The 115,023-nt window shown below is 57.6% G+C and carries 110 protein-coding genes and 1 tRNA gene (1 of these 111 running past the window's edge); 41 read left to right on the top strand and 70 right to left on the bottom strand.

Going from position 1 to position 115,023, the window contains the following annotated elements:
- The 4 genes from GFN93_RS04845 to GFN93_RS04830 form a co-directional block, all read right to left on the bottom strand.
- A protein-coding gene (locus GFN93_RS04845; RefSeq protein ID WP_153499387.1) for a sensor histidine kinase crosses the window boundary here: on the bottom strand, nt 1-1,143 show its 5' portion. The gene continues 753 nt to the left of window position 1, outside the view; only the first 1,143 of its 1,896 coding nucleotides appear in the window; the start codon lies at nt 1,141-1,143; its stop codon lies beyond the left edge, outside the window.
- Nucleotides 1,144-1,191: 48 nt separating this feature from the next.
- On the bottom strand, nt 1,192-1,557 hold the full coding sequence (locus tag GFN93_RS04840) for a SpoIIAA family protein (RefSeq protein WP_153499385.1): 366 nt from the start codon (nt 1,555-1,557) through the stop codon (nt 1,192-1,194).
- Nucleotides 1,558-1,601: 44 nt separating this feature from the next.
- Complete coding sequence (locus GFN93_RS04835) at nt 1,602-2,591, bottom strand: DUF6901 family protein (protein ID WP_153499383.1); 990 nt, start codon at nt 2,589-2,591, stop codon at nt 1,602-1,604.
- A gap of 156 nt (nt 2,592-2,747) precedes the next feature.
- Nucleotides 2,748-3,104 carry a DUF3817 domain-containing protein gene (locus GFN93_RS04830; protein ID WP_235901665.1) on the bottom strand — a complete coding sequence of 119 codons (357 nt, stop codon included), beginning with the start codon at nt 3,102-3,104 and terminating at the stop codon, nt 2,748-2,750.
- Between the two features lie 210 nt (nt 3,105-3,314).
- Between GFN93_RS04830 and GFN93_RS04825 the strand changes: the two genes are divergently transcribed.
- On the top strand, nt 3,315-4,685 hold the full coding sequence (locus GFN93_RS04825; RefSeq protein WP_153499381.1) for a dicarboxylate/amino acid:cation symporter: 1,371 nt from the start codon (nt 3,315-3,317) through the stop codon (nt 4,683-4,685).
- A gap of 45 nt (nt 4,686-4,730) precedes the next feature.
- On the opposite strand, the gene GFN93_RS04820 is transcribed toward GFN93_RS04825, so the two are convergent.
- A complete protein-coding gene (locus tag GFN93_RS04820) occupies nt 4,731-6,866 on the bottom strand; it encodes an ATP-binding protein (RefSeq protein WP_153499380.1) in 2,136 nt (711 codons plus the stop codon).
- 364 nt (nt 6,867-7,230) lie between these two features.
- On the opposite strand from GFN93_RS04820, the gene GFN93_RS04815 reads away from it, so the two are divergent.
- Entirely contained in the window at nt 7,231-7,593 is a 363-nt protein-coding gene (locus GFN93_RS04815) for a DUF6164 family protein (protein ID WP_153499378.1), read from the top strand.
- A 42-nt stretch (nt 7,594-7,635) separates the two neighbouring features.
- Here the strand turns inward: GFN93_RS04815 and GFN93_RS04810 are convergent, their stop codons facing one another.
- Nucleotides 7,636-8,148, bottom strand: coding sequence for a DUF1993 domain-containing protein (locus tag GFN93_RS04810; protein WP_153499376.1), 513 nt, complete (start codon nt 8,146-8,148; stop codon nt 7,636-7,638).
- Nucleotides 8,149-8,225: 77 nt separating this feature from the next.
- Complete coding sequence (locus tag GFN93_RS04805) at nt 8,226-8,636, bottom strand: helix-turn-helix domain-containing protein (RefSeq protein ID WP_153499375.1); 411 nt, start codon at nt 8,634-8,636, stop codon at nt 8,226-8,228.
- 63 nt (nt 8,637-8,699) lie between these two features.
- Between GFN93_RS04805 and GFN93_RS04800 the strand changes: the two genes are divergently transcribed.
- Nucleotides 8,700-9,200, top strand: coding sequence for a DUF2938 domain-containing protein (locus tag GFN93_RS04800; protein WP_153499373.1), 501 nt, complete (start codon nt 8,700-8,702; stop codon nt 9,198-9,200).
- Between the two features lie 81 nt (nt 9,201-9,281).
- Here GFN93_RS04800 and GFN93_RS04795 read toward each other — a convergent pair whose 3' ends face one another.
- The 4 genes from GFN93_RS04795 to GFN93_RS04780 all read right to left on the bottom strand — a co-directional run bounded on the left by GFN93_RS04795 (nt 9,282) and on the right by GFN93_RS04780 (nt 13,734).
- Nucleotides 9,282-9,677, bottom strand: coding sequence for a GFA family protein (locus tag GFN93_RS04795; protein WP_153499372.1), 396 nt, complete (start codon nt 9,675-9,677; stop codon nt 9,282-9,284).
- A 100-nt stretch (nt 9,678-9,777) separates the two neighbouring features.
- Nucleotides 9,778-10,926 carry a zinc-binding dehydrogenase gene (locus GFN93_RS04790; protein WP_153499370.1) on the bottom strand — a complete coding sequence of 383 codons (1,149 nt, stop codon included), beginning with the start codon at nt 10,924-10,926 and terminating at the stop codon, nt 9,778-9,780.
- A gap of 187 nt (nt 10,927-11,113) precedes the next feature.
- Nucleotides 11,114-12,802, bottom strand: a complete 1,689-nt coding sequence (locus tag GFN93_RS04785) for a hypothetical protein (protein WP_153499368.1) — start codon at nt 12,800-12,802, stop codon at nt 11,114-11,116.
- Nucleotides 12,803-13,110: 308 nt separating this feature from the next.
- Nucleotides 13,111-13,734, bottom strand: a complete 624-nt coding sequence (locus tag GFN93_RS04780; RefSeq protein ID WP_153499366.1) for a TIGR02466 family protein — start codon at nt 13,732-13,734, stop codon at nt 13,111-13,113.
- A 224-nt stretch (nt 13,735-13,958) separates the two neighbouring features.
- Here GFN93_RS04780 and GFN93_RS04775 point away from each other — a divergent pair, with 224 nt between their 5' ends.
- The gene (locus GFN93_RS04775; RefSeq protein ID WP_153499364.1) at nt 13,959-16,418 is read left to right on the top strand and encodes a right-handed parallel beta-helix repeat-containing protein; all 2,460 of its coding nucleotides are present in this window, start codon (nt 13,959-13,961) and stop codon (nt 16,416-16,418) included.
- A 78-nt stretch (nt 16,419-16,496) separates the two neighbouring features.
- Here the strand turns inward: GFN93_RS04775 and GFN93_RS04770 are convergent, their stop codons facing one another.
- From GFN93_RS04770 to GFN93_RS04750, 5 genes are all read right to left on the bottom strand, one after another.
- Entirely contained in the window at nt 16,497-17,549 is a 1,053-nt protein-coding gene (locus GFN93_RS04770) for a hypothetical protein (RefSeq protein WP_153499362.1), read from the bottom strand.
- Between the two features lie 229 nt (nt 17,550-17,778).
- Nucleotides 17,779-18,831: an NAD(P)-dependent alcohol dehydrogenase gene (locus GFN93_RS04765; protein WP_153499361.1), complete on the bottom strand. Its 1,053-nt coding sequence runs from the start codon at nt 18,829-18,831 to the stop codon at nt 17,779-17,781.
- 279 nt (nt 18,832-19,110) lie between these two features.
- The gene (locus GFN93_RS04760) at nt 19,111-19,566 is read right to left on the bottom strand and encodes a hypothetical protein (RefSeq protein WP_153499359.1); all 456 of its coding nucleotides are present in this window, start codon (nt 19,564-19,566) and stop codon (nt 19,111-19,113) included.
- A 12-nt stretch (nt 19,567-19,578) separates the two neighbouring features.
- Complete coding sequence (locus tag GFN93_RS04755; protein WP_153499357.1) at nt 19,579-20,106, bottom strand: TFIIB-type zinc ribbon-containing protein; 528 nt, start codon at nt 20,104-20,106, stop codon at nt 19,579-19,581.
- Between the two features lie 108 nt (nt 20,107-20,214).
- Entirely contained in the window at nt 20,215-21,120 is a 906-nt protein-coding gene (locus GFN93_RS04750) for a LysR family transcriptional regulator (RefSeq protein ID WP_153499355.1), read from the bottom strand.
- A 38-nt stretch (nt 21,121-21,158) separates the two neighbouring features.
- Between GFN93_RS04750 and GFN93_RS04745 the strand changes: the two genes are divergently transcribed.
- From GFN93_RS04745 to GFN93_RS04730, 4 genes are all read left to right on the top strand, one after another.
- Nucleotides 21,159-21,869 carry an NAD(P)-dependent oxidoreductase gene (locus tag GFN93_RS04745; protein ID WP_235901663.1) on the top strand — a complete coding sequence of 237 codons (711 nt, stop codon included), beginning with the start codon at nt 21,159-21,161 and terminating at the stop codon, nt 21,867-21,869.
- A gap of 138 nt (nt 21,870-22,007) precedes the next feature.
- A complete protein-coding gene (locus GFN93_RS04740) occupies nt 22,008-22,817 on the top strand; it encodes a MipA/OmpV family protein (RefSeq protein WP_153499353.1) in 810 nt (269 codons plus the stop codon).
- 73 nt (nt 22,818-22,890) lie between these two features.
- Entirely contained in the window at nt 22,891-23,025 is a 135-nt protein-coding gene (locus GFN93_RS17440) for a universal stress protein (RefSeq protein ID WP_153501824.1), read from the top strand.
- Nucleotides 23,026-23,203: 178 nt separating this feature from the next.
- Nucleotides 23,204-23,866: a cupin domain-containing protein gene (locus GFN93_RS04730; RefSeq protein WP_153499351.1), complete on the top strand. Its 663-nt coding sequence runs from the start codon at nt 23,204-23,206 to the stop codon at nt 23,864-23,866.
- 146 nt (nt 23,867-24,012) lie between these two features.
- Here GFN93_RS04730 and GFN93_RS04725 read toward each other — a convergent pair whose 3' ends face one another.
- From GFN93_RS04725 to GFN93_RS04690, 8 genes are all read right to left on the bottom strand, one after another.
- Entirely contained in the window at nt 24,013-24,831 is an 819-nt protein-coding gene (locus GFN93_RS04725) for an SIR2 family NAD-dependent protein deacylase (protein ID WP_153499349.1), read from the bottom strand.
- A complete protein-coding gene (locus tag GFN93_RS04720) occupies nt 24,832-25,446 on the bottom strand; it encodes a non-canonical purine NTP pyrophosphatase (protein ID WP_235901661.1) in 615 nt (204 codons plus the stop codon).
- Nucleotides 25,447-25,475: 29 nt separating this feature from the next.
- Complete coding sequence (locus GFN93_RS04715; protein WP_153499347.1) at nt 25,476-26,399, bottom strand: 5'-nucleotidase; 924 nt, start codon at nt 26,397-26,399, stop codon at nt 25,476-25,478.
- Nucleotides 26,400-26,471: 72 nt separating this feature from the next.
- Entirely contained in the window at nt 26,472-27,224 is a 753-nt protein-coding gene (locus tag GFN93_RS17535; protein ID WP_208993721.1) for a restriction endonuclease, read from the bottom strand.
- Between the two features lie 655 nt (nt 27,225-27,879).
- Nucleotides 27,880-31,020 (bottom strand): efflux RND transporter permease subunit, encoded by a 3,141-nt coding sequence (locus tag GFN93_RS04705; RefSeq protein WP_153499344.1) that lies wholly within the window; start codon nt 31,018-31,020, stop codon nt 27,880-27,882.
- Between the two features lie 12 nt (nt 31,021-31,032).
- On the bottom strand, nt 31,033-32,268 hold the full coding sequence (locus GFN93_RS04700) for an efflux RND transporter periplasmic adaptor subunit (protein WP_153499343.1): 1,236 nt from the start codon (nt 32,266-32,268) through the stop codon (nt 31,033-31,035).
- A gap of 50 nt (nt 32,269-32,318) precedes the next feature.
- A complete protein-coding gene (locus GFN93_RS04695) occupies nt 32,319-33,572 on the bottom strand; it encodes a TolC family protein (protein ID WP_153499341.1) in 1,254 nt (417 codons plus the stop codon).
- 91 nt (nt 33,573-33,663) lie between these two features.
- Entirely contained in the window at nt 33,664-33,981 is a 318-nt protein-coding gene (locus GFN93_RS04690) for a hypothetical protein (RefSeq protein ID WP_153499339.1), read from the bottom strand.
- Between the two features lie 144 nt (nt 33,982-34,125).
- Here GFN93_RS04690 and GFN93_RS04685 point away from each other — a divergent pair, with 144 nt between their 5' ends.
- Nucleotides 34,126-34,545 (top strand): PaaI family thioesterase, encoded by a 420-nt coding sequence (locus tag GFN93_RS04685; RefSeq protein ID WP_153499337.1) that lies wholly within the window; start codon nt 34,126-34,128, stop codon nt 34,543-34,545.
- 186 nt (nt 34,546-34,731) lie between these two features.
- Here GFN93_RS04685 and GFN93_RS04680 read toward each other — a convergent pair whose 3' ends face one another.
- Entirely contained in the window at nt 34,732-35,790 is a 1,059-nt protein-coding gene (locus tag GFN93_RS04680; protein ID WP_235901659.1) for a transporter substrate-binding domain-containing protein, read from the bottom strand.
- Between the two features lie 262 nt (nt 35,791-36,052).
- Between GFN93_RS04680 and GFN93_RS04675 the strand changes: the two genes are divergently transcribed.
- From GFN93_RS04675 to GFN93_RS04665, 3 genes are all read left to right on the top strand, one after another.
- Nucleotides 36,053-38,230: a hypothetical protein gene (locus GFN93_RS04675; protein ID WP_153499335.1), complete on the top strand. Its 2,178-nt coding sequence runs from the start codon at nt 36,053-36,055 to the stop codon at nt 38,228-38,230.
- A 198-nt stretch (nt 38,231-38,428) separates the two neighbouring features.
- Nucleotides 38,429-38,806: a cupredoxin domain-containing protein gene (locus GFN93_RS04670; protein WP_153499333.1), complete on the top strand. Its 378-nt coding sequence runs from the start codon at nt 38,429-38,431 to the stop codon at nt 38,804-38,806.
- A gap of 344 nt (nt 38,807-39,150) precedes the next feature.
- On the top strand, nt 39,151-40,377 hold the full coding sequence (locus GFN93_RS04665) for an alkaline phosphatase PhoX (RefSeq protein ID WP_153499331.1): 1,227 nt from the start codon (nt 39,151-39,153) through the stop codon (nt 40,375-40,377).
- Nucleotides 40,378-40,654: 277 nt separating this feature from the next.
- Here the strand turns inward: GFN93_RS04665 and GFN93_RS04660 are convergent, their stop codons facing one another.
- Both GFN93_RS04660 and GFN93_RS04655 read right to left on the bottom strand, forming a co-directional pair.
- Nucleotides 40,655-43,717, bottom strand: a complete 3,063-nt coding sequence (locus GFN93_RS04660; RefSeq protein ID WP_153499329.1) for an efflux RND transporter permease subunit — start codon at nt 43,715-43,717, stop codon at nt 40,655-40,657.
- Between the two features lie 10 nt (nt 43,718-43,727).
- Nucleotides 43,728-44,879 (bottom strand): efflux RND transporter periplasmic adaptor subunit, encoded by a 1,152-nt coding sequence (locus tag GFN93_RS04655; RefSeq protein ID WP_153499327.1) that lies wholly within the window; start codon nt 44,877-44,879, stop codon nt 43,728-43,730.
- An 89-nt stretch (nt 44,880-44,968) separates the two neighbouring features.
- On the opposite strand from GFN93_RS04655, the gene GFN93_RS04650 reads away from it, so the two are divergent.
- Together GFN93_RS04650 and GFN93_RS04645 are read left to right on the top strand one after the other, a co-directional pair.
- Nucleotides 44,969-45,613: a TetR/AcrR family transcriptional regulator gene (locus GFN93_RS04650; RefSeq protein ID WP_153499325.1), complete on the top strand. Its 645-nt coding sequence runs from the start codon at nt 44,969-44,971 to the stop codon at nt 45,611-45,613.
- 102 nt (nt 45,614-45,715) lie between these two features.
- The gene (locus GFN93_RS04645) at nt 45,716-46,108 is read left to right on the top strand and encodes a hypothetical protein (protein ID WP_153499323.1); all 393 of its coding nucleotides are present in this window, start codon (nt 45,716-45,718) and stop codon (nt 46,106-46,108) included.
- A gap of 162 nt (nt 46,109-46,270) precedes the next feature.
- Here the strand turns inward: GFN93_RS04645 and GFN93_RS04640 are convergent, their stop codons facing one another.
- Together GFN93_RS04640 and GFN93_RS04635 are read right to left on the bottom strand one after the other, a co-directional pair.
- Nucleotides 46,271-47,008 (bottom strand): FKBP-type peptidyl-prolyl cis-trans isomerase, encoded by a 738-nt coding sequence (locus GFN93_RS04640; RefSeq protein WP_153499321.1) that lies wholly within the window; start codon nt 47,006-47,008, stop codon nt 46,271-46,273.
- Between the two features lie 74 nt (nt 47,009-47,082).
- Complete coding sequence (locus tag GFN93_RS04635; RefSeq protein ID WP_153499319.1) at nt 47,083-47,361, bottom strand: DUF4124 domain-containing protein; 279 nt, start codon at nt 47,359-47,361, stop codon at nt 47,083-47,085.
- Nucleotides 47,362-47,614: 253 nt separating this feature from the next.
- Here GFN93_RS04635 and GFN93_RS04630 point away from each other — a divergent pair, with 253 nt between their 5' ends.
- On the top strand, nt 47,615-48,298 hold the full coding sequence (locus GFN93_RS04630) for a ParA family protein (protein WP_235901657.1): 684 nt from the start codon (nt 47,615-47,617) through the stop codon (nt 48,296-48,298).
- A gap of 294 nt (nt 48,299-48,592) precedes the next feature.
- On the opposite strand, the gene bioA is transcribed toward GFN93_RS04630, so the two are convergent.
- Both bioA and GFN93_RS04620 read right to left on the bottom strand, forming a co-directional pair.
- Nucleotides 48,593-49,867 (bottom strand): adenosylmethionine--8-amino-7-oxononanoate transaminase, encoded by a 1,275-nt coding sequence (gene bioA, locus GFN93_RS04625; protein WP_153499315.1) that lies wholly within the window; start codon nt 49,865-49,867, stop codon nt 48,593-48,595.
- 227 nt (nt 49,868-50,094) lie between these two features.
- The gene (locus tag GFN93_RS04620) at nt 50,095-50,559 is read right to left on the bottom strand and encodes a TIGR02444 family protein (RefSeq protein WP_328594249.1); all 465 of its coding nucleotides are present in this window, start codon (nt 50,557-50,559) and stop codon (nt 50,095-50,097) included.
- Between the two features lie 67 nt (nt 50,560-50,626).
- On the opposite strand from GFN93_RS04620, the gene GFN93_RS04615 reads away from it, so the two are divergent.
- Nucleotides 50,627-52,549, top strand: a complete 1,923-nt coding sequence (locus GFN93_RS04615) for an ATP-binding cassette domain-containing protein (RefSeq protein ID WP_153499314.1) — start codon at nt 50,627-50,629, stop codon at nt 52,547-52,549.
- A gap of 251 nt (nt 52,550-52,800) precedes the next feature.
- On the opposite strand, the gene GFN93_RS04610 is transcribed toward GFN93_RS04615, so the two are convergent.
- Nucleotides 52,801-53,493: an anti-sigma factor gene (locus GFN93_RS04610; RefSeq protein ID WP_153499312.1), complete on the bottom strand. Its 693-nt coding sequence runs from the start codon at nt 53,491-53,493 to the stop codon at nt 52,801-52,803.
- Nucleotides 53,490-54,035, bottom strand: coding sequence for a sigma-70 family RNA polymerase sigma factor (locus GFN93_RS04605; protein ID WP_153499310.1), 546 nt, complete (start codon nt 54,033-54,035; stop codon nt 53,490-53,492). Before GFN93_RS04605 ends, GFN93_RS04610 begins: the two co-directional genes overlap by 4 nt.
- A 167-nt stretch (nt 54,036-54,202) precedes the next feature.
- On the opposite strand from GFN93_RS04605, the gene GFN93_RS04600 reads away from it, so the two are divergent.
- The 4 genes from GFN93_RS04600 to GFN93_RS04585 are packed head-to-tail and all read left to right on the top strand — an operon-like array spanning nt 54,203 to nt 58,261.
- A complete protein-coding gene (locus GFN93_RS04600) occupies nt 54,203-55,714 on the top strand; it encodes a DUF4331 domain-containing protein (RefSeq protein ID WP_235901655.1) in 1,512 nt (503 codons plus the stop codon).
- A 12-nt stretch (nt 55,715-55,726) separates the two neighbouring features.
- Nucleotides 55,727-55,975 carry a hypothetical protein gene (locus GFN93_RS04595; RefSeq protein ID WP_153499308.1) on the top strand — a complete coding sequence of 83 codons (249 nt, stop codon included), beginning with the start codon at nt 55,727-55,729 and terminating at the stop codon, nt 55,973-55,975.
- Between the two features lie 37 nt (nt 55,976-56,012).
- The gene (locus tag GFN93_RS04590) at nt 56,013-57,146 is read left to right on the top strand and encodes a tetratricopeptide repeat protein (protein ID WP_153499307.1); all 1,134 of its coding nucleotides are present in this window, start codon (nt 56,013-56,015) and stop codon (nt 57,144-57,146) included.
- Nucleotides 57,143-58,261, top strand: a complete 1,119-nt coding sequence (locus tag GFN93_RS04585) for a HupE/UreJ family protein (protein ID WP_153499304.1) — start codon at nt 57,143-57,145, stop codon at nt 58,259-58,261. The genes GFN93_RS04590 and GFN93_RS04585 overlap by 4 nt, the downstream gene beginning before the upstream one ends.
- Nucleotides 58,262-58,589: 328 nt before the next feature.
- Here the strand turns inward: GFN93_RS04585 and GFN93_RS04580 are convergent, their stop codons facing one another.
- The 6 genes from GFN93_RS04580 to GFN93_RS04555 form a co-directional block, all read right to left on the bottom strand.
- Nucleotides 58,590-59,756, bottom strand: coding sequence for an acetyl-CoA C-acetyltransferase (locus GFN93_RS04580; RefSeq protein ID WP_328594247.1), 1,167 nt, complete (start codon nt 59,754-59,756; stop codon nt 58,590-58,592).
- A 110-nt stretch (nt 59,757-59,866) separates the two neighbouring features.
- Nucleotides 59,867-60,262, bottom strand: a complete 396-nt coding sequence (locus GFN93_RS04575; protein ID WP_153499301.1) for a YciI family protein — start codon at nt 60,260-60,262, stop codon at nt 59,867-59,869.
- Nucleotides 60,259-60,738 carry a YybH family protein gene (locus tag GFN93_RS04570; RefSeq protein WP_194285745.1) on the bottom strand — a complete coding sequence of 160 codons (480 nt, stop codon included), beginning with the start codon at nt 60,736-60,738 and terminating at the stop codon, nt 60,259-60,261. Before GFN93_RS04570 ends, GFN93_RS04575 begins: the two co-directional genes overlap by 4 nt.
- A gap of 94 nt (nt 60,739-60,832) precedes the next feature.
- Nucleotides 60,833-62,077 carry an RNA polymerase sigma factor gene (locus tag GFN93_RS04565; RefSeq protein WP_153499298.1) on the bottom strand — a complete coding sequence of 415 codons (1,245 nt, stop codon included), beginning with the start codon at nt 62,075-62,077 and terminating at the stop codon, nt 60,833-60,835.
- A 56-nt stretch (nt 62,078-62,133) separates the two neighbouring features.
- Nucleotides 62,134-62,718 (bottom strand): 2-hydroxychromene-2-carboxylate isomerase, encoded by a 585-nt coding sequence (locus tag GFN93_RS04560; RefSeq protein ID WP_153499296.1) that lies wholly within the window; start codon nt 62,716-62,718, stop codon nt 62,134-62,136.
- Between the two features lie 122 nt (nt 62,719-62,840).
- A complete protein-coding gene (locus GFN93_RS04555; RefSeq protein WP_153499294.1) occupies nt 62,841-63,566 on the bottom strand; it encodes an SDR family oxidoreductase in 726 nt (241 codons plus the stop codon).
- 113 nt (nt 63,567-63,679) lie between these two features.
- Here GFN93_RS04555 and GFN93_RS04550 point away from each other — a divergent pair, with 113 nt between their 5' ends.
- Nucleotides 63,680-64,165, top strand: coding sequence for a winged helix-turn-helix transcriptional regulator (locus GFN93_RS04550; protein ID WP_153499292.1), 486 nt, complete (start codon nt 63,680-63,682; stop codon nt 64,163-64,165).
- A 142-nt stretch (nt 64,166-64,307) separates the two neighbouring features.
- Here GFN93_RS04550 and GFN93_RS04545 read toward each other — a convergent pair whose 3' ends face one another.
- A complete protein-coding gene (locus GFN93_RS04545) occupies nt 64,308-65,219 on the bottom strand; it encodes a LysR family transcriptional regulator (RefSeq protein WP_153499290.1) in 912 nt (303 codons plus the stop codon).
- Between the two features lie 146 nt (nt 65,220-65,365).
- Between GFN93_RS04545 and GFN93_RS04540 the strand changes: the two genes are divergently transcribed.
- From GFN93_RS04540 to GFN93_RS04530, 3 genes are all read left to right on the top strand, one after another.
- Complete coding sequence (locus GFN93_RS04540) at nt 65,366-66,196, top strand: SDR family oxidoreductase (RefSeq protein ID WP_153499288.1); 831 nt, start codon at nt 65,366-65,368, stop codon at nt 66,194-66,196.
- Nucleotides 66,196-66,873: a histidine phosphatase family protein gene (locus tag GFN93_RS04535; RefSeq protein WP_153499286.1), complete on the top strand. Its 678-nt coding sequence runs from the start codon at nt 66,196-66,198 to the stop codon at nt 66,871-66,873. Before GFN93_RS04540 ends, GFN93_RS04535 begins: the two co-directional genes overlap by 1 nt.
- A gap of 164 nt (nt 66,874-67,037) precedes the next feature.
- Nucleotides 67,038-67,793 carry an SDR family oxidoreductase gene (locus GFN93_RS04530; RefSeq protein WP_153499284.1) on the top strand — a complete coding sequence of 252 codons (756 nt, stop codon included), beginning with the start codon at nt 67,038-67,040 and terminating at the stop codon, nt 67,791-67,793.
- 307 nt (nt 67,794-68,100) lie between these two features.
- On the opposite strand, the gene GFN93_RS04525 is transcribed toward GFN93_RS04530, so the two are convergent.
- From GFN93_RS04525 to GFN93_RS04515, 3 genes are all read right to left on the bottom strand, one after another.
- The gene (locus GFN93_RS04525; protein WP_153499282.1) at nt 68,101-69,462 is read right to left on the bottom strand and encodes a DEAD/DEAH box helicase; all 1,362 of its coding nucleotides are present in this window, start codon (nt 69,460-69,462) and stop codon (nt 68,101-68,103) included.
- A gap of 263 nt (nt 69,463-69,725) precedes the next feature.
- On the bottom strand, nt 69,726-69,944 hold the full coding sequence (locus GFN93_RS04520) for a DUF1653 domain-containing protein (protein WP_328594245.1): 219 nt from the start codon (nt 69,942-69,944) through the stop codon (nt 69,726-69,728).
- A 1-nt stretch (nt 69,945) separates the two neighbouring features.
- On the bottom strand, nt 69,946-70,641 hold the full coding sequence (locus tag GFN93_RS04515) for an esterase/lipase family protein (protein WP_153499278.1): 696 nt from the start codon (nt 70,639-70,641) through the stop codon (nt 69,946-69,948).
- A gap of 177 nt (nt 70,642-70,818) precedes the next feature.
- On the opposite strand from GFN93_RS04515, the gene rloA3 reads away from it, so the two are divergent.
- A complete protein-coding gene (gene rloA3 / locus GFN93_RS04510) occupies nt 70,819-71,388 on the top strand; it encodes a retropepsin-like aspartic peptidase RloA3 (protein WP_153499276.1) in 570 nt (189 codons plus the stop codon).
- Nucleotides 71,389-71,537: 149 nt separating this feature from the next.
- Here rloA3 and GFN93_RS04505 read toward each other — a convergent pair whose 3' ends face one another.
- On the bottom strand, nt 71,538-72,443 hold the full coding sequence (locus GFN93_RS04505; protein WP_153499274.1) for a recombination-associated protein RdgC: 906 nt from the start codon (nt 72,441-72,443) through the stop codon (nt 71,538-71,540).
- 190 nt (nt 72,444-72,633) lie between these two features.
- Here GFN93_RS04505 and GFN93_RS04500 point away from each other — a divergent pair, with 190 nt between their 5' ends.
- Nucleotides 72,634-73,524, top strand: coding sequence for a haloalkane dehalogenase (locus GFN93_RS04500; RefSeq protein WP_153499272.1), 891 nt, complete (start codon nt 72,634-72,636; stop codon nt 73,522-73,524).
- 23 nt (nt 73,525-73,547) lie between these two features.
- Here the strand turns inward: GFN93_RS04500 and GFN93_RS04495 are convergent, their stop codons facing one another.
- Nucleotides 73,548-74,654, bottom strand: a complete 1,107-nt coding sequence (locus GFN93_RS04495) for a GGDEF domain-containing protein (protein ID WP_194285744.1) — start codon at nt 74,652-74,654, stop codon at nt 73,548-73,550.
- A gap of 465 nt (nt 74,655-75,119) precedes the next feature.
- Here GFN93_RS04495 and GFN93_RS04490 point away from each other — a divergent pair, with 465 nt between their 5' ends.
- The 3 genes from GFN93_RS04490 (at nt 75,120) to GFN93_RS04480 (ending at nt 77,958) form a co-directional block, all read left to right on the top strand.
- Nucleotides 75,120-76,142, top strand: coding sequence for a putative solute-binding protein (locus GFN93_RS04490; protein WP_153499268.1), 1,023 nt, complete (start codon nt 75,120-75,122; stop codon nt 76,140-76,142).
- A gap of 122 nt (nt 76,143-76,264) precedes the next feature.
- Entirely contained in the window at nt 76,265-76,441 is a 177-nt protein-coding gene (locus GFN93_RS04485; protein ID WP_153499267.1) for a Flp family type IVb pilin, read from the top strand.
- Nucleotides 76,442-76,506: 65 nt separating this feature from the next.
- On the top strand, nt 76,507-77,958 hold the full coding sequence (locus GFN93_RS04480) for a protein adenylyltransferase SelO (protein WP_153499265.1): 1,452 nt from the start codon (nt 76,507-76,509) through the stop codon (nt 77,956-77,958).
- Between the two features lie 177 nt (nt 77,959-78,135).
- On the opposite strand, the gene GFN93_RS04475 is transcribed toward GFN93_RS04480, so the two are convergent.
- From GFN93_RS04475 to GFN93_RS04460, 4 genes are all read right to left on the bottom strand, one after another.
- Complete coding sequence (locus GFN93_RS04475; protein ID WP_208993720.1) at nt 78,136-79,245, bottom strand: DUF1513 domain-containing protein; 1,110 nt, start codon at nt 79,243-79,245, stop codon at nt 78,136-78,138.
- Between the two features lie 179 nt (nt 79,246-79,424).
- Nucleotides 79,425-80,447 (bottom strand): imelysin family protein, encoded by a 1,023-nt coding sequence (locus GFN93_RS04470; protein WP_153499263.1) that lies wholly within the window; start codon nt 80,445-80,447, stop codon nt 79,425-79,427.
- A gap of 37 nt (nt 80,448-80,484) precedes the next feature.
- Complete coding sequence (locus tag GFN93_RS04465; protein WP_153499261.1) at nt 80,485-81,894, bottom strand: di-heme oxidoreductase family protein; 1,410 nt, start codon at nt 81,892-81,894, stop codon at nt 80,485-80,487.
- A gap of 123 nt (nt 81,895-82,017) precedes the next feature.
- The gene (locus GFN93_RS04460) at nt 82,018-83,298 is read right to left on the bottom strand and encodes an imelysin family protein (protein WP_153499259.1); all 1,281 of its coding nucleotides are present in this window, start codon (nt 83,296-83,298) and stop codon (nt 82,018-82,020) included.
- A 265-nt stretch (nt 83,299-83,563) separates the two neighbouring features.
- Here GFN93_RS04460 and nhaD point away from each other — a divergent pair, with 265 nt between their 5' ends.
- Nucleotides 83,564-84,793: a sodium:proton antiporter NhaD gene (gene nhaD, locus GFN93_RS04455; RefSeq protein ID WP_153499257.1), complete on the top strand. Its 1,230-nt coding sequence runs from the start codon at nt 83,564-83,566 to the stop codon at nt 84,791-84,793.
- Between the two features lie 156 nt (nt 84,794-84,949).
- Here nhaD and GFN93_RS04450 read toward each other — a convergent pair whose 3' ends face one another.
- Nucleotides 84,950-85,453 carry a GNAT family N-acetyltransferase gene (locus GFN93_RS04450; RefSeq protein ID WP_153499255.1) on the bottom strand — a complete coding sequence of 168 codons (504 nt, stop codon included), beginning with the start codon at nt 85,451-85,453 and terminating at the stop codon, nt 84,950-84,952.
- Between the two features lie 78 nt (nt 85,454-85,531).
- Nucleotides 85,532-85,816, bottom strand: a complete 285-nt coding sequence (locus GFN93_RS04445; RefSeq protein ID WP_153499254.1) for a hypothetical protein — start codon at nt 85,814-85,816, stop codon at nt 85,532-85,534.
- A 221-nt stretch (nt 85,817-86,037) separates the two neighbouring features.
- Here GFN93_RS04445 and GFN93_RS04440 point away from each other — a divergent pair, with 221 nt between their 5' ends.
- The 6 genes from GFN93_RS04440 (at nt 86,038) to GFN93_RS04415 (ending at nt 93,007) form a co-directional block, all read left to right on the top strand.
- Nucleotides 86,038-86,349, top strand: a complete 312-nt coding sequence (locus GFN93_RS04440; protein WP_153499252.1) for a hypothetical protein — start codon at nt 86,038-86,040, stop codon at nt 86,347-86,349.
- A 283-nt stretch (nt 86,350-86,632) separates the two neighbouring features.
- Nucleotides 86,633-88,192, top strand: a complete 1,560-nt coding sequence (locus GFN93_RS04435) for a phospholipase D family protein (protein ID WP_153499250.1) — start codon at nt 86,633-86,635, stop codon at nt 88,190-88,192.
- A 466-nt stretch (nt 88,193-88,658) separates the two neighbouring features.
- A complete protein-coding gene (locus tag GFN93_RS04430; RefSeq protein WP_235901651.1) occupies nt 88,659-89,444 on the top strand; it encodes a DUF3348 family protein in 786 nt (261 codons plus the stop codon).
- A complete protein-coding gene (locus GFN93_RS04425; protein WP_153499246.1) occupies nt 89,441-91,654 on the top strand; it encodes a DUF802 domain-containing protein in 2,214 nt (737 codons plus the stop codon). The genes GFN93_RS04430 and GFN93_RS04425 overlap by 4 nt, the downstream gene beginning before the upstream one ends.
- Nucleotides 91,654-92,301, top strand: a complete 648-nt coding sequence (locus GFN93_RS04420; protein ID WP_153499244.1) for an OmpA family protein — start codon at nt 91,654-91,656, stop codon at nt 92,299-92,301. The genes GFN93_RS04425 and GFN93_RS04420 overlap by 1 nt, the downstream gene beginning before the upstream one ends.
- The gene (locus tag GFN93_RS04415) at nt 92,294-93,007 is read left to right on the top strand and encodes a DUF2894 domain-containing protein (RefSeq protein WP_153499243.1); all 714 of its coding nucleotides are present in this window, start codon (nt 92,294-92,296) and stop codon (nt 93,005-93,007) included. The genes GFN93_RS04420 and GFN93_RS04415 overlap by 8 nt, the downstream gene beginning before the upstream one ends.
- A gap of 720 nt (nt 93,008-93,727) precedes the next feature.
- Here the strand turns inward: GFN93_RS04415 and GFN93_RS17260 are convergent.
- Nucleotides 93,728-94,543: a DUF2059 domain-containing protein gene (locus tag GFN93_RS17260; protein ID WP_208993719.1), complete on the bottom strand. Its 816-nt coding sequence runs from the start codon at nt 94,541-94,543 to the stop codon at nt 93,728-93,730.
- Between the two features lie 110 nt (nt 94,544-94,653).
- Here GFN93_RS17260 and GFN93_RS04405 point away from each other — a divergent pair, with 110 nt between their 5' ends.
- Nucleotides 94,654-95,085, top strand: coding sequence for a hypothetical protein (locus GFN93_RS04405; protein WP_194285743.1), 432 nt, complete (start codon nt 94,654-94,656; stop codon nt 95,083-95,085).
- A gap of 50 nt (nt 95,086-95,135) precedes the next feature.
- Here GFN93_RS04405 and GFN93_RS04400 read toward each other — a convergent pair whose 3' ends face one another.
- From GFN93_RS04400 to GFN93_RS04345, 12 genes are all read right to left on the bottom strand, one after another.
- Complete coding sequence (locus GFN93_RS04400) at nt 95,136-95,417, bottom strand: YciI family protein (RefSeq protein WP_328594711.1); 282 nt, start codon at nt 95,415-95,417, stop codon at nt 95,136-95,138.
- Between the two features lie 95 nt (nt 95,418-95,512).
- Nucleotides 95,513-96,705 (bottom strand): IS3 family transposase gene (locus GFN93_RS04395; RefSeq protein ID WP_153499237.1). Its coding sequence is split into 2 segments (ribosomal slippage): nt 95,513-96,408 and nt 96,408-96,705, totalling 1,194 coding nucleotides; the frame shifts between segments, so codons are not numbered across the junction.
- 66 nt (nt 96,706-96,771) lie between these two features.
- Nucleotides 96,772-97,149: a zinc-ribbon domain-containing protein gene (locus GFN93_RS04390; protein ID WP_153499235.1), complete on the bottom strand. Its 378-nt coding sequence runs from the start codon at nt 97,147-97,149 to the stop codon at nt 96,772-96,774.
- Nucleotides 97,150-97,196: 47 nt separating this feature from the next.
- The gene (locus GFN93_RS04385) at nt 97,197-97,706 is read right to left on the bottom strand and encodes a demethoxyubiquinone hydroxylase family protein (RefSeq protein ID WP_153499233.1); all 510 of its coding nucleotides are present in this window, start codon (nt 97,704-97,706) and stop codon (nt 97,197-97,199) included.
- Between the two features lie 102 nt (nt 97,707-97,808).
- Nucleotides 97,809-98,105, bottom strand: coding sequence for a hypothetical protein (locus GFN93_RS04380; protein ID WP_153499232.1), 297 nt, complete (start codon nt 98,103-98,105; stop codon nt 97,809-97,811).
- A gap of 96 nt (nt 98,106-98,201) precedes the next feature.
- Nucleotides 98,202-98,654, bottom strand: coding sequence for a DUF4259 domain-containing protein (locus GFN93_RS04375; RefSeq protein WP_153499230.1), 453 nt, complete (start codon nt 98,652-98,654; stop codon nt 98,202-98,204).
- A gap of 406 nt (nt 98,655-99,060) precedes the next feature.
- Nucleotides 99,061-99,420, bottom strand: a complete 360-nt coding sequence (locus tag GFN93_RS04370; RefSeq protein WP_153499228.1) for a c-type cytochrome — start codon at nt 99,418-99,420, stop codon at nt 99,061-99,063.
- Nucleotides 99,421-99,422: 2 nt separating this feature from the next.
- Nucleotides 99,423-99,890, bottom strand: a complete 468-nt coding sequence (locus GFN93_RS04365; RefSeq protein ID WP_328594243.1) for a c-type cytochrome — start codon at nt 99,888-99,890, stop codon at nt 99,423-99,425.
- Between the two features lie 173 nt (nt 99,891-100,063).
- A complete protein-coding gene (locus tag GFN93_RS04360) occupies nt 100,064-102,658 on the bottom strand; it encodes a CHASE2 domain-containing protein (protein ID WP_153499227.1) in 2,595 nt (864 codons plus the stop codon).
- A 3-nt stretch (nt 102,659-102,661) separates the two neighbouring features.
- Nucleotides 102,662-103,795 carry a FecR domain-containing protein gene (locus tag GFN93_RS04355; protein WP_153499225.1) on the bottom strand — a complete coding sequence of 378 codons (1,134 nt, stop codon included), beginning with the start codon at nt 103,793-103,795 and terminating at the stop codon, nt 102,662-102,664.
- A gap of 33 nt (nt 103,796-103,828) precedes the next feature.
- A complete protein-coding gene (locus tag GFN93_RS04350; protein WP_328594242.1) occupies nt 103,829-104,518 on the bottom strand; it encodes a response regulator transcription factor in 690 nt (229 codons plus the stop codon).
- Between the two features lie 151 nt (nt 104,519-104,669).
- Nucleotides 104,670-104,999: a DMT family transporter gene (locus tag GFN93_RS04345; RefSeq protein ID WP_153499221.1), complete on the bottom strand. Its 330-nt coding sequence runs from the start codon at nt 104,997-104,999 to the stop codon at nt 104,670-104,672.
- Nucleotides 105,000-105,261: 262 nt separating this feature from the next.
- Between GFN93_RS04345 and GFN93_RS04340 the strand changes: the two genes are divergently transcribed.
- Nucleotides 105,262-105,338: transfer RNA gene (locus tag GFN93_RS04340), tRNA-Arg, on the top strand.
- 72 nt (nt 105,339-105,410) lie between these two features.
- On the opposite strand, the gene GFN93_RS04335 is transcribed toward GFN93_RS04340, so the two are convergent.
- Nucleotides 105,411-106,439 (bottom strand): AraC family transcriptional regulator, encoded by a 1,029-nt coding sequence (locus GFN93_RS04335; protein ID WP_153499219.1) that lies wholly within the window; start codon nt 106,437-106,439, stop codon nt 105,411-105,413.
- 132 nt (nt 106,440-106,571) lie between these two features.
- On the opposite strand from GFN93_RS04335, the gene GFN93_RS04330 reads away from it, so the two are divergent.
- The gene (locus tag GFN93_RS04330; RefSeq protein WP_153499217.1) at nt 106,572-107,459 is read left to right on the top strand and encodes a fatty acid desaturase family protein; all 888 of its coding nucleotides are present in this window, start codon (nt 106,572-106,574) and stop codon (nt 107,457-107,459) included.
- A gap of 163 nt (nt 107,460-107,622) precedes the next feature.
- Here the strand turns inward: GFN93_RS04330 and GFN93_RS04325 are convergent, their stop codons facing one another.
- Both GFN93_RS04325 and GFN93_RS04320 read right to left on the bottom strand, forming a co-directional pair.
- Nucleotides 107,623-108,444, bottom strand: a complete 822-nt coding sequence (locus GFN93_RS04325) for an alpha/beta hydrolase (RefSeq protein ID WP_153499216.1) — start codon at nt 108,442-108,444, stop codon at nt 107,623-107,625.
- Nucleotides 108,445-108,522: 78 nt separating this feature from the next.
- Complete coding sequence (locus GFN93_RS04320; protein ID WP_153499214.1) at nt 108,523-110,022, bottom strand: flavin-containing monooxygenase; 1,500 nt, start codon at nt 110,020-110,022, stop codon at nt 108,523-108,525.
- 172 nt (nt 110,023-110,194) lie between these two features.
- On the opposite strand from GFN93_RS04320, the gene GFN93_RS04315 reads away from it, so the two are divergent.
- Both GFN93_RS04315 and GFN93_RS04310 read left to right on the top strand, forming a co-directional pair.
- The gene (locus GFN93_RS04315) at nt 110,195-111,211 is read left to right on the top strand and encodes an AraC family transcriptional regulator (RefSeq protein ID WP_208993718.1); all 1,017 of its coding nucleotides are present in this window, start codon (nt 110,195-110,197) and stop codon (nt 111,209-111,211) included.
- A 241-nt stretch (nt 111,212-111,452) separates the two neighbouring features.
- Nucleotides 111,453-112,745, top strand: coding sequence for an outer membrane protein transport protein (locus GFN93_RS04310; RefSeq protein ID WP_235901648.1), 1,293 nt, complete (start codon nt 111,453-111,455; stop codon nt 112,743-112,745).
- Nucleotides 112,746-112,896: 151 nt separating this feature from the next.
- On the opposite strand, the gene GFN93_RS04305 is transcribed toward GFN93_RS04310, so the two are convergent.
- The 3 genes from GFN93_RS04305 to GFN93_RS04295 are packed head-to-tail and all read right to left on the bottom strand — an operon-like array spanning nt 112,897 to nt 114,997.
- On the bottom strand, nt 112,897-114,468 hold the full coding sequence (locus GFN93_RS04305; protein ID WP_153499211.1) for a PepSY-associated TM helix domain-containing protein: 1,572 nt from the start codon (nt 114,466-114,468) through the stop codon (nt 112,897-112,899).
- Nucleotides 114,465-114,722, bottom strand: coding sequence for a hypothetical protein (locus GFN93_RS04300; protein ID WP_328594240.1), 258 nt, complete (start codon nt 114,720-114,722; stop codon nt 114,465-114,467). The genes GFN93_RS04305 and GFN93_RS04300 overlap by 4 nt, the downstream gene beginning before the upstream one ends.
- Nucleotides 114,719-114,997, bottom strand: a complete 279-nt coding sequence (locus GFN93_RS04295; protein ID WP_153499209.1) for a hypothetical protein — start codon at nt 114,995-114,997, stop codon at nt 114,719-114,721. The genes GFN93_RS04300 and GFN93_RS04295 overlap by 4 nt, the downstream gene beginning before the upstream one ends.
- Between the last annotated feature and the right edge of the window lie 26 nt (nt 114,998-115,023).

Genomic DNA, 115,023 nt, shown 5'->3' with positions numbered 1-115,023 from the left:
CATGGCGCCGGTAAAAAGGCTGTACATCAGGTAGCCGCTGAAGGTCCACTCCACCCCTTTGACCAGGCCTGCAGCGGGCAACGAGGACATGGATACACTGATCAACACCAATACATACAAGGTCACCACATAGCGCTTGGGCAGCAGAGACTCCTCCGCCGCCCCCTGTCGCTCGGCGGGGATAGATAACGCGGTCACCACGCTCAACACCGGGAACGAAATCACCAGCAGGTTATTGATCAGTAACGCCTCACGAATCTGACCGGAAAACAGCAGCAGCAACAGTACCGGATAGACGCCAAGCAGCAGCTGCATGATCTTCAACAACCCGCGATGAGCACGAAATTCTTTCAGGAAGTGATAGTCAAAAAAGATGGCCGCCGTGACCATGCTCAGCACCAGAAAACTCGTAAACTTGTCTGGCGTCAGTGTTGTCCAAAGGGTATCCGGCCACACCATGCGGAAATAGCCGAGGTAGGCCAGTGAATAAAGCAGCGCAATCAACTGCTTGATCACAAAGGCGCCCATCACTTTTTCCCGATGCGACAACCAGCTCACCAACCCCCAGCCAAAAAACAGCAGCAATGCCGCGAGATACACCATAAACATCAATTCATGGGTACGATCGAGTGCAAGGGCATCTTTGCTGGCCAGGACATCCACATGAATCTGCGCAGTACTGGCGGTATGTAGGCGCAGCCAGATATCGCGGGAACGATCACCGGCCGGCACGGAAAAGTTGAAGTACAGCGAAGGATAACTGTCATTGGCAATAGGGTAGCGGTCGCCGCTGACTTTACTGCCATCGACCCCATAAAGAGGATCGAACAGGCGAATTTCATCCAGATAGGACGGCCGCATCCTGACAATCAGATCATCATCTGCACGTTCTGAACCGGGATCCAGGGTCAGTCGAACCCAGATAACGGACGGTGTATAGCCTCGACTCAGCAATCCGCTGAACGGAGTCAGCTCGCGGCCACGCACCTCATCCAGCGTCAGGTTTCCCGCAGGGTCCTCAAGCCAGGCCAAGGCCGCCACATGGCTGGGCTGCGATGCGGCATAAAGCGGCGTCAGGCAGCATGTCAGCAGCACCGCCAGCAGCCATCGAAACAATCCTGGACGGGACAGCACGCCCAGCATCAGGCGGGCACCGCTAACGGAGTCGGGTAATGGGGTGGCGATGTCACGTCACTGATCACCGGCGACCCAGTCCGCTGCGGCGGCCATATCACCGCACGCAAAGTGGCGAATTTCAGCAGCGACAAAATGCCGGGCGATGGTTTCGGCAAGCGTGCCCAGCACCGAGTCGGTGACCAGCGCCACACGCCGCACCGCCCTGTGGTGATCATGGACGAATCGAAGATGATGAATGAGGGCTGCGAAAGATTCCCAGCCGGGAAAGGATTCGGAGGCAATAATCAGTCCATTGAGCTGACCATGCCGCTCAATGACCGGATCGATCTGTGCGGCGACCGCATCAAAGTCCGCCTTGCCAAGCGGACCATCAGGAAAAACACTGGCCACATTAGCTTGCGCACTGTACTCCACTCTCATCAGGCTCTCTCCTGAAACAATGCGGCAAGCCCGGGAATCAGCGCTTACTCATCATTCTTGTTGGCTTCATCCATCGGCGTCAGCTCAAGCTTGAGACCGTCGGAGGTAACGAATGCGGCAGGTTTTGTCGCTTCACCCGGCACAACCGGTTTCTTGTCGTCAACGTCATCGGGCAAATAAGGACCCATGATTCCCTTCGCTTCCTTGAGCCAGTCGGGAAGGTCATCGCGACGTTTTTCTTCCTCGGTGGGCGTCAGCTTGAGGTTATCCAGATCAAGAGAGAACGCCTTGGCCTTTTCCAGATAATTGGTCACGGTCTTTGGCTTCTCTTCACCATCCGGTAGATACGCCAGGAAGAAACCTCGCATCTCCACCAGCTCATCCTCCAACAGTAACGGCACCAGTGTGGAGTACATATCTACCAGGGTGATGGCGTTCTTGGTGGAATCCGACGTGGTAGCTGACTGCAGGCGACGGGCCACTGCGGTATTCAAGGTATGAAGTTCAGTATAAATATCGGTGAGGCCGTCAAACTCGATGCGCCCCTTGCCAGAAGCGGTACGGCTGAGAAAGTACTGCGCCAGCAGGTACATTCCGGTAACCCGGAAGATGGTTTCCTCTTCCGAGCACAGAGGTAAATGGAAGCGCGCCAGCGGCTTCATGAAAGCGGTCTTGGGACAACCACAGATGGGGTAGATCAGATCCAGCATGGATGCTACTACCCGCTGAAGCCCCGTCTTCTGGCGAACACGGCGCTCCTCGGTGACCACTTCAACGACCACCTCGTCAATGGAACGGGTGTCATGAAAACGATCCACGATGCTGTGCATCTGCAAGGCCAACGGGCAGTGACTGTGCTCCTCCTTCGACAGAGGACAATGCGCGCACTGGCTGTATTCCAGCTCGGTCCACTGGGGAGGGTTGGGAACGTCGTCGCCGATCAGGTCAAAGGTTTCTTCATCCAGCCGGAAATTGAAGGTTTCCAGCCTGTCAGGCCCCAACTTGATGCGATAGATAATGTCGACAGAATTCATCTTGCTTGCCGATGCCCGCTATTGCTGTTCTTTTATGGCTTCGCGTGGAAGACCAGTATTTGCAGGCGCGCCAGGCCCAATATGCGGGAAGCGCCCCTGCTGCAGAGGACATCATACTAAAATCTTAGACGTTAGTGCCACAGCACTTCTTCATCGTCAGGCAGGCTCCGCCAGCGCTTCGCACTTTTGCTCCTCGCGACGCAAGAAAATTTCCACGCCGACAAATGCAAAAGGAACAACCGCCGCGAGGAAGATCAGCAACCATACCACCACCGACCAGTCGCGGCTGTTGCTCACCCACAGCGAAAGCACCATATAGATCAGAAACAACACACCGTGTGTCATGCCAAGCATAAACACATAATCGCGACTGATCAGACCAAGCGACACACTCAAGATAACGAGAAAAGACAGGCCTTCAGCAACGCTGGCTGCCCGGAAAATATTCAACATTTCATACCCCAAAGTGGAGGCATCCTTCGGTCCGGCATCCCTACGGCGAGGATTAGTCATGACGATGGCCCTACCTGGCCAACCTTATGGATTAACAGTGCCATAGTGTTGATGGCAAAAAAAGTAGAGACAAGAGCGGCAGTCGCTACTTTGGCTACGCCCGTCTTCTCACTCCAGCCCCCATAACATATTCGTGTTTCCAAACTGGCATATACTGCACGTCATCCGGCCCTCATCTGGCCCAGCAAGCGTTTTATCAGCGGTGCGCCCATGGAAGAAAAAACACGACTGTTTCCCGTTATTGCCCGGAACAACCGGCCACTCAAGCAGCTGAGCGACAACCTCTACAAATTGCTCCAGAGCCATTTGTGGCTAAAGGTGCTGGTGGCCATGGCCGCCGGCATCCTCACCGGCATCGCACTGGGACCATCGGCAGGCTGGGTCAGTCCGGACACCGGGGCGGTGATTGGCAGCTGGCTGGCCTTCCCTGGGCATCTGTTCCTGGCCGTGATCCAGATGATTGTCATCCCGCTGGTGTTCGCCTCCATCATTCGAGGGCTCGCCGCTGGGGAAAACCTGGAACAGCTTCGACGGATGGGACTGCTGGTGGTGGGCTACTTTGTTGTCACCACCCTGTTTGCCGCCGGTATCGGCCTGTGGATTGCCAACCTGATCAAGCCTGGCCGGTTTCTCGATCCCAGCCAGATCACCACCGGTGACAACCTCCCTGAAGCCGTCACCACACTGGAAAAACCGACCCTGTCTTCTATCCCGGACCATCTTCTCGGCATCCTGCCGGGGAACCCTCTGGAATCCATGGTCGAAGGACAGATGTTGCAAGTTGTGATCTTTGCAGTGATGGTGGGCGTGGCGCTGATCTCCATGACACAGCAACAAGCAAGGCCGATGCTCGAGCTCCTGGGGTCGCTGCAACAGGTCTGCATGACCGTGGTGCGCTGGGCCATGCGACTGGCTCCTCTGGCCGTGTTTGGCCTGATGGCCAAACTCACCAGCCAGACCGGACTCGACGCTCTCGTGGGGATGGCCATCTATGTGGCCACGGTACTGGCGGGACTGATGCTGCTACTGATCAGTTATCTGGTGTTGGTGGCTGTACTCGGCAAAATCAGCATCGGTCATTTCATGGCCTCAGTTCGCGAAGTGATGCTACTGGCCTTCTCCACCTCAAGTTCAGCCGCGGTGATGCCGCTCTCCATCAAGACAGCCGAAGACAAATTGAAGGTCCGCCCGGCCATTTCCCAATTTGTCATTCCGCTGGGCGCCACCATCAACATGAATGGCACAGCTCTCTATCAGGCCATCGCCGCCTTGTTTCTGGCCCAGGTGTTCAACATTGATATCGGCATGGGCGGTATGGCCCTGGTGGTCATCATGGCGGTTGGCGCCTCCATCGGCTCGCCCGGCACTCCCGGCGTCGGCATCGTCATTCTGGCCACCACCCTAACCACCATTGGTGTACCTGCCACCGGCATCGCACTGATCATGGGCGTGGACCGGATACTCGACATGAGTCGTACCGCCATCAACGTCACAGGCGATCTGGTGGCTGCAAAATTGATGGACGGGTGGATCAAGGAAGGGCCGACTCAGGATTCCGGACACCGGGGCCCGGATGCCTGAGACAGGTTACACGCTTTTCCAGAAAACAAGACGCAGAGTTTTACGTCAGCCTTCGGGTTTCCCGCCTTTAGCGTCTCGCATATTTTTCAGGAGCGCCTGATACAGTCGCAGAGCCCGAATTGGCTTGCTGACAAAGTCATCCACACCGGCCGAAAACGCGGCCTGCTTGTCTTCCCTGCCGGCATTGGCGGTCATGGCGATAACCACATTGTGGCGCAGCTCTGGGTTATCACGTATCTGCCGTGTCGCTTCATAACCATCCATGATCGGCATTTGCACATCCATCAACACCGCATCGAATCGCTGCTCCGCCAATAGCTTGAGGGCCTGCTTGCCGTTACTCGCCACAGCCACGTCCACACCCACCCGTGACAGCAACTCCTTCGCGACCATCTGATTAACTTCGTTGTCTTCTACCAACAGCACATGGCGCCCCTGGAGCCGGGCAACTTCGTCATCATCCAGCTGATCTTTCTGCACCGGGGTTTTGCCATCGGTGATCCCCATGCGGGTGGTAAACCAGAACTCGCTACCTTTACCGGGCTCACTCTCCACTCCAACCTGGCCACCGGTCTCTTCAACAATTTTTCGACAGATCGCCAGCCCCAGGCCAGTACCCCCATACTCACGGGTGGTAGAGCTGTCTGCCTGCTCGAATGGCTGGAACAGTTGTTTCTGCACGTCCTGAGAAATCCCGATGCCATGGTCTCGGACCAGGAAACGCAACTTGCAGGTACGCCCATCACGGCTAACCAGTTTGGTCGTCACACGAATCTCACCTTGGTGGCTGAACTTGATCGCATTACCGATGTAATTGATCAGCACCTGCCCCAAGCGCAGCGGATCACCGAACAAATTATCCGGCACCTCCTCCGCCACCTGGAACACCAGGCTGAGCCCCTTGCTGGTTGCACTGTTTGCCAGCTGGCTTTCCACATTATTCAGCACCGAACGAAGGGAGTAATGCTGCCGATCGAGTTGAAACTTTCCTGTTTCTATACGAGAAAAATCCAGCACGCTGTTGATGATCCCGAGCAGATGATGCACAGCCAGATCAATCTTGCCGAGATAGTCCTTCTGTTGATCATCCAGTCGTGTACTTCCCACCAGCTCCAGCAACCCCTGGATGCTGTGCATGGGCGTGCGGATTTCATGACTGATGTTGGATACAAACTCACTCTTGGCACGACTGGCCGCCTCCGCTCTTTCCTTCTCCCGATTCAGCTCCAATGTGCGCAAACGGACCTTTTTTTCCAGATCCACATTCAGTTCGAGCACACTTTTCTGGTCGCGGTTTCGCTCCAGTGCGATTGCCGCCAGGCTGGCAGACGCCGAAATGGTTTCAATATCGTCATCATCAGGCCGATGCGCATCACGGTGATAAATGGCGAAGGTTCCCAGCACCTTGCCATGACTATCCCGAATAGGCTCAGACCAACAGGCTCCCAACCCGGCTTGAATCGCCAGAGGCCGATAGTCATCCCACAAGGGGTCGGTGCGAATGTTTTCTACAATGACACGCTTTCCCGTATAGGCCGCAGTACCGCAAGATCCGGCCCGTGGTCCAATCGGCGCACCGTCAATAGCATTGTTATAAAAGGAAGGCAGGTGCGGCGCGGAGCCAAGAAGCACATGGTCACCGCTCTCATCCAGCAACAGAATGCTGCAGATCGACTCCGGATGCTGGGCTTCCACGCCCAGCACAATCGCATCCAGAATCGCATAGATATCGGCGCCCGTGGCAATCAGGTATAAGGCACGAGAACGGGAGGCCTCCCGCACTTCAATCTGGGCACGGCGGGTCATGTCCGTCAGGACCCCCAGCGACCCGGTGTAGTTACCGCCCTTGTCAAAAAGCGGTGTGCTTCCCACTTTAACCAATAACTGCCTGCCATCCTTGCGACTCAGGCGAAGTTCCTGGTGTTCGTCGTTCTCTCGCTTGCGGTTGGTCAGCTTGATATGGGCCAGCGCGCGGGATTCACGCGGATCGAGAAAATCCAGGGCAGAATGCCCGCACAGCTCCTCCTGGGAATAACCGAGCATGGTTGCCAGACGAGGGTTCACAAACTGGATCCTGGCCATGTGATCCAGTGCCCATATGCCCTCATCGGCCATCTCTACCATGCGCTCATAGCTGACGCCCAGAGAATGCGTGACAGAGTCCAGCGATAGCGTGTTCATAACCTCCCCTTCCTTGGGAGAAATTGGGTCATGCCTATGAAAGGCCCACTTGTAATGTGCGCTATATCACGGCGCAGGCCAAGGGCGACGGCGTGAGCAAGCGGCTCCACCACGAAACCTTCACGCCAATTAACTGCATGATTTGCTGAGGCTATTTTTTCTTTATGAAAAAAAGAGACAAAAAACCGTGGCTTAGAATCATTTTCTATAGCCCCATGATCCTCACCCCACAACTACGCCTTGTCCGGCATAGTAATTGGGCACTCTTGCCACGGTTTCAATACGCCAAACAGTTCCATGTTGTCGCGCATCAATCATGCCATACTGACATCATCCATCATTACCTCACCGCCAGCGGAACACCATGACCACCCTTCTTCTCAATCTACGACAGGTACCCGACGACGAAGCCGAAGAGGTGCGTGCCCTGCTGGAAGAACACCGCATTCCCTTTTATGAGACAGAACCCAGCCTCTGGGGGATTTCGTTCGGCGGTATCTGGCTGAGTCATCCCGATGACAAGGACAGGGCCAAGGCCTTGCTCGAGCGTTATCAGCAGGAGCGCAGCCGCCAGCAAAGAGAGCGCTATGCCCAGGCCCGGCGCGAGGGGACCGCTACCACACTGGCACAACGACTGCGCGAGCAGCCCCTACGGGCTTTGGGCGTGCTCATTGCCGTCACCGGATTACTGCTGGTTACCCTGGTTCCCTTTCTCACCCTGGGCTAACGCAGCGCAAACCCTTTCGACAAAGCGAGCTCCCGTAAGGGCTCATTCCTGACGCACATACGGCGCCAGGTAGCACATGAAATCAGCCTTGCCGAGAGGCGCCCCTTTCATGCGCAGGATCGCGTAGGTGGTGGTAATGTGGAAATAGAGGTTGGGGATCAGGTAGTCCCGTACATACTGATGCCCTGTCAATTCGCAGTAGCGTCCTGGCCCCAAACCAATACGCTTGGTTTCTTCCAGCTGACCCTCACCGGCTTCAATGGCGGCTACCCGCGCTTTGGTATCGGCAATATGTTCCCGGGCCTGGGCAAGGGAGCTTACCTCGCCGGTGAGATTATCTACCGGCTCCCCCGCGCACCACTGGGAAAACCCGCGAGGCTGGTTGCAGGCAAAGGCGATCTGGGTGCCCAACGGCAACATGTCCTCAGCCAGCCGCATCCCCAGAAGAGAATCCATATCAGGGAAGTGCTGCTCCCCCACTGACAGAATGTGCTCCAGCACTGTCAACCTGACGGTAAACAGCTCCTTGATGTCTGCCATGCTTTCCATGCTCATAATGCTCTCCCGTTAGCAAATCGAGCCCCAGCATAGCGCCATCGTGCACAAGGCCACAGCAGCTTCTTGTATCAGCTTTAGCGACGACGCTTCTCAACCCGAACGCGTGACGAGGCCACCTGCATCCGGCGGCGGAACGTCGGACATTCCAGATGACTGGGCGCAGCGCAATGGGCCACGTGCCGCAGCTCGTCACGCATGGCCGTCAGCTTGCGAATCCGGTCATCCAGCGCATCCGCCTTGGCAAGCAACGCACCACGATCAATGTGCAGTTTCCCGTCCGCCGCGAACATCTGACCGATTTCTTCCAGGCGAAAGCCCCCCGCCTGCCCCAGCGCGATCAGCGCCAACTGGTCCAGCACCTGTGGTGCAAATACGCGTTTAAGCCCACGCCGGCCCGTGGACGCAATCAATCCCTTTTCTTCGTAATAGCGCAAGGTAGACGCAGGCACGCCGGTTCGCTGCACCACTTCTGAAATATCCAGCATCGGGCTTGACCTCAAGCTGACTTGAGGTTGCAGCATAGCATGGGTTCACCAATGGAGTTCGACATGCACCCACTCAGTTTCTTTGTATTCGATGCACTTCTGATTGGCATCGTCGCCACGGCAGTCATGGATATCTGGGGATGGCTTCGTCCTGCGGTATTCGGTACGAGCCCCAATTACGACATGGTCGGCCGGTGGCTGTTACACATGCGTCACGGGCAGTTCCGACATATCGCCATCAGCAGCTCACCTGCACAGAAAGGAGAGCGGATCACGGGGTGGCTGGCACACTATCTGACCGGCATTGCATACGCGATGCTGTTACTGGCATTTGCGGGTACCGCATGGGCATCCCAACCAACCCTCGGCCCAGCACTGACCATCGGCCTGGTCACCGTGGCTGCGCCTTTCCTGTTGATGCAGCCCGGCATGGGGATGGGCGTGGCTGCGGCGAACGCCCCTCACCCCAACCGCGCCAGGATGCAGAGTGTCACAACCCATCTTGTGTTTGGACTTGGCTTGTACCTTGGCGGCCTGCTCCTCAACGTCACAGTCCAGTGGTAAAGGATGCGAGCCTCGCCACTGGCGGGCTTGCGGTGTCAGCGACTCACCACGGAGTGAGCAGCTGACACCACTGCAGGGAGACTACTCGTGGGGATGCTCACTGAACTGCTTGGCATCATCCCCAATCACATACCAGCATGGCTTCTCGGCGACAAATTCATGAAAAGCCATGGTCATCTCGATATCGCCATCCAGACAATGGGCATTGATCGGAAATGACGCCATGTCCGACAGCACTTCACCTAGAGACGTGCCACACACCGAACAGAAGTTACGATCATATTTATAGGGCGGTACCGCCTTGAAGGTAGTGATCTTTTCATTGCCTTCCAGAAGCCGGAAATGTTCCTTCTTCACAAAAGCCAGTGCACTGGCTCCCACCTTGCGACAGCGGCTGCAATGACACATCCCCAACATGCCCGGCGCTTCCGACAGCTCAAACTGCACCGCCCCACAACAACAACTTCCCTGAATCATGTCACACCTTTTTTGGATAAGAGAGTCAGGAAAGCCTATCACGAATACTGCACATATGGACAGTACAGCAAAGACGCCAAACGCCGAGGCGCGCCTGTGATCAAGCCTTGCTCGGGTCGATCAGGATCTTGGCATGCTGCTCAGGGTTTCCCAGGGCGGTAAAGGCCTCGTCCACACCCGACAGCCCCACCGTGCCGGTAATCAGCGGATCCACATTGACCTTGCCTTCAGCAATCATGTGTAGCGCATCGCGGAATTCGATGGGCATGTAGCCCAGCGCAAAGCGCAGATCGATTTCCTTGTTGATGGCATTCACCGGGAAGAAATGATCCTGCTTCATGCAGACCCCAGCCACCACAATGCAGGAGCGGAGTGGTGCCGCTTCAATGATGCTGTCGATCACCCCGGGCACGCCCACACATTCAAAAATGACCGGCCGCTTCGGATTGGTCACACCGGCCACCTCTGCTGCACGCCACAGCGGTTCCCAGGGCAGAGGCGTCATCCGCAGCATCGCCATGCCATCCAGCGCCATATCAAACAGCTGGGGGGCATTCACCACAAAGCCGCGTTTCTCCAGGCCATCGTATGGACTGCCCTGGGAAGGATCCACCACTACATGGGCCCCCATGGCCTTGGCCAACTTGCGCCGGGTCGGGGAATAGTCGCTGGCAACAATGTGCTTCACGCCCTTGGCCTTGAGCATGGCAATCACGCCCAGGCCAATCGGGCCGCACCCAATCACAATGGCAGTATCACGACGGCTCACGCCGGAGCGATTCACCGCATGCAGCGATACCGCCATGGGCTCGGTCAGTGCGGCATGATCATCGGAAATCCCGTTGGTCACCGGGAACGCCAGCGACTCTTCCACCAACACCCGCTCGGCATAAGCACCCGGTGCCTGGGTGGACAGCCCGGTCAGATGCGCCACCCCGTTGTTGCGTCGCATGGGCATGGCCACGATGCGTCGGCCAGCCTTCCAGCGACGATGCGTCCTCGGGCCATAGTCGGCAATCTCGCCCACAAACTCATGGCCCAGCACCACATGCTCATGGCTGCGCATCATGTGCGGGTAGCCGACACGCTCGGTGGCTTCAGCCAGCTCATCCGCATGATGACGTGCATGCAGGTCTGAGCCGCAAATCCCGCAACGCAACACATTCAGCAGAATCTGCCCCTTGCCGGGTTCCGGCTCGGCCACATCCTGAACCTCAAACTCACCGTGATGACAGACCACTGCTTTCATGTTCTTTCCTCTGCAAACGCTACCGGGGTTCAGACACTAGTCTCACCATCCACTTGCGCAATAACAGGTCGTGAGGAGCCAATTATCGAACCCGAAAATCACGTTGAGTCTCTCAGGTCCCTGTTTCATTGGCACATAAAGCAAGAAACCGCCATTGCGGCGGTTTCCTGATCAGGCTATGTAACGCTTATTGCGCCAGAGGCTGGGCATTCAGGAAGCCCCAGATAAAGTCCGTCTGCAGCACCTGCAGATCGAAAGACGGGTTGTCCTGGTAGTACCAGGCATGCACTGGCACACCATGATGAGACTGCTGGTAACCGAACTCACTCAGCTCGGCCTCAAAGACGCCCAGCGGTATAGTATTCACCGTCGCCTTGTCACCCTCTCCCATGACTGCCGCGCCCGCACGTGCATGGCACCCCACACAGCTGGAGCGAGTCATGAAGCCGGCTTCGGTAATAGAGTTCCCCAGATGCGTCGGGCGCCCCTGGTGATCCGTGAAATCCACCTGGGAGCCTTTCAGACGATAGTTGGCCCAAGCCACATCGCCGGAATTGGCAAACACCCCGGACAGCTGCCCGGTGGCCACCCCCTGAGCGCGCAACAAGGTTTTCAGGCCCTTGCTGACCGCGCCGGGGGCATATTGCAGGTCGTTCTCAAGCACCGTGCTGGATTGGGCCAACTGGTCTGAACGCTGGTGCGGCGCAATAAAATTGGTCGCGGTGCCGTCCGGCTGCTGGGCCAGAAAACCAAAGCTGTCGTTACAGCCGGTGTAGTCACAACGGCCCGGGTTGTTCTTGTGCTCGAAAGTAGCCCACACCCACTGCGGGATATCCTTGGACGACACATGGAAGGACATCAGATAGTGACTGTCCTGCAGTTTGCATTTATCGCCATTTGCAGTGGTGATCTGGGTCATGAACGGGTGCCGGATATAATCCTCCGCCGTACCGAACTGCACCGTCTCTTTCGGGTAACGACGCTGGATCGCCTCTACCAGGGTGGCGCTCACCCAGTTGCTCTTGATCATGATGGCGTCCGGCGGCAGGTCCACCCGGTACAGGTTCCCGGTACCACCCTGGAACGCGGATTGATTACCCTGATGGAACGGCGCATTGGCGCTCTGATTACCCGCATTATTGTTATAGGTGTTCTTGAGCCCTTCCGTATTGTAAAGGTCGTTCTGGAACAGATAGTCGTGGAACGGGGCATTACGGATGGTGATCTCACTGTTGGTCTGGCGCAACACACGGCCAATGCTTTGCGGATCCTCCGGCAGGATCGACTTGATCTGCGAGGCAGAGCACTGCGGCAAGGCGTCCACGCTGCTCTTCACGACAGCAGGCGCCACGCCTTTTCCTCGTGGTGCACCGGCACGGACCAGCTCCGCATTTTCCTCAAAAAACCGGGAAACCATCTTGCGTTGATTGCGGGCACTTTTTTCATTGCCGTCGCTACCCAACAGCGGTGCCGCATTTTTCAGGGCATCCGCCATCCCTGTAGCCGGGAAATAGGGGCAGTGATCACGATCGTTGGTCGTCGACGCCGGGTCACAGCAATTGCCACCCGCGCTGGTACACAGCGGCCACGGTTCCTTAGGCCAGTTCTGCACCTCATCAGCCCAGCGAATCCAGAACTCATCTTTCACCACCTCGGTGAAAAGATACCAGGAGAACGCATCCGGACAGGTCATTGATGGGTTGGTCACGTTTTTGCCGAAATCCACCCGCCCGGTTGAATCAATGCTCAACTCACAGAACTCGGCATCACGAATATCGGCATCAAAGTACAGAGCACGGTCGATGCCACTCGGGCCTTCCCCCGCCATGGCGGGCGCCGCCGCCAGACTGGCCAGCCCCCCCCCAATACTCCCCATCGCAATCCGTGTAATACAGTCTTCGTTATTTTCATCTCTATTCTCCACACATCCCAATCGGAACAATCGTTCCATTTTTACCCGAACGCCGGGGAGGAAAGAAAACCGTGACACACTGATATCACGCCAACAACACGCCCCTGCCCCCGCATCACATGACACTCTATCGCGATATGACCATTGTTCCTGTAAGCCATCTCTTACAAAGGCAGCAGCATCACCGGTTTTTCAACAAAAAAGAACAATCGTTCCCAAAATGAAAATGGTTCGGAATCACCTCACATATCCATCGTTACGCGCATGTACCGCTAGAGACGATCCACTACCAGATTGAACGCAATGGAAATCCGGGGGCGCTCACCCTTGTAGGGAGCCACCATATGCGTCAGGAACGAGGGGAACAGTAACAGGGTGCCTGTCACTGGCTGGTACGACACATTGGGAGGTCGTTTCCATTCCTTCCCCATGGGCATTGGATCAAAAAACAGGATCTGCCCACCCAGGTCACGCTTGTTATCCCTCTTACCATCCCCCGCATCCACATAAAACACGCCAGACCAGGTGCAAGGCAGGTGTTCATGGGGGGCATTCCAATCCCCTTTCTCATTCATGTTGGCCCACGCAGCCACCATGCGGATATCCTTGAACTCTCGCGCCCCTTCAAAATCCTTGATACAGGCACTGGCCACCTGCAACAGGCTGACCATAACGCCATTGAGCAACGGTTCTTCCTTGAGATGCAGATCATCGCGGGAATGCCAGCCACCCTGATTACTCCTGACACTGCCCTGATCCGCCTCACGGAGACGATGCAGATACGCGATCAGCGCAGCCTGATGATCGGAAAATGCCGGCAGATGCTTGTCGTAAATCGGTATACCGAAATGCCACCGCCCCCGAATTGACGATGGATCACCGGAAGTACTTCCCATGCTTTTCTCCAGTCAGATAACACGGCTGGTCAAAACCGCTTCAGGGGATTAAAACATCTGGTCATGCCTCTCCCCTCCCTCATTAGTATGAATTTCGCGTGGATTCATGGAGCAGGCAAAGCAACTTTGCTAGCGTCGACGAAGGTCGCTGCCATGCCAGCGACTCAAGCGCTCTTGTGGGGGATGACCGCAGGAATCCGTATAACCATAAAGGGGATCACATTGTGAACGCACTCCTGCCACCGTCATTTTCACGCACAGCGCTGGCCGCTGCGATCAGCTTCACGGTCAGCGCAGCCCACGCCGACGAGTTTATCGTTACCAACCTTGATGCCAGCGCGATGAGCGAAGGAAGCCTGTCTGCCCAGATTATTGCAGCCAATAACAACCCCGGCGCTGACACCATCACCTTTTCGGTAACCGGCACCATCCACATGAACAGCGGATATCTTCCCAGAACCAAGGAGGATCTCAGCATCATCGGACCAGGCCAGGACAGCTTGATCATTGACGCCGGCGAAGGTGCTGCAGAGGGAACTCTGTTCGGCACCAACCTTGCCAACAGCTTGTCGCTCTCCGCGCTCACCATCACCAATGCCGACAATGGGATCCTGTACGCCGACGCCGGTACGAATGTGACGCTTGATAACGTCACCATCAGGGACAGCAGCACGTCCTTTCCCGATCTTATCTATCTCACTGAAGGTGCAGACCTGACTATTGAAAACAGCAAGCTGCATAACATCACCATACTCAGCGACAGCGCTATCATCTATCAAAACCAGGGCACCAATGGCCTGACAGTGCGTAACACCCAGTTCACGGACAACAGCACGGACAGTCAATCCATCCTGGTGAGCGGCACTGACCTGGTGGTGGAAAACAGCCACTTTGATAACAATTCCGGCTACAGTGCTGGCGCGATCAAGCTGAGTAATGTCAGCGAGGCGTCCATTACCGGCTCCACCTTCAGCAACAATACCGTCACCGGTCAGAATGGCGGTGCCATCAGTGCCAACCTCAGCAACTTGACTATCATCAATAGTACGCTGAACAAGAACTCCGCCAGCATGGGCAGCGGTGGCGCCATCAGCCTTGAAAATGACAGCACCATGGAGCTTAGCGGTTCTACCGTGAGCCAGAACACCTCCGCCAGCCGAGGCGGGGGCATTCAATCAAGCCAAAGCAGTTTTGCCATCATTGACAGTCAAATCACCAACAATGCCGCCGACCCGGACAATCTGGGCGAGTACGAAGGGGGCGGCATTGAGGCCACCGGCGGCAGCGCTTTCTTTGCTGATTCACTCATCTCGGGTAACACCGCATCCGGTTATGGTGGCGGCGCCAGTTTGTCGGCAGCGGCAATTACTTTTTTTGGCACCGAAATAAGTGAAAACAGTGCGAAAGAGTCTGCCGGCGCCTTCCTGAATGCATCTGGAGGCAACCTGGGCTTTTACCGCTCTCGCGTTCTCAACAACAGCGGAGAGGGCAGCCAATATACGTCGGGAGCGTTCGAAATTTTTGATGCGGGTAACGGCGCCTTCATTGAAATCGAGGACAGCAAGTTCTCCGGCAACAGTGGCAGCGCCGGTGCTGCCATTCGTTTTGCCCCCACAAAAGTGGATACCGAGCTAAACGTCACCGGTAGCACCTTTGACAATAATCAGGGGGGCAGCATGGCAGCCATTATTTTTGACCGCTACAGCCCTTATTCAACCTCGATCGACAACGTGGTTAACATAGAAAACTCCACCTTTTCGAACAATACCGCCACCAACGCGCGGGCAGGCATCATCATTGGCCCCTTTGTTAACAGCAACGTCAGTCACTCCACCTTCGTGAATAATCACGGCGAGGGAGCCAATGCCGTTCAGATACACGCGCCAGCCAGTTATGAGAGCGGCACCGAAGGCATGAGCCTGAGCTTCTCGGCACTGGCATCCAGCAACAGTGACGACATTCTCGTTGGCGGCAGTGCCTATTTTTCTGACAGCCTGGATACACTGAATCTGGAAGGCAGCAACAACATTATCCAGAACGGTGTTGCTCTGACATCCACGTCGTTGGACAACACCACCAACACATCAGAGGTTGACCCCGGACTCGCAGCACTGGCCGACAACGGCGGCTATACCCTCACCCATGCGCCCCTGGACAATAGCAGCAACACGGTGGTGCTTGCTGCCACCGGGGAAAGACCGGATAACGACCGAGACCAGCGCGGCGCAGCCAACACCGATGCCGAATCCGACATCGGTGCAGTGGAATACAACACCAACACGCCTCCGCAGTTGGCCATCGATATCGGCGATGAAATCTCCGGCGTGGTCAATGTTCCCATCCCCGATATCGCGCTCTATGACCTGATCAGCGACGCAGACGGTGACAACCTGAGGCTCTCCATGGTGGAAGGACTGCCGCCGGGCCTGACCGCCGATCTTGAAACCGGCATCATCAGCGGCACCCCCATCGCCACAGGCACCTTCTTGATCACGGTTGTTGTGTCCGACAGTGGTACCCCGGTCATGAACGGTGTCTTTACCGGCAAAGCTGTGATTACGGAAACCGCCAAAACCCCAGGCAACAGCAGCGGGAGCCGTGGTGGAAGCAGCGGCGGCGGTTCCGCTGCCTGGCTGTGGCTATCACTGCTAGGCGTGCTTGGTTTGCGTCGCAAAAGGTCCTGACATAGCAAGCCAGCCCATTAGTACGAACATAAAAAAACCGCCATGATGGCGGTTTTTTTATGCTTCAAGTGACTCGCATCAGCGGCGTTCTGCTGACAGTGTGAACACACCGCGATTCGGATACGCTTCAGGGTGGCGAGAAGCTCTCACCTGATAAACGCCCGGGTTCAGGGTTTCCACAATGCGGGAGTTGTAATGCTGGCCGCCATCATCATCTTCGGCATAAAAACCATCCGGGCCTTCAATCACCAGAAACGAGTCCAGAGTGGTTGAACGCATCTCAACCTGATACTCCCCCTCTTCCTCAATGGTCAGTGAATAACTCTCCGGCTCTTCTCCCATCCAGCCCTCAATTTCAGAACCCGGGGTCAATACATCGGTATCCGTGATATCCACCTCAAAGGTAGCGATCTCAATATCAAAAAGCCCCTGCCGCCCTTCATAGGACCCAATCGTCAGCGTGTATTCCCCAGGCGCAAACATGTCGCTAATGCTGGCGTTACCACTCTCACTTCCATCGTCATTCTCGTTGTAATAACCATCCGGGCCATCAATGGCCATGACAGAATCGAAGTCCGAGGACAGCACATCAATCTGGTAAGCCGCCTGTTTTTCGACGGTTAGCGTATAAACACGCAGTTCCGAGTGCAGCCAGCCTCGTGTCGTCCCTGGCACCTGCAATACCCCGGTGTCATTCAAATCAATACTGCTTGCCGTAATGCTGAAAGGCCCATAGCTGTCACTCGTCTCTCCACTGACAACAACGGCGTACTCTCCGCCTTCCTCCGCGCGAATACGCAACGGGGAGTCGACCATCAGCAGGGTATTCTCCGCATCATACAACGAGAGCATTCCCTCAAAACTGCCTTGCAGGTCAACCGCCACCAGATCGCCCGGCTCAAGGGTCAAGCGATACAGCTGATAACGGCTACCGTCCTTGACGTTGATGGCGCTCCCGGTCGTCAACTCTCCCTTCATCCGCTCATCCAATACGAGCGGATCCGCACCTGAATAAATAGCGGAAGCGGAGGAACCCGCAGAACCGGTTGCCATCATCTGGCACCCGGTCAACACCAGCGCTGTCGCGCAACCCACCACTCCCCTGGCCAAAACGGGATAAAACTGACTCATGAACACTCCCTATCAATATCATTCAAGCTCACCCTAGCGAGCGCTCCCTCTGAAACACATTCAGCGCGCATTATCATAACGATTGCCCTGGCTGTTGTGGCCGAAAAACCCCATTTATGAGAACTCAGACAAGGTGCGTTTTCAGAGTGGAGGTTCCGTTGGCGCCGCCTCCTTCATCCTCAAAAAAAACGGGGCCTTGAAGGCCCCGTTTTTTACAGTTTGGCGGACGTTACTGATCCAATGCCAGACCGGACATGTCCATCACATAGCGGTGGGCAATGTCGCCTTTTTCCATCACGCTATAGGCCTCGTTAACCTGATCCGGGCGAATAATTTCACAGACCGGGTGGATATCGTGCTCGGCACAGAAATCGAGTACGTCCTGAGTTTCCTGAATCCCACCGATCAGCGATCCCGCCACGCGGCGACGGCCAAAGATCATCGGAGCAGATGCAAAGTCGTCCATGTCGCCCACCTGCCCCACAATCACCAGCGTGCCATCCACATCCAGCAACGGCAGGTAAGGCTTCAGGTCGTGACGTACCGGGACGGTGTCGAGAATCAGATCCAGTGACGCTGCCGCCGCCTTCATGGCCGCCTTGTCAGTAGACACCAGCACTCCCGAGGCACCCAATGCTTCCGCTTCCTGCGCCTTGCGGGCAGAGCGGCTCAGCACCGTCACTTCAGCTCCCATGGCTACCGCCAGCTTCACCGCCATGTGGCCAAGGCCACCAAGGCCAATCACGCCTACCCGGCTACCCTTGCCCACGTTCCAGGTGCGCAGGGGAGAAAACGTGGTAATGCCCGCACACAGGATCGGGGCAGCACGGGACATGTCCAGTGCATCCGGCACGCGCAACACGAACTCTTCACGCACCACAATATGCTTCGAATAGCCCCCCTGCGTCATCGTTCCATCAATGCGATCCGGCGCACCGTAAGTCGGGGTCATGCCATTACGGCAATACTGCTCTTCACCGTGGTCGCACTGATCACAGGACTGGCAGCTGTCGACCATGCAGCCCACGCCCACCTTGTCGCCTACCTTGTAACGGGTCACTTGCGGGCCCACGTCCATTACCCGCCCAATGATTTCGTGACCAGGCACCAGCGGATAACGCTGTTTGCCCCAGTCACCGTTCACCGTATGCAAATCGGAATGACATATCCCGCTGAACAAGATCTCGATGGCCACATCATTGTCACGCAAGGCGCGTCGTTCAAAATGATAGGGCTGCATCTGGGCATCGGAGGAAAACGCCGCATAGCCGATGGTTTTCATACACTCTCCCGGGAATGAATTTCATGAACATGATAACACCGGCGCCGTGAACACCGTGCCAGAGAGGACACCATGGCAAGAGCCCATTGACAAGCGTGGGCACCGGATAAGGTCGATTTCTTGCCGGTTGCAGCTGAAATTCGTCGGGATTCACCATCACCAAAGCACAGAAGAACTGAGCATACCGGTTATATTTCAGTAGCAGGCAATGCCTTACCATATCGCTTGTTCGGGCAGGAGAAGCAGGAAAGGATGGAGATCAGCTCAGACCCATTCGCCTTAATCTGAAGTGACTTCCGGTTCAGCACCGGAAAAGAAGGCCAGCTGCCAGAGCAGACAAAAGAAGAAAATGAAGAAGACTAGAATCATATCCGGCCCTGTTCTGAGCACACTGATTTCAGGCCACCAGAAGAAGTAAGAGACAGTCACGCTTTCATCCCGCCTGGGCATTTCCAACCCAACAGGAAAACACAGGCAGTAGGTTGAATTGACATAGCTCTTACCATCGACCTGAAACTGATAAGCAACCTTGGACCAGTGAAACCTGGTCTGGAATGACCCACCACCCCTGACTGATTGATACGCCCTATCAATCAAGGATGTCTCACTCGCGACCACCAGACCTTCCGCCTTCGGCCAAAACACCGTACTGATTCCGGCCAGAAGCAAAAGCAAACCCGCTGCAAGGGCAACATTCCTAACAGATCGCACCAAGGGCTTGAGGGCAACATTCATGCTCAGTGGACTTTATTCCATCAGGCTGATCACGCGATTAATAAAGATATTGATGACTTCAAAATAGGCAGGGCCTTCACGCAACCCTTTGCTTTTTTTATCCGCGTAATCCACCTCAATCTGACGGAGCAAATGCTGATGCTTGTCCGCATCACGGGCTGCAATGTCTTGCCAGCGCTCCATGAAGATCTGCAGCTTTTCCAGCTCCCCTGCATCCAGCCACACACCATGGCCATCGGGGCAGGCATTCACAATGATCCCAGAGTTGGACTGGTAATTGGAGGGCGGAAGAGCGTTGTTGCACACCCTGCAGGTCAACTCCCGCTCTCGCTCTTTAACGGGCACCCCTTTCCCGCCCAAAGACGTCAATACTTTTTCGACTACATTCTCAGACCAGGCGGCACCCCTGATCTCAACTATCTGCGTCAGCTCACCGAAATCCAGCCATACCCCGGAACAGCACCCGCACACATCAATTTCCACGCCCTCATAGTGCGTTGCAGCCATACCACCACAACCGTTGATACACTCAACCATCATCACTCCCCTTGTCAGACCCACAGCTTATAACAGCCCCGCTCCTACTTCTGTAAGCCTTTTCTTACATGGCACTCATGCACATTGAAGGCCAGGCGTTACAGCAACCGATCACCCCGCCCAGGCCAAACGCTGCTTCAAGAAATCCACAAAGCCCCTTACCCGTGCAGGCACATGCTTGCCCGGCGGGAATACCGCATAGATGCCGCCACGGGGCAACGACCAGGCCGGAAGCACTCTGACCAGTTGGCCGCTGGCCAGCTCCGGGGCGGCGATGGAATCGGTGAGCACCGACAGGCCCGCACCGGCCAGTAGCAGTTGTTTGGTCACTGCGGTGGTGTTGGCGCGGAAACGGGAGTGCATTTTCACCTGACGGGTTTGCTTGCCCTTACTGAATTGCCACGTAAGCGGTGCGGGCAAGGGCGTAAAGGTAATCCAGGCATGGTCCGCCAGGTCCTCGGGCTTTTTCGGAGTGCCGTGGGTTTTCAGGTATGCCGGTGAGGCCACCAGCCACTGTTCGAACTGTCCCAGCTTGCTCGCCCGCAGGGTGGAATCCTTCAGCCAGCCCAGCCGCAGTGACAAATCAATGCCCTCTCGGACCATGTCCGCCACGCTGTCGCCGGTGCGCAGCTCCAGTTGCAGCTGTGGATGCTGCTCACCAAAGGCCACCAGTGCCGGTGCCACCACCTGGGCGGCAAAATCCTCCGGGGCAGCAATGCGCAGCGCCCCCTGCAACTGATGCTGATCCGCTTCCACCTGCGACATCAGTTCATCGAGCTGGTCCATCAACTGCGCGCAGCCCGCCAGGAACTGCTCCCCCGCCTGGGTCAGCTGTACCTGCCGGGTGGTACGGGTAAACAGGGCCACGCCCAGATGAGACTCCAGCCGCTTCACCCCCAGGCTCACCTTGCTCTTGTTGCAGCCCAGTTGCTCAGCGGCTGCCGTAAAGCTGCCCGCCGCCACCAAGGCCAAAAACAGGGGCAAGGTATTCAGGTCCAGATCCGCATCCACCGCCATCACCTTTGTTTAGATATTCACAACACTGAATTATGAGAATGGCCGTTTATCGAATCAATGGCCAGCGCCATCATGACCCCATCGACAACGCACCCATTGAGGAATTCGACATGAACATTGCACTGATTGGCGCCAGCGGATTTATTGGTTCTGCCCTCCGTGAAGAAGCCCTGCAACGTGGCCACCAGGTCACTGCCCTGGTCAGCCAGCCGGACAAACTGCAGCCCGCAGACAACCTGACCATCGTGAAAAGCGATGTGCAGAACACCGAACAACTCAGCGAACAACTGAAGGGATTCGACGCCGTACTCAGCGCCTTCAGCGGCCATGCAAAAGAGAATGTGCGCGAGTATTACCTACAGGGCGTGCAATCCATCATCCAGGCCACCAAAGAGGCCGGCGTCCCCCGACTGCTGATCGTCGGAGGCGCAGGCTCTCTGCACGTGAACGCCGACACCCTGCTCATCGACACCCCCAACTTCCCGGCGGAATACCAGGGCACCGCCCGCGGCGCCCTGGATGCCCTGGCCCTGCTTCGCAACGAAAGCGAACTCAACTGGACGATGCTCTCCCCCGCCGCCGAGATCTTCCCCGGCAAACGCACGGGCTCATTCCAGCTGGGCAAGGATGATCTAGTGGTAGATGCCGACGGCAACAGCCGGATTTCCGTGCAGGATTATGCGGTGGCACTCATCAATGAACTGGAGCAGCCACAGCATGAGGGTGAGCGATTTACGTTGGGGTATTGAAAACTGCGAGGAATGCGAGGAATGCCCCAGACATCAGAAGCGCACGGGGCGAAGCCAGAGCCCGGATCAATTTGGGAAATGGGAGACCTGACCCTCGCTGTGCACGCATGAATTGACTGATAAAGAGATCCATCCTTCTTGGCGAAGGCGATCCTGCCAATTTATGGGTGTCCTTTATTCTCTTGCGTCTTGTTTGTTGCTTCTTCGCTAGCCATGGCAGCGCCCACCGCCATCAACACCCCGCTTTCTAGGGCTCCCCTGGACAACACCAGCCACTTCGGCATCGGCGCCACCACCTCAATCACCGAACGCCCTTTTGTCGGCGTCGATTCACAAAACGAAGGGCTTCCCTACTTCTCCCTTCGCTATAAACGCTTGAGCGTGGAAGGCCTTGATGCAGGGCTGGATCTGTTGAAGACCGATCACAGCGTAGTGGGTCTGCTTGTCACGCCCCGCTTCTATGAAGTCACAGCAGGCTTTGCCGACAATGGCGAACTCAATGGCATCGATACGACACACCGAACCGCCTTTGCCGGTGTTTCTTATGACTATCAGCACGGCATGTTTCAACTATCTGCCAACGCACTGAAAGATATCGGCAATGAAAGCGACGGCCTGGAAGCGAGCCTGACGGCCAGCTACGGGATCAACTGGGGAGATATCACCGTCGCCCCCTCTCTGGGGCTGATCTGGCAAGATGGGCGATTAGTTGAGCATTTCTACGGGGTAGACGACGATGAAACGACACCAGGGCGCCCCGCCTATGGCGAGCACAGCTCACTGAATTATCAAGCTGCGTTGACCGCCATCTGGACGCCAGGAAAACACTGGCATTTTCTCGCTATCGTCAAAGAAGATTATCTCGGAGAGGGCATTTCCGACAGCCCCATTATTGATGAACGGTCACTGACCTCAGTAGCGATTGGCGGCATCTTTTATTTCTGGTAATCCGCCATAAGCAGTCACTACCTAAGCGTCAAGGAAAGGGGATGCTTCTGGCTTCAGATGCACGGGGCAAGACCTGACCCCAGATATCCCAATCATCGAACGCCGCCGCCAAAGCTCCCTGGAACGGCTTCTGCTCGGCAGCGTCGCCGACTACGTTACACGTCACGCCAACCAGCCGTTACTGATCATGCCGCCACGGGAGGAGTAGCTATCAGAGGGGAATGGGAGACCTGCCCCCGCTGTCGCGTTCACTCCAGGGCAGAACAACACGCCCTCGCTCGTTTCACGCTTTTTCAACAGATAACATCGTTTACTAAGCCAGCACTTACACCGATGCTATTCAGGCACACCCCACCCGTCTGAATGGTGTTTATTCAGAGATAACGATGACCACATTACTTAACGCTGATTTTGAGCAACGTATCGTCATTCGGCCCAGCGATTATCGCTGGGTCGCCTCTCCCATGCCGGGCGTTGAGCGCATGATGCTGGACCGCATCGGCGACGAAGTGGCCCGGGCCACCTCGATCGTGCGCTATGCGCCGCACAGCGAGTTCTCAGCCCACACCCATGATGGCGGAGAAGAATTCCTGGTCCTGGAGGGCGTGTTTTCGGATGAACATCAGGACTACCCGGCAGGAAGCTATGTGCGCAACCCCATCGGCACCTCTCACACCCCGAGAATAGGCGAGGAAGGCGCCACGATACTGGTCAAGCTACATCAATTCAGCCAGGACGATACCGAACGGAAAGTCATCGACACCCGCACCCAGCCCTGGCGGCAAGGCCTTGTCGAAGGGCTGACAGTGATGCCCCTGCACGATTTCGAAGGTGAACACGTGGCGCTGGTCAAATGGGCGCCTAATACCCAATTCCAGCCACACCAGCATTGGGGCGGAGAGGAAATCTTCGTACTGGAAGGCACCTTTTATGACGAGCATGGCAGCTACCCCAAAGGCACCTGGCTCCGCAGCCCCCATTTGAGCCAACACACGCCGTTCACCAAGGAAGACGGGGCGTTGATCTATGTAAAGGTGGGGCATTTGTAGGAAATGGGCGATCTCGTGTCTTGGATGCACGATGCAAGACCTGAACCCGAATCTCGATGCAAGACCTGACCCCAGGCATTTTCCCCAAAAGTGGTTACAGATAAGTTTGGAGCGTAGCGTTAAACCAGTACGACAACATCGCCTTGTTAAAGCGCGACAGTTTTTCCGTACGCCTCATGCAACAACTCCCGGAGAAACGATAAAGTTGCCTCTTTGGGATCGTCCGATTCCGCAACAATAGGAGTGACCCCCCTCGCCCTCAACAACTCTTCCTGGACGACATTTGGCCTTGTGAGAAAAATGTAAGATTTCGGACGACCTTTACCATTTGCTGATTGTGACCACTGCTTTTGCAGCTTATGCAATAAGTACCTGATGTTTATGTCAGATAGACTGTATCCGAGAAATAACACTGTTTTCCCAAGTACGTCGCTGCGTAGCTTAATGTCCAAAGGCGATTCAAAATCTAGTCGGTCAAAGTAACTAGATTCAGTCAGTACGATAGATTCGTCATTGTCGAAATCGCCATGAAACTTCACTATCTGTGGCAAGGAATCATGTGCTGCAGCGAGATCAGCAACGCTTGCAACCTTGCAATAGCTTTTACCCCACAACTCAAATGACTTCTCAATCCAGCGGTCATAGTTCGTTGTATAAATCGCTGGAAAATCCAGCTCGACAATGATCTTGTGTATTATAGATTCTTCGAGCTTTACATCATTTGAGTGCCAAGTGGTATCCATCCAACTTCTTAGCGGCCCCAAGCTTCCCTTCTTCTGATAGTAGAATTCAGCTAATGCCAGATAATCTCCACAACTCTGAAAAACTTCAGCATCGAACCCCAGTTCACTAGCAAGTTTGTCGATCAGACTTCTAAATGAAGGCAAACCAAGATTCATCGAAAGGCCGGCACCCGCAAACAAAACGGCTTTCTTTGATCTGATAGCAGCCGCTAATTCCTGCATCTAAACCATACCTCGTTTTTTCAAAAACTCAGAAAATTTGTCCAATGCCCGCCTTCTCATTGATATGTCGTGCTTCTGCTCGCCCATTTCCGCGAAGGTCGATGAATAGCCATCTGGAACAAACACACAATCCCACTGAAACGATCTATCACCACGTGGTTCAGGAGGAACAGTACCTCGAATCGAGCCTTCAAATAAAAAAAACTGTTGGCCGTCAATAAACCCAATAACCGTTTTGGCTTCAAGCGTGTTTTTTGAGTCCACTCCAAATATTTCACAGAATTTTTCCGCCTGGAGGTTATCCCAGAAAATTTGAGTCAAACCACCTGGCAAGCCATTCATATAATCGATGTATAGACCCGTGTGCTCGACAAACAGCGGGCGACCAACTTGCCTGAAGGCCTTAATCGCCTTGTCCTTGACCAAACGCTTGGAGTCTTCAGTCTGCAATTCTTCAACCTTACTAGATATCGGAACAACGGATACTCCAGCACCTTTGAGGATTGCTTTAGCCTCGGCGACTTTGAATTGATTCTGTGAGAGGAAGCGAATCTCAAGCATGATTTGCTCTATTGTCTGTGGGGAGTGCTTAATGCCCAAAGCAGAGCGCAGCATTAGATTTCCGCTGCCTCTGCCTGCTCAATTTATACATTCGCAATACCAAACGGTATATGTACCATTGGTATATCACCGGCCTTTGATTCTAAATGACTTCTTTGGTCATCAAAGAACATGTGCGGCTTTAACTTTGACAAGATCCTATCTTTCTCCATCCCACCGAGAAAAAACATCTCATTGGCGCTTACACCCCAGTCTTCCAGGGTTGTAATGACGCGCTCATGAGCTGGTGCATTTCTAGCGGTTACGATAGCAGTAGTTAGTGCTCTTTTATAATTTCTATCTTTTTCAATTTCACGATCTTCTAGCTTTTGAAGGAATGATAGTTTTTTGAAAAGATCTGCCAGCGGCCCAGGCTTGTGAGGTGTTTCAGAATTTGCGACCTCGTATGCGTGAAACTCTGGAAGGTCCCCTCCCTTGAATATTGCCTCTGCTTCGTCATCAGCAATAACACCGTCAAAGTCAAATGCAATCCTTAGTTCGTCATTATCGTCATCACTCACTGTTTTGCTGGGTAAAACCACTCCTCCAGGATATCCGGCATCTATTGCATTTTGCACGTCTTCCTCATTTGCAGAAAGAAAGAGAGATGCGTTGAAAGCAGGAATATATTCAAAAGGCGACTTCCCTTCCATGAAGGCTGCACGAGATATATCAAGCTCATAATGTTTTATTGATCTAAAAACTCGTTTTCCTGTCGCAGCTGAATTTCTTGACAATAAAACAACCTCTACTGGCAGCTTCTCAGGAAATCTATGATTGATTTTTAAAAATCGCTTAATAAAAGGGAACGCGACGCCTTTCTCAAGAACCTTGTTTAAATTTTCTTCTTGGAATTTTTTGTAGGCTTTCGGCCCTTTTTCAATAAAAACCGAATGCGACTCAGACAAATCAAATAGAGCGCTCGATGAAACCGCTACAACTAGCTTTCTTTCAATTGGATATGGCATATGACCCCCTTAACGCCTTGCTCATCGGAAAATCAGGAGTGCAGCGAGCAATTTTCCGCGTGCAGCAAATTGTTAGCGATAACTTTGCAACCAGCGAACAATTTCATCATGATCGGCCAGCGACATATCCCATTTACTTGACATTTCCGAATCAACAAATTTCCTAGCGTCTTCAGTAAAAGTGGATGTTGTGGCCACAATCGTCTTATTAGGTCCGTCTTTAGTGTTTTTCACTCCATGCAATGTTCTAACAACATCAACTCCTATCTTGTTGCTTTCAGCGTAATGCTTGCATTCGATGAAATATTTGCTCTTTATTCCGAAGTGATCGGTGTGAATGGCTATAATATCCTTGCCGCCGTCTCTTGTTCTTTTTGTTAGATCGACCTGATAACCCTTTGCCCTGAAGAGTTCCGCAACAACTTCCTCAAATTCTCTGTGAGAAATATCTCTCAGAAGATACGGGTTGTCACGAAGAGTCATGACCAGCTCCTTAATGGAGCTGTATAAATGAAGAATGTCTTCAGCTGAGTACAGCTCCGGGAGATACTCAAAATCCGGCGCTCCACTAGTTTCTGCACCTGACGACTGATTATCAATAAAGTTCAGACAGTTGACAGGGTACTCATAAACATAGAATTTGAGGCTGATCTCGTTATCGCAATCAGGACAGCTGAACTCGTAGGCTAGCTCATAACAAAGCTCCGGCCCCATCTGACGCTCACCACCTCCGACACACTCTATATCGAAGTCGTCAATCGATATTACTCCAGAAGACTGGCACTCCCCACATGAGTAACCGATGTTCCCAGAAAACCTCCACACGTACTTAACCCCTAATCGCTGACAGTTTACTCAATTTCAGATGCGATATAACACTTTGCTGTATATCCCCAATCTAACCCATCCAAAGAAACACATTAAACCACCCACCAATCTGTGGCTTGCCCTACAGGCACAAACCACTTTCAACAGACTTTTCTTGCATCCGCTTTTCTGAATAACCACCCTAACTCAGCCACTTACAAATTTATGTAAGCCATATCCTACAAACGCAACTTGCGCGCGGGTGAAAAATGGCCCTAGACATCGCTTGCTGGCAAGCAACTATAGAGAGCCGCCCACTCAATACTATGCGAACACTACCAATGCCATCAGGGCGGCCTCTTCCCCGTTAGAGTGAGTCGAGGAACGGAAGGATCTGGCGGCGTAGAGCAAAAAACCTGTCTGAGCGGAGCGAGTCTTTTTTGCGTCCGCCAGATCCCGAGTACCGGAGTGTGCCCGCGGAGCGGGTCGAACGGAGTCGGGGCGCGGGGGAGTCCAGAGGGGTGTCGCGTTACACCCCTTTGGGCCCGTCCGGCGAGGACACGCACGGTTATCAGTGCGATAAAATCCCAGCCATGCAACCAACCATACAATCAAGAACCACGATCAACTCCGCATTCGTCCAGCAAGCTGGATCGCCTACAGGCCAACGGGGCTATTGAGCTGAGGTCCTGCGCCGTGCGTCAAACACCCCATAAAGACTCGGCAACACCAACAACGTCAACGCCGTAGCCGACACCAACCCGCCCACAATCACCACCGCCAACGGCCTCTGCACTTCGCTACCCACACCGGTCGCCAACAACATGGGAATCAGCCCCAGCATGGAGGTGAGTGCGGTCATCAGTACCGGACGCAGGCGTGAGACGGCGCCTTCGAAGATGGCTGTCTCTAATGCCTCTCCATCGCGCAAGCGATGATTAATGGCTTCCACCATGACTACGCCATTGAGTACCGCCACCCCGAACAGGGTGATAAAGCCCACGGAGCTGGGCACGGACAAATACTGGCCGCTGATGGCTAGTGCGAGGATGCCGCCGATGAGTGCCAGTGGCACGTTGACCAAAATCAGCGCGGCCTGGGCCACGGAGCCGAAGGCGAAGTAGAGCAACAGGCCGATCAGGCCGACGGCCACGGGCACCACCATGGCCAGGCGTTGCTGGGCGCGCTGCTGGTTTTCGTATTGGCCGCCGATGTCGACGCTGTAGCCGGTGGGTAGGTCCACTTCGCTGTTGATGGCTTGCTGGATGTCCGCCACTACCGAGCCCATGTCACGTCCGGCTACGTTGGCCTGGATGACCACCCGGCGTTGTACGTCGTCGCGGCTGATCTGGGGTGGGCCGGACACCAAGTTTACGTCCGCTACATCCATGAGCCGCACCCAAGCACCGTCCGCCGCCTTTAAGCGCAGGTTGCGAATGGCTTCCGCATTGTTGCGGGCGCTCTGTTCCAGCCGCACATAAATGTCGTAGCGTTCGTTGCCGTTGATCACCTGCCCGGCGCTGCCGCCGCCCAGACCGCTGCTGACCAGATCCATGACTTGATTGACGCTAAGGCCGTAGCGGCTGAGAGCGTTTCGGTCCGGGGTGACCACCAGCTGGGCTTCCCCGGCGATCTGTTCCAGTTGCACGTCGGTGGCGCCGTCGACTTCCTTCACCGCCTGGGTAATCGCTTCGCCTTTTTCCTGCAGCACAGAGAGATCCGGACCGAACAATTTGATGGCCAGTTGCGCCTTCACGCCGGAGAGCAGTTCGTCCACGCGCATGGCGATGGGCTGGGAAAAGTTGAGCAGCAGGCCGGGGTGGACCGCCAGTTTCTGCTGGATTTTTTCCTGTAGCTCAAGACGTGTGCTGGCGCTTTCCCATTCATCGACCGGTTTGAGGCCGATGTAAATTTCCACGTTACTCACCGGCTCCGGATCGCCACCGATTTCCGCTCGCCCTACCCGGCTAAGCGCGTAGGTGACTTCCGGGAAGGTCATGATTTCCTGCTCCAGTTTTTCACCCACTTCCAATGCGGTATCGAGACTGGAAGACGGCGCCAGGGTGACGCGCAGGGCCAGGGTGCCTTCTTCCAGTACCGGCACGAATTCGGTGCCGATAAAGGGCGTGGTGGCCAGCGCCAAGGCGAACAGACCCACCGCGCCACCGATAACGGCCTTGCGGGCCTGCATGGCTTTGGCCAACAGCTTTCGATAGTGGGCTTCCAGCCACTGCATGAGTTTGTTGGGCTTTTCTTCCACGCCGTGACGGAACAGAAAACCGGCCAAGGCGGGCACCACGATCAGCGCCACCAGAACGGCGGCGGCCATGGCGAGCATGATGCTGATGGCCATGGGCACGAACATCTTGGCCTCTACCCCTTCGAAGGCAAACAGGGGCAGAAACACCACCAGGATAATGCTGGCCGCGAAGAACACCGGCCGCGCCACTTCCTGGCCAGCGTCTTTCACCCGCAGGGCGATACCGCCCTGGGCATCGCGACTGCCTTCCACACGGCTCAGGTGCTTGAAGATGTTTTCCACCATCACCACCGAGCCATCCACCAGCATGCCGATGGCCACGGCCAGGCCGCCCAGAGACATAAGGTTCGCGGACATGTCGAAGCTGGCCATGGCCAGCAGGGCGAGGCCAATGGAGAGGGGAATGGACAGCAGCACCAGCACAGTGGCCCGCAGATTCATAAGGAACAAGGCCAGCACGATGACGATAAACACGAACGCCAGCAGCAAGGCGGTGACCACGGTGCTGACGGCTTTTTCCACCAGATCCGCCTGATCGTAGAACACCTGGAATTCCACACCCTCGGGCAGGGCCTGCTGGATGCGCGCTTCCCGTGCCTTGATGCCATCAATGGTGGCCTTGGTGTTGGCGCCCATGCGCTTGAGCACGATGCCCGCCACCACTTCGCCCAACGCTTCCGGTTCGCCATGGGCATCGCGGCGGGTCATGGTGAGCGCGCCCTGGCGGATCTCACCGCCGAACTCTACCTTGGCCACATCGCTGACGCGTACCTGGGTGCCATCCACTTCCCGCAGGGGAATGGCGGCGATGTCTTGCAGGCCCTGCTCACCGCTGCCCACCCAGCCCATGCCACGAATCACCAGTTGCTCGGCACCGCGATCCAGATACCAGCCACCGGCGTTGCGGTTGTTGGCAGCGATGGCCTCCATGACCTGTTGCAGGGTCAGGTCGTAGGCCAGCAAACGGGTAGGCTTCACGTTGACCTGATACTGGCGCACCTCACCGCCATAGCTGAGCACATCGGTGACGCCGCCCACGGGCATGAGCAGCAGCTTTACTACCCAGTCGTTGAGGCTGCGCAGTTGCATGGCATCGATATTGGCGCCGGGTTTGGCGGTGAGCAGGTATTGATAGACCTGCCCGAGCCCGGAGGTGTTGGGGCCCATTTCCGGGGTGCCGACACCCCCGGGAATATCTTCCCGCGCCGCCTGAAGCCGTTCGAACACCAGCTGGCGGGCGAAGTAGATATCGGTACCGTCTTCGAACACCACGGTGACGATGGACAAGCCAGTCTTGGAAATGGAACGGACTTCGGCCACCTGGGGCAGCGCGTACATCACTGCCTCGATGGGATAGGTGATCAGCTGCTCCACTTCTTCGGCGGCCAGGCCTTCCGCTTCGGTATTCACTTGCACCTGAACGTTGGTCACGTCCGGGAAGGCATCCAGTTTCAGGTTGGGCAATTGCCAGCCGATCACTCCCACGATGATCACCAGCAGCAACAACACAATCAGACGGTTGGTCACCGCCCAATCGACAATACGATTAAACATAACGGTGATCCCTTAGTGATTGTGGATATCGAAACCGGACTTGGCCATTTCGCTGGCCAGGAAGAACGCGCCGCGCGTGACGACGCGTTTACCCGGTTCGATGCCGGTGACGATGCGTTGCCCTCCAAGTTGGCCGCTGAGTTCGATTTCCATCGGCTGGTAATAGCCGGACGCTTCTTCCACAAACAATTGCCAACCCCCATCGGAGCCACGGGTGAGCGCCTCTTCCGGTACAGTGAGCGCGTTCTCCGGTGCTGACAGTGACAACGCCACATCGGCAAACATGCCGGGGTGCAACAGGTGCCCGGCGTTGGGCACCGCCACACGTACCGACAAGGTTCGCGTTACCGGGTTGAGGCGGTGGCCGGACTGGATCACTTCGCCTTCGACAACCGTATCCCCGATCAGCACGCGCGCAGTCGTGCCGGTGGGAATGTGCAGGCCGGGGCTGGGCGGCAGTGCCGCTTCGGCCCAGAGTTCAGATTCATCCACCAGGGTGACCAGTTCGCTACCGGCGGTGAGCCACTGGCCTTGCTGGAAGGCATCTTCCAGCACCAGCCCGTCATCCGGGGCGGTGAGGGTGTAGATGCCCTTTTCGCTTTTGCCACTTTCAATAGCGCGGATGGCGGCGTCATCCAGCCCATAGCCCTTGGCGCGAGCCCGCAGGGACTGGTACTGGCTTTGTGCATCCAGATAGCGCTGGTTGCCCACGGTGCGTCGGCCCAGATTGTTCACCCGCCGCCAGGCATCCGCAGCTACCTGCAGTTCACTTTGCAGCTCCGCCATGGCCGGACTGAACAGGGTGGCAATGGGCTCGCCTTTTTTCATGTGCTGACCCAGTGACGCACTGCGCGCTTGCACCTGGGAATCGATGCGCACCGGCACTACCCAGGTGCGGTACTGGTTGCTGGTGATTTCCGCCGGGACGGTGAGAGTTTGGGTGGCGTTCTGTTGCGGCTGAAGCGTAATGACTTGCAGGTTGAGCATGGCTTGCTGTTCGGGCGTGAGGGTGACGCCTGACTCTTCTGGCTCGCCGTGTTCGTCCTGATGATCATGCCTGGAGGCGTTGTCGCCATGATTATCGTGGGCGTCATGATCATCATGGTTTTCCTGCGTATGGGATTCACTTTTCGACGGCGCAGCATCATGGTCATGGCCGTGATCGTCTTCTGCCCATACAGGGAAAGACAGGGTGGCCAGCAGAGCGATCGCCAGTGGCGCTTTCTTGAACGTTATTTGGGTTTTCATAAAAAATGTCCAATTTTTTGCCTTTGCAGGAGCGGCGCTCCTACGGGATGTCAGGGGTTTGCCAGGGCGTTCAGCCACTCATCCAGCTGGGCGCTTTGCTGGAGCCACTCGATCCACGCTTGTTGCAGGGCTTCGCGCAGGGCGATGCCCGCGAGGCGAGCTTCCAGACTTTGGTTGAGGGCCTGCAGGTAGTTCTGGGTGGTGAGTTCGCCCTGCTGCCAGACGCGCTTGAGCAGGGCATCACTGCTGTCCAGCGAGGGCTGCGTCAGTTGCTGCCAGTGTTGCCAGCGACGCTGTTGCTGCGTCAGGTTGTCGCGGGCGCCGTCAAGACGGGCGCGAATGTCGTTACGGGTTTTCTCCAGCAGGGCTCGCCGGGCATCACTGTCGGCCATGGCCTGCTGGTAGGCAGGCTTGTCGGTATTGAAGAATTTCAGCGGCAAGCTGAGATCCACCCCCCACAGGTTGTCGTCGCCTTCCTTGCCCACATACAGCCCAAGGGAAGGATCCGCGTTGCGCTGCTTGTCGGCGAGGGTGACGCCCTGCTCGGCCAAAGCCAGCTGCAGCTCCGCCAGCTGCACATCGTAGTTAGCCTGCAGGCGTGTCTGCGGATTGCCCGCCACGGCGTCAGCAGAGACAAGGTCTTGCTGTGGAAGCGTATAGGCCGGAGTTGGTATCGCCATCACTTCACGCAGGCGGGTTTGCGCATGGGTAGCAAGAGCTTCTGCTGCGGCCAACGATTGCTGAGCCTGCCCCACCGATAGCAAGGTGAGGCTGGCATCCACCTGCCCCACATCACCGGCCTGTTGGCGACGGCGTATCAACGCGGCCAGCTCGCTGAGCTGCTGCTCCTGCTCACGGGCAGCCTGCAGCCGCGCCTGGGCAGCATCCCAGGCAATCAACGCCTGAAGGGATTGCGCCAACAAATCGACGCGGGCCTTTTGCCCACGCAGCTCTGCCAGCGTGAGGCGCAGCGTACTCTCATTACGGCTGGCCCGTGCCTTGCCGGACCAGTCCAGGGTCTGGCTGAGGCCGACGGTTTTCGTGACCTCGGCGCTGTCTTCATAGGTAAGGTTCAGATTGGGGTTATACAGCGGCTGCCCGGCGCTGCGGGTCTCTGCCAACCATTTTTCCTGCTCTGCATTGATGGCTCGGCTGGCCGGCAAACGCTGGACTTGCTGGCGCACCCATTGCGCCCATTCTGATGGTGCTGCCGGATCCATATTGGCAGCAGCGCTGGCGGCCAGTGGCCAGCCACACAGCACGGCCAGCATGACGCTGGCACGCACACGATATCGGCTTCCCATGGGAAGTCTCCTGAATGTTCAGACACGATGAATCACAGCGAACCGCAGGCCTCAGGCCAGGCATGTCGCTGCAAGAAAGACGTGGAAACAATCAGGCGATAGGAGGGCGGAACGGGGATTCCGGTGGGGCTTCCGGGAGATCAGGACGCCATGCAAGCAGCGCCGACAACGGCGCGGGCTGACGGGCAGGAGAGCAATCGACACCGGCCATAAAGCCGTGGCACTGACAGCAGTGCTCTGCACCCTGGTCCAGCACATCCAGTGACTGGCGATCCTGATGGTCTGCGTTGTCGACGAGGTTCAGGGACTGGGCATAGTCTGCCCCGGCATCATGTTCATGATGCACGGCATCGAGCACCAGCACGTGAGTGCAGATGATCAACAGCAATGTCCAGACCAGAGATTTCATGAAATCGCCAACGTGTGTGTGGGGGCTATCCTCGGCACCATTGAGACCTGCGTCAAGCTGCGCAGTTCCCTGCGGTCATTCACAGCGTTGCCGATTGCAGGCAAAGTAGCGACCGTTTCCACCTTAGCCGAATGAGATAGCCCCATGAGCCGCCTTGATGTTGCCCGCGATGAAGTCCTTGCCCACCCGTTGCACCGTGCCTGCGAGCTGGAGTTGCTGCAGGCCGGCGAGGGCACCAGTGAGCTGCGCTTTCAGGTAAATGACTTTACCGCCAACCCTCTGGGCGCGCTGCACGGCGGCATTCTCTACGCACTGATGGACGTGGCGTGTTTCTTTGCCGCGGTCCCCAGCCTGGACGACAATCAGGCCCCGGTGACCGTGGAAACCCACAACAGCGTATTGCGCGCCGCACAGAAAGGCGAAACCGTGATCCTGCGTGCCAGGGCCGATCGCATCGGCCGTACCCTGGCCGCCATGCGCGCGGAGGCCTATGCCGTGAATGCGGAAGGCAAAGAGCGTTTGATCGCCACCGGCTCGGTGACCAAGTCGATCCTGACGGTATAACGCGAGTTTCGAGTTTCGAGTTTCGAGTTTCGAGTTTCGAGTTTCGAGTTTCGAGTTTCGAGTTTCGAGTTTCGAGTTTCGAGTTTCGAGTTTCGAGTTTCGAAGAGCAAACCTCCTCCGCTCACCGACCGCAATGGTCTCGCTTTTGATTTTCGAAATTCGCGACTCGAAACTCGCTCCTGCCCGTCAGTGCAGCCCCAGATACCGGTTGAGGATCATGCGCCACTCTTCTGTGGGCGTGAAATTGAGCATGGCCAGGTTGATGGGTTCCTGGAGCGGGCTCTCGTTGGCGACGGCAAAGGCGTAACTTTCTTCGCGGATCAGGTTGGGCAATACCAATAGATTCTTGTCGGCTCGATCACGAATCATGTAACGCATTACCGGAGCATCTGACACCATGGCATCGATTTCACCCAGCGCCACCGCGCGCATGCCCTGCTTGATGTTGTCGTAGGGCTTGTAGACGATCCCCTGGGCCGCCAGCCACTGGGCACCACTGGTGTTGGCCACACTGCCCACCTTGACCCTTGGCAGATCTGCCACGCCGTTGATACGCGTCTGCAGCTTGTTGACGGTGACACTGGACGCAATGGCGGCGGTAAACCCGGAAATGGTGATGATGCTGACAAACATCCACACCAGACCCAGGGCACGACCCGCCGGGCTCACCGGCGCCTTGTCGCCGTAGCCCACCGTGGTCATGGTCACCGCCGACCACCAGAATCCGTTTCCGATGCCTTCGCTTACCGAACCACCGAATTGCTCCGGGTTGCGGCGACGCTCAAACAACCAGATCAACACACCCACGATCAGCAGGACCAGGCCCAGCGCCAACACCGCCGAAAAAAACTTCCAGCTGAACAGGCTCTGCAATGTTACCAGCCAGCCGCTGGGCTCACTGCGGGTGGCGATGCCCAGTCCGCCCCGGTACATGGGCTGGGAAAAATCCAGCCGACGCTCGCGATCGGCGGTGACACTGATCGCACCAATCGCCACATCCGCCTGACCATGCTCCACCGCTTCGAGCATCTCGCTCACCGTGCGATAGGGACGGTAGCGATACTCAAGGCCGGCCTGATCTGCCACGGTTTCCCACAGTTCCACACTGATTCCGTCCCAGCGGTCGCCACTCTGGAAACTGAACGGGGGGGATGCTTTCACTGCCACCGTCATCGGGGCAGCGATGGCACCGGACATCCAGACAAGCAACAGGCCGACGAGCAGGGTACGCATTGTGGGCAGCATTATTCCTCCTTGATGATTCGGGGTTCGCCCCGGTTGATGGCATTTACCCGGACGATATCAAACGCTTGCCCAGAGTAACGATCCGGAGTGGTCATCTCCAGACGACCAACACTCGGTTACACCTTTAACAGGATCTCACCACATCACCCAGATCTGTAATGGCTAATGGCCCGATCTGTACGGCTGCGAAGCAACTGCCCCCTTAACATTTCACGCCTAAACGTTTCCTTTTCCGATAACAACAATACTCAGGGGCATGACCATGAAACACAGCCTTCTTTTTATCTCCCCGCTGCTGATCTCCCTGACAGCCTGCGGTGGCGGCGGCAGCAATCCGTTCTCCGCAGACAGCTCTCCCGCTGCGAATGCCACCCCCACCACAGAGGTTCCCTTTACGGCCATCCCCATGCCCCGGGACTGCACAAGAAAGAGCTGGGTGGCGGGCACCACAGAATGGTGTGACGGCGCATTGATCTACCGGGATTATGTTTACGATGATTATGGCGCTGATGCGGGCCTGGCCGGGCTGGATCCGCTTTCGGTCATGAATCTGCTGGTTCGCGGCGGCACCCATTATTCTCCGCTCGCCATTACGCCCGGGCTGCTGTCGCCCACCGCCGGCGACCAGGCCTACCCGCAGGGGTTGGAGAACACCGCCGACCTGGTCTCCCTGATGCTCTCGCTGCAAGGTAATGAGCTGCAGGTGCGCTTTGAGCTGAACACCCTTTACGATCAAAACAACAGCATTGCCGCCCTGGCCATTGATACGGATAACGACCCCGCCACCGGTGGTGGCGACTGGCCGGGCTTTGGCATCCACAGTGATGGCTGGGAGCAGCTGCATGTATTCCGTGATGGCGATCCGGCCAGCAACATCATCAGCGGCACCTTCCCGGTACCGGAAACTCCGGAGTGGCGTATTCAGGCGGTGGTGGCCCAGGCCGATGGCACGGTGATGAACGTGGCGTTCCGTGGCCCGCACGAATCGGCTCGCGCCGGTGCCGTGCCCGATCAGATCCTGCCTGATGCAGGCAACTTCTGGGAAGACAACCAGGCCCGCGTACTTGCTACCGGTGACATCAGTGAATTCGGTGAGCAGGTTTCCCTCGCTGATCTTCGTGCTCGCGTGAACCGCCCTGCCCCTGCCGTCACCGGTTTCCAGCAGCGGGTCTACACCTCCGATTACACCCTGCCACCGGGCGAAGGGGTCTCCATTACCGGCCTGCCTGGGCGCCATGGAGACACCCAGTACCCTTGCGAGCAGTACTTCCATTACCTCGGCCAGTACCAGCCCTACGGCGTCTATGTGCCAGATCAGGAAGGTCCCCATGAGTTGCAGATCGTCATGCATGGCTGTGAGGCCAACCATGCCAGCCAGATCAATCAGACGAACTTCCAGCAGTCTTTCGCCGAAGACAACAACCGCATCCTGGCCGCACCGCTGGGCCGTGGCACACAGGGTTTTTACTCGGATATTTCCGAACGGGATGTTCGGGATGTGCAGGCCGACGTCATCGCCAACTATGCCATCGACACCGATCGCGTCATGCTCAGCGGCTATTCCATGGGCGGCTACGGGACTCTGCGACTGGCCGCACTGTATCCCCAGGATTATGCGGCGGGCATCAACTGGGTGGGCTTTACCGGGAGCCTGTTGAATCTCCCGCTGGCAGACACGCTACTGGGATCGCTCTCTGACCTCACCGGCGCCACACTCACGTCCCCGCTGCTGTCCGGCTTCCAGGAACTGCAGACAGAATCCAGCCTCGGCGCACAGGGTAATGTGGTGGATTATGTGGGCAACCTCAAATACATCCCCACTACCCATGCCTACAGCGGTGCCGACGAGATTGTTCATGTCACTACCGCGCTCGCACTGCAGGAAGCCTTTGTGAACAGCGACTCCGATTATGTGTTTTACCTGCACCCTGTTGCCGAACACCTCACTTACATCCAGCTGGATGAATGGCAAAAGATGGCGGACTACAGCCGCGACAGGGTACGGGTGCAGCGTCCCGCTACCGTGCGGTACCGCTACGAACCCGCACTGGATTACCCGGAGTATGCGCTGTTCCACAATCAGGCTTACTGGGTGAGCGAAATCGAGAACCGCACCGTGGAAGCCAGTCAAATCAACCTGAACAGCGATGGCTGTGGTGAGACCCTGTTTGATCGCACCTTTGACACCGGACTGGGTGAATACCCGGTGCCCTGGGTGAGCACCGAACGCACACTGACGCAAAGCGGTACCGCCGAGGCCGGCAATACCCTGAGCGGCTCGCTGGACAATGTGTTCCGGCTGACCGTAGACGTGCAAGACAGCTGCCTGACCGGCAGCCTCCACTACAACATTCACAGCGATGGCGCCGCCACACTGCGACTCAGTGACGGTCGTCAGATTAACCTGGTCAGCGGCGATAACAGCGGCTTCCTTCCCTGAGGTACATCGGCATTACTGGCTGCCAACAGTGATGCCCCTTTCCCATTCCTCTACACTGGCGCGCCGTGGCAATCTGGGTCACATTAGCGTCTGACGTTTTTCAGGGGTAGATGGGTGCGGCTTTTTGGTTTTCTCACAATGTTGATGCTGGGCAGTGAGGTTTGCCACGGCCACGGCATTTTACCCGACGAGATTCCCATGGCCGCCGGAACCGCCCTGCGAGAACCTGGCTTGCTGCCAGAAACCAGGGTGGCATTTTCCACGCGGTGGCAGCCGCAAACCGTCACCCTCCCTCTTAACAGCGCCGTATCACTGGTGATCAGCAATCGCAGTGACGACTGGCATCTGTTCGCCCTCGGCGACACCACCGCATTGCGCGACCAGAACCTGATCCATCGTCTGATGCCGGACCTGCGTAAGGACTACCCCAACACCCGCCTCAGCGAACCCGGCAGCAGTGTCAGCCTGCCCTGGCGGTTTGATGTGGCGGGAAAGTTTGAGCTGCGCTGTGTACGTGCCGAGCATCAGCAGCAGGAAACACCGTTACTGATAGTTGTGCCCAAAGCACCGCGCTGAACGGTTCACTTCACCTCTTGGCAATGCGGTGCTGTCACCTCTGTTCGCCTGTTTTTGGCAGGAGACTCAGCAGCCTGAGCGTACCTGGTGCCGCAGCGAATGGATGCGCGAGGCTCCTCCCCCAAGCGAAATACTCTGGGTGCGCGTACCTGATTAACTTTGCATCTTATTCCTAATGCGAAAATCGTAGGTCACCGTGAATCTTCAGTGACACTTTTCCAAAACGTGATCCGCTTCATGCGTCAAGGCGTAATGCCATGCACCGCATCACCTTTTTTGTCTTGTCAGCCCTTTACCCTTCCGCCTCCGTTGTCGCATTCATCACTTTCAGGGAGGAAGGGAAGATGAACACCAAAGCCTCATTGTCTCGTCGTGATCTTTTGAAAAAAGGCAGCACCGGCCTGGCCGCACTGGCGGTGGGTCCCTCTCTACTGGCCCTCAGCCAACCGCTGTCTGCACGTACCCTGGCCGACGTGGGTCCACTGCTGCCCCCCGACAGCAATGGCATTCGTCTTCCTGAAGGTTTTACCTCGCGCATCATTGCTGCCGCAGGGCAGCGGGTTCGCCGCAGCTTCTGGAATCGCACCGCCTATCACTGGCACAGCTACCCGGATGGCGGGGCAACCTTTGCAGCCGCCGACGGCGGCTGGGTGTATGTCTCCAATAGTGAAACCATCAATCTGCTTGGCGGTGGCGCATCCGCCATTCGCTTCAACCCGGATGGCTCGGTAAACGATGCCTATCGTATTCTTGACGGCACCAACCTCAATTGCGCGGGCGGCCCCACACCCTGGCAGACCTGGCTGTCCTGTGAAGAAACCGATTATGGCCGCGTCTATGAGTGCGACCCTTTCGGCCAGCAGCCAGCCAGACTGCGTCGCGGACTGGGCTTCTTCAAACACGAAGCGGCGGCCATCGATCCTGTCTTCAACATGGTTTACCTCACTGAAGACGAAAGCGATGGACGCTTCTATCGTTTTATCCCCGCCGGGGTGAACAACAATGGATCGCTGCAGCTGGATGAGGGTGTTTTGCAAGTCGCCGCCGTGGATGATCAGGGCTATGTGACGTGGCTAAACGTCCCCAACGCCACCCCCAACCTATTCGAAACACCCACGCGGGAACAGCTGCCGCAGAGCACCGCGTTTGATGGCGGCGAAGGCTGTTGGTACAGCCATGGCCGGGTCTACTTCACCACCAAGGGCGACAACAAGGTCTGGCAGCTGGACACCAACCTGAATCGCCTGACTGTGATCTATGACGCGGCCACGGCAGAGACGCCGGTGCTTACCGGCGTGGACAACCTGACCGTATCCGGTGGGGGCGACCTGCTTGTCGCAGAAGATGGTGGTGACATGCAGATAGTAGTGATCGACAAGCAGGGTGACGTGGCGCCCCTGCTCCAGGTTACCGGCCAGGAGGATTCCGAAATCACTGGCCCCGCCTTCAGCCCGAACGGCCAGCGACTGTATTTCAGCTCCCAGCGCGGCAGCGATCTGTTTGGTGGCGGCAACGGATTCGGCATCACCTATGAAATTCGCGGGCCATTTGGAAATTTCGTGAAGCTGTAAAGAAACCGTCGCGAGTTTCGAGTTTCGAGTTTCGAGTTTCGAGTTTCGAGTTTCGAGTTTCGAGGAGCAAAACCCGTTACGGATGAATGCCGAAGGTTTATTTTCATTCTTTTGATTTTCGCAACTCGAAACTCGTTACTCGCTAGCCCCCTGTCTCCTGCCACGACAATGTTCAAGCGTGCCGCGTATCGAGTGGCCACAGCGAGGCATAAAAAAAAGCCCCGGCAAAGTGCCGGGGCAAGGGGAAGCCGGATACTTCCGGCAGACTCAGCGTTCTTTACGGAGCTTCAGCATGCTCTTCCTTGACCCGGAACCAGGCCGCGTACAATGCGGGCAGGAACAACAGGGTCAGGCCGGTGGCCACAATCAGCCCACCCATGATGGCAACCGCCATGGGGCCGAAGAACACACTGCGTGACAGCGGGATCATGGCCAGCACCGCCGTCAATGCGGTGAGTACGATGGGACGGAAGCGCCGCACGGTGGATTCAATGATCGCATCCCAGGCCGTGAGCCCTTGCGCCATGTCCTGGCCAATCTGATCCACCAGAATCACCGCGTTGCGCATGATCATACCGGCCAGGGCGATGGTGCCCAGCATGGCCACAAAGCCGAACGGTTTCTGCAGCAACAACAGGAACAGTGTGACGCCAATCAGACCCAGCGGTGCGGTAACGAACACCATCAGGGACAGCGGCATGCTGCGCAGCTGCAGCATCAGCAGCGTGAGCACGACCAGAATGAACAGCGGCATGCCCGCGTTCACGGAGGACTGACCACGGGCCGACTCTTCCACCGTACCGCCCACTTCCAGCAAGTAGCCTGGCGGCAGTTTTGCCTGCACCTCAGCCAGGGTCGGCATGATCTGCCCCACCAGGGTTGCCGGCAGTTCTCCATCCTCAATATCCGCACGCACGGTGACGGTGGGCAGGCGATCCCGATGCCAGATAATGCCTTCCTCGAAGCCATACTCCAGTGTGGCGATCTGGTTCAGAGGCACCCGGCCGTTCGCGGTCTGTACTGCCAGGTTACCCAGCAGCCCCAGGGCATGACGTTCCTGACGATCGCCGCGGACTTCCACATTGATCAACTCGTTATCTTCCCGGTACTGACTCACGGCCACCCCGGACAACGACGCCTGCAAGGCAATGGACAGATCCTGGGTGGTAATGCCCAACGTACGGGCGCGATCCTGGTCCACATTCAGGCGAACCACCTTGCTCGGCTCTTCCCAGTCCAGGTGCACATTCAGGGTGTGTGGATTTTCACTCACCTTGAGCGCCACCTCGCGAGCCAACGCGCGCACTGCAGGGATATGCTCACCGGATACCCGGAATTGCAGCGGGTAACCCACCGGGGGGCCGTTCTCAAGACGGGAAACCCGGCTGCGTACAGTGGGGAACTGTTCATCCAGGACAGTGATCAACCAGCGACGCACTTCTTCCCGTTCCTCCACATTGCGGGTAAGAATGACGAACTGGGCCTGGGACGCTGCCGGCAGTTTCTGGTCGAGGGAAAGATAGAAGCGCGGCGAGCCGCTGCCCATGTAGCCCACGTAATTTTCGATCAACGGGTTTTCACCCAACTGGCTTTCCAGTCGCAGCGCCAGCTCTTGAGTGGCGTCCAATGACGCACCCTCTTCCAGCTTCAGATCCACCATCAGTTCCAGACGATTGGACGCCGGGAAAAACTGTTGCGGCACAAACTTGAACAGAAAGAGGGAGAACACGAACAGTCCCACCGTCATGCCAATTACCGTCTTGCGGTAGCGCACACACCATTCCACCCAAACACGGAACTTGCGGTAAAACGGTTTCTGGTAAGGATCGTGAAGGTCGCCATTGGATTTATGTTTGGTGAGATTCGGCAACAGCTTGTCGCCCAGATAAGGCACAAACACCACCGCGGCAATCCACGACGCCAGCAGGGAAATCGTCACGACCTGGAAAATAGAGCGGGTGTATTCCCCGGTACTGGACTGGGCCGTGGCGATAGGCAGAAAACCAGCAGCAGTAATCAGGGTACCAGTGAGCATCGGGAAGGCGGTACTGGTCCAGGCAAAGCCCGCCGCCTTGATGCGGCTAAAGCCCTGCTCCATTTTGATGGCCATCATTTCCACCGCGATGATGGCGTCGTCCACCATCAACCCCAGCGCCAGCACCAGAGCACCGAGAGAAATCTTGTGCAGGCCGATATCGAAGTACTTCATGCCCGCAAAGGTCATGGCCAGTACCAGCGGAATGGACAGCGCCACCACCATCCCGGTACGCCAGCCGAGGGAAAAGAAGCTCACCAGCAGAACAATGATCAGCGCTTCAATGAGCACCTGCACAAATTCACCGACGCCGGCTTCCACGGCGGCAGGCTGATCCGATACCTTGCGTAGTTCCATGCCCAGCGGCAGGCTTTTCTGCAATTCGGCAAAGGCCTTGTCCAGATTTTCACCCAGCCTGAGAATATCGCCGCCCTCTTTCATGGCCACGGCAATACCAATGGCATTCTCGCCCATGAAGCGCATGCGCGGCTGGGCGGGATCGCTGAACCCGCGATACACCTCGGCAATGTCCTGCAAACGCAGGGTGCGGTTTTCCACCTGAATGGGGAAGTTGCGAATATCTTCCACGCTGGTGAACTCACCAGAGACACGAATGCGCACGCGATCTGTTGGGGTTTCAAAGAAACCCGCCTCCGCCACCGCGTTTTGAGATTGCAGCGCCTGCTGCACGGTGATCAGCGGAATCCCCAATGAGGCCAGTTTGGTGTTGGAGATTTCGATCCAGATTTTTTCATCCTGGAGACCAATCAGCTCCACCTTGCCCACATCGTCCACGCGCTGCAGTGCCAACTGAAGACGATCGGCGTAATCCTTCATGATGGCGTAATCAAAACCGTCACCGGACAGTGCGTAGATGTTGCCAAAGGTGGTGCCAAATTCGTCGTTGAAAAACGGACCCAGTGCATCACGGGGCAAGGTATGACGGATGTCGCCAATTTTCTTGCGCACCTGGTACCAGAGGTCGCCAATTTCTACCGATCGCATTTCGTCTCGCGCCATAAACATGACCAGAGACTGACCGGGACGGGAATACGACTGAATGCGCTCAAAGTCTCCCGTTTCCATGAGTTTCTTTTCAATGCGCTCGGTGATCTGCCGTGACACCTCCTCCGCACTGGCGCCGGGCCAGAGGGTATTGATGGTCATCACCTTGAAGGTGAAGGGAGGATCTTCACTCTGCGACAGGTTGGCATAGGACACCGCACCCAGGGCGCCCAGAAGCAGCATGGCGTAGAGCACCAGCGCACGATTTCTCAGCGCCCATTCGGACAGGTTGAATGACATGGGGCGCTCCCTATTCCACTTGCGCAGCAGCGCTGTCAGTCTGATCCGCAGCCACGGTTGCAGCCGGTGCAGTCAGGTTTACCTGCCGGTTCTGGCGATCTACAGGAATAATTTTCTGCCCCTCTCGTACCAGATGGGTGCCCGCAGCCACCACCCATTCTCCGGCGTTCAGACCCGCCAGCACCGGTACCACCTGCTCCTGATAAGGCCCCACTTCCACGGGGGTTTTCTTCAGTTTTGTGGTCGCTGGATCCACCACCCAGACATAGGTTTCTTCACCTTCAGCGGTGAGCGCAGAAAGAGGGATGCTCAGCGCCTCGGTGTTACCGGCGCTGACGAAGACACGGGCGGACTGGCCGAGCTCCGCGCCGACCGTATCGTTGGCGAAGGTCACCCTGGCTTCAAAGGTGCGTGAACGGGGGTCCGCAGCGGGGGAAAGCTCGCGAATCTTGCCGGCGAAAACCTGACCGGGGCGCGACCACAGCTCAATAGCCACCGGCATACCAATGGCGATACGCCCCACATCCTGCTCGGGCAGATCAATCCGCACCTCACGGTCACCTTCAACGGCCAGCACGAACACCGGCTGACCCGGCGATACCACCTGGCCTGCCTCGGCCAGACGTTGGGCCACAACGCCATCCTGTGGCGCTTTCAACGCCGCATAGTCGGCCTGGTTGCGAGCCACATTCAGATTGGCGCGCGCCTGGCGAAGCTGGGCCTCGCTGGCATCAAACCGGCTTTCCACTGCATCAAACTGGGAGCGGCTGATCACCTTGCGCTCCACCAGTTCGCGGTAGCGCTCCAGCTCACTGCCGGCCAGCTTGTGGTCAGCCTGGGCGGACGCCATCTGGGCGCGGGCAGCATCCAGTTGCAAGCGAACGTCATTGGTATCCAGGCGTGCCAGGATCGTGCCCTGACTCACCCGGTCGCCCACATCAACGAGACGCTCGGAAATCTTGCCGCCGATGCGGAACCCCAGTTCCGGCTCGGAGCGGGCACGTACTTCACCCGGGAAGACATCCTGGCCAGCACCCACGGCAAGCGGCTGGGTCACCAGCGCCGGGCGCGGTGCGTCACTCTGTCCGTTTTCAGGGTCAGAGCACCCCTGCAAGCCAATCAGGCTGGCCACCAGGGCCGGAAAAACCGTGTTACGCAACATGACAGTCCCCTCGTCTCCGGCAGCTTGCCGGTATGCTATACTCACCGGTATAGTAATTTTACTAAACTGAACCGTCCAGTATTGAAATTATGAGCACTTCTGTCGCCACGGCCAATCTCGGCCGCCCCAAGGATCCCGCCAAGCGTGCCGCCATTCTGGAGGCCGCCAAATCCCTGTTTCTGGCCTGCGGGTTCAGCGGCACCAGCATGGATGCAGTCGCCAAGCAGGCCGGGGTCTCAAAGCTCACTGTTTATAGCCACTTCTGCGACAAGGAAACGTTATTTTCCTCCGCGGTGGAGGCGAAATGTCACAACACCCTGCCAGACCCCATCTTTGAACTGGATCAGGATCAGCCGATTCGTACCACCCTTACCCGAATTGGTCTGGCCTTTTCCGGGCTGATCAACAGCGAGGAAGTGATCGCCCTGGAACGACTGATGTGCACCATGGCGACGCAGGATCCGGAAATGTCCCGGCTGTTTTTCGAGGCCGGCCCACAACGCACCTTAACCGCCATGGAGGGCCTGATCCGTCATGCCATCCAGGCAGGCCTGCTGAATATTCAGGATGCCAAACGCGGTGCGGAGAACTTCTTTGCCCTGCTGCAAGGCTGCGAGCATTTCCGTATCCGGATCGGCTACCGCGAGCCCATGACCGCCGCTGAAGCCCAGCCCCATGTCGAGCAGGCGGTCGACATGTTCCTGCGCGCCTACGGCGTCGATCAATCCATCTGATCAGCGCGGCGATACCCTATTTGGGTGACGCACCCTTGCAGCGTTTTCGATAGTCTGCGGATGTCAGATAACGATCGGGAATCGTGAAAAAGGGAGCGAGCAATGAAAAAGGTACTGGGCATGGCCATCCTGCTGTCTTCACAGCTGGCCGCGGCTGACTATTCTTCATCGGTGGACAGCGATACCTGCTGGGACGGGCTAAGCAACACCGGCAGCCCCTGTATGGTGGTGGCCGATACCAAGTGGAGCACCCACACCCAGGGAAAGTTCATCGTCACCTACCGCAACGTCTGCAGCCAACGCATCTATGCGCGCTTCTGTAACGAGCGCAATTCTGGCTCTGCGGATTGTGGTGCCTCCGGCATCTTGCCGGGCAGCACCAAGGGCTGGAGCACCTACAAGGCCAATGGGCGTTACAGTTATAACTGGGTGGGTGTTACCAAGCCCTCCAAGGACTGGGTCTGCTCCGGCAAGGTGAGTGGCTGGAACGATTGATAACGGTGCGGATGATCCTCGTTAAAACCGGCCCAATGGCCGGTTTTCTTTTGGGCGCCACCCTGGGCCTTCCATGCTGCCCCTGGCGTGATGCTCGCGCAGCGACGTAAAAAAAGGGCGCCTGAATGGCGCCCTTTTTTGGGGTGAATCAACGAACGAGAATTACTCGTCGCCTTTCACGTCCAGCAGCTCGATCTCGAAGACCAGCACCTGGTTCGGGCCGATATCACTGCCCTGGCCTGCGCCCTGCTCGCCATAACCCAGCTCGGAGGGGACAAACACTTTCCACTTGTCACCTTCCTTCATCATCGGCAGCACTTCCTGCCAGCCCTTGATGATCTGCTTGAGACCAAAGGTCGCCGGGTTGCCACGCTCTACGGAGCTGTCGAATACGGTACCGTCCGGCAGGGTGCCGTGGTAGTGCACTTCCACGGTGTCATCCAGGGTCGGGGACTTGGCACCTTCTTCACCGGAAGCCAGCACTTCGTACTGCAGGCCGCTGTCTGTCACGGTTACGCCATCACGCTTGGCGTTTTCTTCCAGGAATGCAGCGCCTTCAGCCTGGTTCTTGGCACCGGCTTCTTCCATGTCTTTCTTCTGTTGCTCCATGGCAGCTTTCATTTTTTCCTGCTGCGCTTCCATGACGCGCTGCTGGAATGCCTGCAGGGCAGCCTGCAGCTCTTCTTCGTTCATCTGACCTTCAGGGTTTTCCTGCAGGCCATCCTTGAGGCCAGCCATGAAGGCTTCCTTGTCCAGGACACCCAGCTGCTGCATTTGCTCGGCACTAACAAAACCCAGTGCATAAGAGCCTTTCTGGTCGTCACTCTTCAGCTCGGCTTTATCCTGACCACAGGCTGCCAGCAGTACAGTACCCACCAGCACGATTCCCAACTTCTTCATTCTGCCTCCAATTGGACTCATCTTATTGTGTATTCATTACCCCTGCCTGGCACGGATTAAACCGGCATACCAGGCTAGCGGGCCTTGATGGTTGTCTCTTCTGCATCAACTCCCGGGGGCGGAATCTGGCCATACTGCCAGTTTCCCTGCGGGTCACGCCAGCGATACAGTGTCGTTTCTTGCGTTTTACCGGCCAGACCATCCACGCCTTCATCGATCAGCTTGTCCGGATCCTGCCAGTTTTCTTCCACATGCTGCCAATCCAGCAGTGGTTTGCCGTTTTCCATCGGTACGGTAAACATGGCCGTACCCACCACCAGGATCAACACAATCAGAATCAGAAAGTAACGCATGGCATCCTGTCCTTAAGACAGGGAAACCCGACAAGGTTCCCCGGTAATGGCAAATCGCCACACAATTTACACCACTTTCATATCAAATGGGGTAGTGTGGTTGCTTGTGAGCGGAGTCACCCTTTTTCATTACCAAGAGTGCATCCTCCCCCACGAGGGGTAGAATCATACGAAATATTTGGCAACCCACGGCATGAATAGCGCACAGAACAGACCAACAAATAGCGCAAACACCTACCAGCAGGCCCCATCCATGGCCAAACGTACTGTTATTCTGGTTGCCAACAGCAAAGGCGGATGTGGCAAGACCACTATTTCCACCAATCTGGCCTGCTATTACGAAGCGCTGGGGCGCCAGGTCACCTTGATGGACCTGGATCCCCAGCAGTCAGCTTCCCAGTGGCTAAAACACCGCAAGACCGATTATATCCACGGCTTGAGCTGGCCCGCCGGCGAACCTCTTTCGTTGGGACGCCTGCAACAGCGGCTGGATCAAGCCGCCGAAATTGTGATCATCGATTCCCCTGCCGGTCTGGATACCCATCAACTCGATCATCTTATGCGGCTGTCACAGATCGTACTGGTGCCGGTCTTGCCCAGCCCCATCGACATTCGCGCCACCACCCGCTTCCTGCAGAACGTGATGCTGACCCCCAGCTACCGGCGCCGCCCTCGTCGTCTGGCCGTGATTGCCAACCGGGTGCGCACCCGCACCCGTATGTACGAAGCATTGAGACAGTTTCTTGCCAGCCTGAAGATTCCCTACCTGGTCACCCTCCGCGATACCCAGACCTATGTTCAGGCCATGACGCACGGTGAGGGCATCATGGATGCCGACGTTTCCCGGCATATTGATGACAAACAGCATTGGCGGTTGATTGGCGAATGGCTGGAAGTGCAGCGTCATCTGATTCGGGCCATGCCGGGATTTCGGTAAAGGCAGCTTGAGCTCCGACTTTCGTGGGAAAGCCAACTCGTTGGCCGAACCGGCTCCTGACCATTTTGCAGAGGCAGTCCCCACCTGTAGGCCCTGCGGCCAGCAAGCGGGCTTTATTCGCTTCGCTCACCCTTCGGGCCGCACTGCGTGCGTTACTCCGCTGCGCTACGTTCCTACCGGGGCATCAGATCCTGCGGGTCGCCGAACTCGACGATTTTCAAGGCGTTTCCATTAACCCAAATACCCGGGAACTATTTTGGGTTTGCCCATCGAGTCGAGTGTCGCTCGTAGCTGTCAGCTCCGCTCTGCCAGGTCCTTCATGGCAGTGGTGAGCTTGCTCAGGTCTGCGGGCTCGATAACAAACGGCGGCATGATGTAGACCAACTTGCCGAAGGGGCGAATCCAGACGCCCTGCTCCACGAAGCGTTTCTGCACTTCCTCCATGGCCACCGGTTCTTTCATTTCCATCACGCCGATGGCGCCCAGTACGCGGGTATCCGCCACGCTGTCGAACTGCTTTAACGGCAGTGCTTCGTCTTTCAGCTGTTGCTCGATGGCGGCCACTCGCGCTTGCCAGCCGCAATCCAGCAGCAACTGGATACTGGCATTGGCCACCGCACAGGCCAGAGGATTGCCCATGAAAGTGGGGCCATGCATCAGCACCCCGGCTTCGCCGTCACAGATCCCGGCCGCCACGCGATCCGTGCAGAGCGTCGCCGCCAGCGTCATGTAGCCACCGGTGATCGCCTTGCCGAGACAGAGGATGTCCGGGCAGACACCGGCATGCTCCATGGCAAACAGTTTGCCGGTACGGCCAAAGCCAGTGGCAATTTCATCGAAGATCAGCAGTACGCTGAATTCATCGCACAGCTCACGCACTGCTGTCAGGTACTCGGGACTGTAGATACGCATGCCGCCGGCGCCCTGGACCACCGGCTCCAGAATCACCGCCGCGATATCATCCGCATGCTGCTCCAGCAGCGCGCGCACCGCATCCACATCCTCTGCATGGAGAGGCCCCTCGAAAGGGCTTTGCGGTGCCGGCGCGAAATAATGCTGCGCCAGCACACCACTAAACAACGAATGCATGCCATTAACCGGATCACATGCGGCCATCGCCCCGAACGTGTCGCCGTGATAACCGTGACGCAGGGCCAGCAGCTTGTCCTTGCCCGTGCGCCCCTGACTCAGCCAGAACTGCAGCGCCATTTTGATGGCCACCTCTACCGAGACCGAGCCGCTGTCGGCAAGGAACACTTTCTGTAGCGGCTCCGGGGTCAGCGACACCAGCTTCTTGCCCAGCGCGACCGCCGGTTCGTGAGTCAGGCCACCGAACATGACATGGGCCATGCGGTCGATCTGTTCCTTGGCCGCCTGATTCAATACCGGGTGGTTATAGCCATGCACCGCCGCCCACCAGGATGACATGCCATCCACCAGCTCCCGCCCATCCTCCAGGGTCAGCCGCACGCCTCTGGCACTGGCCACGGCAAAGGTGGGCAGGGGTTTGGAGGTAGAGGTATAGGGATGCCAGAGGTGGTCGCGGTCGAAGTCGAGATCGGTGGTCATGGGGCCGTCCGGGCATAAACGTGGAAGGGAAGGATGGCAGGCGGGGGATGAAAGTTCAAAGTTCGAGGTCACAGCCCGGCAGGAGCACTTCTCGAGGTACAAACCGAGCGGTAGCGAGTAACGAGTTTCGAGTTGCGAAAGGCAAAACCCAACCCTCCTCCAACACCTGAGGTTTGGATTTTCGAAACTCGTTACTCGCAACTCGAAACGGATTTGTTCGCACGCTCCTACAGTGCAACCAGTTTGTTCATCGCAGCCTGCAGCTCCTCACACTGGGCCAGTTCCGGTACCAGCACCAGCAGCCAGCCCATGGGGTCGACACGGACGCCGGCTGGCAGCAGGTTGTCACACAGGGCCGGCAGGGTGGTCAGCAGCCAGCGCTCCCCCTCCAGCTCCACCTGCTGCAGCTGGCGCTTGAATTCCGGCAGGCGGCTATCTTCACCCGCCTTGCGCCGCACCGCCCGCAATGGTCTCAGGTAGTCAGCTTCAAACTGTTCCGCCACTTCAGCCATCCGCCGTCCCACCAGCGCATCCGGCTGCTTGCCACATTCCGCCAGCCACAGGCCACACAGCAGCAAAGACACCGGCACCTGGAAGTCATCCTGCAGATGCAGGCAGGCCTGTTCGCAATCCCGATCCTGCCAACGCAATAGCGCATAACGCCACAGATCCTGTTTCACGGTATCGTCCACGGTTCCCCCAATACGGTTGCTGGCTTACACTGCGCCGGTTTCCTGTGACTCCAACTGGGCACGAATCATGCTCTCTCTTGAACATATCAATCTGCGCCGCGGCCCCGACCTGCTGTTGGAAGACGCCAACTTTGTCCTGCACAAGGGCTGGCGCGTCGGCCTGGTGGGCCGTAACGGCACCGGCAAGAGTTCGCTGTTCAAGCTTATCATGGGCGAATTGGAGAGCGACGGCGGCAACATCCACCGCCCTGCCGACTGGCGCCTGGCCATGATGGCCCAGGAAGTGCCTGCACTCGAGCAGGCGGCCGTGGATTATGTGCTGGATGGTCACAAGGCCTTACGGGCGGCTCAGGCAAAACTGGCTAACGCTGAAAACGCCGGGGACAACCACGCTATCGCCGTGGCCCACGGCGAACTGGAAGCCCTGCATGCCTGGCAGCAGCCAGCCCGGGCCGCCACCCTGCTGGCGGGATTGGGCTTCAGTGAGGTCCAGCAGCAACAACCCGTCTCCAGCTTTTCGGGCGGCTGGCGCATGCGCCTGAACCTGGCCCAGGTATTGATGAGCGATGCCGACCTGCTGCTGCTCGATGAACCCACCAACCACCTGGACCTGGATGCCATCCTGTGGCTGCAGAGTTATCTGGTGCAGCAGCCTGGCGCTCTGCTGGTCATTTCCCATGACCGCGCCTTTCTGGACGCTACGGTCAACCAGATCCTGCATATCGAACGGGAAAAACTGAACCACTACAGTGGCGGTTACTCCGACTTCGAACGCCAGCGTGCCGAACAGCTGGCACTGCAACAGAAGATGCACGACAAGCAACAGGCTCAGGTGGCCCACCTGCAGAAGTTTATTGCCCGATTCAAAGCCAAGGCCAGCAAGGCCAAGCAGGCCCAGAGCCGGGTCAAGGCGCTGGAGAAGCTGGAGTTGATTGCGCCGGCCCACGTGGATTCCGGTTTCAGTTTTGATTTCCATACGCCGGAGAAACTGCCCAACCCCATGGAGAATCTGGATGGGGTGCAGTGCGGTTATCACAACGACAACGGTCCTGTGGCCATTCTCAGCAACGTCAGCCTGAGTCTGCGCCCGGAATCCCGCCTGGGTCTGCTGGGCCCCAATGGCGCGGGTAAATCGACGCTGGTCCGCACCCTGGTAGGTGAGCTTGCGCCACTGGCAGGACGTTTCGAAAAAGACGGCGACCTGATCGTCGGTTACTTTCATCAGCAGCAGGTGGACCGGCTGGATCACACTGACACCGCCTACCAGATGTTGTCGCGCTTTCACCCCAAGTGGAGCGAATCCCAACTGCGCAGCGAGCTGGGCCGCTTCGGTTTCCACGGCGACGATGTGTTTGCGCCCATTGGCCGTTTTTCCGGTGGGGAAAAAGCCCGCCTGGCGCTAGCCATGATCGTGCAGCAGAAACCGGCACTGCTGGTACTCGATGAACCAGCCAACCACCTGGATCTGGATATGCGCGAAGCGCTGACCATGGCGCTGCAGGCCTTCGAAGGTGCGGTGGTAATGGTCTCCCACGATCGCCACCTGCTGGAAACCACGGTGGACGAGTTCTGGCTGGTGGCCAACGGCGCCGTGTCGCGTTTCGATGGCGATCTGGACGACTACGCGCGCTGGTTGCAACAAAATCGCAAGGACGGCAAACCCGTTCGTGAAGAGAAAGCCGATGACGGCCTGGATGCCAGGGCCCGTCGCCAGCTGGCCGCCCAGAAGCGCGAACAACTACGTCCGCTGAAAAAGCAGGTGGACAAACTGGAAAAGCAGCTCGCCGAATGCGAGACCAAACTGGCAAAAACCGAAGCGGCACTGGGCGATGAAACGCTCTACACCGATGACAGTCGCAGAAACGAAATGAATGGATTGCTCGGCGATCAGGCCCGCCTCAAGAAACAGCACGATGAGCTGGAAGGCGATCTACTGGAAGCCATGGAGATTCTCGAGGCGGCAGAAGCAGAGCTGAACCAGCCGGGATAATCACTTCGAGTTTCGAGTTTCGAGTTTCGAGTTTCGAGTTTCGAGTTTCGAGTTTCGAGTTTCGAGTTTCGAGTTTCGAGTTTCGAGTTTCGAGTTTCGAGTTTCGAGTTTCGAGTTTCGAGTTTCGAGGAGCAAACCCTTGGCCTGCAGAGAGCAAAAGGTTTTTCTTTTTCGCTTTTGATTTTCGCAACTCGAAACTCAAAACTCGTCACCATGTTTCATCGTCTGGCGTCGAGCCTCAGGTGTAACCGTCACATCTCAACCAGTTGCGTCTGATACACCACCGGTCCGGTGGGTTGTCCGGTAGGTGACCCGCCCTTGGGCTCCAGACTGATGGCCAGAGAGCGACTCTTGAGCAATTCCCGCACCTGTTCATTGCTCAGCGTGATGCGCAGCTCGGCACCTTCGGTGGGCAGTACGGTGAGCGACACCGGCACCCCTGACTCCGACAATAACCACAGCTCATAATCCTGCTGTGCATCAACGGCCACCGGTGGCAAGGCTTTCAGGGTGAGGCTGTGATTCGCTGTGGAGGCATTCATCACCCACAGCGGTTGTGCCTGCTCAGATTGCACGACGGCTACCATGCTGTGGTTCACCTGTGGTGGCAACGGCGTCCACACTAACAGTGCCAACACTGCGGCCAGGGCCAGGCCCGTTGTCCAGCGCCAAAACCACAGGCCAAGGCCTTTCTCTTCGCTGGGCTGCGTGCTTTCACCAAACAGGCGCTGCTCGATACTGTTCCAGATAGCCGCCGGCGGATCCGTCTTGGGCAGGCTATTGTTGAAAGGTTCCAGGCGACGCTCCCAGTACCACACCTGACGACGCAATCTCGGCGATTCCATCATCCAGTGCTCGAAACGCTTGCGCGCCGAACCTTGCAGGGTGCCGACTACATACTCCGAAGCCAGGGCCTGGTTACGTTCAAAGCTATCCGGCTTCATGAGCCAAGACACCGTCTGAGCACAGACAGCCCCCGGCGCACCAGGCTTTTGGTGGTACCAAGAGGCTGATCCATGGCCAGCGCCAACTCTTGATGGGTAAAGCCCCGGAAGTAGGCCATCTCTATGGTGGCGCGATAGCGCTCATCCAGCCCCTTGAGACAGTCACTCAAGCGCTGACGATCCAGCTGGGCATCTGTCTCCTGCATCGGACCTGGCTCTTCGCTGGTCTGGATCGCCTCCACCGTTTCAAAGTCCACATGGTGACGACGGCGACGAAGGGCATCCAGGCAGCGATAGCGGCCGATGGACATCATCCAGGTAATCGGTGTGCCGCGGTCCGCGTGATACTCACCCGCGTGATGCCACACTTGAATGTAGGTTTCCTGCAACACGTCCTGAGCCTCATCAGTGCTGCGCAACAGGTGAACACACATGCCATACACCGCTGCACTGGTTTGCTGATACAGGCAGGCGAACGAGTGGCGATCTCCCTGAGCGGATTTCGCCAGCAACGTCACTAGCCGTTCGTTATCGCAGTTCATAACCGGAACCTGAATATGATTAGGCTTCCAGTCATGACAGTATCGATGTTAGTAGTACGTGAATAACGCGGAACTGGATGCATAAAAAAACAAAAAAATTTTTTGCATCCAATTGGCCATTGCAGTCGTAACTCCCTACACAACGAACTAAAACCGGGAGATACCCCATGCAACGCCGTTCATTCCTCACCCCCACCGCCTGCGCCATGGCTGCAGTGCTGGCCAGCGCAGGAGCCTTTGCGTCAAGTCACCGTGAAGCCCCCTTCATTACCGGCATGCCCAAGGTAGACGGCACCGATTTCTACATGTTCAACAGCTACGAGTCGGGCCGGGACAACTATGTAACCCTGATTGCCAACTATCTGCCATTGCAGGATGCCTACGGTGGTCCCAACTACTTCGCCCTGGATGACGATGCCATCTACGAGATTCACATCGACAATACCGGCAACGCCCAGGAAGACATTACCTTCCAGTTCCAGTTCAACACCGAGCGCAAGAATTTGGCGGTGGACGTGGATGGCGTCAGCGTTCCGGTACCGTTGATCAACATTGGCAACATCAGCGCGGCTGACAACAGCGCGCAGAACGTGCTGGAAACCTACACGGTGAAGATGATCACCGGCGACCGACGCACCGGCAACGCCCAGAGCCTGACCGATGCGGGCAGCGGCAGCGAAACCTTCGCCAAGCCTCTCGATAACATCGGCACGAAATCCATTACCGATTACAAGGCCTACTCTGAAAGCTTTATCCATGATGTCACCATTCCCGACTGCCCGATGCCCGGCAAGGTCTTTGTTGGCCAGCGCCAGGAAGGCTTCGTGGTTAACCTGGGTGAGGTATTTGACCTGGTAGCGCTGAACCCGTTGGGCGAGCGCGATTCCCGCAGCAACACCATTGGTGACAAGAACGTGACCAGCCTGGCACTGGAGATCCCCACCGGGTGTTTGACCGGTGAGAATACCGTGATTGGCGGCTGGACCACGGCCAGTATTCGCCAGGCCACGGTGATCAATCCCTCCCCGAAAGGCACGACCACCACAGGCAGTGATAATGCCAAGGTCCCGGCGGTAAAAGGCGGCGCCTTTACCCAGGTATCCCGTTTGGGCAGTCCGCTGGTCAATGAAGTCGTGATCGGCCTGCAGGACAAGGATCGCTTCAATGCCAGTGAACCCAAGGACGATGGCCAGTTTGCGACCTATGTGACCAACCCGACATTGCCGGCGCTGGTAGAAATCCTGTTTGGTGTGCCTGCACCGGAAACGCCGCGTAACGACCTGGTCACCGTGTTCCTCACCGGCGTACCTGGCGTAACCCAGTTGCCGATGGTAACGGCCAGCGAAATGCTGCGTCTTAACACGGGCATCGCGGCCACTGCGGCAGGATCTCAGATTGATCTTGGTGTAGCAGGCGGCGACTTTGCCGGCTTCCCCAATGGACGCCGTCCCATCGATGATGTGGTCGATATCGCCCTGACAGCAGCTGAAGGCTTCCTGTGCGGTGCGGATCTGAACGGCGAGGCCGCCGGCGGTGAGCTTGGTAACTGTGGCACACAGAACACAGCGCAGGTTGAGCAAATCGTAACCGATGGCGCCCTGCCGAATGCCGCCGACTACCTGACCGTGTTCCCCTACCTCAACACCCCGCTGCCGGGTGCCAATAACGTACCGATGTAACAGGAGGGCACCATGCGTTTATTAAAACTGACCCCATTGCTGTTGTCCGCCCTGGCACTTGGCGCCTGTGGCGGCGACAACGACAATGACCGGCCACCACCGCAGGCTCAGGCGGCGATCAACTACACTGCCTTTGTGAAGGTGCAATTGGCCAACACTCGCGACGACCGTGACCCAATCAACATCAACAATCTCCGTTTGATTGATCGCGATCAAAACAACCCTCAGGCGTATGACCGTGTTCTTGATACGCCAAACTGATAACGAGGATCGGGGGACGTGCCATCGCCTTGTGCTGATGGCACGTTTTTTTGTCGTCCTGGCCAGCCTGCTCAGCGGGCTGGCCAGGGCGGCGCCCTATACTCCCCACTCTGACGACCAGATTCTGGTGCGTTTGTCTCCTGCGGAACAGGCATTGGGACAAGCCGCCCCCATCCACTCCGAAGCTGACGCAATTCGTCACGCCAGGCAGTGGATTGATACTGCCCGCTCAAGGGAAGACGCTCGTTTTCTTGGTTATGCGCAAGCAGCACTATCCCCGTATCTGTCATCAACCCAATCTGCGTCCGTACAGTTGTTGCAGGCAGAAATCGAGCAGTACCAGCACGCCTTCCCACAAGCGCGGCTCCGCCTGACGCAACTGCTTAACAAGCGACCGGACGAAGGGCAGGCGTGGTTGATGCTGGCCAATCTTGACCGTATACAAGGGCGCTTTGATACCGCACGCCAGTCATGCCAACGTGCAGCCACATCGCTCCCTCCGACGACGGTGATTATTTGTCTCGCGAGCATTCAGTCCATGACCGGACAACTTGAGCAAGCCTGGAGCACCTTGCTGCGCCTGGAAGACAACCAACAGCTTTCACTTCAACGCAGTGAACGCCAATGGATTTACACCTTGCTGGCAGAAATGGCGATTCAGCAAGGCCTCAACAGCGAGGCACACTCGTATCTGGAGAGAGCTCTTCAGCCCTCTCCAAACGACCCCTACCTACGCTATCTGCAGAGCGACTTATGGCTGAGCGAAGGCGCCCATGCAGACGTCATTTCAAGTTTGCAGTCCTGGCAAGACAGGGACAACGCCCTGCTCCGTCTGGCGGTGGCCGCCAAACGCAGCCAGCATCCGGATGCTTCGCGATGGCGGGAAGCCTACCGCTCGCGCCTGCAGGACAGCCAGCGTGCCGGGCGCAGCATTCATCACCGTGAACAGGCCAGATTCCTGCTCTCCGTGATGGACCAGCCCCAGCAAGCCTTACAGGCGGCTCAAGCCAACTGGCAGGAGCAAAGAGAGCTTAGCGACCTTCGAATCCTGCTGGCCAGCGCGGTAAAAGAAAACGATCCGCAAACCCTTCAGGGCGCCCGGGATTTCATGGACAAAAATAACCTTCGTGACGTTATGGCACAGCAATGGACGAAGGAGGAACAGCGATGAAATGGCTGCTGATTTTAGCGCTGCCCCTGCTCAGCTCGCTGTGCCTGGCACACAAGCCCAGTGACAGTTATCTGATTCTGGAAACCCGATCTGACAGCCCCGACATTTCCGGGCGCTGGGATATTGCCCTGCGTGACCTTCATCTGGTCCTGCCACTGGATGACAACCGCGATGGCGCCATTACCTGGGGTGAACTACAACGGCAGATACCGAATCTTGCATCGCAGGTTCTATCCACTCTTTCCATCACGGCTATTTCAGGAGAACAGACGTCCCCCTGTACTCTTCAGCTTGACCAGTTACAGGCCAGCGATCACGTGGATGGCACCTATGCTTCTTTGCAGTTACGTGGAGAATGCGGAGTCTCACCAGATGGCCTCGAGGTGGATTACCAGTTTCTTTTCCACAAAGACCCGAATCATCATGGCTTGCTGAGACTTCAACAAGATGGCTCGGAACTCACGGCCACCTTCAGCAATAGCCAGCGTCAGCAACGCATCCTCACCGACAACATTTCACGCTGGCAGTCCTTCCAGGGGTTTGTGGGACAGGGCGTCCATCACATCCTGATTGGTTACGACCATATCCTGTTTCTGTTAACCCTGTTGTTTCCTGCGGTGCTGGTCTGGCGACGAGGAGGATGGCAACCCGCCCCCAGCATGACCAAGGCGCTGGGGCAGACACTGGCCATTGTGACGGCATTCACTCTCACCCATTCACTCACTCTGGGGCTGGCCACGCTGGGCATCATCTCATTGCCCTCCTGGCTGGTGGAGTCAGCCATCGCCGCCACTGTAGCGGTGGGCGCCGTCGCCAATCTGTTACCCCGATTCTTCCCGAAACGCTGGGTCATGGCATTTGTGTTCGGCCTGATTCATGGATTGGGTTTCGCCTCGGTGCTCGGCGACCTGGGCCTGACGGATAGCGGCATTCTATTCCCTCTGGTGGGATTCAACCTCGGTGTCGAGCTGGGTCAGGCTGCCATCGTGCTGGTATTCGTACCGATTGCTTACCTGCTACGGCAGACCCATTTTTACCAGCGCATTTTTGTGCCGGTGGGCTCTCTCGCCATCATGCTCATGGCCGGGGTCTGGCTAATCGAACGACTCGGCTAACGTTGCCGAGTTTCGAGTTTCGAGTTTCGAGTTTCGAGTTTCGAGTTTCGAGTTTCGAGTTTCGAGTTTCGAAGAGCAAAACCCGTTACAGCTGAAGGCAAAAGGTTTTTTTAAAGCTTTTGATTTTCGAAACTCGAAACTCGTTACTCGCACCCTGCCCCTTCCATAGCACATAGCTTCCAACATCATCCTGCTCACAAAAAAGCCGCCCCGGTTTCCCTGGGCGGCTTTTTATCAAGCTGAAAGTCGCGGCGCGGAACCCGTCTTCAGACGACTGGCACCCGCCTCACCCGCGTTTAAGCTTTCAACTTTTCACTTTCAACTGATCTTACAGCACTTCAATGATGGTCGCGTTGGCGGTGCCAAGACCTTCGCAAATCGCCAGCAGCCCATACTTGCCACCACGACGCTTCAGTTCGTAGATCAGGGTACCCATCAGCTTGGTACCGGTAGCACCCAGCGGATGCCCCAGCGCCTGGGCGCCACCATTCACGTTCAGTTTGTCGTAATCCGCACCGATGGCCTTCATCCATGCCAGCGGCACGGAACCAAATGCTTCATTCACTTCGTACAGATCGATATCACCAATGGTCATACCTGCCTGCGCCAGCACTTTCTCGGTAGCCGGAATCGGTCCTTCCAGCACCATGGTTGGGTCGGAACCAACAACGGACATGGCATGGATACGCGCCAGCGGAGTCAAGCCGTATTCTTTCAGCGCCTGCTCACTCACAACCATCAATGCGGAAGCACCATCGGTGATCTGGCTGGCATTGGCCGCACTGATGTAGCCACCTTCTACCAGCGGGTTCAGGGACTTGATGGCGGCCAGATCGGCCTCCCAACGAATACCTTCATCCACAACGTGCTCTACCTGGGAACCGTCTTCCAGAGTCACGCTGATCGGGATGATTTCTTCCTTGAACCGACCAGCTTCGGTGGCAGCCATACCGCGTTTGTGGGAGTCATAGGCAAACTGATCCAGCTCGTCCTTGCTCACACCATACTTGGCCGCCATGCGCTCGGCGCCGTTGAACTGGCTGAAGCTCTCACCGGGGTAGCGCTCACTGATGATACCGGTGAACGGGTTGCCCATTTCCTTTACCGCGGTCACCGGGGAACCGATTGGCACCTGGCTCATGGACTCCACCCCACCAGCAATAACCACATCCTGGGTGCCACTCATCACTGCCTGGGCAGCAAAGTGAATGGCTTGCTGAGACGAGCCGCATTGACGATCAATGGAGACACCCGGCACGGATTCCGGCAGGCAGGAGCTGAGGATGGAAGTCCGCGCCACGTTGAAAGTCTGCGGACCAATTTGGCTGACACAGCCGAAGATCACATCATCCACTTTCTCCGCCGGAACACCGGTACGTTCGATCAGGGCATCAATCACCTTGCCGCCCATATCTGCCGGGTGAGTCTTGCTCAGACGACCGTTTTTCTTGCCACCTGCGGTACGAACCGCCGCTACGATATATGCTTCTGCCACCTTGGGCCTCCTCAATCCTGCTGACTGATTACCACGGGAAATATGGCAAAAGGCTACGACGAGGCCCCCCTTTACTCAATGACGCTTTTGTACCGGTAATACAAATTTGGTCAGGACCTCAGGGCATCGGCATAAGGCACTGCATCGGAGGAAGCGTCGTAAATATCCCGCACCGGACGCACCTCAATACTGCCGTAGCGGGCCGGCGGAATCTTGCCTGCCACCCGGATTGCATCATTCAGATCCCGGGCTTCGATGAGATAGAACCCGGCCAACTGCTCCTTGGTCTCCGCGAAGGGGCCATCGGTCACACTGACCTGGCCATCGCGAACCCGCACCGTGGTAGCCGTCGCCACGGGCTGCAGTGCAGAACCGTCCAGCATCACGCCCGCCTCCTGCAACCCCTGGCTGCAGGCCTGACACTCACCGTTGAGCGACTGCCAGTGATCATCGCCGCGCTTCTGCATTTCCGCTTCGCTGTAATAGACCAGACATAAATATTTCATGATGCTTTCTCCATCCGAGGCAGGAGTTGAGGCTGATGTTGTGGTCGCCACTCCATGATCAATTCACCACTGCAGGGATCAAAAGGATTGGACAGATGCTCATGGCAAATCTGCCAACGGCCCTCTTCACATCGCCACACCAAAGTGCCGCGCATCCAGCCGGTCTTCATCTCACCATTTTCATCTTCACAACCACAGTGAATCATGCCGTGGCAGACCGCCAAGTCGCCCTCTACCGAGACTTCCAGATCATACATCTCGAATACCGGCTCACCGTTACATAACAGCATGCATCGCGCCAGATGGTCCCGATAATCGTCCGCTCCCCTTACCTGCTGGTCCAGGATGACGTCGAAGGAACGGATATCCGGACCATAGAAGGCCAATGCGGCCTCACCATCCTGCGCACCAATCGCGGCCACCCAACCGGCAGTCAAATCGCGAATGACCTTTTCCTGATGTACTGAGCGTGTCATGGGTCTCTCCCTGATACTGTTGGTGTTATCCATGAATCGAACCGGGAGACCGCCTTTCGACAGGGCTAAATTATTTTTTTGCCCGGAATACGCATCAGGCCAACTGTGCCATCCGCCGACGCAGAAACCGCTGCTCAGCGGGCTGGCTGGTCAGGGCCAGGGCCCGCTCATAGTCCCGGTGAGCCTGCTGATGATTGCCCAGCCGCCGATGCATATCCGCCACAGCGGCATGAGCCAGATGGTATTGCTGCAATGCCGGCGCTTTCATCAATCGTTCCAGCTCCTTTAACCCGACTTCCGGGCCATCACGCATGGCCACAGCCACCGCCCGGTTCAGGGCGACCACCGGGGTGGGCATATGCTGATGCAGGAGATCATAGAGACCGACAATTTCCTGCCAGTCTGTTTCTTGCGCTGACGGCGCATGGGCATGGATACCGGCAATGGCGGCCTGCAGGGTGTAGGGGCCAAAGCGCTGGCTGGAAAGGGAGTGACGGATCAGACCATCGGCGCGTGCAATATCCTCGCGGTCCCACTGACTACGATCCTGCTCCTCCAGCAAAACCAGCTCGCCCTCGGCATCCAGGCGAGTATGACGGCGGGCATGGTGCAACAGCATCAATGCCAGCAACCCCAGCGCTTCCGGTTGCGGTTCCGGTAACAACGCATTCAGCAGTTCAGCCAAACGAATCGCTTCATCACCCAGATCATGACGCAGCGGCTGATCCGCCGATGCAGAAAGGTAGCCTTCATTGAAGACCAGGTAGATGACCTGCAGCACCGACTCAAGACGGGACAACAAGTCTTCGCCCTCGGGCACCTCATAAGGAATACCGGCGTCACGAATCTTGGCCTTGGCGCGCACAATACGCTGAGCCACGGTGGGGGTTTTCTGCAGGAAGGCGCTGGCGATCTCCTCGGTGGTAAGGCCACACACCTCACGCAAGGTCAGGGCGACCTGCGCTTCCTGAGCCAGCCCGGGGTGGCAACAGGTAAAGATCAGGCGCAGGCGATCATCTTCGATGCCGACCTGCTCCTCCTCCATGCTCACCACGGCCTGGGCCGCAAGCGCGTCCGCCTGTTGCTGAAGAATCTCATGGTAACGGGCGCGACGGCGTAATTGATCGATGGCCTTGAAGCGGCCAGCTGAAACCAGCCAGGCACGCGGCTTGTCCGGAATGCCTTCCTCGGGCCACTGCCTGAGGGCCGCTAGGAACGCCTCCTGCAAGGCATCTTCAGCCAGATCGAAATCGCCCAGTAATCGGATCAGGGTGGCGAGCACCCGCCGGGATTGCTCGGCGAAAACGGTCTGGATCTGCTGTTCAACGGCTAAAGGCATTCCTGCGTCCCTGCCAATGCTTCATGGAATGCCAGAGTGTCAATCAGTCACCGCCGTCAGGCCAGTGCCTCTTCCACAAAATCCAGACGATCCTGGCCGAAGAACATCTCGTTACCCACAAACAATGTTGGCGCGCCGAAGACACCACGCTTGACCGCCGCTTCAGTGTTGGCTTTCAGCGTGTCCTTCACCGATTCATCTGCGGCCCGGGACAACCAGTGCTCCGCATCCAGCCCCGCTTCGCTCAACACTCTTGTCAGCTCCTCCGTCTCCGACAATTTACAGGGGCTTTTCCACATGGCGTCATAGAGTGCCTTCACGACGGCATTCAGCTCCGGCGTGCCGATGGCAGCCGTAACGATTCGCATGGGCATCAGGGTGTTCACCGGGAAATGCGGGTTCATGTTCAGCGACACTTGATAACGCTGCGCGTAACGGGCCAGATCTCTCATCATGTACATGCCCTTGGCCGGCACCGCGCCGGGAGGGTTATTGCCAGTGGCCTTGAAAATGCCGCCGAGTAACACCGGAGTCAGTTGCAGTTCTGCACCGGTGCGATCACACATCGCTTCCAGCTGGGTCCAGGCCAGGTAGGCCGTCGGACTGCCCACATCAAAAATAAACTCGACTGTCTTGCTCATTTACGTGTCCTTTATTGTGTCGTTGCGATTCCACTTTATTGCACGTCCTATGCAGAAAGATCTGCAGAGAAAGGCCATGCTGATGTTTTCATTCTTGTGCGGCGTGATGCATGCCGTGATGATTAAAACGTTTCCATCCAGGGGCGCAGATCCAGTTCGTGGGTCCAGGCATCTCTGGGCTGCTGGTGGAGCATCCAATAACTGTCGGCAATGTGTTCGGGATTGAGGATGCCGTCTTGCGCTTTTTTGGCATACATGGCCGGAAAATTGTCGCGAATAAACGCCGTATCAATGGCGCCATCAATAATGGGATGCGCCACATGAATTCCCTGGGGACCGAGCTCGCGAGCCATGCTCTGGGCCAGCGCCCGCAGTGCAAACTTGGCGCTGGCAAAAGCTGAAAAGCCGCTGCTGCCGCGCAGCGATGCGGTGGCGCCAGTGAAAATAATGGTGCCTTTCTGCCGTGGCACCATCACCCTGGCCGCCTCCCTGCCGGCCAGGAAACCGGCAAAGGCGGCCATCTCCCAGACCTTGCGATAAACCCGTGTCGTGGTCTCGCGGATCGGGAACATCACGTTGGCGCCGATGTTGAATACCACCACTTCCAGCGGCCCCACGTCCTGCTCGATGGTATCGAAAAGGGCGGTCATGGCCTCTTCATCACGGGCATCGCAGCCAAAGCCCCTCGCCCAGCCACCGTCCTGCTGAATGGACTCCACCAGCGGTGACACTGCCTCTTCCGTACGACGGGTGACGCAGACCCGATAACCCTCACGGGCAAAGCGCTTTGCAATGGCACCGCCGGTGGCATCACCGGCACCAATCACCAGCATGGCTGCATGACTCATTTTTCTCTCCCCACAGGCCCGGCCCTGGTTAGTTCCAATTAGGAACTAATAGTGGGTTCTTTTTTGGAACTCGTCAACCGGGTATGATCAGAGCCATCTTTCGGGAGATTTTCATGCGCTGGCAAGATATCGATCAACAACCCTGCTCACTGGCTCGCACACTGGCAATTGTGGGCGACAACTGGACCTTGCTGGTGCTGAGGGACTGCTTTCTCGGGGTCAGACGGTTCGACGATTTTCAGCAGCGTCTGGGAGTCACCCGTCATGTGCTGAGCGACCGGCTGCGCAAGCTGACCGAAGGTGGCATTCTGGAAAAGGTGGCGTACCAGCAACGGCCCCTGCGCCATGAATACCGCCTGACGGTGAAAGGCAAGGACCTGTACCCGGTGATCGTGCACCTGGCCCAGTGGGGCGACAAGTATCTGGCCGGCGAGCACGGCGCTCCGCTCAACCGCATCCACACAACCTGCGGTCACACTCTGGAAGCCCAGCTGCAATGCCGCCAATGCGGCGAGACCGTGAAGGCCAATGAGGTGCGAGTGGAAGAGAGCCCGGGATTTGAAGGAAAGCTTTTAGTGAACAGTGCCCGACCGGCATAACCTGCCAAGTATTTGTTTATTTTTTATTATTTTAAAACGCAAAAGGCCGCGTCCGAAATCCGGGCGCGGCCTTAAACATTGCAGTCACAATAACGCGCTATCGCGCTGCTGTTCACTATTCACTGTTAACTATTCACTGCCTTTAACTGCCTTCCTGCTGCTCCCGCAGCAGCCCCAACACCTTTTCCCGCAACCAGCCATGAGCAGGGTCACCACTCTGGTCCCGGTGCCAGTACAGATGCATTTCCAGATCGCTGAGTTCGGCTGGCAAGGGCTGGATAGTCATGGCTTCGCGGGACAGGCGGCCGGCCAGGGTGGCCGGTAGCGACAACAACAGATCAGTTTGCTGAACGGTACTGATGGCTGCCTGGTAGTGCTGGCAACGCATGCGGATATGACGCCGGTAACCCAGCCGCGCCAGCCCGAAATCTTCCAGCCCTGGCCCTTCGCGGCGGGACGACACCAACACATGCTGCGCTGCCAGGTAGGCAGGCAGGTCCATGCCTTCCGACAACGGATGTCCTTCCCTCATCATGACCACCATGGGGCCGGACAACACCGGCACGTGTTCAATGGTTTCCGGCATGGCGAGCATCACATCGCAGGCCAGATCCAGCCGCCCACTGGCCAGCTCCGTGGCCATCTGGCGGCGGCGGATGGTCAGTGATTGCAGTTTCACCCCCGGTGCCTCATTCATCACTTGCGCCATCAGCGGCGGTAGCAGACACCCTTCCAGACCATCACGCAGGCCAAGCACGAAGGTGCGCTCGGCTTCTGCCGCATCAAAGCCCCCCTCGTCACTAAGACAACGCTGAAAACCACCCAGGGAATGCCGCACCGGACTGATCATGGCCCGCGCCCGGGCGGTGGGTACCATCCGACTGCCCTGACGGACAAACAGGGGGTCATCAAGACGATCACGCAGACGCCCCAACGCATGGCTGACTGCCGGCTGCGTCAGGTTCAGTACCTTCGCAGCACGGGTCAGCGACCCTTCCGTGTAAATGGCATCGAAGACCACGAAGAGATTGAGATCAAAGCGCGAAACATGCATGAAACTAATCCGTTTTCATGTTGGTAATTCATTTGATTAATTGAAACCTGCTTACTAGCATCGGTCAATGGATAGCTGCATGACGCCGGATGCCTGACGCGGGACGCCCGGCCTGCGGCCGAAACCCCGCAAACACAGGACAAATCATGGGCCAGAACTCGCAACGTATCTTGATTACCGGGGGTGCCTCCGGACTGGGGCGCGCCATGGCGGAGGCCTGGGCCAGAGACGGCGCCCGGGTGTTTATCGGTGACGTAAATGAAGAACGCGGCCGGGAAACGATGCAGGCCCTGTCAGCCTTGCCCGGCACGGTGGAATTTCAGTATCTGGATGTGCGCGATGCCGCCAGCTTCAATGCTGCACGGGAATGGCTCGAGCAGAACTGGGGCGGCCTTGATGTACTGGTCAACAACGCCGGCGTTGCGGCCGCCGCCCGGATCGATCGTGGTGACATGGCGGACTGGGACTGGATTTTCGATATCAACGTGAAAGGCCCGGTACGGGGCTGCAAGGTGTTTGTGCCGATGATGAAGCGTCAGGGCCACGGCCATATCGTCAATATCGCGTCTCTGGCGGGCCTGATGAATGCCCCGGTGATGGGCAGCTATAACGTGACCAAGGCCGGGGTCATTGCCCTGTCGGAAACCCTGCGTAACGAGCTATCCATCCATAACATTGGCTGCACTGTGGTATGCCCCGGTTTCTTCCGCACCAACCTGCATGAATCAGTTCGCTCACCGGAGCCGGGGATGGTGGAGATGGTCGACAAGTTACTGTCCAGTGACGAACTCACCGCAGAGCAGATCGCCGAGAAGATCAAACAGGCGGTGGCCCGCAAGCAGTTCATGCTGATTCCGCACAAGAGTGCCCGCCGCGCCTGGTTCATCAAACGCTTTGTCCCCGTTTTGTTTCGCCGGGTCATGCGTGACAGCGCCAGCCGCATGGAGCACCAGATCAAGAAGGCGGAATCTGCCTGATGCCGGTGATCTACCTGGTTCGCCATGGTCAGGCCAGCTTTGGCAAGCCTGACTATGACCAACTCTCCGAGCAGGGCTGGGAACAGAGCCGCATCCTCGGCCGCGCCATGCAAACCCAGGATCTGGGGGTGCCCCTGGCCATCTGCGGCACCATGCGCCGCCACACCGAGACCGCCGAAGCCACACTCAACGAGTTGGGCCTGCCGGCTCAGTGGCGCACCGATACCGGGTTCAACGAGTACAACCACAAGGAAATCCTGGCGCTGGACTGGCCCATGGCCGCAGACCATGGTGAAGTCACCGCCTGGCTCGGCACCCAGCCAAACCCCCGCAAGGTATTCCAGCAACGCTTCGAGCAAGCCGTGCGTCGCTGGCAACAGGGAAAGGACAACTACAGCGAAAGCTGGCCCCAGTTCCGTGAGCGGGTACTGGCCAGCATCTATAGCCTTGGCAACGGCCTGAGCAAGGGCGACAGCGCGCTGGTCTTCACCTCCGGCGGCGCCATCAGCGTCATCATCCAGCATCTGATGCAACTGAACGACGAGGCCCTGCTTACCTGGAACCGCACACTGATCAACACCAGTGTGACAAGACTGGTTGTGAATGCAGGCTCATTGCGGCTAGTGTCGGTGAACGAACATTTGCATCTGCCGACGGAGCAGGTGACGTATCGATAAATACGAGTTTCGAAGAGCAAAACCGGCTCTAGCTAAAAGCCAAAGGTCTTTCTTTATCGCTTTTGATTTTCGCAACTCGTCACTCGAAACTCGCTACTCAATTGCTGCGCCCGGGCATTGTCTCAAGCGGCGCCTTTGCTAAAGCCTTCTATGGAGAAAAAACCATGCCCATCCGCAAGAACATCCTCATCACCGGCGCCAGCTCCGGCCTTGGCGAAGGCATGGCTCGCATCTTCGCCGCCAAGGGGCGCAATCTGGCACTGTGTGCACGACGCGTGGACCGACTGGAAAAACTGAAAGCAGAACTGGAAGCGAAACACCCCGATATCCGGGTGCTGATCAAGCCACTCGACGTGGCGGATTATGATCAGGTGTTCGCGGTGTTCGATGCTTTCCGCACCGAGCTGGGCGGGATTGATCGCGTGATCGTCAATGCTGGCGTGGGCAAGGGCCAGCCGCTGGGTACCGGCTACTTTCATGCCAACCGTCAAACTGCGGAGGTCAATTTCGTGGCAGCCCTGGCACAGATGGAAGCCGCCATGGAAATTTTCCGGGCCCAGAACAGTGGTCACCTGGTGATAGTGTCTTCCATGAGCGCCATGCGCGGCATGAAGCGCAATCTCACCACCTATGCCGCCACCAAGGCGGGCGTGGCGATGTTGGCAGAGGGCCTGCAGATGGAACTGGCCGACACCCCCATCAAGGTCACCACCTTGTTCCCCGGCTTCATTCGTTCGGAAATCAACGAGAAGCTGAAGAACACACCGTTCATTGTGGATACAGAAACCGGCTGCAAGGCGCTGGTAAAAAATATCGAGAAAGAAGTGATGAACGCAGCCGTACCTGCCTGGCCCTGGGCGCCCATGGGCGTGGCCATGCGCAACTTCCCGCTCCGGGTTGTTGATAAATTGATGGGATGATTAAGGGCAGTTAACAGTGAATAGTGAACAGTTAATAGTTCGCGTTCTGTTTTCGGGATGGCTGAGAGGGGAGAGGCCGCGACCAGACGAAGGCGCCTCCTGCAACACCTGAAGACACTGTAGGAACACCTGTTATTCGCTACGCTACGTTCCTAGAAAAGCTCAACTCAGGGGAACCATTTCCTTGTGTCTTTAACGTAAGAGGCCGCGCCCAAAGCTTGGGCGCGGCCTCTTACGTTGAAACAACAACCGCGCGCTATCGCGCCGCTATTCACTATTCACTATTCACTGTTAACTGTTAACTGCCTTAATCGATCGAGCCCGGGTTCTTGCGCTTCTTGACGGTGGCGAAGCCGCCCTTGGTATCCGGGACGTCAGGCCGGCTTTTGCGCGGGCCATCGGCTTTCTTCGGCGACACTTTTTTCTTCAGCGGCTTCTTGCCACCTTTCTTGCCATCGGTCTTTTTCTTCAGCTTTTTCTTCTTGCTGCCCGCCGCCTTGCCATTGCCCTTCAACTTCTTCGGGCCGAGGAACTTGCCTTTCAGCTCTTCGACGATGCGGAACTCGAAATTCTGCCGAAGATAACGCTGGATGCTCGCCATCAGGTTCCATTCGTGGGCAGGAATCAACGAGATCGCAGTGCCTTCACCGCCCACCCGGCCGGTACGGCCGATACGGTGAACGTATTCATCCCCGCTGCGCGGCATGTCGAAGTTGATCACCAGATCCAGGCCATCCACATGAATACCGCGGGCCGCCACATCGGTGGCCACCAGCACGCGCACACCGCCATCCTTGAGGCGGTCCATGGCCAGCTTGCGATCCTTCTGGTCTTTCTCGCCGTGGAGTACGAACACCTTCAAGCTTGGCGTGCGCAATACGCCGCCGAGTCGGTCGGCCTGCTCACGGGTGTTGGTAAAAATCACCGCCTTGTCATAGGTCTCGTGGGCCAGCAACCACTGCACCAGGCGTTCCTTGTGCGCCACATCATCCACGGTGATGATCTGCTGGCGAATGGATTCGTTGAGATCACGCACGGTATCGAGCAACAGGAACTTTGGCTCACGCAGCACGTTCTGTGCGACACGGTCCATGGCATTGCCGCCACGGGTGGCTGAGAACAACAGCGTCTGGCGCTCTTCCGGACACAGCGCGGCCAGTCGCATCACATCCTCGCTGAAGCCCATGTCCAGCATGCGGTCGGACTCATCCAGCACCAGCACTTCCAGATCCCCCAGCATCAGGTTACCCGCCTCCAGATGCTCGATCAGACGCCCCGGCGTGCCGATGAGGATCTCGGGGTTGCGACGCATGTTGGCCGCCTGCACCTTGAAGTCCTCACCGCCGGTGACCAGTTCCGCCTTGATAAAGGTGTACCGGGCCAGTGCCTCCACCTGCTTGAGCGTCTGCTGGGCCAGCTCGCGGGTGGGTAGCAAAATCAGGGCGCGGGTATCGGTACGCGGACGAGAGTGCTGCAACAGACCGTGCAGCAAGGGCAGCAGGAAGGCCGCGGTCTTGCCGCTGCCGGTCCGGGCAATTACCCGCAGATCATGTCCTGCCAGCGCCTCGGGAATCGCTGCCGACTGCACCGGGGTCGGTTCAGTGATTTCCAGTTCGGTCAGGGCGCGCACCAGGCGCTCATGAAGATTGAGATCTGCAAAGGTGGACATGGGATAGGGCTCCGGGGTTGAGGGGGCATTGTAGCGGGTATCGATGGGGATGGCTTGCTAAACGCACCTCACCGTCTGAGGGAGACTTACCGACGGCGCGCTGGTGACAGACAAGCAACGAGTGACCAGACGCGAGATGCGAAAATCACAAACCGGCCAGGGCTGTGAGGTTTTGATTTTCGCATCTCGCTCCTCGCAACTCGATACTGCGCCACCATCATCGCACCGGCAGCGACACTCTCACGGCAGCGTCAAGGGGGGAGCTACTCGTCGGCAATCCACGCAAAGCGCGGAATCACCTGCCCATCCTTCTCCACGGTTTCGGTGAACATGGTCAGCGGGCGCACCCACAGTGCCCGGTCGCCGTACAGCGGATGGTAAACCACCAGGACTTCTTCAGTTTCTGAATGGGTGGCCAGCCCAATCACCTGGTAATCATTTCCCTTGTAGTGGCGATAGCGGCCAGGCTTCAGTTCCGTCACTTCATGCTCCTCGTGCCAGGCGCTCGGCAATGGCCGCCAGCACCTGGGGGTTCCAGGGCAGGCCCACATGGGTGCCTGTCACTTCAACGTTCTCGGTCATGGGGCCGTCATTCTCCAGGCAACACCGCCAACTCACAATGCCGTCCTGGCGAGTATAGATGGCCGTGCAAGGAACCGGCGGCGCCGGGATACGCTCGAAGAAGGCCTCTCGGTCCGGGTTCTGATGCTTTGGATTGAACAGCTTGAACAAGGCCGACACATTGTTGGCCTCCGGGTCGCCATTGATGGGGCTGCCCAAAGTGAACACCTGGCTGACCCGCTCCGGAAACACCCGCGCCAATTCACGGGCGAATACGCCGCCGAGGCTCCAGCCAACCAGGGTCACCGGCTGGCCATGACGGGCGTGAATGGCGTGCAACTGGGTCACCAACATGTCGCGGCGCTTGCTGTTCATGCCGGTATTGGTGCCCTGGGCCCAGCCATAGCTGCTGTAACCCAGCCGGCCCAGGCTGCGCCGCAGGGGCCGGGTACTCACATCACTGGCGCCGAAACCAGGCAGCACCAGCACCGGCTGGCCGTTCCCGGTGGGCAGCTGTCGATGGCCCAGACCTCTGACCAGATAACGGCCATAGGACAGCATGGCGCGGCTTTCACCCAGTAACAGGCCAATGGCCGGGGGGGAGAGCTTGTTGTTCATATTCCTGCTCCGCATTCGTCGTCTCCAGGCACCCTGGATCAAACAGGAATGGTACCCTGTGCAAAAAACCGTTAAATAGTGCGGCTGGCGATTGGCTCAACCGGCCTGTCGGGGAACACAGCCCGCCGACATCAGTCACAATGGCCAACCAATGCTCAAACCGGTCTAGAGGAACGTATGCAGAAACCCGTCATTGCCCTGATCTCCCTGCTCCTGATGTGCAGCACCAGCCAAGCCATGGCCCGCAAGGCTGAAGAGAGCAAGAACGTGTTTGGCTGGGTCGAGCGCACCACCCTGATGCCCTGGGGGGTGAAACTGAAAGCCAAGCTGGACAGCGGCGCCCTGACCTCTTCCCTTCATGCCACCGACATCAAGGTGTTTGAGCGTGAGGGTGACAAGTGGGTGCGCTTCACAGTCAATGTGAAAGATCAGGCCACCGGAAAGCAGGTGTCCAGGACGTTCGAGAAACCGCGTTATCGCAAGGTGCTGATTCGTGGTGCCGGTGGTGAGGATCGCCGCCCGGTGGTGCTGATGCAGCTGTGTATGGGCGACACCGTCTACGAAGAGCAGTTCACCCTGAACGACCGCTCCGACATGCTCTATCCGGTACTGCTGGGACGCCGCACCATCGCCCACCTGGGCTACCTGGATGTGACCCGCACCTACCTGCAGGAACCGGGGTGCAACGACACGTCACCGGTGAAGCTGGATAAGGACCAGAAGGACGTTAACGACAGTGATGACTAAAAAGCGTTAGTCGTCAGACTCAGCGAGTTTCGAGTTTCGAGTTTCGAGTTTCGAGTTTCGAAGAGCAAAACCCGGCCCGGCCATAGGCGAAGGGTTTTTCCTTAATCTTGTGTTTTTCGCAACTCGAAACTCGTTACTCGCTTCTGCTGTTAAGCCGGATTCACCTCGAAATACCCGAATAGCCCGTCCAGCGCCTCGCGCAACACACTGCCCTGCAGGCTGATACGCGCTTCCAGTTCAGCGACTGCATCGTCGGCATCCAGGCTGTCGATATTTTCCTGCAGCAGATCCAGCGCCCTGATGCGCTTGATCTCCAGCTTGTCATTCACGTCCAGCTCCAGATTATCCTGCCAGGCCAGGTTGATACGGGTGACCACCATGCCGGTTTCCAGATGCGCGAGGATTTCTTCCTGACCCAGATCCACGGCGGTGAACTTTACCGCAGCGCCTTCATCCTTTACCCCCTTCAGTTCACAGCGGTCACCCAGAGTGAAGCCTTCCGGGAGCAGCTTGGTATCGCGCAGCCAGTTGCTGAAGCTGGTGTAAGGGGCCGAGTTGGGGGCTGGATAGGCCACCGGCAAAGTGCCAATGGCCTTGCGCAGGCAGGCAACGACTTCTTCGGCGCGGGTGGCTGAGGAGGCATCCACCAGCACACGCTTGCGCTGGGTATCGATCAACAGGTTGGTGCGACGGGAGCGGGTAAAGGCGCGTGGCATCAGTTCAAAGGTAATCTGTTCTTTCAGCTCGGCCTTTTCCTTGCGGCCCACTTTACGGCCTTCTTCTTCCTGGATGTACTCCACCTTCTCATCCAGTAGTTCCTTGATCACCGGACCAGGCAACAGACGGGACGTTTCCTGATAGGTGCAATAGATGAATCCATCCACGGCATAGGCCATGGGATCCTGGCCTTTCAGAGGCGGTACAAAGCCCTCTGAGCGCAAGGTCTGGCTGCCGCAGGGCTGGCAGCGATGATTGGAGAGAATCTCATCCAGCTCTGCCACGGAGAAGGAAAAGGGCTCATCGCCCAGATACACAATCAGGTTCTTGATCCACATAGTCTTGTATCCAATAGCGGGGGCGAGAAAAGGCGCCACCAAAACACGGAGGGTCGGCCACAGTAGCGAAATGCCCTGCGCGCCTCAAGCGATATGGCAACAACTGATCAGCAAACCAGCAAGCGACTGGCCTGTCATGACAGGCACATTTGTGGCATCAATAGGCAGGTACTGACCTCCAGGAGTTTTCATGGATTACCTGCGCACCCCTGATAGCCGCTTTGAACGCCTGCTGGACTACCCCTTCGCCCCCCACTATGTGGAGGTGGACGGCCTGCGCATGCACTACCTGGATGAAGGGCCCGCTGACGCCAAACCCATCCTGATGCTTCACGGAGAGCCCTCCTGGTCTTATCTGTATCGGCACATGATCCCGATCTGTGCCGCCGCCGGGCATCGCGTAATCGCCCCGGATCTGATCGGGTTCGGCAAGTCCGACAAGCCCACCGACATCAACGCCTATAGCTACCAGAGCCACATGGACTGGCTGCAGTCCCTGCTGGAGCAACTGCAGCTAACCGACATCACACTGGTCTGTCAGGACTGGGGATCACTGCTGGGCTTACGGCTGGCGGCAGAAAATCCGGATCGCTTCCGGGCCATTGTCGTGGGTAACGGCATGCTGCCCACCGGCGACCAGCAAGTCCCGAAGGCGTTCCATCTGTGGAAAAATTTCGCCATCTACAGCCCGATTTTTCCGGTTGCCCGTATCCTCGACTCCGCCACCTTCCGCAAGCTGAGCCCGGACGAGCGCCGTGCCTACGATGCGCCCTTCCCGAATCGCAAGTACAAGGCGGGCGCACGAGCCTTTCCGAAACTGGTACCGGTGACCCCGAATGATCCGGCCAGCGAGGCCAACCGGGCGGCCTGGAAAGTGCTGGAGAAATGGGAGAAACCTTTCCTCACCACCTTCAGCAATGGCGATCCCATTACCCGGGGGGGCGATAAGTACATGCAGGAGCGTATTCCCGGGGCCAAGGGGCAGCCGCATCAGACCCTGGTGGGAGGGCACTTTCTTCAGGAAGATTCCCCGGTGGTGTTTGCCCGGGCCATCAACACTCTACTGGCAGGAATGGATTAAGCCTCGGCGGGAATCACTCGATCTCAGCAGGCGGCAACGGCGCCACCGGACCAGAACTCCGCCCGGTTGCGCCCGGCGGCCTTGGCTCGATAGAGCATTTCGTCGGCTCGGGAGATCAGCTCGTTGGCGCTGATTTCCTCCCCGTTTTCATAGATCACCACACCAAAGCTGGCGGATACCAGTAACGGTGAACCGTCTTCCAGCGTGACCGGTGAACGCTCAATACTGGCCCGGCAGCGCTCGATGACACTTTCCACGCCGCCAAGCTCTGTGTCCGGCAGCAACAGCACAAACTCTTCCCCGCCAATACGCCCTACCAGATCGGTTTCACGCAGGCAGTGACGGAGCACCTCCGCCACCCTCACCAGCACCTCATCTCCGATCCCGTGTCCGTATGTATCATTGATACGCTTAAAGTGATCCAGATCCATCAGGCACACCCCCAACGGCTGCTCCGTGCGGCGCGCACGGGCCAGTTCGTTGCCGAAGCGCACAAACAATTCACGACGGTTGGCGAGACCGGTCAGGGGATCATGCAGTGCCTGATCCCGGACCTGCGCCTCCCGATAGGCCCAGCGACGCAGCAGCAAGGCCACCAGAATGATAACCACCGTGATGAAGGGCACCATGAAGGCCACGGTACTGGCAATCCAGTAGTAGGACAGCAGATCCTGGGAAATAGGGTATTTAACGAAGTAGATGGCATGAACGCTGTACCCCTGCACCGACAGCCACGCCAGCAACAACACCACCAGCACGGTAAAGGCAAAGTTCCAGGCCACCCGCGGAAAGCCAAACAGAATAAAGCCCACCAGAGGCGAGCCCACCAGCACCATCCCCGTCATGGGACTGTAGAGACCAATGGTCCAGCCCAGCAGCAGGAAACCGATACTGAAAAACGACATGAAGATGGCCGGGTAGAATACAGAGTGCCGCCGCCAGCGGCGCAGTGCTGCTCCCCAGAGGATCAGCACCAGCCAGCCCGCCACATTGAGCTGCATCACCTGGGACATCACCTCAGCCCCTTCGGGAGAGACAAAGCGTTCCGCAAAAGAGGTGAAATGAATGGTGAATAGATGCCAGACAAACACGAAACTCATATAGGCAAATAACGCCACTGAGAGCAGCAAACATTTATCCCTGTCGCTCCATTCGAGCAACCGGTAAAGCGCTAACAGACTGGCTGGCCTTTTTCTCATTATTCGCGTGACCTGGAACACACTGTTTCAATCATTATGGCAGTTATAACGACGCACACGAGCGGCGCTAAAAGCGCCCATACCGGGCAGGCGACCAGTAATCGGAATCTTTTGCTTTTACGCCCTGCCATCAAGACCAGGCTCCCCGGCTCCCCCTGTCTCCTCCACCGGCACGCCAATAGCCCCTCCCCGTGCTGATACCGCCTTTTCCCTTCCGCCGTGAAGATCACGTCATCGATAACACTAGCCCAACACAGGAAACAATTCGCTAGACACTAGACAACAAGGACACCACAGCAGCCTTCCTGTTTACCCAACAAAATGCACTTCATGGGAAACATGACCTGAAAATCGCCCAGTTTTCTTTTCTGTACCGAAATTCTAGTGGAGAGCAACATGAGCAGAACAACAACAATCCTGAAAACCATGGCCGCCGCTGCCGCACTGGTCCTCAGCACCAATGCCATGGCAGTAACCGGGATGAAGCGCACCATTTGCGTGTTCGACATCATTGGCGCCAATGGTGACACCTACAACATCATGAAGGATTACAAGACCGCAGCCGTGCAGTGGGGCGTGGATGTGGACCTGAAGCCCTACACCGATGAGAAGATTGCTTCTGAGGATCTGAAAGCCGGCCAGTGTGACGCTGCCGTGCTCACCGGCATCCGGGGTCGTCAGTTCAACAGCTACACCGGCAGCATGGATTCCATCGGCGCCATCCCCAGCTACGATGCCATGCGCACCGTGATCTCGGTAATCGCCAGTGGCAATCCCAGCGTCAATCAGCACCTGGTCTCCGGCCCTTATGAAGTGGGTGGTGTCGCCCCCCTTGGCGCGGCCTACCTGTTCATGAAAGACAAATCCATTGATACCGTGCCGGAAATGGCGGGTAAATCCATTGCCGTACTCGAATACGATAGCGCCCAAGCCAAGCTGGCCTCCGGTGTGGGCATGTCACCGGTGATGTCCGACATCACCAATTTCTCCACCCGCTTCAACAACGGTTCCGTGGACATCTGCTTCGCTCCGGTGATGGGGTATTCCGCTCTTGAACTGTACAAGGGCATGGCACCGGACGGCGGCATCCTCAACTATGTACTCGGCCAGCTCAGCGCCCAGGTCATCCTGCGCAAGGATCGCTTCCCTGAAGGTTACGGCCAGAAGTCCCGCGAGTTCATGTACGGCCAGTTTGACCGCGCCATGAAGCTGATTGATAACGCCGCCAGCGAGATCGATGACAAGTGGTGGATCCCGATGACTGAGAAAAACCGTATTGCCTATGACGAGATGAACCGTCAGTCGCGCATCGCCCTGACCAAAGAAGGCATCTACAACAAGGACATGATGAGCATGCTTCTGAAGGTCCGCTGCAAACTGGATGGTTCCCGCGCCGAGTGTGTAAACCCCCAGGAGTAACGCTGACGGCCGCCGGGTTTTCCCGGCGGCCTCTTGCCTCCCTCCCGACAAGCAGGCTGGTGAAATTTGTTCAGCCCGCCTATGCTGGGGCCAACAAGGTTAATGGATTAACCGGAGGTACCATGAAACACCTGCTTGCACGCTTCCTGCGCGAAGAAGACGGCGCCACCATCGTGGAATATGCCATCCTCGCTTCCCTGATCTCTATCGCTGCCATTGCCATCATCCTGCTGGTGGGTGACGAAGTGCTCACTCTGTTCCGGGGCGCTGAATCCTCCATGAAGCAAAACGGCATGTAATCCCCTGCGGATCCTGTCCAGCCTCTGTTACTCTGTGACCGTCTTTATTCTGTGGCGGAGTGACCATGAGCCAGACGTTCGGCTTCCAGTTCGATAACAGCTACAGCCAGCTGCCCGAGCCCCTTTTTTCCCTTTGCGACCCGCAGCCGGTAGCCGACCCCTCCCTGGTGCTGTTCAACCATTTGCTGGCCGAGGAACTGGGCCTTGATGGCAAGGCGTTGGCGGAAAAACCCGACTGGTTCAGCGGCAACGGAGCCATCCCCGGCAGCACCCCGCTCGCCCAGGCCTATGCCGGCCACCAGTTCGGACGGCTGACCATGCTCGGCGATGGCCGCGCTATTCTGCTGGGTGAACATCTCAACAAGGATGGCCAACGGCTGGACATCCAGTTGAAAGGCGCTGGCCGCACCCCCTTTTCCCGTGGCGGCGACGGCCGCGCCGCACTGGGCCCGATGCTGCGCGAATATGTGATCAGTGAAGCCATGCATGCGCTCGGTATTCCCACCACCCGCAGCCTGGCCGTGACCGCCACCGGCGAACCGGTCTACCGGGAGCAGGGGCTCCCCGGCGCCATTCTGACCCGCGTGGCCGCCTCCCATGTGCGAGTCGGCACATTCCAGTACGCCGCCGCGCAGCAGGACCCGGCCCTGATGGACACCCTGATCAAGTACACCCTCAGGCGCCATTACCCGGAGCAGGCTGACAGTGACAACCCGGCCCTGGCCTTACTGGATGCGGTCATGGCCAGACAGATCGAACTCGTCACCCACTGGATGCGGGTGGGCTTTATTCATGGGGTGCTGAATACGGATAACGTCACCCTGAGTGGTGAGAGCATCGACTATGGCCCCTGTGCCTTCATGGATGGTTACGACATCGACACGGTATTCAGCTCGATTGATCATCAGGGTCGCTATGCCTTCGGCAACCAGGCCAGCATTACCCAATGGAATCTGGGCCGCTTTGCCGAAACCCTGCTCACCCACATTGATGAGGATGTGGATCGCGCAGTGGAGATCGCCACCGAACGCCTCAAAGCCTACAGCGAGCTCTGGGATGAAAGCTGGCTGGCCATGATGCGAAACAAACTGGGGCTGACCGGCTGCGAACCGGAAGATGAAACGCTGGCAAAAGACTTGCTGTCGCTGATGCAACTTCACAAAGCGGATTACACCAACACGTTCCGGGGACTGATCGGCGGCGCTTCACTGCATGGGCAGCCTTATGACAATGACGCCTTTGCGGCCTGGCATAGCCGCTGGCTGGAACGGCTGGACCGCAGCCCGCAAGGGCGCGAACACGCCTGGGAACTGATGCGCAGCAGCAACCCCGCCGTCATTCCGCGCAATCACCAGGTGGACAAGGCGCTACGGGCGGCAGAAGAAGGAGACCTCAGCGTGATCGAATCCCTGCTCGCCGCACTGGCCAATCCCTATGACGAGCGGGACAGCGCGGACCCCTATGGGCAGCCACCGGGTGATGATGAGGTGGTGTGCGCTACGTTTTGTGGGACGTAGAAATGCGAGTTTCGAGTTTCGAGTTTCGAGTTTCGAGTTTCGAGTTTCGAGTTTCGAGTTTCGAGTTTCGAGTTTCGAGTTTCGAGTTTCGAGTTTCGAAGAGCAAAACCCGGGGCCGCTAAAGACGAAAGACTGCTGCGCGTTTGATTTTCGCAACTCGAAACTCGTCACTCGCCCCTAGCGCAATCGCAGGTGGTTGTCCCACCAGCCGGCGGGCAGGTCGAGCCAGTGGCTGGTCACCTGGCCGTCTCGATAGCCGAAGTAACGACAGCGGCCCTGACCGGAGGTGACCGCGAAACCGTCGCCCACCACACCAACACCGGCACAATCGGCCATGGGCACATCCACCAGCGTCTCTGCACTATCCAGATCCCAGACAAAGAACCGGTTGCCCCGCGGCGCGGTCATGGCCACCTGACGACGCTGACTGTGAATGGCAATGCTGGCGGTGTACTGATCCATCATCGCCAGCTGTGATGCGGATACCGGGAACGGCTGATAGGGTTGATCAGGACGTTTCACCGCCAGCAACGGCACCGACTCCCAGGCCTCGCCCTGAAACTGCTGCCCCGTGATCACCGTACCATCATCGGCCACCGCCAGATGACGGATGCTGCTTTGTTGGTGGCGCAAGGTTTCCTTGCTGTGCAGTTCACCATGGCGATCCATGACCACCAGGCTGGGCGCCATGCTGTCCAGGTTCTTTTTCTCGCGACTTCCTTCGGTGCGGATACCGCCGTTGGCCACCACCAGCGACTCACCATCCGGCATCCAGGCCAGCTGATGGGGTCCGACGCCATGGGTAGGCACCTCCCCGTCATGAATCAGCTCCAGCGTGTTCCGATTCAGCCGATAACGACCCAGCACCCCCCGGCCCGGCTCATCCAGGTCGTTTTCGGTGGCATAGAGCCAGTCGCCCTCTTTGTGAAACACCCCATGGCCATAGAAGTGTCGCTGCGGCTGACTCTGCAGCGTCTGCAACACGCGGCCATCGCGCAGGTCGATGAGGTAGCTTTCCCGGGAAGGGCGACGGCCCACGAACAGGGCCAGCGGCAGAATGGGATGAAGGGCCACATCGTGACAGCGTTCCGCCACCGGCGTGGCAAAGGCACGGCGGCCATCCAGAAAATACCCCGCACAATAATGCTGTCCGGCCTCATCATTTCGTGCCGACAACAACAGTGGGGACGGCCCTCCTCGTCCTTGCCACAGCGCCCAGCCACCCAGCACCGCCGCACCACCCAGCGCAGCGCCCATGCCAAGAAGATGTCGTCGTGTCAGTGTCATGGCGTCCTCATCATAAACCGCAATGGAAGGCGTTCAAGTACAGGGTAGCTGGAGCGAAGCGAGTTGCGAGTTGCGAGTTGCGAGTTGCGAGTTTCGAAGAGCAAAACCCAGGCCCACTAAAGACGAAAGGTTTGTGCCTTTGATTTTCGCAACTCGAAACTCGTCACTCGCTACTGCTTCTAATCCCCGTCATTGGCATTGAAACCCAGCTGAATCCCCAGATCACGGGCCAGCTCAATCTGCTGCAGGGTCTCCAGGTTATCGAGGCTGTCATAGAGTGATTGCAGCCGTAGCTGGTTGTCCTTGTGCTGCACCAGCAGCACCAGAGGCTCTGACAATCCAGCCAGTTTCTGTGCGGTATTTTCGTAGGCCGCATCAATGCGGGTGACCAGCTGGGTATCGCCAACAAGAGACCGCACCCGCTCCCATACCGCACGGGCCCCGGACAAGGACGCCTGCAGGTTGCTGATGGAGTGCTGGCTACGCCAGGCTTCCGCCTGCCAGGGCTGCGGCACCCCCTTGTTAAGACGCCCCATGGGCACGCCCAGTTTTTTCTTGAGAGTATCCACCGCGGTGATCTGGGTACGCAGAATGCTGCCCAACGCTTCATCCACATTGGCAAAGCGCGCGTTGGGGAACGTGGTGAGCATGGCGGTCATGCCATCCGGACCTTCCCACAACGACAGCACTTGCGCGGACAAAGCCACTTGATGCCGGGCGATACCGGTCAGCAGTGGGCAATAACGTTCGGACTGCTTTTCCAGGTCCACGCTGTCATCAAATACCACGTACTCGAAAGCACTGAGCCCTTGCACCACCACACTACCGTTTTCCAGCGCCTGCTGGTCAAGGGAGGAGGCTGCGTCCAGCAAGGCTTCCACCTGTCGCGCCACCAGGTTGCGCTTGTCAGGCCAGAACTGGACTTGCCAGCTGCGGTTGCCCTCCGCCAACGGGCCGATCATCAGTGGCTGCAGATGCGCCCACCCCTGCAGGGAGCGGTAGAAACTCTGCTTGAGCGCAGCAAGATCCAGTTCACTGGCGCAATACCCCTGGGTCGCCACCAGCAGCGCAGCATTGCTGTCATGCCACTGCTGATGGGCCGGCAGTAATACCTGATGAGTCAGCTGACCGGTCACTTCCTGGCGAGGGTGACTACAGGCTGACACCAGCCCCGCCAGCAGCAGGATCATCACAGCACGCATTCGCAGAACTCCATGCACCTTCATAACAAACGCCAGATCAAAGCGAGTTGAGAAACGCCAACAACGCTTCGCGTTGCTGAGCATCGAATGTCAGCACCTTGTCCCTCGAAGCAGCCGCTTCACCCCCGTGCCAGAGAATGGCCTCCATCAGGTTGCGCGCCCGGCCATCATGCAGGAACTGGGTATGCCCATTAACCGCTTCGGTGAGCCCAATCCCCCACAGCGGAGGTGTGCGCCATTCCTGCCCGTTGGCAAGAAACTCCGGACGACCATCAGCCAGCCCCGGGCCCACATCGTGCAGCAGCAGGTCGGTGTAGGGACGGATAGTCTGGTTGGCCAGCTCGGGCTCCGGGGCGTTGGCCGGGGTAGTAAAGCTGGGAACGTGACAACCCTGGCAGTTAGCCTGGAAGAACAGACTCTTGCCTTTAAGCACCTGGGGATCATCCACATCGCGGCGGGCCGGCACGGCCAGGTTACGAGTATAGAAGGTCACGTTATCGAGGATCTCGTCACTGACTTCCGGGGTGCCGCCATGCGGTAACGCCAGGCAGTCGCTTTGGCTCGGCGCGCAGGAATCCGTTGGTACAAGGTGACTCGTCAGCCCCATGTCATTAGCAAAGGCTTCTGCATTTTGTTGACGCAGGCTGGGCTGCCCGGCTTTCCAGCCAAATCGTCCCAACTTGAGCGTCCCGGTAGCACGATCCCATACCAGATTGGCTCGGCCACTAATGCCATCTCCATCGGCATCCTCTGGATCGGCATTCGCCAACAGATCTTCATCGCTAATGGCTTCCAGGAAGCCCAGGCCGATCACCGGCGGCGCAATCCGGGCTGAGAACAGGGTGGCAGGATGCATGTCACCATAGGTCAGATTGCTGAACGACAACCGCGGCTTGCGCAGCTCCACCTCATGGCCATCGGCAAACGTCATGACCAGCGGTTCGTACTCCACGCGGACACGCCCTTCCGGTGCAATGCCGGGAATGGCCGCATCCTGGAACTGGCCCCCGTAGTTAGGCTCGGCCACGAGGCCACTGCGGGTCAGATCATCGCCCTCACCCGCTGGCACCGACAACCGTACCAGCATGGACACCGCCTGTTTGGCCTCCGGCCCGGGGGGGTGGCCTCGGCCGTCCTTGATATGACAGTTCTGGCAGGCGTTGGTATTGAAAAGCGGCCCCAGACCATCACGGGCATCGGTGGAGGCCGGCGCGATCACCCAGGGGTTGCGAAAGAAACTGTTACCTACGCTGAAATCCAGCCGCCGGGTGGGCGACAGGTTGGCCAGCGGCAACGAGAAAGCATTCTGGTCGGTCTTGGTGACGGTGCCCTCACCCGCCGACAGGTGTTCTCCCGGTTCTGCCTCAGTGAATGTGGGGCCTTGATCACAGGCGACCAGCAAGGCCGCCAGGGAAAGAGTCAGTATGGCATTGCGCAAGACAGGCATCCTTATAGCGTTACAGGTAGTACGTTCCCATGGCGTCAAAACCAGGCCGTATGAGAACACCGCGTTAGCGGGAGTAGCGCAAGCCCTCCGCAAGGCGGTGTCACCTTCACAGGTCAATATTCATCAGAACTGGTGGTCGGCGGTATCCGGGTTCAGCGCCTGGATATCCAGCACCAGGGCGGCCTTCTCGATCCCGCCAGTCTGCACCACCAGGGCATTGATCGCACCGTTGATCACCGCAGCACCCTCTGCATTACCCGGGGCGATCAGCTGGTCAAAGTGCACCCCGTTGGCCGCGCTGTCCACCAGCACTTGCAGGGCGTCTTCCGAGGCGGCCAGTTCTTCTTTCAACTGGCTGTCCACCTGCGCGTCACGGGCTGCCACCAGATCACTCAGCGAGGGCCCCGTCAGGGTCTCGCCATTCACCCGCTGGTACTCGCCCAGGTACACATTGCGGATGCCCTTGCCGTTATAGAAGTGCGAGAAATGGGTGTTATCGCTGAAACAGTCATGCTCGTCTTCCGGGGAGTGGGCCGCCAGCGCGACCTTCATGCGCTCACCCGCCAGCTCACCCAGTGACAGGCTACCCATGCCGAACAGCATCTTGCGCAGGCCGTTCTTCACCGCATCCGCTTCCAGCTCGGCGCGATAGTTTTCCGCGCCGGACTGCCACTGGGCCACCATGAATTCCAGATCATCAATCAACAGGTCCGTGACGGCACTCAAGTAAGCGCGACGACGTGCGTTATGCCCACCGGTAGCCTGCGCATCGGTGGCGAAATCGGTGGCAGGACGCTCACCGGCACCATTGTCGGTGCCGTTCAGATCCTGCCCCCAGAGCAGGAATTCGATGGCGTGATAGCCGGTGGCCACATTCACTTCCGAACCACCCAGCTCGTTAAGGCTGGCGAGCAACTCACCATCCAGTTCGGTGAGATCCAGTGTCTCTTCACCAATGGTCAGGGAATCACTGGCGATGATGTTAGCGCGCGCTCCCGGATTACCCATCACCGCCTGATAGCTGTCGTCCACATAATCGATCAGCCCCTCATCCAGCGGCCAGGCATTTACCTGCCCTTCCCATTCATCCACCACCCGGTTGCCAAAGCGGAACACCTCGGTCTGCATGTAAGGCACCCGTGCCGCTCGCCAGGCATCCCGCGCTGCCGCCAGGTTCTCCTCGGAGGGGTCTGCCAGCAGGGTGTCGATGGCAGTCTTCATGTCCCGCGCCTGCGCCAGCGCATCGCTGTACGCAGCCAGCGCCAGCTCACCGTAGTGACTCACCACCAGACGGGCCTGCGCCTCATCGTAGGGGGCAGCAGGCGCCACAGGCGCCTCATCACTACAACCGGCAATCCACAGGGAAGACAACAGCAGCCCTCCGGCCGCAACACGGGTCAACATAGACTTTCCTCAATCGGGGTACGACAGTAAACGGGCGGGCAGGCAAAACAGCGTCCAAACCCAGTAATGCGAATTATTCTCATTATTTTAACCGGAAACAGACAGAGAAATCACTTCATCACAGGCCCCGCCTTCCCTTTTCGGCCAAAAAAATCGGGCTAAACAAAGCGTATTCTGGTGAACATTATTCAATCAGCGCCTAAAATGCCCCCCGCAGCCTCGCTGCCTTTTACCCTGTCCGCCCACTACCCTGCGAGACACCCCCATGACCACTGTGCTACTCCTCCTGGTGGCGCTGGGCTTTTTGTCCATCGTTATCGAAGACATCGTTCACATCGACAAGGCCAAGACCACGCTTTTCTTCGGGTCTTTCGCCTGGCTGCTCTACTTTATCGCGCCGCCAACCGCGCTCAGCAATGAAGTGTTGATGGAGCGACTCAATGAGAACCTGCTGGATATCGCCACCCTGTGGCTGTTTCTGATGGCCGCCATGACCTTCGTGGCCTATCTGTCCGGCAAGGGCATTATCGACAGCATGGTCAACCGGCTGCTGCCAACCCGAATCAGTGAGCGCAAACTGATGTTGCTCACCGGCCTGTTCGCCTTCCTGTTCTCCTCCATTGCCGACAACATCACCGCCACCTTGGTGTGCATTGCGGTATTGATGAATCTCAACCTGCCACCCCAGAAGCTGCTGCGTTATCTGGTGCTGGTGGTGTTTTCGGTGAATGCCGGTGGTACCGCCCTCATCACCGGCGATGTCACCACGCTGATGATCTTCCTGGCAGGCAAGGTAGAGATCCCCGATCTGTTGCTGCTCAGCCTGCCTGCCGCCGGCGCCGTGGCAGTACTGGCCGGCATGCTCTCGCTGGGGCTGAACGGCGAGGTGGATATCAAGAAAAAGACCCAGATCATTGATCGCGGCGACAAGGTCATCGCCCTGCTGTTCTTCGCCACCATTCTCGGCACCATTGCCGCCAACGTGGCCTTTGGTATCCCTCCCGTCCTGTGTTTCCTGTTCGGCCTGTCACTGATGTTCATGGTGGTGCAGTTCATGAACAAGGACGAGCCGATTCTGGAGTACATCCGCAAGATCGAGTTCGACACCTTGCTGTTCTTCCTTGGCGTTCTGCTGCTGGTAGGCATGCTCAAGGAACTGGGCATGCTGGCTTACTTCCCGGCACTCTATGAAGTGATGCCTCCGGTGGCGGCCAACTTCGTGGTCGGCATGGCTTCAGCCCTGTTCGATAACGTGCCACTCACCGCTGCCTTATTGAATTCAGGCATCGAAATGAGCCTGGCAGAATGGCTGTCGCTAACCTATTCCGTGGGCGTAGGCGGCGCCCTGCTGGTCATCGGCTCCGCCGCTGGCGTCATCGCCATGAGCAAGATTGACGCACTCACATTTGGCTCCTACCTGAAGTATTTCGGGTATCTGCTGGTGGCCTACAGCATCGGCTTTGTGGCGGTACTGGGGTTGGGGTCGTTGCTGTAAAAATCAGCTGCGAGCTACCCGTTTCCAGCTACAAGCTACAACGCGAGTTGTGGCTGCAAATGTGAAAATGACGTGCCCGCGCTCAAATGTTTCGGCGCGGGCAAAGACACAGATGGCAGACAAAACTTTCGCGCATTGTAGCTTGCAGCTTGCCCCTCAAACCTGAAACGCCGGGTGATAGTGCACTTCCGCATCCGGCCAGGTGCCGTTGAGCAGTAACGCCTGAAAGTATTCCGGTGGCACCCCGGCCATCCTCACCAGTGGTGTGGCAACAAAGCCAAAACGGACATACCAGGCCGGATCCCCCAGCACCACACAACCGTGGGCACCCTGTTTCTTGAGGGCATCCAGCCCCGCCAGCACCAGCTGGCTGCCCACCCCCTGGCCTTGCCATTCTGGCGCAACCGACACCGGGCCAAGCCCAAACCAGTGGCTGGCGCCGTCCGACAGCTGTACCGGTGAAAAAGCGATATGCCCTACCCGCTGCCCGTTTAGTTCGGCCAATAACGACAGTGACAGGGCGTCAGCCTCACGCAGGGAATCGACCACCAGAGGCTCGCGTTGATCGCTGTGCGATACGTTGGCAAACGCATCCGCAATCAAGGCATGGATGCCATGCACATCATCGGGCGTTTCTGCTCGGAGGGAAAAGGAGGTCATGACAAAGCCCGGTCACCCTGAACAAAAAAGGCGCCTCCCCTTGCGGGAAGAAAACGCCCTTATCATGTCCGTTCGGGTCTAGTTTGCGCCGTAAAGATCGCTACTGAGATCCATCAGATCACGATCCATTTGCTGCCAGCGGTCCCCTATGTGGGCACCATCCATATCAGCCAGTTCATGATACTCATCAATGCGCTGCTGCAGATCGGTCAGCACCTCCTGCAAAGCCAGGCGGTGCCGCTCGGCTTCAGTGTTCACATCACCACTGTCATCCACGGCTTTGTGTTCCAGCTGCAACAGCTCGCCTTCCAGTTCGTCCAGTTTGCTTTTGATGTCGGTAATCATTGTCTTCACGTCTTCCATAATCGCACTCCGGGTTCCGATCAGGATTCATTCATAAAAGCAGCCTCAGGTTGCCGCCATTTGTTTATCCGGGTCAAATTTACAGCCGGTAACGGCAGCAACCGTCCGACAATCGGTCATGCATCAATTCAAACTTATACAATTACGCGTATGGTCGGAATACCGACTTTCCGCTACATTCTCGGTCAGAAACTTTCATTACGCACATCAGCAGGTCCACCATGAAAAAAGCCGTACAACGGGCAGAATTGCTCAAGGACATGATCCAGGAAGCTATCGAAGACGGCGCCACCACCGTGGAAGACGTACATCAGCATATAGCCAGCCTGCCGTTTGATGCACTGGAAAATCTCGGATTGTTTGAAGAGCAGGCGGCGTCTCTGAAGGAGAAGCAGCGCAAGACAATCGGCATGGTGTACGACGCCATTCGCCGTATCAACAGTGATATCGGCACCCTGATTTCAGAACAGTTTGCCGCGCTCGAGGATGCGGAAACTGCCCGCAGAAACATGGACAAGAACAGCGAAGAGTGAAAAACGTCTGACGCAAAAAACAGAATGGAAAAGGTGGTCGCTTTGACAAGAGAGCTTCCACCTTTTTTTATGGTCTTATTGAAACATTAACCCCTGACCGATGGATTGCAGGGGCATTGCCTCTACTTGCCAAGGGCCTCGCAATACTGGTCTGTAACGGCAAGCAGGCAAACGAATAACGGCGCTGGTATTTTTCACCCGTCAAACATCCCTTCTAACAGAATTGTAATCCAGTCCGTGCTGAGGTTTGATTAACTCATTATTGCCCCACGCCAAGGCACCCATGATTACATTTTCAAGACGCCTCACCTTTCTGGTTTTCATCTCTCTGCTGTCAGCAGCCTGCCAGAGCGCCCCGCCCTACGATCCGCAAGCGCGGACGCAAACCCACACACTCGTGGCGCCGCAGGATTCACTGCTGGCTGGCAGCGTTTCCCAGCTTACCGCCAGCCAGGAAGGGCAGAGTGGCTTCTATCTGCTTCATGATGGTTTATCCGCTTTCCTTGCCCGTATCGCCCTGATTGAAAGCGCCAGCACCAGCCTGGATCTGCAATATTATATTTTCAGCAACGATGTCACGGGCCGCATCATCATCAGCCGCCTGCTTAGTGCCGCCGATCGCGGTGTGCGCGTCAGAGTGCTGGTGGATGATCTTGGTACCCGGGTCGACAATCCACTGGTCGCCACGCTGGATCAACACCCCAATATCGAAATCCGTATCTTCAACCCGGTGGCGTCTCGCAGGGGGCTGAGCCGCAACTGGCAGATCCTCACCAACTACGCCCGCAGCAATCACCGCATGCACAACAAGCTACTGGTGGCCGATGGCACCGCCATCATTACTGGCGGACGAAACCTGGGCGATGCCTACTTCTCCAGCACCAATGTGGACTTCCAGGATATCGATATCTTTGCCGCCGGCCCCATCGTGCCCATGGCCAGTGACAGTTTCGATGAGTACTGGTCCTACCCGGCCAGCGTGCCGGTGAATCTGCTACTTAATGCCGGTGAAGCGGAAATGGACCTGGATATGCTGCGCCAGACACTCAACGAATTCCTGATAGAACAACAGGAATCGGAGTTTGCCCATGCCCTTCGTACCAGCACTCTTGGCACAGGACTGCTCAACGGAAATATCCCCTTGCTATGGGGGCACGCCTCCCTGCTGGTCGATACCCCGAAAAAAGTGCTCGAACACCGTGACCTCCCCCCCTCTTTCTATCTCGGGGCGGATCTGAAACCGATACTGGAAGCTGCACGCACGCGGCTGAAAATCAGCTCCGCCTATTTCGTTCCCGGTGACAATGGCGTGGCATTGTTTACTGCACTGGAAGCGGATGGCATCCAGGTCCAGATTCTGACCAATTCGCTAAGCACTACTGACGTGGCTATCGTCCACAGTGGGTACATGGATTACCGCAAACCCTTGTTGCGGGGAGGAGTGGAGCTATGGGAGCTGCGCTCCACCGCCGGACAGCAGAAACGCATGCACTGGTTCAAGGGCAAATCCATGGCCAGTCTGCACGCCAAAACCATGGTGATCGATGATCGTTTATCCGTGGTCGGCTCCGTAAACCTGGATGCCCGCTCCATTTTGCAAAACACAGAAATTGCCCTCGTCATCGACAGCCCCGCCATCAACCAGCAACTCAGTGACCTGTTCGATCTCTGGGTGGCCGGCGATTCCGCCTGGCGTGTACAACTGGATGACGACAACGACCTGCTCTGGACCGCCGACACCGCTCAAGGCCAGCTCAGCGAGACCCATGACCCGGAGACCTCCGCCTGGGCACGCTTCAAGACCTGGCTACTGTCCTGGCTTCCCATCGATAGTCAGATATGACAAGAGACGCTTCACGCAACATGCCTGACGCTTGATACAAAAAGGCCCGCCCGGAAAAACCGGGAGAGCCTTTTTGCATCGAAAAACACTCGCTATACCCCGCTGTAGGAGCGAGCCTGCTCGCGATCCGAGCCCAAGCGAGGTAAGGATTCCAGAAACGCATCTCGAAGATCAAAACCAAACCTAACTCTATGCTTTCGGTTTTGCCTTTCGAAACTCGCTTCTCGTAACTCGAAACTGATTACCTCGCCCAGGCTCGGATCGCTTGCAGGCAAGCTCCTACAGCAAACGCCCCCCCCCCTGGCGGCTGACCCTGCCGCCCAATTCCAGAAATCCGCCCCATATCCCCCAACCGACAGACGCATTATCATCCCACCCCTTTCCCGATTAGAATGTTCGGCTCGCCGCGCGGGACTCCCCGTCTGGCAACGTGACACCAATGCGACACCAATGGACAGCCGCCCCCATGCACAGGACGCAAACGCGCACACAATCCGGTCTCCCCGGCAGCCGCTTGGTGCAGCTGCTGAGCAGCCTGGACAGCAAGGCCGCCCGTGCCAGCCACGGCGATTTTGCCGAGCGCCTCGGGCGCCTGTTTGACCTGTCTGACGCCATCGCACTGGATGGCGCCACCCGGCACACGCCCAAGGGGCCCTTCAGCGCCTCGGACGCAATGCCGCAGCTGCTGCAGGATGACCTGCTGAAAACCCGCCGCGCCCTGCTCGACTACCTGGGCCGCAGCTTTACCGGCGAAAAAGCCGCCTCGATCATCGCCATGCCGCCCCTGCGCGACGATGCCGAGGCCGACAAGCGCCCCAGCTTTGGCGCTTATGACCGCTTCTACCAGGCACACCAGCGGCAGATGATCGCCGGCCTGAGCAACCTGCGCCTGCGCTGCCGACGTCTGCTGGCCGGGCACAGCGCACCGCTGGCCCACCTGGCCGAGCTGGATGCGGTGTTTGAAAGCGGTCTCGCCAGCTATGCCCGCCAGGGCTTTGCCGCCCTGCCCGGTTTTCTGGAACAACGCTACCGCCTGCTCTGGCAGCAACGCGACCCTTTCCATACCCCCGCCGACTGGCTCAGCCCCCAGGGCTGGCTCACCCAGTTCCGGCGGGAACTGAAAATGCTGTTACTGGCCGAACTGGATGCCCGACAGGAACCGGTTCTTGGCCTGCTCGCCGCGGCCCGGGAAGCAACCGAGTCTTCCCCCGCCGACGCGCATGACACCAATGAGGTAAGCACCACTCCATGAAACGCTATCTATTTGCCGCGCCCTTTGTGATTGGCGCCATCGCTGTACTGTGGATCGCCGTCACCTTTATCAGCCAACCCGTGGCCTTCACCGTCACCGCCATCATCGCGGCGGTCTATGCCATGGGCTTTGCCGAACTGCTGCGCTTCCGCCGCAATACCGCCGCGCTGGATGATCGCCTGGACGACCTCCCCGACAGCCGCGAAAGCCTGCGCCACTGGCTGCAAAGCCTGCCGATCCCCCTGCGCCACAGCGTGCAGCGGCGCATCGACGGCCACCCGGCACCACTCCCCGGCCCGGTGCTGACCCCTTATCTCACCGGCCTGCTGGTGATGCTCGGCCTGCTTGGTACCTTTGTGGGCATGATCGTGACCCTGCAAGGTGCGGCCACCGCCCTGGACGGCAGCAGCGAACTGACGGCCATCCGCAGCGCGCTCTCGGCCCCCATTGCCGGCCTCAGCCTGGCTTTCGGCACCTCCATCGCCGGGGTCGCCGCCTCCGCCATGCTCGGGCTCACCGCCACGCTCTGCCGCCGCGACCGCATGCTGATCTCGCGCAAGCTGGATACGCTCAGCGACACCACCCTGCACGCCTTTTCCCTGGACCATCAGCGCGAAGCGGCTTACCAGGCACTGCATCAGCAAAGTGAAACCTTCCCGGCCCTGGTGGACGCCCTGCAGGCCGTTGCCACGCGCATGGAAGGCCTGGGCAGCGAGCTGCGCGACAGCCTCACGGGCAACCAGCAGCAGTTCCATGAAGCCGTGAACAGCCAATACCGCCAGCTGGCCAGCGACGTGAGCCAGTCCCTCAAGGACACCCTGGCCGACAGCAGCCGTCTGGCGGTGGAGAACATCCAGCCGCTGATGGAAAGCTCCCTCGCCACCCTCAACCAGCAGGTGGAAGGCACCCATGCGCGCCTGGCGGAGCTCACCGAAAAGCAGCTCAGCGAGCTGACCAAAGAATTCCGCGCCACCACCGAAGCCGCCGCCCAACACTGGCAGCAAGGGCTGGATACCCACCAGCAGACCAGCGCCCGGCTGGTCAGCGATATCAGCACCTCACTGGCCGAGCACCACGACCGCTTCCGTGACAATAGCGACAGCCTGTTGCAGCAGCTGCGCGACAGCCAGCAAGGCCTGGCTGATACCAGCCGCCAACAGTTACAGGCCGTGGCCGAACAATTCGAACAGGCCAGCCGTACCAGCCAGCAGCATTGGCAGGAGCAACTGGCAGAACAACAGGCTCTACACGCCGAGCAGCTGCAAGCAGCCCGTGACGCCCAACAGGCGCTGGCCGAGCAGCAACACAGCCGCCTCCATGAGGCCACCGGCGAGTTCAGCCAGGCCATCCAGCGAGCTGGCGAACAGTGGCAGCAACACAGCGCACAACAGCAACAAAGCAGCGCCGAGCTGGTGCAGGAACTGCGCGACACGTTCACCGCCCACAACCAGCAATTCCAGAGCAGCGCCGCCACCCTTCTGGATGGCCAGCGCCACGGCCTTGATCAGCTGGTGACCGGGATTCGCGAAGAGCTGGCCGCCCTGCGCGATGCCGAAGCCGAGCGCGGTGCCGCTGCCAGTGAACGTCTTGCTGCCCTGGAAGGTACCGTCAGCGAGCACCTGAGCCGTCTGGGTACGGCTCTGGAAGAGCCCATGACCCGCCTGATCGAAACCGCATCGGAAACCCCGAAAGTGGCTGCGGAAGTGATTACCCGCCTGCGCGAGGAAATGACCCGCAGCAGCGAGCGTGACAATGAACTGCTGGAAGAGCGTCAGCGCATCACCGAAGAGCTGGACCAGCTGCTCAGCAACCAGCGCGACGCCGCCACCGCCCAGCGCGAGGCCATCGAAACCCTGATCACCCGTGCCAGCGACACCCTCAGTCAGGTGGGCGACACCTTCACCCGGCAGGTCAGCGAACAGAGCGAGCGACTCAATGAAGTGGCCGGCGATGTCACCGGCAGCGCCGCCGAAGTGGCCAGCCTCAGCGATGCCTTCGCCGCCGCGGTGCAGATGTTCAGCGACAGCAACGACAAGCTGCTGGATAACCTGCAGAAGGTGGAAGCGGCGCTGGACAAATCCGCCATCCGCGCTGATGAGCAACTGGCCTACTACGTGGAGCAGGCCCGCGAAGTCATCGAGCTGAGCATGTCCTCCCAGAAAGACGTGATCGACGCACTGGGTAACCTGTCCGCCGCCGAGGCCAGCTGATGGAAGAGCTCCACGACGACGCCCAGGCCTCCCCCGTCTGGGCTATCTTTTCCGACCTGATGGCCGCGCTGGTGGGCATTCTGGTGCTGGTGCTGGTGTGGGTCATCGGCATCCAGCTGGAGTTGAGCCAGTCCCTGGAACAGGAAAAAGAAAAGCGCCTTGCCGAAGAACAACGCCGCATGGCACTGGAGCAGGCGCTGGCCGACCCGCTGGCCAGCGGCCGAGTCACGTTCCGCGATGGCCGCATTGGCATCAGCGGCAGCGTGCTGTTCCAGATCAACTCCGACCAGCTGCAGCCGGAAGGTGAAACCCTGCTCAAGGATCTGGTCAAACCGCTCCAGCTGTATCTCGACCAGCATGATGAAATGCTCATGGTCAGCGGCTTCACCGATGATCTGCCAATTCAGCGAGGCAACAGCCGCTACGAGGATAACTGGGGCCTGTCCGCCCAGCGCGCCCTCACCGTCACCCGCACCCTGATTGATCAGGGCATGCCGGATGATCAGGTGTTCGCCGCCGCCTTTGGTCCCCACCAGCCCGTGGTCCCCAACGACGACAATGCAGCCCGCGCCAAGAACCGCCGGGTGGAACTGACCACCGTGCCCCGTCGCCACACCGGGCCGGCGGCGGAGGGCGACAATGGCTGAGGCGATGTCCCTCGACGCCCTGGTGGCGCGCATCAACACTCTGCAGGCGCAGGGGGCAGAACACTTTGACCCGGTGGCCTTCCGCTTCCTGCAGCGCCAGAGTGAACGTCTGGCACAGTTGCGCAACACCAGCCCCCGCACCTTGAGCCGGCTTGGCGATACGATTGCACGGCTGGAGCAGCGGCTGAACGAGAGCCAGCAGGTGGTGGAACAACAGTGGGACCCGCAACAACAGCCGGAATTGACGCCGCTGTACGAACAACACGCGTTCAAGGCATTGCTACGCCAGCTGGCACCTGCGCCATCCGCCTCCCCACTGGCGGACGTACTCACCCTGCTCAGACAGAGTGACAGCAGCACCGTAGAGCCGGAGCAGCGTGATCCACTGCGGGCCATGTTGCAGGAACAGGAAGGCACACTTTTCGACGCAGCAGACAGCGCGCCGCAACCCGTCAATGATGGCCCCCGTGAGCTGAAAGCCCTGAGCCGCGTGCGTGCCGGCCAGCAGCAACAGCGCAAACGCCGCCGCATCGAAGACGCTCTCACCCAGACCCCCAGCGACGCAGGCCCGCTCAACTCCCACCGACTGGTCACCCGCGCCATCACCGCACTGAAAGATCTCTCCCCCGCCTACCTGGACCATTTCGTGACCTACGTGGACACCCTGATGGTGCTGGAAAAATCAGGAAAGAAACGGGGCGGGTGATTGGGCCTGATGCCTGATGCGCCTCTTTGGCATCGGCAAACATTACCCGTTTGCAAAGCAGGCGTGTTGCTTGTTGCGTGAAGCGTATTGCGTCTCTTTGTGGGAGCCAGCCAGCAGGCAATCCGAGCGACAGGGAGGAAAGAAGCTGACTTTTTAACCGAATGAGGCTTGGTCATTCTCCGGAGGCCCATGCGGGCTGTGTTTATGTGCGCTCTGGAATACTTGCCTCGCTGAGACGAGGATCGCCATGCAAGCATAGCTCCTACAGAGCCACCTTAGCGCTTTGGTGTTTGTGGGAGAGCCAACTTGTTGGCCGAATAAGGCGGGTCATTCTACAAGGGCCATCCCATCGAAAAGCCCTTCGTTCAAACAGTTGAATCTCACACCATTCGAACGGCGCTTCTGGAATCCTTACCTCGCTGAGACGAGGATCGCCATGCAAGAGTTATTCGCTTCGCTCACCCTTCGAGCCGCACTGCGCGCGTTACTCCGCTGCGCTACGTTCCTGCAGGGGCATCAGATCCTGCCTGTCGCCGAACTTCACGATTTGGGAGGTATTTCTATTAACCAAAAACCGGGGAACTATTTAGGTGGCTCCCTTCCAATCAAACGTAGCTTGTAGCTTGTAGCTTGTAGCTTGTAGCTTGTAGCTTGTAGCTTGTAGCTTGTAGCTTGTAGCTCGTAGCTCGTAGCTCGTAGCTCGTAGCTCGTAGCTCGTAGCTAATAATACTCCCGCAACCCCGCCTCCCAGTCTCCTAACGTTGCCTCCACCCCGGCCAACAATCCGGCCTTCACTCCCTGCTGGTAACGCTGTGAAGCAGAGGTGGAAAGGAAGCTTTCATAACTGCCGAGTCTGTCCACCGGTAGTTCGCGATACGTAAAAGCCAAGGATAGCAGTGTCTGTTGCCGCATGAGCTGCTCAATAGGCTCGCGGCGCTGTTGCAACTGCGCATCCAGTGCGGCGGTATCGATCGGCGCCCCTGGATCAGCGGCAATGGATTCGGCCATATGATTAGCCAGCAACGCGCGCTGCTGCAATGTTACCGCCAGAGCCGATGCCCCGGTCAAATCATCCAGCCTGGCCGCCGCCGCGATACGCTCACGATCTGCCATCAGGCTCTCCGCCGCCGCCTTCATGGCTGGCAGGCTGTCCGCTTGCTGCGACAGCAGTTCAAGTTCGGTAATTTTTTTACCCAATGGCGAGCCATACCACAGTTGCAACGTCTCCAGATCCCCCGGCTGCAGAGCCTCAGCCACGGCCATCTCCACATGACGGTGAATCACATCAGCTCGAAAGGATTCCATGGCAATATGCAGCAACACCTCTCGCTGCTCAGCAGCGTCCAATGCCGGATTCTGAGCCAGAGTGCCGTGCACCAGCTTGCCGAACACCGGCATCTGGGCATCGACACCGGAGACAATCAGCAGCCGGCTCACAGACTGTTCATCGTTGGCCATGGCCCACTGGCAAGCCAGCAACAACACCATCGCCATCCACCCGCCGAGGAAACCGCGCCCGAAGTTTTGCTCTGTCATTCTGTTATCCATCTATCCTGCCATGTAAATCATCAGGTTCAGCTTTAACCCTAGCGACTCGCGCCCACAGCCGCCAGCACTTGGGCCCCCTCAATGAGCGGAGTAGACTGATGACACCCTTGCTATCGCACCCGTGCATCATGAAAAAACCTCTGATCAGTTTCAGCCTGCTTGCGTTGTCAATCAGTGTATCCGCACAAGACTGCCAGCTGGAGATCCACCACACCGCCATTCATGACCAGCATCACTTCCAGCTCGAAGTCAGCTGTAAGGGAAGGTACAACACCCTGGATTACCTGCTGCGAGCCAGCCGCAATCGCAACGGCACCACCCTGATTAACAGCGAAACCAGCAAATTAGCCATTAATGGTGACAGCAAGAAAACCGGCGAGGTAGTTCTGCAACTGAGACCCGGCGATGAAGTGCTCGTGGAAGCTCGTATTCTTCAAGCCTGCGAAGTATTGGGGGAAACCACCCTTAGCTACCAACACACCCGGGAGGCAACAAAACAGCAAGCCCGCCATCAAGGTGTAGCCCCATAAAATACCCAGCCAACGCGAACGCATTTCCTGGCGACGCCAGCGTTGTACACCTACATCTCAACCAGGAACTTTAGCCCCTGCGATGATTTTGTTGGCACAAATTCAGTGACCTCATAACTGGCCAGGCCCTCGCGATAGAAAGGATCCTGCTCAAGCAGCTGGTCTAACTCAGAGCGATTACTCACCCCTGCAATGATGACACCGCCGGTGCGAGGTTCTTTACGTCCAGAAAGATGAAAATTGCCCAAACGATACTGCTCATTCAAGAACTCGATATGCTCAGGAATAAACCGATCCACTTCATCAAGCGGCTTGATATATGTAAGAGACACAATAAACAATGCGATCGCCCTAATAGTTAAACCACATAACACCTGGCATAGCCGCCGAAGGTGATCTTCCCCCGATAAAATGGACACACATCATTTTACGCTGCCATTCTCTCGTATTCTGTCGGGGCCATATACCCAATACCAGAGTGTAACCGTTTCTGATTATAAAACTGGTTGATATAGCCACGCAGAACCGCTCTCAATTCTTGCTCATCTTTAAACGACACACCATGAATCACTTCCGCTTTCATGCTATGGAAAAAGGATTCCATATGTGCGTTGTCTGTACATTGCTTTGGTCGGTTCATGCTCGGCCGGATACCATGCCTTCCAAGCTCGTTCTGGATCAAGTACGCGCCATATTCCACACCTCTATCTGTATGGAATATCAGCCCCGGGGCCGGCTTTCTTACCCTTAGGGCGTGACGCAAGGCCCTCAGCGTAAGCTCAGCTGTTTTCCTACTTCCCAGCGACCAACCAATGACCTTTCGGGAATACACATCCAGCACCACCGCAAGGTACCGCCATTCCCGATTAACCTTTATATAAGTGAGGTCCCCCACCCACTGCTGATTGACCCCGCTCGGAGCAGGTGTGTTCAGGCGAAGGTTCTTGTGACGCTGGTAGAACCGCTCTACCCCAGGCACCCTTCGGTAAATTTTGGCCACTCTGCCGACCAACGACGCCTCTCGCATCAACCGTTCAACCCGCTTTCTGCCAACCCGAATGCCCTGCTGACGCAAGGCCTGATGCACTCTCGGGCTTCCATAGACGCCACGGCAATCTTCATGGACTCGGCGTACCTTTTCGAGAAGAGCGGCATCCTCTCGCGACCGCCTGGACGTCTCTCGCTTACGCCACGCATAGAAACCGCTGCGCGACACTCCCAGCCACTTACAAAGGTACCTGACGCCTAGTTGTCGTCTGTGTTCCTGGATGAATCCAAATCGCTCTGATGTCGATCCGCCAGATACCGTTGCCACTTTTTTAGAAGGTCATTCTCCTTCTGCAAACGGGCATTATCCCGCCTGAGCTTATCGAGCTCTCTCAATTCCTCAGCAGTGGGGAGTTTCTTGTTTTTCATCACATCTACACGCTTACGGCCATCAGGTTTGATCTTGCCTTCCCGGTACTCCTTTCGCCACCGAGAAAGCATCATTGGGTGAATATCCAGACCCGCCGCCACTTGTTGAACCTGGATGCCATCCTGATAGCTCAGTTCCACGGCCTTTACCTTGAAGTCTGCGGAGTATTGCCAGGTCTTTCTCGGGTTGTTGTATCGGGGCATTTGCCACCTCCTCTGGTTAGGAGAAGGTGTCCACTAAAGCGGGGGAACTACAAGGTCGAGCTTATGCTACTTGTTATGTTTCTTTTCCAGGCCTACAAGGTGCACCTTTCTGGACTCTGCTTTTCTAATTTTTTCTTTATGTCTGCACGATCTGCAACGGACAGCAACAGATGAAATGCACCCCTTGGCCACCTCATACCACCACTTCTGCTGCTTGGCAGTCCAAATCTCATCACTTCCACAGTCTTTACACTCAAAGTGACGATCAACATAGAAGTTTGGCAGAGGCCCCAAGGGGTTCACCTTCCTCAAAGTTTTCTTATCCGCTAACAACGAACCTTTCGGAGCCACATCACAGTAGACATCCACCACACCATGACGAGCCTTCTCTGCCCGAGCAGCTTTGATCTCTCTGCGCTTTTGCAATCCACTTTTCTTAAACATAACGCTGCGCTCTGTCGATTGTCGGCAGCAGCGTACAGTTACATAACCTAAAGCTTATTCGAAAGCCAAATAGCGAACTTCGTTGACCACTGAACAAGCCAGAAAATTGGCTTATAGACAATAGAATCCCCACCATTTTCCTTCCCTACCTCTTGGTGCTCTTCTTCGTCTTGTTTGATGCTCAAAACAGCAGCATGTATTTCAGCATCATGAAGCTCCAAGAACGACAATTGCCAATGCAAATGATGCAGCACAGCTGTTTCTATTGAGTTTGTACAGACCCAGATAGCATTACGGCCTAAAAGGGCTGTAATTATTCCTAGCCCCCAACCCCCTAATGCCCATACAGTCAATCCGTAGCAGTGGCGGATGCCTCGTGATTTAAGGATCCGATTGAACGTAGCGTAATGCTCGCGCTCATGGCTTAGCATTTCTTCGAGCACCTTCACTAAATCTTTGTACAGAACCCGAGCGACAAGCAATTGGGCGCTATAGATCCCTATGGCGCCTCTTTCGCCTGCATGATCAACCCTGACAATCCTTTCAACTTCCTTCATGCAACCAGCTTGAAGAGCGATTCATGTAACGCTGCCGGCAGCGGCCGAGCGGAGCGAGGTCCAGCCCCGCAGGGGCGATGCTGCCTTTTTCTTGTTAACTCATTAATCACCGGTGTAGATCTTTAACTTCCCACACTTGGACTCATCAATGATTTTCAGCCCCTGGTGCCGAAGGTATAGCCCAGACAGAAAAATCCCCAAGCTTCCACTAGCAACAACAATTATATCTAGCTTTTCTGGATTGACTGCCAAAGCTAAAAAAGGGGCAAACATTGCCCAAAGGAGCTTTTCGCTTAGATTTAGTAATTGTCTTCCGTATAGCTCCTTTGTTTCCTGATGCTCGTAATAATCATGACCGCTTCCATGTAAGAATTTTGGCCATTTCCAGAATTTCAACATCTCAGATTTCCTTTCCTGAAACCAGTTAACGCCCGCATTTGCGGAAATTTGGAGCACAGCGGAAATTTATCCGCAACATGCGCTTGTTATGTGCTTTCACTGTAGCCGCTTAGTCATGGTCTCGGCTCCGAGTCGCCAAGCATCAAAGTACTGACTATCTTTCCACAGCCCTGCCAATTCAGACCTCGCTTCGTCCAGACAATAGCCGATTGCTAATCTCGCCTTTTCAAGAAGCAAGTTACTCGGGCTATCCAATGATAGAATCCACTCATTACCGTCGAACGGGATACTCCCTAGGTCACCCGTTCTTTTTGCAACAATAATCTCTGCTGCAGCAAATACGATTGAGCATTCGTCCACGTCAAGATAACCAACCGGCGGCACATCAAAGGCACGCTCTATGATAATTCCCCGAATTGGCGCCCCCTGGATATCCAGGTACCAATCTTGAGCCATATCGTTATCGTAGCTCCCCACTCCCCAAGCTCCCGCTGATGCGGCAATAGGAAACAAGATAGTCAAAATAAAAAGCGCAAGCCTCTCAGACATGTCCACTCTCACATAACAGTTTATTCAATTGCAGATGCGATATAACATTTTGCTGTATATCCCCGATCTTCCCGCCCGCAAGAAGTACATCAAATTGCCTGCCAATCAGTGACTTACCCCACAGGCAAGAATCACTCTCAACAGACTTTTCTTGCACTTGCGTGTTGAACGGGAATTTTTAATCGGACTTTTCTTGCATCTGCTTTGGCAAGAAAACAACCTAACCCAATCACTTACAAAAATATGTAAGCCATGTCCTACATATTCAACTTGCGCGCGAGTGAAAACAGCAGCTTGGAGAGAGATTTAAAGGAGCGAGCGAATACAAACGTCAGATCGCGGGCACGGCCCCACCGCCAACTTGGCGCCCGATCGCACCTTGTAGCTTGAAACTGCCAGCTGGTTTTTATTTCGCCGCGCTGAGCTGCAGCATGTAGATGACGGCGTTGCGGATTTCCTGATCGGAACAGTCGTAGCAGTTGCCGCGGGGAGGCATGGCATTGATGCCATGGATGGCTTCCTGGACGAGGGTTTCGAAGCCCTCTTCTTCCACTTCGTGGGACCAGTAGAGTCGGTGGTCCTTGCCTACTTGAGGAGCGCCACCTGCGCCGCTGCCATGGCAGTTGACGCAGTACTGGCGATACAACAACGCCCCGCTGCGTTGATCTGCCTGATTGGCAGCCGCAGCCGGGGCGTTGTTGCTGGAGTCGTTATCGGAGCAGGCGGCCAATAGCAGGGCCGCCGCTGCGAACAGAATCCGGATCATGCTTACTTGCTTTCGCTGACCATGTACTCAACGGCCGCTTTGATCTCGTCGTCGGAGCAGGTCATGCACATGCCTTTCGGGGGCATGGCGTTGATGCCGTTGATGGCGTGCTTGACCAGGGTCGCGTTGCCTTGGGCAATACGGGGAGCCCAGGCAGCAACATCGCCAGTCTTGGGTGCGCCAGCAGCGCCGGTGGCGTGACAGGCAGCACAGGCGGAGTTGTAAACGGCATCGCCAGAGCGCGGGCCGCTGGCAACTTCAGCCGCCGCAGGGGCTGCAGTACCACATTCTTCACCTTCGACGCACACAGAACCAACCGGCTTGATACGCTCTTCGATGGCACGATCGCTGAACACGGAGCGCTCACCCAGCGGGTAAGGGGAAATTTCCTTGGTGCTCTTGGCAGCCACATTGCCGGCGGCAAACAGGGCGGCAATCAGTACCAGGCTGGCTGTCAGGATCTTTTTCACAATTACACCTCTACTGTTCTGTGAGTCGCCTCAGGGGCGTGCGGTTGGCGATTATACCCGCTCTGGCCGTGGGGACAAAATGGCATCTTTTTGCGGCTTTGGTGATGGGGGCGCCGACGCTGCAGGCCCGGTTCCAAACACCCCAAAACCGGCCCCTTACATTCCAATCTGCCCTACCCCATGTCAATGCGAGGTAAAACCAGGGTAAACCGGCTGCCTTCGTTGATCGTACTCTGCACCCGGATATCTCCGCCGTGACGCTCGGTGACCACCTTGACGAACCTCAATCCCATGCCCGCGCCACGCACACCCGCGCCGCCGCTGGTGCTGGCGCGGGTAAAGCGCTGGAACAGGCGCGCCTGGAATTCCGGTGGAATGCCCACGCCACGGTCACGCACTTCGCAACACACCTGGCCATTGTCCGCATACAATTTCACGTCCACGGAACTGCCTTCATGGCTGTATTTGATGGCATTGGTGAGCAGGTTCACAACCAGACGCTCGAGTAACTCATTATTGCCCTGCACCCAGACATCCTGAGTCGGGTCGTAGTCAAAGCGCAGTACGATATCGCGCTGCTGAGCCTGGATCTGCACTTGATCAATGGCACTTTCGACCACATCGAGCATGTCCTGCTCATTCATTTCCACGGTTTCCACCGCTTCCACCCGGGCCAACTGCAGGAACTGCTCGGCAATGTTCAGGTTCTTCTGGGCATAGTGCTGGACGTTATCGAGGAACTGCGGCAGTTCATCCCCTTGATTGCCCTGACGCATTTTTTCGGTCAGGGCCAGCACCGACACCATGGGGGAACGCAGATCGTGGGAGAGAAAATCTAGCATTTCCGAACGGGTACGCAGGGCCAGCTTCACCTCGGAAATATCCTTGAACGACAGGATCATCATCCGCCCCGGGTTGTCGCCAGCGTGCACCAGCAGCATATCCAGATACAGGTCGGCACCCTGACGGTTGCGGCATTCCAGCTGGCTGCGACCCTCGCTGAGCGTGCGGCGCAGCAGCTCGTCCCAGCCGTGTTCACGCAACTCCAGCTCCCGGCCAATGTCGGTTACCGGGAAATCGCCGCTGTTGAGGCGCCCCGCATCCACGCCCAGCAGCAACGCCGCCTGGGGGTTGGCAAACACAATACCGCCACAGGCATCGGCAATGACCACCCCTTCGCGGATCTGCGCCAGTGTCACCTGGAAAAAACGGGTCAGGGCCTCCTGACGCTCTTCTTCGCGGCGCAACCTGTCGATGTGATTTTCCAGTACCTCATAGCGCGGACCGGCGCTGGGCACACCGGAGCGGATGCGCACCAACATGGCGTGCACCCAGTAATCGTAGGTATCGGCATCCAGCCCCTGGTGCCAGACCAGCTGCAGCTCACAACGGCGCCCCTCATAACGGAAGCGATATTGGCGCGCCAGTTGCCCTTTCCATTCGGAAGCAGCCAGTTTCTCGCCACCGGACAATGGCGTCTCCAGGCCATACAGCTGCCAGGCCCGGACCGGCAATACGCGATCCAGCATCACGCCAAATTGCTCCAGTGACGCTGAACGAGTGAGACGTCGGTTGAGCTCGCTGTATTCCGACAGCCGCTCCAGCGCCTTGCGCATATACGACAGGGAGTATTCCAGGCGGCGCCAGGTCCACAGCGGGTAGCCCATCAGCGCCGCCGTCATGGCGGCGGCGGGCGGGAACCACAATCGCAGGGTGATCAACATCACCATGCTCACCAGCATGCACGACAGCATGATGGCGGCCACCAGCGGAATGCTCCAGCGCGGTAGCACATAGGGCAACAGTAGCGGAGCGAGCAGCGCCAGCAGCGCGCTAAGCACCAGCACGCTGGGCATGTTGAGTTCGCGGATCAGGGTGTCGCTGCGCAGGGCATCGAGCAAATTCGCATTGATCTCCACCCCCGCCATCAGCTCGCCGCTGTTGGCCACCGGGGTCGGCAGCATGTCACCCAGACCCGCAGCCGTGGCGCCCACCAACACAATGCGGTCACGGATCAACTGTTCAGGGATCAGGTTTTCCAGGAGCTCCACAGCGGAGATTTGCGGGTAACTGTTGGGACCGCTGACAAACGGAATATAGCGGTGGTAACGCCGCACATTGGCGAGACCGGAAAACTCTTCGCCCTGATCCGAAGGGAAGCGGTTTTCTGCCATTTCCCCTTCATGAATCAGCAAGGTCTGGGTAATGTGCGGCCACCAGGCCTGGCCGATGCCGGAACGCATATACACGGACCGGGCCACCCCATCGTCGTCCAGCTCCAGATCCACGTGGCCCAGTCCGGCAGCGGCTCGGGCAAAGGGAGAATAAGGCAACACTTCGATGAGCTGGCCGCCGGCGCGTAATTGCTCCACATGCACTGGCAAGTAGACATGGCCGTTGGCCGCCATGGCATCCACCAGCGCCTGATCTGAATCCGGGTTGTTGCGATCCGGCTCTGACAGAATCAAATCCATCAGCACCGCACGGGCCCCCATCTCGGTGAGCCGGTCGATGATCTGGGCATGCACCTTGCGGTCCCAGGGCCAGCGTCCAATCTCGCGCAAGCTGTATTCATCAATGCCGACAATCACCACATCGCTGGCCGGATCATCCGGCAGCGTTTGCATCAGGTTGTCGTAGATGTAGCGATCAACAAAGGAAAGTGCGCCACTGACACTGAGCAAGATACTCAGCCCCGCCACCAGCAGCAGCACCGAAATGTGCTCGGCCAGATAGCGGCGCTGGTCCAGTGTCAGCCGGTTGCGCATGGTCTAGAGCGCCAGCATCAGGGCGACCCCACCAATGAATACCCACAGGTCCCAGGACTGTTTCTTTTCCGGTTCGGGCTGGGGCTCAGGCTCAAGCTCCGGCTCTGGGGTGGGGGCCGGCGCAGCGAGCGGTGGCGGGGTGATGCTGATGGCCTGCCAGGCCTCCTCTCCGCGGAGCCCATTGGCATCCACAGCACGCACCAGCAGGCGATACTCGCCCACCGGCAGATTCTGCTGCCAGCGGGTTTCTGACACGAATTGCTGCCCCAACAAGGTATCGTCAGGCTGCTGATACCACTCCACCACATACTGCTGGGCATCCGCCTGGGCGGGCCAGACAGCGTCAGCACCGGTTGGGGACTCGGTTACCGCCAGAGATGGCGCAGGCAGGAGTGCCACCGGCTCGATGGGCGGCTCATCCACTGCTGCCAGGGTGGCATAACCCGCCATGACCTCACGAGTGGTTTTACGGCCACTCACGTCCACCTGCCCCTCCAGCACTTCGTTACGGCTGGTCTCGGCGCCATCCACCGTCAGGTAGTATTCGGTGCCACGCACCGCCGCCACCACTCCCGGGGTGTAAACCTCAAAGGTGGCTTCATCCTGATCCTGGGGAGAGACACTGTTGCGGATCGCCCCGCGCTCCAGGCGCAACTCGGTGCGCTCACCCTTCTGGCCGAGGAAGCGGCGATACTGGTTTACTACCAGCAGGGAGGAAGGCTTGATGCGCACCACGGATTGATCGGCAAAGTGCACTTTGGCACTGCCATCCATGCCGGTTTCAAGAGCATCACCAAAGGCAACGGTCTGCCCTTCGGTGACCACGACGGGCTCGCCACCCGCAGCCGGGTACAGCAGCACTTCCCCGGTGACGCCACGCACCGTGGCTGAAATGGGTTTTTCCTTGAGCCAATCGATGGGCACCCGCAGGGTGTCACCGGGGCGAATACTGTGGGGATTATCAAGGCCGTTGTAGGAGGCCAGCTCACGCCAGCAGGCGTCGGGCTGTTGAGCAAAACGATCGCAGATCTTCCACAGGGAATCACCGGGACGAAGGGTGTACTGCCAGTCTTCCTGTGCACTTGCCACGGACGACATCAGTCCCAGCAGCAGCGCCATCCACAACCAACCCTTCATTAGCCCCTTCCTGATAAGTACCCTGTCTTCAGCTTATTCTTCGATCGGCTCCAGCCGATAACCGTGCTGATAGACTGTCTTGATACGGTAGCCGCGTTCCGGACGAATCTGCAGGCTGCGACGAATCCGGCTGATGTGTACATCCACGGTTCGCGATTCAATGGGCGTCATGATGCCCCACACCTTTTCCAGCAGGTGTGCACGACTCATTAGCTTGCCCACATTCTGGAACAGATAACAGGCCAGCTCGAAATCCTTGTCCGTGAGCTTGACGGGCTCCTCGTCCAGCAGGATCTGGCGTCGCGCACGATCCACTGTCCAGGGCCCCACCGAGAGCGCCGTTTCTTCATCCATTTCCGCTACCCCTGCCCGGCGCCCGAGGGCGGTGATACGGGCCAGCAATTCCGCTTGCTTGGTCGGCTTTACCATGTAGTCATCCGCGCCGAGCGACAATGCGCCGACAATAGAAGATTCATCATCACGCTGGGTGGCGAACAGTACCGGGGTACGATTACCGCTAGCCCGCACTTCTTCCAGCACGGCATAGCCATTCATGTCCGGCACTTCCCAGTCCAGCAGGAGAATATCGAAAGTGTCACGCCGCAATAACGACATGAACTCGCGGCCGCTGGATTGGTGGATACAGTTATGCCCTGCCTCCTTCAGCCAGTGGGTCACCAGCTCGGCCTGGGCCATATCATCTTCCAGATAAGCAATCCGCACGGTTTTCTCCATCTCTTTGCAATCTGCAATTGCCTGCAAAGACTACCGGTTCATCAAAGAGTTAGTGGGAAAAGATTGTAAAAAGCCAGCTAACCGCATTCGACACGAAAACCTCACTGAGGTCCAACATCACCCGCTTTCTGCCTGACAATCACGCCGCCTTTCCCGTCAGCTTGAGCCCAACCACACCGACAATAATCAGGGCCATGAACAGCAGCCGTGACACACTGAGTGGATCACTGAACCAGAGAATCCCAATCACGGTGATGCCTACCGCGCCCAGTCCAGTCCATACCGCATAGGCCGTACCCACCGGTATGCCACGCATGGCATAGGACAGCATCAGCATATTGAGACCGGTGAGCAGCAGGGAGGTTCCAATGGACCACACACCGGGGTGTGTCTGTATCCATTTCAGACTCAAGGCCCAAGCCACTTCCACAATCACTGCCAGCAACAACACCACCCAATAAACGTTCATCCGGACACTCCGTCATTTATCGGGCTCGATCAAAGGGCAAGAACGTCGGAAACCCGCAAGAGACGGTCTGCCAGACAATGGCCGCACCAGAACAGGGCAGCGAACAGATTATAGCCAACCCGGCCGGGAACTGAACAACCGGAATGCCCCATGCATGGACGCCACCGCCGCAACCGGCTATCATTCGCCGCCGTTGGATCCCCAAGTTCCAGCCTGCACAGCCAGGGTGCCAGATGCCCCCGACCGCTGTGCAACAAGTTCTGCGCCCGTAGCTCAGCTGGATAGAGCGTTGCCCTCCGGAGGCAAAGGTCAGAGGTTCGAATCCTCTCGGGCGCGCCATATAGAAAGGCCTCTCAATCGAGAGGCCTTTTTTTATGCCTGGCGCCAGTGATGCCACGGCCGTTCAGCCCCTCAGGATTCCGTCCCTGCCGCCCCCTCGCTCCGGTATTCACTGGGTGAACAGCCCTGCCAGCGACGAAAGGCCCGGACAAATCCGCCCGCATCGGTATAGCCAAGATGGGCGGCGACTTCTTCGATTTTCATGCTGGTACTGCTCAGTAACTGCAGGCCGAGCTGTTTGCGCTCATCGTCAACAAGATCCCGGTAACTAGTGCCCTCCTGTTCCAGCCTGCGCCGCAGACTGCGGGATGAGAGCGCTAACGAGCTGGCCATGTCATTCAGGGACGCCCCCAGGCCAAGGTCACCCAGCAGTTTCCGCCGTACCCGGCCAGCCATCCCGATATTTTCCACGGTTTCCATACGCTGCCGGCATTGCTGCTCCAGCATCCCTGTCAGGGCGGCATCAAAACCGGGAAATGCCTGACTGACCCCGGCCCGGTTGACCAGGATACGGTTGGCCGACGCATGAAAGCGGGGAGCCACCCCGCACAGCGACGCCACGGTGTCTGCCGCCACGTCGGTGTCACCGGTAAACTCCACCGCCTTGAACTCCACGCCCTGAAAGGTAATTTCACGGATCAGGTTCATGGCCGTCGCCATGTCCCGTTCAAGCAGGAACTGGCGCAGGTGCGCGGGAATCGGATCAGGATCGAACACCACCCCGAAGGCGTCCTCTTCGTCACAAATGGTGATGTGGCAGTAGGCGGTGCTCAACGGCAGATAACGCAGCCCCAGGGAGGCCGCATCGCGCAGGGTGCGACAGGTGCGCAGGGCAAAGCCCCAGACCCCGAAGGTGGCGAGATTGTATTGCAGCCCGAGATCAAAACCCGACGCCCCCACCTCAGGCAGCGCCAGCACCAGATTCTCTATCAGACGCATTTCCTGCGTACGGGTGACCAGGCCCTCACCATCACTCAGGGCATCTTCTGCAATGCCGGTACCCAGCAAACAGGTCTGTCGGTCTATCCCGTTGCGCTGGGCAAAGTTGACCATGACCTGTGTGATGGCCACTGAGTGCAGTTTGTCATCAGTTGTTTGCATTGCCCGTTACCGCCGCCACTGTCCCGAAACACTGTGGCCACTTTTTCAGGGTGAATGGCCACGCAGGCTATTCTGGTTATTTTCTTGCCGCCGTAACCTGAAGCCCGGTAACACCTACAAAAGGCAACCAGCATGGATTCGGCAACACTGAACAAACAGGCGATCACCTGCGCCAAACACTATATGGGGAAAACCGCCTGGCCGACAGTTGCGCTTACGCTCGCCGTGGTGGTCGCATTTGTCTTGACGCTATTCCTGTTTGCCAGCGGCATGTTACCCGCCTGGGCCGCCTTTTTGGCTGTGGCCACGCTGACCTACATGTCCTACACCCCTTTGCACGAAGCCGCCCACGGCAACATTCATGGTCAGCACGACGGCCGCAAATGGATCAATGATCTGTGCGGCTACCTGGTCGCGCCGATCATTGCGATTCCGTATGCCTCACACCGCATCGAGCACTTTACCCATCATCGCTATACCAACCAGCCAGACAAGGATCCGGATTTTGTCGTCAGTGGGATGCAGAAGAGTCCGCTGTCATTAATCACCGCCGGACTGCGTTTTCAGTGGACTCAGAATACATTTTTTGTGACGCACAGTTGGCAAAGCGCATCGCGGATGGAGCGGCTCATTTACTGTTTGGAAATCGCCATCTCCCTGGGCTGGCGCATTGCCTTCCTGATGCTGGTGAGCCAGCCCGGCACCGTGCTGGTCATTCTGCTGGCCTACTACGCCGGCGGGCTGTTCACGGCCTACTGGTTTGCCTATCGCCCCCACCTGCCATACAAGGTCAGCGAGCGGTACCGCAACACCAACAGCCTGATCATGCCGACCTGGATGAAACCCGTTGAGTGGTTCTGGCTGGGACAGAATCTGCACTCCATCCATCACCTTTTTCCACGGGTCCCTTTCTACCACTACCATGCACTGCATCAGGAGATCGAACCGATCCTTCGCACCCAGGGCACGCCGATCATTGGCATTTTTTCACGCAAACCCATGGGCAGTGACATGGAATAATAATCACCATCGCCTCAGTCTGTTGCGCGGGCAAAGGCAAAGGGCAATGCACCCTGCCCGCCCCACCTGAAAAAGCGAGGCCGACTATTCATTGGCAATGGACAAAAAAAGCCCGCCTCGTCTGCAGACTGCATAACGGACGGGCTGTTGTAGCTCACGCTGCTTAACCGGCCATCAAGGCCTCGGTGTCGGGCAGTGCGGGGGCGGTTTCTTCCAGCCAGTTGAACATGGCCAGACGAATTTCCCGGAAGTAGTAACCACCCACCGTCCAGTGATCACAGCCTGGAATTTCAATGAGTGTGCAGCGATCGCCGTAGCGTTGGGCAATGCGACGCTGCACACCGATGCTGGTAATACGGTCTTCCACCCCGCCAATGATCAGGATCGGGCAGCGAATACTGCTCGGCTCCACATTGGCAAAGGTATGTTTACTGAAGGCGGCGAGGGTCATCTGGAAGGTGACCATGCCGGACTCGTAGCTACAGGTGGAATAAATTTCCCGCTGCACCACTTCGCTTTGCGCATTGCCGATGCCGTATTGCACGTTGGCCAGTCCCAGACTGGTGGCACTGCGCCACAACGGAAAAAGAAAAAGGTTGCGACCCAGCGTGCGGAATACCGACCAGCCCAGCCCATTAATGCCTGCCGGTGCCGCAGAGGACAGCAATATCAGCCGGTCACAGGCAACCCGCGCGGCCAGTAACTGGGCCAACAGCCCACCCATGGAGTGGCCGACTACAATAGGCGCTGCGCCCATTTTCTGCACATGATCCACCAGGTACTCCACATAGTCCTGCAACCTGGCCCGTGCCAGGCTGGCGAGGCTCGCCGAGGAGTGCTCAGCCCGTGGGCGATGGAAAGGCAGGGTGACCGAGTCCACGGTGTAGCCCTGATCGATAAAGGCATCACGCACTTCATGCAGGGTTTCACCATCACTCCACATGCCATGAATCAGCAGCACAGGCGGCTTGGAACTATCTTTCATTTTTTACTCCCTGTGCCTGCCCCGAATAGCTCTCCCAAATCCTGTGTTACCCGGGCAGGCACTACAATTAAACCAAACTCAAGCGGATGCGCGCAGCGGCGTCACGTTGCTGTCGCGCGCCGCTTCCGGACCAGCAAACTCCAGTATGCCATCAGCCACCGGGTCCTCCGTCAGCAGTTTCTTGTCCTGCCCGTAATGCATGGTGACCTTCCAGGGACCACCGCGCCCCTGACGGGGCATGCGATCCTTGGCGCGGTTAATGTAACCCGGCGCGAAGCCATCAAGCATCCCTACTTCTGTCAGGTTGTTGTGATGATCCACCGGGGTGGCCACCGTTGCCCCCGTCTTTTCCATCTGATCGAACAAGCGGCACAGGTACTGGCCACCGATATCACTCTTCAGCGTCCAGGGCGCATTGGTATAACCGAAGATCCAGCCGTAGTTGGGAATATCCTGAATCATTAGCCCCTTGTAGGTCATCTTCTGCGTCAGGTTCACCGGCTCGTGGTCCAGCTCCAACTGCAAGCCGCCCATCAACTGCACATCCAGGCCCGTGGCGGTGACAATGATATCTGCCTCCAGGTGTTGGCCGGACTTCAGCATGATACCGGTCTCATCGAAGTGATCGATATGATCAGTGGCCATGTCCGCTTTGCCGGAACGCAGGGCATCGAAAAAATCACCGTCTGGCGCTGCACAGAGGCGCTGATCCCAAGGCATGTATGACGGTGTAAAGTGCTTCACATCAATATTCGGAGCACGTTTGCTCATGTGCGAGATCAGCAGCTTGCGGGCCTTTTCCGGCCAGCGCTGACAGGCCAGGTAGAGGCCGCGCTGGAACAGGATGTTGCGTTTGCGGGTAATGTTGAACACCCATTTTTTCGGCATCACCTTGTTCATGGCCATGGACACTTTATCGGTATCCGGCATGGCCATGATGTAGCTGGGGGAGCGCTGCAGCATGGTGACCCGGGCAGCCTTTTCCGCCATGGCCGGCACCACGGTAATGGCGGTGGCACCACTGCCGATCACCACCACTTTCTTGCCGCTGTAATCGAGGTCCTCCGGCCACTGCTGGGGGTGAACAATCTGCCCCTTGAAGCGCTCCTCGCCCTCGAAATGCGGGCGGTAACCGTGATCGTAGTTGTAGTAACCAGCGCAGTTCACGATGAAACCGCAAGTGTAGGTTCGGGTTTCACCGCTGGCCTCATGCAGGGCCGGAATCACCCAGTGCTGGTTGCTGCTCGACCAATTGGCCTTTTCCAGTTTCAGGCCGTACTTCACCTTGTCGTAAAGGCCAAACTCCCTGGCCGTCTCCGCCACGTATTCGCGGATATCGCCGCCCTTGGCCAACACCTTGTCCGAGTACCAGGGTTTGAAGTTGAAGCCAAAGCTGGCCATATCGGAATCAGAGCGGATCCCCGGGTAGCGGAACAGGTCCCAGGTTCCGCCCACTTTTTCACGGCGCTCGAGGATGGCCATCGTCTTGCCGGGGTACTCGCGGGCAATGTGGCAGGCGGTGCCGATGCCGGAGAGTCCGGCACCAATGATGATGATGTCGTAGTGCTGGGCGGTCATGGCCGTCTCCTTGTTATTGATATGAATACCTATTGTCGACCTAATATTTCCCCAGCCCCTCTTGACAATCTTGACGATTGCGGACATTTTTTTGACATATCGCGACAATATGGCGACCCAAAATGCAACGATTTGCCCCGATGTCCGAGGCAATCTCATTGGAGAGCACAGCGTGACCAGCCTAATCCGGGCCACCAACCTCTGGGGCTATGAAGAACAGGTAAAGCGCACGGGCGGCGATCCTTTTCCGCTTCTCGCCCGGCATCGCATCCCGCCGCAGGAGGATCGGGAAGACCAGAGCTTCCTGGTTCTCAAAGACTTCATTGCCCTATTGGAAGACACCGCGAAAAGCCTCGGAGACCCGGGCTTTGGCATGAGCCTGGCGGACTATCAGGGCATGGACATTCTCGGGCCAATCTCCGTCATTGCTCGCAGCTCCATGACCGTGGGGGACGCCATTCAAAGCATCGGTCGCTATCTGCACCTGCACTCCCCGGTTCTCAGCGTTGATACTCAAATGGTCATGCTGGACGGCCACCCCGCTATCCAGTTCTTCTACCATATTGAAGAAGAAGACCTGGGCTACTGGGTGCAGCCCCACGAATTGGGTATGGCTAATGCCATGCAGGTCATCAAACTGCTGTGTGGAGACGACTTTCAGCCCTTATCCGTTCATTTCAGGCACCCACGTAATGCGGACGAGTCAGCTTACCGATCAATGTTCCGCTGCGAAGCGTTCTTCGAGCAGAGCTGGACTGGCTTCTACTTGCCCATGTCGACCTATGCCATGCCTCTCTCCAGTGCCGACCACCAGACCTGGCAACTGGCGGAACGCTATCTTGATTCCCAGCAGGCACCGAATGCCAGCAGCCTGTCCGAAGACATCACCCGCCTGATCAACACCCTGCTGCCGACCGGGCGCTGCTCCAGCGACACCATTGCCTCTCACCTTTCGATGCACAAACGCACATTACAGCGCCGCCTCGCCAGAGAGGGAGCCACTTACGAACAGCTGCTAGGCGCTGAACGGATGAGGCTGGCCCGTCAATACTTGATGGAGCCCAATCTCAAACTCAGCCAGATCGCCGGTCTGCTCGGCTACTCCGAGCAATCTGCCTTCAACAGGGCCTGCCGGGACTGGTTCGACCTTACTCCCAGAGCGTACCGCAAGCAGTTACTTCAACACTGATTCCTGAACCTCTGGGCGCCCCCTCCGAGTCCAAATCATTTACTTTGTACACAAAACGCGAAACGCGCCATCATTCGATGTGACAATGAAACATGTTCATAACTTTAAACATCATGTTTACGTCTTTTAAGTGTGATATTGGCGACAAATGGTGCATTTTTTCCGCGAAAGCCCATGGCCATACCGGTCGGTACGGTGATACCGTGCGCGCGCTAATCAACATGCATAACTCGGGAAAGCTATGATGATGTATTCACACAAGATGATTTTGGCGGCCTCTATTGCTGCCGCATCGAGTCAGCTGATGGCCAATGGCCTGTCACTCAATGAACAGAGCGCCAGCAGCGCAGGTTCCGCCTACGCCGGCCGTGCATCCAGCGCCGACAACGCCAGCGTTCTTTACGGTAACCCGGCGGCCATGAGCCGACTGAAGCGTGCCGAAGTGTCCGGCGGTCTGGCCTTTATCGATGCCAGCACCGATATCAGTGATGCCAGCGGCCCGTTCCCCGGCACCAACGACGGTGACATGGTGCCGTTCTCCGCCGTGCCCTTCGGCTACTACGTGACGCCGATCAACGAGAAACTGCACGCCGGTATCGGCCTTTATGTGCCGTTTGGCGTGGAAAGCGACTATGAAGATAGCTTCCAGGGACGCTACCACGGCCTGAACAGCCTGGTTCAGGTGGTCACCATCCAGCCCACCATCAGCTATGCCTTTAACGACAAGGTCTCTGTGGGTTTCGGGCCGACCATCAACCACATTGAAGGCAAGCTGACCAGCGCCCTACCCAATGTTCTCTATGGCGGCAGTGGCGATGCAGACGTGGATATTGAGGGCGATGATATTGGCTACGGCTACAACCTGGGTGTTCTGGTGGCTGTCAGCGACCGTCTGGATTGGGGCCTGACCTATCACTCCAAGGTAGACTTCACCCTGGAAGGTGACACCACGGTAAGTGGCGGCAACGGCTTGCTTGGCCCTGTCCCCCCCAACCCCATGATCCCCACAGGGCTGCCCGGCCTGAACGGCAAGTACGATGCCGAGCTGGACATCACCATGCCCGAATCCATCGACACTTCCTTCAGCTTTCAGGCCACCGAAGAGCTGACCCTGCATGCGGGTGCGACCTGGACTCGCTGGAGCCGCCTGGAAGGGATTGAGGTGGAGAACAGCGGTGTACACCCTGCTTATGCTGCTGATTTTGGCACCGTTTCTGAAGAGCTGAACTGGGAAGACACCTGGGCCGTGGCCATCGGTGGCGCCTACCAGCTGAACCCGGACTGGGTACTGCGCGCCGGTTACGCCAAGGACCGCACCCCCACCAGCGATATGGACCGTACCGTGCGTATCCCGGTGAGCGACCGCGATATTGTCACCTTGGGTGCCGGCTGGAATGTGTCAGAAGACCTGACGCTCGATGCGGCCTACGCCTACATCGACGAGAAGGAAGGGCGCGTTTCCCAGCAGACTTATAGTGCGGACTTCGAGAACAGCGCACACGGCCTTGCCCTGCAGGCCACCTACCGCTTCTGATCCTTCAGTCAGCGGAAACGAAAAAGCCGGGCCATCGCCCGGCTTTTTTTGTGGGCCGCTCTGCGCTTTATTCATCAAGCCTCACGCGAAAGACCACCCAACCCGAAAGCCAAGGTTTTGCCTTTCGAAACGCGCAACTCATCACTCGCTACTAGCTATCCAACTCGGCATCAGCCAGATGAATCGGATGCTCATCACTGAGCCGACCCACCCACAACGGATGCGGCTCCGCCAGACGGACCCGGCGACGAAAATGCGCACGCAATATCCAAAGGATGACGGCCAACCCCAGCATCAACAGGTTCACCAGCAACACATCCCCTTCCTGCCACGCTCGACGCCCCTCCAACGCGACCGACAGCATTGGAATCAGCAGATAGAGCCAGGGCATGATGCGCACACCCTGACCACAGAACCGCAACGGCGATGCCCGCAGACTCCAGCCAATCACGGGTACCAGCACCACCCAGAAGGCCAGCCTCTCCAGCAATGGCACCCATTCATCCAGTGGCGAATGCAGGCCCACTTTGCTGACCCAGAAACTCACCGCCACGCCACTGACAACGCCTACGCTGACACCCAGTGTCAACCGCAACAAAAATGCCGAGGCGCGGGAAGGCCCTGTGCGATCACTGCGCCGCTCACACCAGAGCACATTCCCCGACACAAACAGCAGACAGCCCAACAAGCCGAGCAGAAAATACATCAGCTTTACCGGCACCCCGCCGTAATCACCAAAGTGCAGCGCATAGACCGATGACAGTGAAGCGTCATTGAGATCACGCTGCCCGGGACTGATCACCCTCAGGGTTTTCAATGTTGGATCCAGTACCACATGGACATGATGCCCAAGATGCCCCGGCACCGAACCCGCCACATCCAGCCAACCCTGGCTGTCGCCATAACCGCGCACCTCAACCCAGGCCACCTGCACTCCCGGCACTTCGTGGCTGGCAGCGGAAAGATAGTCTTCCATCAGCGCCATGGCCACCGGCTCACCCGATGACTCCATCGCAGGCCAGACATCCGTCTCCGTGCTGATAACACCCTGCAGCTGAGGGCCGAACACCAGGGCCCCCAGCAATAAGGCCATCACCGCGAACAGCCCCATGGCCGCCCCCGTGATCGCCATGATCAGGTGAAAGGGAAAACTGATCACCCCAATGACGTTATGGAGGTTCTTCCAGTAGCGACGCAGATTGCCCTGATGGCGCAGAGCAAGCCATTCCCTGCCCAGCTTGGGCCAGTGAATAACCAGACCACTGAAGAGCGCAACGCCATACAAAACGGCCACCAACCCCATCAACGTCATGCCGATGTTGAGCCCCCCCTTGCCGCCGGGAATGGCCAGCTGGTAATGCAGCTCGTTGATAAAATCTGCCAGCTCGGAGACGGGCTGCGCCCTGAATACACCCTCATCGGAAAAGCTTGAAGCACGCGCCGTTTGCCACTCGCCATCCTGCAACCACATTGCGGCCGGGTCGGCCCCCGGCTGGAAATACAGCCGTTTTGCCGCCTGGGGAAAACGCGTGGTGAGCTGCTCCAGAAAGCGATCCGGATTCCGCGGCTCGGCGGTGTGCGACGGCAAAGACTGCCAGTGATGGAGCTCGTGATGAAATACATTGATCGCGCCGGCAAAAAACGCCACAAACAGCAGCAATCCGCAGACCATCCCCACTGAGGCATGCAGGCCAATAAAACGGCGCAGTCGCTCAGCCTTCATGACCCACCCCCATAAAGGGCGGTGGACTGCAGCAGCATTAACGCCACGCCATTACCGGCAGCCAACCCGACCAGTGCCGGCCAGGATCGCTGTGGCAGAGTTGCCAGCACCACCAGCGCCATCCACAGTGTCACTACCAACAGCAGCATCAGTACCAGCCAGGATGACCACGGTACCGGCACCGCAGCCGCCAGCAGCCCTACCGACATCACACTCAAGGGAAGTGACAACAACAAGGCTGCCCACACTCTCACAGGCGGCCTCCGGTTTTCTGAAAGCTGTCTCGATAGTGCCCAACCAGCAACACCAGCACCAACTGAGCCAGAACAAACACCCACAACCCCACCATCAAACCAAGTGTCACCCCCTGGGACAGGACCCACAGCCCGGCAGCCCCCGTGAGCAAAGCCAGAGAAACCAGCCGCAACCAGGGCGCCAGCGGCACGGTCAACAGGCGCTGTTCACGATCGGTAAGATATAGCAGTACTGCTGAAACCAGCGTCAGTAGTGACGCGGCAATCCCCGCCATTGAGATGTCCTTTCTCAGATCTGATA

Origin of the sequence: Alcanivorax sediminis, assembly GCF_009601165.1 — a bacterium.
In the GTDB taxonomy this organism is placed as follows: domain Bacteria; phylum Pseudomonadota; class Gammaproteobacteria; order Pseudomonadales; family Alcanivoracaceae; genus Alcanivorax; species Alcanivorax sediminis.
Note: the sequence above shows the minus strand (reverse complement) of the source record. Positions and strands in the feature narration are given on the sequence as shown.

Bases quoted from the DNA above. Each gene is read 5' to 3' on its own strand.
- GFN93_RS04630 (WP_235901657.1), top strand. From the start codon at position 47,615: ATGGCCAAACGTACTGTTATTCTGGTTGCCAACAGCAAAGGCGGATGT.
- GFN93_RS04575 (WP_153499301.1), bottom strand. From the start codon at position 60,262: ATGAAATATTTATGTCTGGTCTATTACAGCGAAGCGGAAATGCAGAAG.
- GFN93_RS04790 (WP_153499370.1), bottom strand. From the start codon at position 10,926: ATGAAAGCAGTGGTCTGTCATCACGGTGAGTTTGAGGTTCAGGATGTG.
- GFN93_RS04545 (WP_153499290.1), bottom strand. From the start codon at position 65,219: ATGCATGTTTCGCGCTTTGATCTCAATCTCTTCGTGGTCTTCGATGCC.
- GFN93_RS04685 (WP_153499337.1), top strand. From the start codon at position 34,126: ATGAGCCGCCTTGATGTTGCCCGCGATGAAGTCCTTGCCCACCCGTTG.
- GFN93_RS04715 (WP_153499347.1), bottom strand. From the start codon at position 26,399: ATGCCATATCCAATTGAAAGAAAGCTAGTTGTAGCGGTTTCATCGAGC.
- GFN93_RS04550 (WP_153499292.1), top strand. From the start codon at position 63,680: ATGCGCTGGCAAGATATCGATCAACAACCCTGCTCACTGGCTCGCACA.
- GFN93_RS04475 (WP_208993720.1), bottom strand. From the start codon at position 79,245: ATGACACTGACACGACGACATCTTCTTGGCATGGGCGCTGCGCTGGGT.
- GFN93_RS04615 (WP_153499314.1), top strand. From the start codon at position 50,627: ATGCTCTCTCTTGAACATATCAATCTGCGCCGCGGCCCCGACCTGCTG.
- GFN93_RS04310 (WP_235901648.1), top strand. From the start codon at position 111,453: ATGATGATGTATTCACACAAGATGATTTTGGCGGCCTCTATTGCTGCC.
- GFN93_RS04770 (WP_153499362.1), bottom strand. From the start codon at position 17,549: ATGAGTCAGTTTTATCCCGTTTTGGCCAGGGGAGTGGTGGGTTGCGCG.
- GFN93_RS04655 (WP_153499327.1), bottom strand. From the start codon at position 44,879: ATGTTGCGTAACACGGTTTTTCCGGCCCTGGTGGCCAGCCTGATTGGC.
- GFN93_RS04405 (WP_194285743.1), top strand. From the start codon at position 94,654: ATGACACCCTTGCTATCGCACCCGTGCATCATGAAAAAACCTCTGATC.
- GFN93_RS04460 (WP_153499259.1), bottom strand. From the start codon at position 83,298: ATGTTGACCCGTGTTGCGGCCGGAGGGCTGCTGTTGTCTTCCCTGTGG.
- GFN93_RS04355 (WP_153499225.1), bottom strand. From the start codon at position 103,795: ATGAAGGGTTGGTTGTGGATGGCGCTGCTGCTGGGACTGATGTCGTCC.
- GFN93_RS04335 (WP_153499219.1), bottom strand. From the start codon at position 106,439: ATGCAAACAACTGATGACAAACTGCACTCAGTGGCCATCACACAGGTC.
- GFN93_RS04675 (WP_153499335.1), top strand. From the start codon at position 36,053: ATGAAACACAGCCTTCTTTTTATCTCCCCGCTGCTGATCTCCCTGACA.
- rloA3 (WP_153499276.1), top strand. From the start codon at position 70,819: ATGCAGAAACCCGTCATTGCCCTGATCTCCCTGCTCCTGATGTGCAGC.
- GFN93_RS04470 (WP_153499263.1), bottom strand. From the start codon at position 80,447: ATGCGTGCTGTGATGATCCTGCTGCTGGCGGGGCTGGTGTCAGCCTGT.
- GFN93_RS04765 (WP_153499361.1), bottom strand. From the start codon at position 18,831: ATGAAAACCATCGGCTATGCGGCGTTTTCCTCCGATGCCCAGATGCAG.
- GFN93_RS04295 (WP_153499209.1), bottom strand. From the start codon at position 114,997: ATGGCGGGGATTGCCGCGTCACTACTGACGCTGGTTTCAGCAGTACTG.
- GFN93_RS04370 (WP_153499228.1), bottom strand. From the start codon at position 99,420: ATGATCCGGATTCTGTTCGCAGCGGCGGCCCTGCTATTGGCCGCCTGC.
- GFN93_RS04680 (WP_235901659.1), bottom strand. From the start codon at position 35,790: ATGCTGCCCACAATGCGTACCCTGCTCGTCGGCCTGTTGCTTGTCTGG.
- GFN93_RS04820 (WP_153499380.1), bottom strand. From the start codon at position 6,866: ATGAACACGCTATCGCTGGACTCTGTCACGCATTCTCTGGGCGTCAGC.
- GFN93_RS04530 (WP_153499284.1), top strand. From the start codon at position 67,038: ATGCCCATCCGCAAGAACATCCTCATCACCGGCGCCAGCTCCGGCCTT.
- GFN93_RS04385 (WP_153499233.1), bottom strand. From the start codon at position 97,706: ATGAAGGAAGTTGAAAGGATTGTCAGGGTTGATCATGCAGGCGAAAGA.
- GFN93_RS04650 (WP_153499325.1), top strand. From the start codon at position 44,969: ATGAGCACTTCTGTCGCCACGGCCAATCTCGGCCGCCCCAAGGATCCC.
- GFN93_RS04690 (WP_153499339.1), bottom strand. From the start codon at position 33,981: ATGAAATCTCTGGTCTGGACATTGCTGTTGATCATCTGCACTCACGTG.
- GFN93_RS04730 (WP_153499351.1), top strand. From the start codon at position 23,204: ATGACCACATTACTTAACGCTGATTTTGAGCAACGTATCGTCATTCGG.
- GFN93_RS04610 (WP_153499312.1), bottom strand. From the start codon at position 53,493: ATGAAGCCGGATAGCTTTGAACGTAACCAGGCCCTGGCTTCGGAGTAT.
- GFN93_RS04635 (WP_153499319.1), bottom strand. From the start codon at position 47,361: ATGCGTTACTTTCTGATTCTGATTGTGTTGATCCTGGTGGTGGGTACG.
- GFN93_RS04590 (WP_153499307.1), top strand. From the start codon at position 56,013: ATGGCACGTTTTTTTGTCGTCCTGGCCAGCCTGCTCAGCGGGCTGGCC.
- GFN93_RS04840 (WP_153499385.1), bottom strand. From the start codon at position 1,557: ATGAGAGTGGAGTACAGTGCGCAAGCTAATGTGGCCAGTGTTTTTCCT.
- GFN93_RS04815 (WP_153499378.1), top strand. From the start codon at position 7,231: ATGACCACCCTTCTTCTCAATCTACGACAGGTACCCGACGACGAAGCC.
- GFN93_RS04800 (WP_153499373.1), top strand. From the start codon at position 8,700: ATGCACCCACTCAGTTTCTTTGTATTCGATGCACTTCTGATTGGCATC.
- GFN93_RS04480 (WP_153499265.1), top strand. From the start codon at position 76,507: ATGAGCCAGACGTTCGGCTTCCAGTTCGATAACAGCTACAGCCAGCTG.
- GFN93_RS04750 (WP_153499355.1), bottom strand. From the start codon at position 21,120: ATGGCGGTGGATGCGGATCTGGACCTGAATACCTTGCCCCTGTTTTTG.
- GFN93_RS04755 (WP_153499357.1), bottom strand. From the start codon at position 20,106: ATGATGGTTGAGTGTATCAACGGTTGTGGTGGTATGGCTGCAACGCAC.
- GFN93_RS04440 (WP_153499252.1), top strand. From the start codon at position 86,038: ATGAAAAAAGCCGTACAACGGGCAGAATTGCTCAAGGACATGATCCAG.
- GFN93_RS04560 (WP_153499296.1), bottom strand. From the start codon at position 62,718: ATGAGCAAGACAGTCGAGTTTATTTTTGATGTGGGCAGTCCGACGGCC.
- GFN93_RS04670 (WP_153499333.1), top strand. From the start codon at position 38,429: ATGGCCGCCGGAACCGCCCTGCGAGAACCTGGCTTGCTGCCAGAAACC.
- GFN93_RS04810 (WP_153499376.1), bottom strand. From the start codon at position 8,148: ATGAGCATGGAAAGCATGGCAGACATCAAGGAGCTGTTTACCGTCAGG.
- GFN93_RS04485 (WP_153499267.1), top strand. From the start codon at position 76,265: ATGAAACACCTGCTTGCACGCTTCCTGCGCGAAGAAGACGGCGCCACC.
- nhaD (WP_153499257.1), top strand. From the start codon at position 83,564: ATGACCACTGTGCTACTCCTCCTGGTGGCGCTGGGCTTTTTGTCCATC.
- GFN93_RS04645 (WP_153499323.1), top strand. From the start codon at position 45,716: ATGAAAAAGGTACTGGGCATGGCCATCCTGCTGTCTTCACAGCTGGCC.
- GFN93_RS04720 (WP_235901661.1), bottom strand. From the start codon at position 25,446: ATGCTGCGCTCTGCTTTGGGCATTAAGCACTCCCCACAGACAATAGAG.
- GFN93_RS04565 (WP_153499298.1), bottom strand. From the start codon at position 62,077: ATGCCTTTAGCCGTTGAACAGCAGATCCAGACCGTTTTCGCCGAGCAA.
- GFN93_RS04805 (WP_153499375.1), bottom strand. From the start codon at position 8,636: ATGCTGGATATTTCAGAAGTGGTGCAGCGAACCGGCGTGCCTGCGTCT.
- GFN93_RS04320 (WP_153499214.1), bottom strand. From the start codon at position 110,022: ATGACCGCCCAGCACTACGACATCATCATCATTGGTGCCGGACTCTCC.
- GFN93_RS04585 (WP_153499304.1), top strand. From the start codon at position 57,143: ATGAAATGGCTGCTGATTTTAGCGCTGCCCCTGCTCAGCTCGCTGTGC.
- GFN93_RS04640 (WP_153499321.1), bottom strand. From the start codon at position 47,008: ATGAAGAAGTTGGGAATCGTGCTGGTGGGTACTGTACTGCTGGCAGCC.
- GFN93_RS04555 (WP_153499294.1), bottom strand. From the start codon at position 63,566: ATGAGTCATGCAGCCATGCTGGTGATTGGTGCCGGTGATGCCACCGGC.
- GFN93_RS04830 (WP_235901665.1), bottom strand. From the start codon at position 3,104: ATGACTAATCCTCGCCGTAGGGATGCCGGACCGAAGGATGCCTCCACT.
- GFN93_RS04380 (WP_153499232.1), bottom strand. From the start codon at position 98,105: ATGTTGAAATTCTGGAAATGGCCAAAATTCTTACATGGAAGCGGTCAT.
- GFN93_RS04780 (WP_153499366.1), bottom strand. From the start codon at position 13,734: ATGGGAAGTACTTCCGGTGATCCATCGTCAATTCGGGGGCGGTGGCAT.
- GFN93_RS04345 (WP_153499221.1), bottom strand. From the start codon at position 104,999: ATGAACGTTTATTGGGTGGTGTTGTTGCTGGCAGTGATTGTGGAAGTG.
- GFN93_RS04325 (WP_153499216.1), bottom strand. From the start codon at position 108,444: ATGAAAGATAGTTCCAAGCCGCCTGTGCTGCTGATTCATGGCATGTGG.
- GFN93_RS04420 (WP_153499244.1), top strand. From the start codon at position 91,654: ATGGAAGAGCTCCACGACGACGCCCAGGCCTCCCCCGTCTGGGCTATC.
- GFN93_RS04375 (WP_153499230.1), bottom strand. From the start codon at position 98,654: ATGTCTGAGAGGCTTGCGCTTTTTATTTTGACTATCTTGTTTCCTATT.
- GFN93_RS04505 (WP_153499274.1), bottom strand. From the start codon at position 72,443: ATGTGGATCAAGAACCTGATTGTGTATCTGGGCGATGAGCCCTTTTCC.
- GFN93_RS04500 (WP_153499272.1), top strand. From the start codon at position 72,634: ATGGATTACCTGCGCACCCCTGATAGCCGCTTTGAACGCCTGCTGGAC.
- GFN93_RS04360 (WP_153499227.1), bottom strand. From the start codon at position 102,658: ATGCGCAACCGGCTGACACTGGACCAGCGCCGCTATCTGGCCGAGCAC.
- GFN93_RS04515 (WP_153499278.1), bottom strand. From the start codon at position 70,641: ATGAACAACAAGCTCTCCCCCCCGGCCATTGGCCTGTTACTGGGTGAA.
- GFN93_RS04445 (WP_153499254.1), bottom strand. From the start codon at position 85,816: ATGGAAGACGTGAAGACAATGATTACCGACATCAAAAGCAAACTGGAC.
- GFN93_RS04665 (WP_153499331.1), top strand. From the start codon at position 39,151: ATGAACACCAAAGCCTCATTGTCTCGTCGTGATCTTTTGAAAAAAGGC.
- GFN93_RS04595 (WP_153499308.1), top strand. From the start codon at position 55,727: ATGCGTTTATTAAAACTGACCCCATTGCTGTTGTCCGCCCTGGCACTT.
- GFN93_RS04525 (WP_153499282.1), bottom strand. From the start codon at position 69,462: ATGTCCACCTTTGCAGATCTCAATCTTCATGAGCGCCTGGTGCGCGCC.
- GFN93_RS04700 (WP_153499343.1), bottom strand. From the start codon at position 32,268: ATGAAAACCCAAATAACGTTCAAGAAAGCGCCACTGGCGATCGCTCTG.
- GFN93_RS04835 (WP_153499383.1), bottom strand. From the start codon at position 2,591: ATGAATTCTGTCGACATTATCTATCGCATCAAGTTGGGGCCTGACAGG.
- GFN93_RS04490 (WP_153499268.1), top strand. From the start codon at position 75,120: ATGAGCAGAACAACAACAATCCTGAAAACCATGGCCGCCGCTGCCGCA.
- GFN93_RS04450 (WP_153499255.1), bottom strand. From the start codon at position 85,453: ATGACCTCCTTTTCCCTCCGAGCAGAAACGCCCGATGATGTGCATGGC.
- bioA (WP_153499315.1), bottom strand. From the start codon at position 49,867: ATGACCACCGATCTCGACTTCGACCGCGACCACCTCTGGCATCCCTAT.
- GFN93_RS04660 (WP_153499329.1), bottom strand. From the start codon at position 43,717: ATGTCATTCAACCTGTCCGAATGGGCGCTGAGAAATCGTGCGCTGGTG.
- GFN93_RS04430 (WP_235901651.1), top strand. From the start codon at position 88,659: ATGCACAGGACGCAAACGCGCACACAATCCGGTCTCCCCGGCAGCCGC.
- GFN93_RS04785 (WP_153499368.1), bottom strand. From the start codon at position 12,802: ATGGGGAGTATTGGGGGGGGGCTGGCCAGTCTGGCGGCGGCGCCCGCC.
- GFN93_RS04695 (WP_153499341.1), bottom strand. From the start codon at position 33,572: ATGGGAAGCCGATATCGTGTGCGTGCCAGCGTCATGCTGGCCGTGCTG.
- GFN93_RS04605 (WP_153499310.1), bottom strand. From the start codon at position 54,035: ATGAACTGCGATAACGAACGGCTAGTGACGTTGCTGGCGAAATCCGCT.
- GFN93_RS04415 (WP_153499243.1), top strand. From the start codon at position 92,294: ATGGCTGAGGCGATGTCCCTCGACGCCCTGGTGGCGCGCATCAACACT.
- GFN93_RS04745 (WP_235901663.1), top strand. From the start codon at position 21,159: ATGGCCGTTTATCGAATCAATGGCCAGCGCCATCATGACCCCATCGAC.
- GFN93_RS04825 (WP_153499381.1), top strand. From the start codon at position 3,315: ATGGAAGAAAAAACACGACTGTTTCCCGTTATTGCCCGGAACAACCGG.
- GFN93_RS04535 (WP_153499286.1), top strand. From the start codon at position 66,196: ATGCCGGTGATCTACCTGGTTCGCCATGGTCAGGCCAGCTTTGGCAAG.
- GFN93_RS04425 (WP_153499246.1), top strand. From the start codon at position 89,441: ATGAAACGCTATCTATTTGCCGCGCCCTTTGTGATTGGCGCCATCGCT.
- GFN93_RS04330 (WP_153499217.1), top strand. From the start codon at position 106,572: ATGGATTCGGCAACACTGAACAAACAGGCGATCACCTGCGCCAAACAC.
- GFN93_RS04705 (WP_153499344.1), bottom strand. From the start codon at position 31,020: ATGTTTAATCGTATTGTCGATTGGGCGGTGACCAACCGTCTGATTGTG.
- GFN93_RS17260 (WP_208993719.1), bottom strand. From the start codon at position 94,543: ATGACAGAGCAAAACTTCGGGCGCGGTTTCCTCGGCGGGTGGATGGCG.
- GFN93_RS04570 (WP_194285745.1), bottom strand. From the start codon at position 60,738: ATGACACGCTCAGTACATCAGGAAAAGGTCATTCGCGATTTGACTGCC.
- GFN93_RS04725 (WP_153499349.1), bottom strand. From the start codon at position 24,831: ATGCAGGAATTAGCGGCTGCTATCAGATCAAAGAAAGCCGTTTTGTTT.
- GFN93_RS04305 (WP_153499211.1), bottom strand. From the start codon at position 114,468: ATGAAGGCTGAGCGACTGCGCCGTTTTATTGGCCTGCATGCCTCAGTG.
- GFN93_RS04795 (WP_153499372.1), bottom strand. From the start codon at position 9,677: ATGATTCAGGGAAGTTGTTGTTGTGGGGCGGTGCAGTTTGAGCTGTCG.
- GFN93_RS04540 (WP_153499288.1), top strand. From the start codon at position 65,366: ATGGGCCAGAACTCGCAACGTATCTTGATTACCGGGGGTGCCTCCGGA.
- GFN93_RS04465 (WP_153499261.1), bottom strand. From the start codon at position 81,894: ATGCCTGTCTTGCGCAATGCCATACTGACTCTTTCCCTGGCGGCCTTG.
- GFN93_RS04435 (WP_153499250.1), top strand. From the start codon at position 86,633: ATGATTACATTTTCAAGACGCCTCACCTTTCTGGTTTTCATCTCTCTG.
- GFN93_RS04390 (WP_153499235.1), bottom strand. From the start codon at position 97,149: ATGTTTAAGAAAAGTGGATTGCAAAAGCGCAGAGAGATCAAAGCTGCT.
- GFN93_RS04760 (WP_153499359.1), bottom strand. From the start codon at position 19,566: ATGAATGTTGCCCTCAAGCCCTTGGTGCGATCTGTTAGGAATGTTGCC.
- GFN93_RS04600 (WP_235901655.1), top strand. From the start codon at position 54,203: ATGCAACGCCGTTCATTCCTCACCCCCACCGCCTGCGCCATGGCTGCA.